The sequence below is a fragment of the Actinacidiphila acididurans genome, from assembly GCF_016918855.1.
Taxonomy (GTDB): Bacteria; Actinomycetota; Actinomycetes; order Streptomycetales; family Streptomycetaceae; genus Actinacidiphila; species Actinacidiphila acididurans.
In genome coordinates, this window is record NZ_JADKYB010000008.1 from 57,672 (window position 1) to 173,014 (window position 115,343).

Consider the following 115,343-nt stretch of genomic DNA (forward strand, 5'->3'; position numbering starts at 1 on the left):
GGCATGGACCCGGTGGTCGTCGACCGGCTGGCCAAGTCCTTCCCGCACATCCGCGCCAAGGACGCCCGCACCGCCCTGGCCGAGCTGCCCGAACTGCGCGCGGTGGCCGGCGAGGACCACGGCCGGCTGTGGGAGCTGGTGGAGGCGCTGGACGGCCTGCCGCGCGGGATCGCCATGCACCCGTGCGGCGTACTCCTGTCGGACGCGACCCTGCTGGACCGCACCCCGGTCATGCCCACCAGCGGCGAGGGCTTCCCCATGGCCCAGTTCGACAAGGACGACGTGGAGGACCTCGGGCTGCTCAAGCTGGACGTGCTGGGGGTACGGATGCAGTCCGCGATGGCGCACGCGATCGGCGAGATCGAGCGGGCCACTGGCGAGCACATCGACCTGGACGAGCGGGCCCGCGCCACCGACCACGACCCGGCCACGTACGAACTCATCCGCTCCGCCGAGACCCTGGGCTGCTTCCAGATCGAGTCGCCGGGCCAGCGCGACCTGGTGGGGCGGCTCCAGCCGGACTCCTTCCACGACCTGGTGGTCGACATCTCGCTGTTCCGGCCCGGCCCGGTCGCCGCCGACATGGTGCGCCCCTTCATCGAGGCCCGGCACCATCGCGCCCCGGTCCGCTACCCGCACCCGGACCTGGCCGACGTGCTGCGCGAGACCTACGGCGTGGTGGTCTTCCACGAACAGGTGATCAAGATCTTCCACGTGATGACGGACTGCGGCCTGGCGGTGGCCGACGAGCAGCGCCGCGCGCTGTCCGACCCGGACCGGCAGGGACAGGTGATGGCCTGGTTCGGCGCCCGGGCCCGGGCCCGCGGCTACGCGCCCGAGGAGATCCGCCGCACCTGGGAGATCCTGGCCGCGTTCGGCAGCTACGGCTTCTGCAAGGCGCACGCCGTCGCCTTCGCGGTGCCCACCTACCAGTCGGCCTGGCTCAAGGCGCACCGGCCGGCGGCCTTCTACGCCGGGTTGCTCACCCACGACCCCGGCATGTATCCCAAGCGGCTGCTGCTCGCCGACGCCAGGCGGCGGGGAGTGCCGGTGCTGCCGCTGGACGTCAACGCGTCCGACTCCGATTATCGAATCGAACTGGTGTCCGGAACTTGGGGGTTGCGGCTGGGGCTGGCGGACGTCCAGGGGATCACCGAGCCCGAAACCCGGCGCCTGGTGACGGGCCGGCCGTACTCCTCGCTCCAGGACTTCTGGCAGCGGGCCCGCCCCGGCCGCCCGCTGGCCGAACGACTCGCCCAGGTCGGCGCGTTGGACGCGTTCGGTGGCAATCGCCGCGACCTGCTGCTGCAGATCGCCGAACTCCACCGTCAGCGGCGGGCCAAGGGCGCCCACGAGGGCCAGCTCCCGCTGGGCGGGGACGACGGCCGCGCCGCCCCGGCCGGCCTGCCCGACCTGGACGCGAGCGAGCGCCTGGGCGCCGAGTTGGGCGTCCTCGGCCTGGACGCCTCCCGGCACCTGATGGGCGATCACCACTCCTTCCTCGCCGAACTCGGCGCGGTGCCGGCCAGCCGGTTGCGGGGTGTCCGGCACGGGCAGACCGTGCTGGTCGCCGGGGCCAAGGCGGCCACCCAGACCCCGCCGATCCGCTCCGGCCGCCGGGTCATCTTCACCACCCTCGACGACGGCACCGGCCTGGTGGACTGCGCCTTCTTCGACGACAGCCACGAGGCCTGCGCCCACACCGTCTTCCACTCCTTCCTGCTGCTGGTCCGCGGCGTGGTGCAAAAGCGCGGCCCGCGCAGCCTCAGCGTGGTCGGCGCGGCCGCCTGGAACCTGGCCGAGTTGCTGGAACTGCGGCGCACCGGAGGGTTGGAGGCGGTGGCGGAACGGCTCGCCCGCGACGCCGAGGGGGCGCCCTCGGCGGCCGACGCGACCGATGAGCCCGCGGCGCGTACGGGCGCCGACGAGGACCGGGACGCTTCGGAGCGCCCGGGCGGCGACCGCCGTATTCACCTGCCCACCGGCTACGAACTCCATCCATGGGCCGACCTGCGGCCCGCCGGGGACAGCGCGCCGACCGGCCGCAAGCTGTGGCATTCCAGTCCGGGAAGCGCGGGGTGACGGGCCGCCGGTGACGGGCCGCCGTACTCGAGGCGAAGTGCCGGCGTGGCCGGGGCGGGTGCCGGCGGGTGCGAAGCCGGCGCAAGGACGCGGATTTTTTACCCGCAAGTAACTGGTCAGGTCTTGCTACTCGTGCGTAACTTGGCATGAGCCCAGCAATGGTGATCCGGATCACAGGGCGTGGTGCGTCCGCTCACGGTCCGGCCGGTCCGACCTGGCCGGCCCTCCCGACCTGATTCCTGCTGCTTCACCCTGCTTCCACCCCACTTCCACCTCTTCCATGCGTGAGGAGTTCATATGAGGCTGCCCTGGAAGCGGCTGCTGGCCGTCTTCTCCCTCGCGGTCGCGACCGCCGTGGTGCCCGCCACGGCCGCGTCCGCAACCCAAACCGCGTCAATGGCGTCGCACGCGACCATGGCGTCGGCCACGTCCGTCACGTCCGCCACCACTGCGCCGTCCAGCGGCTGGAACGACTTCTCCTGCCGGCCCTCCGCCCAGCACCCGCGCCCCGTCGTCCTGGTGCACGGCACCTTCGCCAACGGCAGCGACAACTGGCTGGTCCTCGCGCCCTATCTGGTCGACCGCGGCTACTGCGTCTTCTCCTTCGACTACGGCATGCTGCCCGGCGAGAGCCTCATCGGCGGCCTGGGACCGATCGCCGATTCCGCCGGGCAACTGGCCGCCTTCACCGACCAGGTGCTGGCCGCCACCCACGCCGCCAAGGTCGACATCGTCGGCCACTCCCAGGGCGGCATGATGCCCCGCTACTACCTGAAGTTCCTCGGCGGCGCCGCCAAGGTGAACGCCCTGGTCGCCCTCGCCCCCGACAACCACGGCACCACGCTGGACGGACTGACCGCCCTGCTGCCGTACTTCCCCGGCGCCGCGGACTTCCTGAGCGCCAATACCCCCGGGCTGACCGACCAGGTGGCCGGCTCGGCCTTCCTGCGCACCCTCAACGCGGGCGGCGACACCGTGCCCGGCGTGCACTACACGGTGATCTCGACGATCTACGACGAGGTCGTCACGCCCTACACCTCGCAGGCGCTCTCCGGCCCCGACGTGCACAACGTGGTGCTCCAGGACCTGTGCGCGGTCGACGTCTCCGAGCACGTGACGATCGGCCTGACCGACCGGATCGCGTTCCACGAGGTGGCCAACGCGCTCGACCCTGCGCACGCCACGCCGACCACCTGCCTGTCCGCCCTCAGTTGATCCGAGCGGGGTCCGCCGGCCCCGTGCCGGCGGGCCGTGCCGCGGCCGTGCGATGGTGACGGCATGACAGAGCCCGGCCACCGCACCACCGCCCGCGACGTCGTCGAGGCCGTCCTCGACCCGGGCAGCTGGCACGGCTGGGACCTGCCCGTCACGGTCCTGCCGGCCGACCCCGGCTACCGGGACGCCCTGCTCGCCGCCCGGCACCGCACCGGCCTGGACGAGTCGGTGATCACCGGGGAGGGACGGATCGGCGGCCGGCGGGTGGCGCTGATGGCGGGCGAGTTCGGCTTCCTGGGCGGGTCCATCGGGGTCGCCGCCGGCACCCGGCTGGTCACCGCGGTCGAACGCGCCACCCGCGAACGGCTGCCGTTGCTGGCCACGCCCGCCTCCGGCGGCACCCGGATGCAGGAAGGGACCATCGCCTTCCTGCAGATGGTCAAGGTCACCGCCGCCATCGCCGACCACAAGGCGGCCGGCCTGCCGTACCTGGTGCACCTGCGGCACCCCACCACCGGCGGGGTGCTGGCCTCCTGGGGCTCGCTCGGCCACGTCACCTCGGCCGAACCCGGCGCCCTCATCGGCTTCCTGGGGCCGCGGGTCCACCAGGCGCTCTACGGCGACGAGTTCCCCTCCGGGGTGCAGACCGCGGAGAACCTCTACGCCCACGGCCTGCTCGACGCCGTACTGCCCACCGCTTCCCTGCCCGCCGTCGCCGCAGCCGTGCTGGACGTGCTGTGCGGCGAGCAGGGACCGGGCGATCCCGCAGCGCCGACAACAGGCGCGTCCGATCCCGCGGCAACGGCGGAGGGTTCGACGGGTGGCTCCGGCGCGGCAGAGGGAGCCGAGGCGGGCGACACCGCCGACTCGCTGCGGCGCAGCCGGCGTCCCGGCCGGCCGGGGCTGCGCGACCTGCTGCGGCACGCGACCGCGGTCACCCCGCTCAGCGGCACCGGGGTGGGAGAACGGGATCCCGGGCTGCTGCTGGCGCTGGCCCGGTTCGGCCCGTCGCCCTGCGTCGTGCTCGGCCACGACCGCAAGCCGCACCACGCGGAGCCCGCACCGCTCGGCCCGGCCGGGCTGCGCGAGGCCCGGCGGGGGATGCGGATCGCCGCGGACCTCGGCCTGCCGCTGCTGACCGTCATCGACACCGCGGGCGCCGCCCTGTCCCGCGCGGCCGAGGAGGGCGGCCTGGCCGCCGAGATCGCCCGCAGCCTCGCCGACCTGGTGACCCTGCCCGCACCCACCCTGTGCCTGATCCTCGGGCAGGGCGCGGGCGGCGGGGCGCTGGCCCTGCTCCCCGCGGACCGGGTGCTCGCCGCCCGGCACGCGTGGCTGTCCCCGCTGCCGCCCGAAGGGGCCTCCGCCATCCTTTACCGCACCACTGAGCGAGCCGCGGAAATCGCCCACCAGCAGGGCATCTCCGCCCCCGCGCTGCTGGCCGCCGGCATCGTGGACGGCGTGGTCCCCGAACGCCCGGACGCCGCCGACGACCCCGAGCCGTTCCTCGCCCGGCTCGCCGCCGCGACCGGGGCCGAACTCGCCCTGCTGCGCGCCCTCGATCCGGACCGCAGGAGCGCCGCGCGCCGGGCGCGCTACCGCGGACTGGGCGAGGCCTGACGGGCACGTATGGGTGACCGCGGGGCCGGTCCAGGGTCGGACAGGGACCGGGCCGGAGTCCGGCGGGGGCGATTGTCAGTGGGGCATGGCACGCTACCGCCATGACCACGCACAGTGACGACCGGCAGTTCTGGGACGCGGCGGCGGCCCGGTTCGACGACGAGCCCGACCACGGCCTGCGCGACCCGCGGGTGCGCGCCGCCTGGGCCGCGCGGCTGCGCTCCTGGCTGCCCGCGGCGCCGTCGGACGTGCTGGACCTCGGCTGCGGCACGGGCAGCCTGGCCCTGCTCGCGGCGGAACAGGGCCACCGGGTCACGGCGGTGGACCGCTCCGAGCCGATGGTCGCGCTCGCCCGGGAGAAGCTGGCCGGTACCGACGCCCGGGTGCTGGTCGGCGACGCCGCCGAGCCGCCGGTCACCGGCCGGTTCGACGTGGTGCTGGTCCGGCACGTGCTGTGGGCGCTGCCCGATCCGGGCGGCGTGCTGGGCACCTGGGCGCGGCTGCTGCGGCCCGGTGGCCGACTGGTCCTGGTCGAGGGCCGATGGGGCACCGCCGACCCGGTCGGCATCACCGCCGACGCCCTCGCGGACCTCGCCGCGCCCCTCGGCGGCGCCGTCCGCATCGAACAGCTCGGCCACGACCGGGAACTGTGGGGACGCCCGGTCGACGACGAGCGGTACGCGGCGGTGGTACGCCCGGCGATACGCCCGCAGCGGCACTCCGAGATCGTCGACGTGCACCTCATCCTGCGGCGCGGCGACGAGGTGCTGCTCGCCCGCCGTGCCAACACCGGTTACGCCGACGGGCTGCTGCACGCGCCCTCCGGACACCTGGAGGACGGCGAGGACGTCAGGAGCGGCATGATCCGCGAGGCCCGCGAGGAGATCGGCGTCGAGCTGGCGCCGCAGGACCTGACCGCCGCCGTGGTCCTGCAGCACCGCGCGCCGGACGGCGGAGCCCGGATCGGCTGGTTCTTCGTCGCCCGGCACGGCGTGGGCGGCGAACCCGTCAACCGGGAGCCGGACAAGTGCTCCGAGCTCGGCTGGTATCCGCTGGACGCCCTGCCGCACGACATGGTCGCCTACTGCCGGGCGGCCCTGGACGCCTATCGCGCCGGGCAGCCCTTCCTGCTCCATCTGCACGAGAAAGGGGACGCCATCGCCTACGACCCGGCCGGCCCGCACCGCGCGGTGCCGCTGACGGCGCCCGCTGTGCCAGGATCACGCCCATGAGCCTGGAGATCACCGTCGATCCGCACGCGGCCACCGCCCCGTACGAGCAACTGCGCGCCCAGATCGCGGAACAGGCGCGCTCCGGCCGGCTCCCGGTCGGCCACAAGCTGCCGACGGTGCGCGGCCTCGCCGAGGAGCTGGGGCTCGCCGCCAACACCGTCGCCAAGGCCTACCGCGCCCTGGAGACCGACGGCGTGATCGAGACCCGCGGCCGCCATGGCACCTTCGTGGCGGCCGGCGACGCCCGGGCCCGCGAGGTGGCCGCCGCCGCTGCCGCCTACGTGGACCGCGCCCGCCGCCTCGGCCTGGACCCCGCCGCCGCCCGCACCGCGGTGGACGAGGCGCTGCGGGCGGCCTACGGGAACTAGCAGTCGGTCAACGGCGAAGGCCCCGACGGCATCAGAGATAGAGGCCGTCGGCCGCGTGCGGGACGACCGGCATGGCGGCGGTGGCACCGCGGCGCAGGGCGTACAGCTCGGCGAGGGTCGCGCCGTCGCGGCCGATGCCCTCGGAGGTGCCGAGCCAGGAGACGGCCTCGTCACGGGTGAGCGGGCCGACCTCGACGCGGGCCAGGCAGCGGCCGGGGCGTACCACCGCGGGGTGCAGCCGCTCCAGATCCTCGTTGGTGGTGATGCCGACCAGGACGTTGCGGCCCTGGCCGAGCAGGCCGTCGGTGAGGTTGAGCAGCCGGGACAGCGCCTGACCGGTCTGGTGCTTGGCCTGGCCGCGGATCAGCTCGTCGCAGTCCTCCAGGAGCAGCAGCCGCCAGCGTCCGCCGGAGGCGCCCTCGTCCTCGCCGATGGCGATGGACATCAGGTAGCCGACGTCGTTGAACAGCCGCTCGGGGTCCAGGACGCAGTCCACCTGGCACCAGTCGCGCCAGGAGCGGGCCAGGGTGCGCAGCGCGGAGGTCTTGCCGGTGCCGGGCGGGCCGTGCAGGAGCAGCAGCCGGCCGGTGATGTCGGCCGCGGTCAGCTTCATCAGGTCGTCCAGCGCGTCGGCGACCGGCGCGGTGTAGTTCACCCGCAGCTCGTCCCAGGTGGCCGCCGAGATCTGCCGGGTGGTCCGGTGCGGCCCGCGGTGCGGGGTGACGTACCAGAAGCCCATGCTGACGTTGTCGGGCTGCGGCTCCGGCTCGTCCTCGGCGTCGTCCACCGACGACTTGAGGACGCGCTCGGCGATTTCGTCGCTGACGGCGGCCACGGTGACGTCGGCGCCGCGGTTCCAGCGGGAGATGAGGATGGTCCAGCCGTCGCCCTCGGCGAGGGTGGCGCTGCGGTCCTTGTCCCGGGCCTGGCGCAGCACGGCCGCCTCCGGCGGCAGCAGGGTCAGGCCCGCCTTGACGCTGTCCAGCGAGGCGCCGCGCGCGTACGGCTGCTCGCCCGAGGTGAAGCGGCTCAGGAAGAGCGCGTCCACCACGTCGGACAGCGAGTCGCTGTCGTCCAGCCGGACATGGACGGGCAGCACCCGGGACGGGTCCACGGGCACGGTGTCCGTCCCGGTGACCGTCGCGCCCTTCTTGCGGGGGCCCTTGGCCGCGTCCTTGGGGGCGTCCTTGGCGGCGTTCTTACGTGCGGGCTTTCCCGTCGCCTTGCCGGCGGCCTTCTGCTTCTTCGTCGGCTCGCCCGCCGCGCGGGACGAACCCGACGGCGGAACGGACTCGTCGGCTCCGGTGGACGCCACACGCCTCCTCGGTTCCTGGGGTGTCGCGGACATGCAGCCATGGTCCGGCACCCGGGGCCGATTCGCCCACTGTTTTTCTGCCCGGAGCACATACGGAGAACCGCGCTGCGGGGACGGAGGCGCTGCGGGTCAGTCGTATCGTCGCACCGCATAATTCCCTCGAAGGGGTTGATTCGTGACGAGGTGCCACGGACAGATACCTCCCAAACCGCCAGGGGAGGCCTCCGTCACATGTCCCGCCTCGCACGACTCCTCACCGCGGGCGCCCTCGCCTGCGCGCTCACCGTCGCCGGTATCGGCCCGGCCCGCTCCGCCGGCCCCGCCTACGCCGCGCTCGGCGACTCGTACTCCTCCGGTCTCGGGTCGGGCGGATACGACCCGGCCGCCGGCGACTGCCGCCGCAGCGACAAGGCCTACCCCGCGCTGTGGGCGAGCGCGCACAAGCCCTCGTCCTTCGCCTTCACCGCCTGCGCCGGCGCCACCACGGCCGACGTCGTCAACAGGCAGCTCGGCCCGCTCACCTCGGCCACCGGTCTGGTCAGCATCAGTGTCGGCGGCAATGACGCCGGATTCGCCGACGTCATGACGACGTGTGTCCTTCAGTCGCAGAAGGCCTGCCTCGACCGGGTCGCCAAGGCGCGCGGCTTTGTCGACAAAACCCTGCCGGGGCGGCTCGACAGTGCCTACAAGGCGATTCGTACCCAGGCCCGGCACGCGCACGTGGTGGTGGTCGGATATCCACGTCTCTACAAAGTGCCCGGGAACTGCCTGCTCGGGATCGGTGACACCGCGCGCAAGGCGCTGGACGCCGCCGCCGACGACCTGGACGGCGTGATCGCCAAGCGCGCCGCGGACCACGGCTTCACCTTCGCCGACGTCCGCACGGTCTTCACGGGTCACGAACTGTGCTCGGGTTCGCCGTGGCTGCACAGCGTCACCTTGCCGACCGCCGCGTCGTACCATCCCACCGCCGCCGGGCAGCGCGGCGGCTACCTCGCGGCCTTCGGGGCGGTCGCCTGATCGTGCCTCACGGCCTGACCGCGCGTCACCACCCTGCGTCCGACCTGGCCGAACGTCCCATCCCAGGAGCTGGTGGCGGGTTGGTGCAATTCGTCAACACCCTTGAACAGAAGGTGAATCCGGTGGCGAGGTCGCCCCGGAGATGCACACGTGACGCGACGGGGCGATAGGGTTACCCTGCCCGAGCCGGGTGCCCTCGTCAGGGTGGGGAGAGTCATGGAACAGATAGCGATGCCGAGCAGGCCGAGAGTGCCTGCCGTCACATGCGGTACGAGCGCTACGAGCAAGCGCCTGGATCGCCACTTGGCTGTGCTTTCGGGGCCAGCGGTGCCCCAGCGCGAGGCCGAGGAGGCGACCGTCCTCATGCGGGAGATAACTTCGCGCAGCACCGTGCACTCCCAGGCCAACAAGGGTGCCCGCGTCTCGCTGTTCGCCCCTCTGCGGCGGCTGCGGCGGTCGCTGTTCGGCAGCCACGACTGATCCCACCGGTCGCTCCCTGCCGGTGCAGCGCAGGGCACACCGTCCCGGCTCGGCGTCGCCATCGTGCGGCGTTCCGGTGTGTCCCGCGATGACCCGTGCTCGTGTCCGTGCCGCCCCGCCCCGTGCGAGGCGGCACGGCGACCCCGTCACAGCAGCGGGAACTGCCCGTCCGGGCCCTCCTCGTGGTGCTCCAGTACGGAGGCGGGGCGCCGCCTGGCCTCCGCTACGGGCAGGATCCCCGCCGCCCGCAGCTCCCCGGCTCCGATCACCGTGTCCCCCTCCCGCCCGGCCAGGCTGCCGGCGAACGCGTCCAGCTCGGCGCGTGCCTCGGCCAGCAGCGTCAGCACACTGACCAGCTCCAGCAGTTCCGAGGTCGTGGTCCGGCTCCACCCGGCCGGCCGCAGCGCCTCCAGCGAACCCGGCTCGCCCGGGTCGGTCCGCCGCTCGTACCACGCATCCAGCACCCGCACCCCGCCCGCGGTCCTCTCCCAGGCGCCCGCCGACACCGGCGCCACGACGCCCTCGCCGATCCGCAGCGCCTGCTCCTGCGGGTCGTAGGCCAGGTCTCCCGGCTTGGGCGTGGCCGGCAGCGGCGCACGCACGTACGGCCTGCTCCCGCCGGGCAGCCGCAGCCGGTCCCGGCCCGCGGCCGGATCGGCGTACCGCGCGCCCCGGGTGTGCAGCCACAGCGACCGCCGGCCCAGCGCGAGCCCCTCCTGCCACACCACCGGATCACCCGTAAGGGGGACCGCGCAGCCCTCGGGTGTCGCCCGTGCCGCAGCCGCCACCCACGCCAGTATGTCCTCGGCCGCCACCGCCACGCCCAGCCGCCGCGTCAGCCACTCCGCCAGGCCCGGCGCCAGGTTCGGGTCGAGGCCGCCCGGCTGCCGGTACAGCGGCCGTATCCGCGCGGGCTTGCCGGCCGGCGACCGGCCGTCGGGCAGCGGCGCGCAGAACACCACCGGCGGCTCCGCCACCTCCGGCAGATACGCCTGCTCCAGTGCGAACACCTGCCGGTCGTCGGCGACCCGCCACAGCTCGGGCCGCGCCGCGTCGATCAGCCGGTGGTCCGGGATCAGCCACTGCTGGTCGAACGGGCCGTGCTGCACCCGTACCGGCTCCGGGCAGGGGCCGTCCTCCCGGGCCAGCGCGGTGGTGGGCGTGCGGTGACCGGGAAGCTGCGCCACCGGGGTGTGCAGCGTCCTGGCCCGGGTCGGGTGCAGCAGCGCCGCCTTGGCCGCCTCGTCGGGTGCCGCGGTGAGCAGCGCCCAGCGGGCCTTGAGCGCCCCCGGATCGGGGGCCAGCGGCCAGTTCCGGCCGATGCGCAGCGGGCGCACGGACCACGGCATCAGATCGTGCAGCAAGGGCGCCTCATCGCTCACTGGAGGCATGCTACTGAGACCGGTCAGGGTGCCTCCATGGTCACGGTGAAGGAGAAGCGGTCCCCCCGGTAGTGGATGCGCACCACGTCCACCGCTCGTCCCGTGTCGTCGTAGGTCACCCCCGTGTAGTGAAGTATCGGACTGAGCAGGGGGACTTGGAGGAGTTCGGCCGTTTCCGGGGCGGCCAGCCGGGCCTCCACGGTGTCGGTGATCCGGCTGATCCGCACCCCCAGCACGTCCCGCAGCACCTTCGTCATCGGCCACCGCGCCAGGTCGGCCAGGTCGATCCGGGCGGCGAGCTCCGGCCGCACGAAGTTCTCCGCCCAGTCGGTCGGCTCCCCCGACTCCTCGCAGCGCAGCCGCCGGAAGGCGATCGCCTCGCTCAGGTCCGGGAAATACTCGGCGGCCTCCGGCGGCAGCGCCGCCGGGCCGTGCTGGAACACCGCGGTGCGCCTGCCGGACTGCTGGGCGACGATCGCGTCCACGGAGCCCAGCAGCTTCACCGGCGCCCCCCGGCGCGCGGTGGGCTCGATGAAGGTGCCGCGCCTGCGGTGCCGGGAGATCAGCCCCTCGTCCTCCAGTTCCTTCAGCGCCTGCCGCATGGTCAGGACGCTCACCCCGTAGTGCCCGGCGAGCGCGTCCTCGGTGGGCAGCCGCAGCGGCGCGTCCGGATGCCGGCCCAGTATCGAGGCACGCAGCGACTGCGAGACCTGATACCACAGCGGCAGCTTGCTGTTCAGGACCAGGGAGTCCGGGGCGAAGGAAGTCACGGCCGGAAGTTTCTCGCAAGCCCCTCCCACACCGCGTCGTAGTCCGTCTGGCGGTGGCCGGCCTCCAGCGCGAACCGGGTGGGTACCACCGGCCAGCGGGTCTCGAACATGAACGCCAGCCCGTCGTCCACCTTCTGCGGTATGAGCTCGGCCGTGCCGGCCCGCTCGAACGTGGCCCGGTCCGGGCCGTGCGCCGACATCATGTTGTGCAGCGAGGCCCCGCCGGGCACGAAGCCCTCCGCCTTGGCGTCGTACGCGCCCTCGATCAGTCCCATGAACTCCGACATCACATTGCGGTGGAAGTACGGCGGGCGGAAGGTGTCCTCGCCCACCAGCCAGCGCGGGGCGAACACCACGAAGTCGGCCCCGGCCAGCCCGGGTGTGTCGGACGGCGAGGTCAGCACGGTGAAGATCGACGGGTCCGGGTGGTCGTAGCTGATCGAGCCCAGCACGTTGAACCGGCGCAGGTCGTAGACGTACGGCACATGGCTGCCGTGCCAGGCCACCACGTCGAGCGGGGAGTGGTCGTAGACCGCCGCCCACAGGTTGCCGCCGAACTTGGTGACGACCTCGGTCTCCTCCTCGCGGTCCTCGTAGGCCGCGACCGGGGCGAGGAAGTCGCGGGCGTTGGCCAGGCCGTTGGCGCCGATCGGGCCGAGTTCGGGGAGCTGGAAGGGCCGGCCGTAGTTCTCGCACACATAGCCGCTCGCACCGGCCTCCAGCAGATCAACGCGGAAGCGGACGCCGCGCGGGATCAGTGCGACGTGCCCCGGCTCCGCCCGCAGCAGGCCCAGTTCGGTGCGCAGCAGCAGCGCTCCCTGCTGCGGCACGATCAGGAACTCGCCGTCGGAGGAGGAGAAGATCCGGCGGTCCATCGAGGCGTTGGCCGCGTACCAGTGGATGCCGATGCCCTCACGGCGCAGCACGTCCCCGTTGCCGCCGACGGTGACCAGGCCCTGCACGAAGTCGGTGGGGGCCTGCGGGGCCGGCAGCGGGCCCCAGCGCAGCCGGTTGGGGTCCGGCTCCACCTCGTGGAAGGGAGCGCTGCGCAGCTCGCCGTTGGGGATCCGGCGCAGCGGCGGGTGGGCCGCGGACGGCCGGATGCGGTACAGCCAGGTCCGCCGGTTGTGGGCCCGCGGCTCGGTGAACGCGGTGCCGCTCAACTGCTCCGCGTACAGCCCGAGCGGCGCGCGCTGCGGGGAATTGCGGCCCACCGGGAGGGCTCCCGGCGCCGCCTCACTGCTGTGTTCGTTGCCGAATCCTGGCGAATACGCGAGGTCCTTGCCCTCGGTCGCGCCGATCCCGGCGTCCGCGCCGTCGCCGACGCCGTCCCTGACCGTCATGGTGTGCTCCCGTTGCTGTCGTCCTGATTCCTATGCTGAACCAGAGGAATCGGCGCGGCAACCCTGTCTTCGCGGGCCTGTGGACAACCTCGCGGAAACGCGGTTCGCGGTGCGCTGCCGGGCCGCTGTCGGCGCCGGGACGGGAGCCGGCGGGGAACCCGGCCCCGGCGGTGGAAGGCTGTCGTGGAATGGCCTTGGCTTGGCCGGCCGGGGTGGAAAAGGCTGTCCCTACGACAGGAGGACCGGCCGTGGCAGCATCGACGCCCTCGCCGCCCGGCGGTGATCACTCGGTGCCACGGTCACCGGGCCCCGCGGGGGCCCTGCGCCGTGCCCCCGTGCAGCGGCGCAGCGCCGAACGCCTGGCCCGCATTCTGGACGCCTGCGCCCGCGAACTGGACGAAGTCGGCTACGAGCGGCTGACCACCCGGGCGGTGGCCGCCCGCGCGGGCGTGCCGATCGGCTCGGTCTACCACTTCTTCTCCGACAAGCGGGCGATGGCCGACGCGCTCGCCCACCGCAACCTCGACGACTTCCTCGGGCGCACCGCGGCCCGGCTGGCCGAGCCCGGCATCGGCACCGACTGGCGGACCGCGGTGGACGTGCTGGTGGACGAGTACACCGCGATGAAGCGGACCGCGCCCGGCTTCGCCCTGATCGACTTCGGGGTGCCGGGAGAGACCAACCAGGACCTGGCCGACCGCCTGCCCGCCCTGCTCGGCGACCGCCTGCCCGCCGACCCGGCCGATCCGACGGTACGACTGGCCCTCGTGATCGCCGTCGAAGCCGCGGACGCGGCACTCCAACTGGCCTTCCGCACCGACCCGGACGGCGATCCGCGGGTCCTCGCCGAGACGAAACGGCTGGTACGGGCGTACCTCGGCACCGTACTCGGCTGACGTCGGCGGCGCCGGAGCCGGCGGTCCGCAGAAGTTGTCCACAGGCCCTGGACCTCATTTCCCTACGCGCGGGTAATGTCGGAGGCCTCATACGCGCGTCAGCGAAGCCGCACGTCCAGGGGAGCCGTGATGACTCGTACCGCACTGCGCATCTGTCCGTTGTGTGAGGCCACCTGCGGCCTCACCCTGACCATCGACGAGGGCCGGGTCACCCATGCCCGGGGCGACCAGGAGGATGTGTTCAGCGCGGGATTCGTCTGCCCGAAGGGCGCCTCGTTCGGCGCGCTGGACTCCGATCCCGACCGGCTGCGCGGGCCGTTGGTGCGACGCGACGGCCGGCTGACCGAGGCCACCTGGGAAGAGGCGTTCGCCGCGGTCGCCGAGGGCCTGGGAGCGGTCATCGGCGCTCACGGCGGCCAGGCCGTCGGGGTGATGCTGGGCAATCCGAACGTGCACACCATGGCCGGCATGCTGTATCCGGCCCAGCTGATCGGGGCGCTGGGCACCCGCAGCCTGTTCACCGCCAGCACCTTGGACCAGATGCCCAAGCACGTCAGTTGCGGCCTCGTCTTCGGCGACCCCGACGCCATTCCCGTGCCCGACCTGGACCGCACCGACCACCTGCTGCTCATCGGCGCCAACCCCCTGGTGTCCAACGGCAGCCTGGCCACCGCCGCGGACTTCCCCGGCAAGCTGAAGGCCCTGCGCCGCCGCGGCGGACGCCTGGTGGTGATCGACCCGCACCGCACCAGGACCGCCCGCGCCGCCGACCGGCATGTGGCACCCCGCCCCGGCACCGACGCCGCCCTGCTCCTGGCCATGGTGCACGTGCTGTTCGCGGAGGACCTGACCGACCCCGGACCGCCGGCCGACCGCCTCGGCGGGATCGACGACGTCCGCGCCCTGGCGGCCGACTTCGCGCCCGAGGCCGTCGCCGCCTACTGCGACGTGCTGGCCGACGACATCCGCACCCTCGCCCGCGAACTGGCCGCGGCCCCGCGGGCGGCGGTCTACGGACGGCTGGGCAGCACGGCGGTGGAGTTCGGCACGCTGGCCAGTTGGGCGGTGGACGTGCTCAACGCCCTGACCGGCAACCTCGACCGGCCCGGCGGAGCCCTCTTCCCGCTGTCCGCCACCGCCCGCGCTCCCCGGCCGCCGCGCCCCGGCAAGGGCTTCGCCACCGGCCGCTGGCACAGCCGGGTCTCCGGCTACCCCGAGGTCAAGAGCGAACTGCCCGCGGCGGCCCTGGCCGAGGAGATCGACACCCCGGGCGAGGGACGGCTGCGCGCATTGATCGTGGTGGCCGGCAACCCGGTGCTGTCCGCCCCCGACGGGCTGCGCACCGACCGCGCCCTGGCCGGCCTGGACTTCATGGTCAGCGTCGACCCCTACCTCAACGAGACCTCCCGCCACGCGCACGTCGTGCTGCCCCCGCCGCCGCCCGCGCAGAGCGCGCACTACGACTTCGCGTTCAGCACGCTCGCGGTGCGCAACACGGTCCGGTACAGCCCGCCCGCCGTTCCCCTGGGGCCCGGCCGGCTGGACGAGCCGGAGATCATGGCCCGGCTGGTGCTGGCCGTCCTCGGCCAGGGCGGCCCGGACGCCGACCCCGTCCTCGTGGACGAGCAGGCCATCCGGCGCAGGCTGGACAAGGAGAGCGCCGATCCGCACTCGCCGGTCCACGGCAGGCGGCCGGAGGAGCTTGCCGCGGCGCTGGGCGGCCGCACCGGTTACGAGCGCAGGCTGGACCTGATGCTGCGCCTGGGCCCGTACGGCGACGGCTTCGGCGCCGATCCCGACGGCCTCACCCTCGCCAAGGTGCTGGAACACCCCCACGGCATCGACCTGGGACCGCTGCGGCCCCGGATCCCGGAGGTGCTGCGCACCCCGTCCGGCACCGTGGAACTGGCACCCGCGCCGATCGCCGCCGACGTACCGCGGCTGCGGGCCGCCGTGGCGGCCGGCGCCGGCGAGCACGCGCTGGTGCTGATCGGCCGCCGACACCTGCGCTCCAACAACAGCTGGATGCACAACGTGCCGGTGCTCACCGGCGGCAGCAACCGCTGCACCGTGCAGGTCCACCCCGAGGACGCCGCCCGGCTCGGCCTCGCCGACGGCGCGCTCGCCCGGATCAAGGGCGACGGCGGCGAGATCACCGCACCCGTGGAGATCACCGACGACCTGCGCCGCGGCGTGGTGTGCCTGCCGCACGGCTGGGGCCACGACCGGACGGGCACCCGGCTGACCGCGGCCAGCCGTGAACCCGGCGCGAACGTCAACCAGTTGCTCGACGGCACCCGGCTGGACCCACTGTCCGGCACCGCGGTGCTCAATGGCTTCCCGATACAGGTGGAGGCGGTGCGCTGAGCACCCGCCAGGCGGAGGACGGCACCGACCAGCAGCCGTTCTCCATGGCCCGGCGCATACGGACGGCCCGCTGGTCACCCCGAAACCAAACGGCGCCGGCTCGGGCGCCGGACGCACAGCGGCGATCCCGGAGGGCAGCACAGTGGACGGCAGGAACGAGACGGCGGGCGGCGGCCCCGTCCCTGAGGTGGCGCACATGCACCAGGCTCGCGACGCCATGTACATCGGCGGGCAGTGGCGGCCCGCCCGGGGCGAGCGGCGGATCGACGTGCTCGACCCGGCGAGCGAGCGGGTCATCGGCCAGGTCCCGGCCGGCACCGCGCTCGACGTGGACGACGCGGTCCGGGCCGCCCGCGCCGCCCTGCCCGGCTGGGCGGCCACCCCGCCCGCCGACCGGGCCGCCGTCCTCGCCGCCGCCCGCGACCTGATGGTCGCTCGCCGCGAGGCCATCGCCACCACGGTCACCGCCGAACTCGGCGCCCCGCCCGCCTTCGCCGCCGCCGTCCACACCGATCTGCCCATCACGGTCATGGGCTCCTACGCCACGCTCGCCGCAGAGCACCCCTTCGAGGAGCGGGTCGGCAACTCCCGGGTGTTCCACGAGCCGGTCGGCGTCGTCGGGGCGATCACCCCCTGGAACTACCCGCTGCACCAGGTCGTCGCGAAGGTCGCCCCCGCACTCGCGGCAGGCTGCACGGTCGTCCTCAAGCCCGCCGAGGACACCCCGCTGGTCGCCCAGCAGTTCGCGGAGATCCTGCACGAAGCCGGACTGCCGGCAGGGGTGTTCAACCTGGTCACCGGCCTCGGCCCGGTGGCCGGGCAGGCGCTCGCCGAGCACCCCGGGGTCGACCTGGTCTCCTTCACCGGTTCCACCGCCGTGGGCCGGCTGATCGGGGCGGTGGCCGGTGGTGCGGTCAAGCGGGTGGCGCTCGAACTCGGCGGCAAGTCCGCGAACGTCGTCCTGCCGGGCGCCGACCTGGCCCGCGCGGTCAACGTCGGGGTGGCGAACGTGTTCGCCAACGCCGGCCAGACGTGCAGCGCGTGGACCAGGATCCTGGTGGACGAGGCACGGTACGAGGAGGCGGTGGCCATCGCCGCCAAGGCCGCCGCCAAGTACGTGCCGGGCGACCGGCTGGGCCCGCTGGTCAGCGCCGCGCAGCGGGAAAGGGTGCGCGGATACATACGCAGCGGCGTCGAGCAGGGCGCCCGCATCGTGACCGGCGGAGCGGAGGCCCCCGAGGGACTGCCCACCGGGTACTACGTACGGCCCACCGTGTTCGCCGACGTCACTGCCGAGATGACCGTCGCCCAGGAGGAGATCTTCGGCCCGGTCGTCGTCCTCATCCGCTACCGCGACGAGGAGGACGCCCTGCGCATCGCCAACGGCACGGTCTACGGGCTGGCCGGCGCGGTGTGGGCCGCAGACGAGGAGACGGCGGTCGCCTTCGCCCGGCGCATGGACACCGGCCAGGTCGACATCAACGGCGGCCGCTTCAACCCGCTGGCCCCCTTCGGCGGCTACAAGCAGTCCGGGGTGGGCCGGGAACTGGGCAGCCACGGGCTGGCGGAATACCTGCAGACCAAGTCGCTCCAGTTCTGACCGCTTCTGAGGAGTTCCGGCCAGTTCCGATCAGAGGGATCGGGGCCCGGGACGCGGGTGGGCTCGCCTGTCCCTGGCCCGTACCGAGCTCCCGAGCCGCTGACGACGAAACGACGAATCGACAACCCGCCGACGTTCACCAGGAGATGCCGTGGTCCGCGCTGCCGTACTGCCAGAGGTGAAGGCACCGCTCGTGGTCGCCGAGATCGAGTTGCCGGAGCCGGGGCCCGGGGAGGTGCGGGTGCGGCTGGCGGCGGCGGGGGTGTGCCATTCGGACCTGTCGTTGTCGAACGGGACACTGCGGCAGCCGGTTCCCGCGGTGCTCGGGCACGAGGGCGCGGGCACGGTGGTGGCGGTGGGGGAGGGCGTCGAGCGGGTGGCACCCGGCGACCGGGTGGTGCTCAACTGGGCCCCCGCCTGCGGCGCCTGCCACTTCTGCGGGCTGGACGAGCCCTGGCTGTGCGCGAACGCGGGAGCCGCGGCCGGCAAGCCGTACGCCAGGTTGGCCGCCGACGGCGCCGCGCTGTACCCGGGCCTGGGCACCGCGGTCTTCGCCGAGGAGACCGTGGTGGCGGCGAACGCGGTGCTGCCGTTGCCGGACGGTGTGCCGTTGGCGGACGCGGCCCTGCTCGGCTGCGCGGTCCTCACCGGATACGGCGCGGTGCACCACAGCGCGCGGCTGCGCGAAGGGGAGTCGGTGGCCGTCTTCGGGGTCGGCGGGGTGGGCCTGGCGGTGATCCAGTCCGCGCGGATCGCCGGCGCCGGGCGGATCATCGCGGTGGACGTCGCCCCGGCCAAGGAGGAGCTGGCAAGAGCGGCGGGCGCCACGGACTTCGTGGTCTCGGGCGAGGGCACGGCCAAGCGGATCCGTGAGCTCACCGCGGGACACGGCACCGACGCCGCCGTGGAGTGCGTGGGCCGGGCCGACACCATACGGGCCGCCTGGTCGGCCACCCGGCGCGGCGGGCGGACCACGGTGGTGGGCATCGGCGGGCAGGACGAGCAGGTCACCTTCTCCGCGCTGGAGCTGTTCTATTTCGGCCGGACCCTGTCGGGCTGCGTGTACGGCAACTGCGACCCGGCCCGCGACCTGCCGGTGCTGGCCGGGCACGTCCGGGCCGGCCGGCTCGACCTGTCCGCGATGGTCACCGAGCGGATCGGGCTCGACGGCATACCCGCCGCCTTCGAGGCGATGACGGCGGGGCGCGGCGGGCGCGCGCTGGTCGTCTTCTGAGGACTTCGAGGACTGCGAGGATTGCGAGGACTTCGAGGACTTCGAGGACTCCGGAGGGGACTCCGAGGACTCCGGGGAGGCCGTCAGAAGGGCCGGAGCCCGTCCGTCCGGGCCAGCCAGGCGTGGTGGGTGCCGTCGAAGGGGGCAGTGCCCGCGGCGACGGCGCGCAGCAGCCAGGTGGCGGAGTCGGTGGCCGCGGTGACGACGTCGGGCGGGTAGCCGTAGCGCTCCTGGTGCTCGGCGAACTCGTCCTCGTCGACCAGGAGGGGGTCGGCCACGCCGCGTTTGCGCAGCACGTCGAGGTCGAGGTCGACCATCGTGACCTCGCCGGGCGAGGGCCAGCGCGGCGGCGTGGTGATGTCGCAGTAGATCTCGGTGCTGCGCGGCGCCGCGTTGAAGGCGGCCGTCCACCACGCGTCCCGCGGAAAGAGGATGACGTGCGCCTCGGGCAGCGGGACCTCTCGCCCCAGGCCCTTGCGCATCACGCCGTTCGCCGGCAGCCCGAGCCACACCCCGTGCTCGTCCTCGCCGAGGCGCCGCATCCGCAGGTTCCAGTGCAGCGAGCCGTCGTACTTGCGGTAGTTGACCTGCACGGACGCCTGGTCCGCCGTCTGCTCCGGTGCTGCCCCCGATATCGCCATGGGCGTCATCCTGGCAGCCGCCCCCGCCGTACGCCCCGGTTTTTCCGGCCGAGGGGGGACGCGCACCAGGGCGCGGCCTACTCCGCAGCGGCGCCCTTCGCCCCGCCCTGTGCGTCGTCCTTCCCCGCGCCCAGCTCCGCGTACTGCAGGGCGAGCCCGTCCACCAGCGCGCGCAGGCCCGTTTCGAAGGCCCCCTCGTCCACCTGCTCGCGGTGCCGGGCCAGCAGGTGGGCCTGGCCGAGGTGCGGGTAGTCGGCGGGATCGTACGCGGCGGCGTCCCCGACGAAGCCGGCCGCGAAGGAGCCCAGCGCGGACCCGGTGACGAAGTACCGCATGAGCGCCCCGATCCGGGTCGCCTGGGCCGGCGGCCAGCCCGCCTCGACCATGCCGCCGAACACGGCGTCGGCCATCCGCAGCCCGGCCGGCCGCAGCCCGGGGCCGACCGCGAGGTAGGGCACCAGCCGCGGGTGCTCGGTGAGCGCGGCCCGGTAGGAGCGGCCCCACGCGAGCAGCGCGCCGCGCCAGTCCCGGCCGTCCCGGAACATCGACAGGTCGACACGTCCGACCACCGTGTCGGCCGCCGCGTCGAGGATCGCCTCCTTGGTGGCGAAGTGGTTGTACAACGAGGGCCCGCTGACCCCGAGTTCCGCCGCCAGTCGTCGGGTGGACAGTGCGGCGAGCCCCTCCTCGTCGATGAGCGCGAGCGCGGTCGTCACGATGCGGTCGCGGCTGAGGAGGGGCTTGCGGGGGCGTGCCATGCGGCACATAGTAGAGGCTGCCCGCAGAAAACTAGCGGTGATAGTTTCGGGGAAGGCTGGACCCGACCGTGAACCTTGAGTTGTCCGAGGAACAGGCCGCCGCCAAGGCGCTGGCCAGGGACTTCGCCGACCGGGAGATCGTTCCGCACGCCGCGGCCTGGGACCGCGCGGAGAGCGTGGACCGGGCGATCGTGAAGAAACTCGGCGCGGTCGGCTTCCTCGGCCTGACCATCGGCGAGGAGTACGGCGGCTCCGGCGGCGACCACCTCGCGTACTGCCTGGTGACCGAGGAACTGGGCCGCGGCGACTCCTCGGTCCGCGGCATCGTCTCGGTCTCCCTCGGCCTTGTCGCCAAGTCGATCGCCCACTGGGGCACCGAGGAGCACAAGCGCGCCTGGCTGCCCCGGCTCACCTCGGGCGAGGCCCTGGGCTGCTTCGGGCTGACCGAGCCCGGCACCGGCTCGGACGCCGCAAACCTCACCACCCGCGCCCGCCGGGACGGCGACACGTACGTGATCGACGGCAGCAAGATGTTCATCACCAACGGCACCTGGGCCGATGTCGTCCTGCTCTTCGCCCGAACCGGCGGCGAGGGCCACCAGGGCATCAGCGCCTTCCTGGTGCCGGCCGACACGCCCGGCCTCACCCGCCGCGAGGTCCACGGCAAGCTCGGCCTGCGCGGGCAGGCCACCGCCGAAATCGTGCTGGACTCCGTACGCGTGCCGGCCGACGCCATGCTCGGGCCCGAGGGCAAGGGCTTCTCGGTGGCCATGTCCGCGCTGGCCAAGGGCCGGATGTCGGTCGCGGCCGGCTGTGTCGGCATCGCCCAGGCGTGCCTGGAGGCGGCGGTGGCGTACGCGGGGGAGCGCGAGCAGTTCGGCGCGCCCATCGCCCACCACCAACTGGTGCAGGAACTGCTCGCCGACATCGCGGTGGACGTGTCCGCGGCCCGGCTGCTCACCTGGCAGGTGGCCGACCTCATCGACCGCGGACTGCCCTTCGCCACCGAGTCCTCGGCCGCCAAGCTCTACGCCAGCGAGGCCGCCGTACGCTGCGCCAACAACGCCCTCCAGGTGTTCGGCGGCTACGGCTACATCGACGACTACCCGGTGGGCAAGCTGCTGCGCGACGCCCGGGTGATGACGCTGTACGAAGGCACCAGCCAGATCCACAAGCTGCTCATCGGACGATCGCTCACCGGTGTGTCGGCTTTCTGACTCCCGGCCGGCCCTCCGAAGCCCCGTCCCACCATGTCCGCCCGGTCGTACGGTACGTTCGTCCGCCTGAGCAACCGCTCAGTATCTAAGCGCTTGCTCACCCGACGGGTAAGGTGTGGCCCTGTCAACAAAACTGGGTCCGAACACCCGGGTCGAGGGATCCGGCGCCCGGCGGGAGGAGCGAGCGATGAGTGCGCAGGCGCACGCGAGCGGCGAGGACTCGCCCACGAACGGCACCGGATCCGCCCTGTCCGGCGAGAGCTGGAACGACATCACCCCCGACGCCGCCCGGCGGCTGGTGGTCGCCGCCGTCGAGGCGTTCGCGGAACGCGGCTACCACGCCACCACCACCCGCGACATCGCCGGCCGGGCCGGCATGAGCCCGGCAGCGCTCTACATCCACTACAAGACCAAGGAAGAGCTGCTCTACCAGATCAGCAAGGTCGGCCACCTGCGCTCGCTGGCGCTGCTCTCCGAGGCCCGGGACGCCGCCGCCCCCGCCGCGGACCGGCTGGCCACCGCGGTACGGCGGTTCGTGCGCTGGCACGCGGAATACCACACCACCGGGCGGGTCGTGCAGTACGAACTCGGCGCGCTCGCCGCCGACCACTACGCCGAGATCGTGGCGCTGCGCCGGCGGTCCGAGGACGCGATCCGCTCGATCATCGAGGAGGGCGTGGCGGCGGGCGACTTCGACGTGCCCGACGTGTCCGGCACCACCCTCGCCGTCCTGTCGCTGTGCATCGACGTGGCCCGCTGGTTCAACCCGCGCGGCCGCCGCACCCCCGACGAGGTGGGCGAGCTGTACGCCGACCTGGTCCTGCGGATGGTGGGCGCCCCGCGGCAGCCGGCCCGTCCGTAACCCGTACGGACCACTCGCCGTACGCGGGTGACGACATCACCCGTACGGAGGACGAGCCACCCGTACGGGTCACGGATCACGGGTCACGGGTCACGGGTCACGGGTCACGGATCAGACGTAGAACGACGGATCACACGTAGAACCGCGCCACCGTCTCCGCCACGCACACGGGCTTCTCGCCGCCCTCGCGCTCGACGGTCACCTTCATCACGAGCTGGATGCCGCCGCCCGCCTCGGTCACCTCGAGGAGTTCGGCGGTCGCGCGCAGCCGTGAGCCCACCGGCACCGGAGCGGGGAAACGTACCTTGTTGACGCCGTAGTTGACGCCCATCCGCACCCCCTCGATGTGCAGGAGCTGCGGGGTCAGCGACGGGATCAGGGACAGGGTGAGGAAGCCGTGCGCGATGGTGCTGCCGAAGGGGCCCTGCGCCGCCCGTTCCGGATCGACGTGAATCCACTGGTGATCCCCGGTGGCCTCGGCGAACCCGTCGATCCGCTTCTGGTCGATCTCCAGCCAGTCGGTCCGGCCGAGCTGCTCGCCGACGGCGGCGCGCAGCTCGTCCGGCGAGCTGAAGACGCGGGGCTGCTGCGACGTGGACGACATGGAAGGGCCTCCTGACACGCGGACATCGCGGGTGAACCGCACCGGGACCACCAGGTGGCCAAGCGCTTGCTCAGCATGGTTCCGGCGGCCCGGGCTGTCAACGCGACGACCGTCCTGCCTCGCCGTCGGTAAGCGTTGGCCCGTACGACCGTCCCCGGCGGCCGGCTCACCGGCCCGAAGGCTCACTCCGCCCAGACCTCCGGGTGCCGCCCCGCCCACGGCCGGGCCCGTTCGAGCTGCCCCGACAGCGCGATCAGCGTCGACTCCTCGCCGTACCGCCCGCCCAGCATCACCCCGATCGGCAGCCCCTCCTCCGTCCAGTGCAGCGGGAGGCTCACCGCCGGCTGCCCGGTCGCGTTGTACAGCGGCGTGTACGGCGTGAAGTGCGCGATCGCCTCGAACTCCGCCGCCGGGTCGTCGTCGTGCCGCAGCCCCCCGATGGCGGAGGGCGGCTGCGCCAGGGTCGGGGTGAGGATCACGTCGTACGCGGACAGCACCAGATCGGCGACGAGCTGGCCGAGCGCCCGGAAACCGAAGAGCGCGGCGGCGAATTGCGGGGCGGTGACCGTCGCGCCCCGCGCCCGCAGGTACCGGGTGAGCGGCATCAGCAGTTGCTCGTCCTGCGGCGCCACCGGGTACATCGTGGCCAGCACCGCCCACACCGTGCCGAAGGCGTCGCGTATGGAGTCGTCCACCGGCACCGACAGCTCCGCCACCTCGTGACCGAGGCCGCTCAGCAGGGCCGCCGCCGAGTCGAGGGCCGCCCGGCAGTCCGGGTGCAGCGCCACTCCCGGCACCGGCGGCTCCGGCAGCACCGCCACCTTCAGCCGGCCCGGGTCGCGCCCGGCGTACGCGGCGAAGGTCTCGCCCGGCGGCAGTGAAGGCGCCGCGAACGGGCTGCCCGGCATCGTGCCGGAGAGCACGTCCAGCAGGAGCGCCGCGTCCGCGACGGTCCGTGCGATCGGGCCGGCGACGGCCAGCCCGGTCACGTCGTGCTGCACCGGGCCCAGGCTGACCCGGCCCCGGCTGGGCTTGATGCCGAACAGCCCGCACGCCGAGGCGGGGATACGGATCGAGCCGCCGCCGTCGCTGCCCTGCGCGAGCGGCGCGAGGCCGGCGGCCACCGCGGCGGCGGCCCCGCCGCTGGACCCGCCCGCCGAACGGGTGAGGTCCCAGGGGGTACGGGCCGGGGGTGCGAGCCGATTCTCGGTGTAGCTGGGCAGCCCGAACTCCGGGGTGTTGGTCTTGCCCAGCAGGATCGTTCCGGCGGCGCGCAGCCGCGTCACCAGGTGGTCGTCGGTGTCCGGTACGTGCTCGGCGTAGGCCGCCGACCCCAGGGTGGATCGCACGCCCGCCACGAAGTTGAGGTCCTTGACCGGCACCGGCACCCCGTGCAGCAGTGGCAGACCGCGGTGCTCGCGGCGGGCCGCGACCGCCTGCTCCTCGGCCCGGGCGGCCTGCTTGCGGGCGATCTCGCCGGTCGTGGTGATGAACGCGCCGAGCGACGCGTCCAGCCGGTCGATCCGGGCCAGATAGTGCTCGGTCAGCTCGACCGGCGAGAGCGTGCCCGCCCGGATCGCCGCCGCCTGCTCCACCGCCGTCAGGTCGTGCAACTCGGCCATGCCCACCCCTTCGCCGCTGCCTGCGTCACCGCCACGGACCCCCGCCCGCCCCGGCGACGGCGGGCGGGGGCCCGGCCGGTCCCGCCCGCGCGGGCGATCCTCGCACTACCCGCGAGTAGCGGCCACCCCCTGCCGGATCACGTCATCGAGTTCCGGCCGCAGCGCGAGCAGCGGCTCCAACTGGGCAAGCTGCGCGGTGATGTCGGGCGCGGCGATGCGCAGCAGCAGATGCCGTGCGCCCCGGGCCACGTAGCGGGCCAGCTTCTCGGCCACGGCTTCAGCGGTACCCGCCGCGTTGGCCTGAATCCGTTCCATGTCCTCCACGGGGCGCCCGTACGTGCTCCTGGCGTACGCGTCCAGGGCCGCGCGTCCGCCGTCGGCCGCGTCGGTGAGCAGGACGTTGACGAACAGCGCGGGCGTGAACGGGGCGTCGGCCCGCCCGGCCTGCGCGGCGGCCCGGCGGGCGGCGGCGAGCCCGGCGCCGTAGTCGGCCGGGTCGGGCGGATACGGCACCCAGCCGTCGTAGATCCGGCCGGCCCGGTCCAGCGCCGCCGCGGTGGCGCCGCCCAGCCACAGCGGCGGCCCCTGCGGGCGGAAGGCGCGGGTCGCCGGGGCGATGCCGTCGAACCGCAGCACCTCGCCGTGGAAGCTCACCGGGCCCTCGCCGGTCCACAGCCGCCGCCACAGCGCCACCGTCTCGTCCAGCCGGGTGAAGCGGCGCGGCCACGGCGTGCCGGCCATGTCGTACACCGGCCGGCCGGTCTCCCCGGGGAAACCCGCGCCCAGCCCCAGCACCAGCCGCCCGCCGGAGAGCCGGTCCACCGAGGCGATGGTCTGCGCGGCCGTGACCGGTGTGCGCAGCGCGGGCAGCAGGGTGGCCGTGCCGAGCGTCACCCGTTCGGTGACCGGTGCGAGCGCGGCCAGCACGGTCAGCGCCTCCAGCCGCGGGGTGAGCAGGGAGTCGGTGGTCCACAGCGAGTCGAAGCCGAGCCGCTCGGCCCGGACCCCGAAGGCGATCACCTCGCGCGGGTCGGTGGTGTCGGTCCACTGGACGGTGGTGGTGGGCAGGAAGACGCCGATACGGAGGGGGGCATCGTCGAAGGGGTCGGCCGGTGGACTGCCTGTTGGGCCGCTGGAGGGGGTGCCGGAGACGGTGCTGGAGGGCGCGGCGGAGGCGTCGCGGGTACTGCCGGGGGCCCGGTCGGGGGCCCGGTCGACAACCTGCTCGCCGGCCGGCTCCTCGGCCCGGCCACCGTCCCCGGCGCACGGAAAAACACTGCTGCTCGTCATGCCGCCGAGATTGGTCGGGCACCGGGCGTGCCCTCAATTCCCGGCGGGGAATCGCCGCGCGGCCGCGCCCCCGGCTAGAACAGGACCGTGGACTTCCCTCGGACGCTGCGCGCCAGCCGGACCCGGCGGCACCTGAGCCAGCTCGAACTCGCCGTGCGCGCGGGTACCACCCAGCGGTACATCAGCTACATCGAGAACGGCCGCTCGGTCCCGGCCCGCCCCTGGTGGCACGGCTCGCCGACTCCCTCGCGCTTCCGCTGCGTGAGCGCAACAACCTGCTGCTGTCCGCGGGTTACGCGCCGGTGCACCCCGAACGGGACCTGGCCGACCCGGCGCTGGCCCCCGCCCTGGAGGCCCTGGACCACATCCTGACCGGCCATCTGCCGTACCCCGCGATCGTGGTGGACCGGATCGGCACGGTGATCGCGGCCAACTCGGCCTTCGCAGTGCTGACCGAGGGCGTGGACCCCGCTCTGCTCGGCCCGCGGACGAACACGATGCGGCTCGCCCTGCACCCCGGCGGCCTCGCCCCGCGCATCCGCAACTTCTCCCAGTGGGCCCGGCACGTCATCGAGGCCCTGCGCGAGGAACTGCGCCGCAGCCCCGACGACCGCCTCGCCGCCCTCCACGCCGAACTGTCCGGCTACGTCCCCGACCCCGGCCCCCACGCCGACACCGTCCTCGGCTTCGCGGTCCCGATGGAACTCACCACCCTCACCCGCGGCACCCTGCGCCTGATGACGACCCTCGCCGTCTTCGCCACCGCCTCGGACGTCACGATCGCCGAACTCAAACTCGAAGCCTTCCTCCCGGCCGACCGCGCAACCGCGGACGCGCTCACCGCCGGCCAGTGAGTCCCGGCTTGGTGCTGCTGGCGGAATGCCGAGCCCAGGGCACCGGTTCCCGCTTCCGGCATGATGACGGTCAGCCTGTTGGGCCTCGGGAGGGCGCGTGGTCGGTGACGACGGAGTGGACTTGATCCACATGGCCGCTGCGGACAGCAGCGTCCGGCTGCGGGTGCTGGGTCGGCACAGGCCCGGGGAGACGCCGTACAACGACTACCTCGACGCCGAACTCGTCGTCGCAAGTGGCTTTGCCGCAGGGCGCCTGGGACTGTGCCTGTCCCCTGAAGACCTGGACGACTGGTCCGTGGCCCTCGATGGACTTGCTGCGGGCAGGGGCATCCGCTGGCTGCGCGACCCCGAGCTCCGGATCACCCTCGACCGGCAGTTCTCGGTGCCCGTTCCCGTCGTCACTGTGGCGGACGACGAGTCGGTCTCTTCGCTCCGCGTCTGGCTGGACGTGGGGCACGGCTGGATCGATGACCTCCGTGATCGGTTCGGCCTGGTCCGGCGCACCTGGCCGAATGAGGTGGTGACGTCCCCGCGGCCACGGAGCTACTGGCGCTGAACGGGCCGCCCCGCGCCCCGCGAGAAATCCAAGCTTCCGAAAAACCTGACGTATGTTCATCTTCCGGGGTCGCCGTACCGGCAGTAACCTCCGCGCACCGGTATCCCGGAAGGAGCAGATATGCCGCTGCGGACCCCACGACGGATCGGCACGCTCAAAGCCGCGGTTGCGGCCGCCCTGCTGGCGCTCGGAGTCACATTGGTGGCCCCCGTGTCGGTGGGGCATGCCGCGGAGACGAACGACTACTGCGGCGGGCAGTGCTCGGACATCCTGCCGCCCGGCGAGAACGGCAACGCCACTTTCGCCGACATCCTCGGGAACAAGGTGTTCGGCACCCGTCCCGACCACACCATGGACCAGCTCGGCCCGTACGCGTCGCTCGCCGACAACTACCCGAATCTCACCGACGCGACGATCAGCAACTTCTTCAACAGCTCGTCGTTCGGGGTGCCGTCCGACCAGGTCGCCTCGGTGACCAGCCCGCGGTCCGACGTCACCATCACGCGGGACAAGAAGACCGGCGTGCCGCACATCAAGGGCACCACTCGCTCGGGCACGGAGTTCGGCGCCGGGTACGCCGCAGCGCAGGACCGGCTGTGGCTGATGGACCTGTTCCGGCACGTCGGGCGCGGCGAACTCTCCTCCTTCGCCGGGGGCGCCGCCGCCAACCGCGGCCTGGAGCAGGAGTTCTGGCGCCAGGCCCCGTACACCGAGCAGGACCTCCAGGCGCAGGTCGACTGGCTCGCCGCCAACAGCGGCCCCCGCGGCCAGCAGGCGCTCGCGGACGCGCAGTCGTACGTCGACGGCGTCAACGCCTACATCACCGCCGCCGTCAACGGCCGCTACTTCCCCGGTGAGTACGACCTGACCGGGCACATGGACCCGGTCACGAACGCCGGCACCATCGAGCCGTTCAAGCTCACCGACCTGATCGCGCTCGCCTCGGTGGTCGGCGCGCTGTTCGGCACCGGCGGCGGGGGAGAGGTGCAGTCCGCGCTGTCGCTGCTGGCCGCGCAGCAGAAGTACGGCGTCGACCAGGGCACCAAGGTGTGGGAGTCGTTCCGGGAACGCGACGATCCCGAGGCGGTCTCCACGATTCACGACGGCAGCAGCTTCCCGTACCTGCCCAAGCCCGCCGGCCCCCAGGGCCAGGCGCTGCCCGACCCCGGCTCGGTGGTGCCCGAGCCGCTGGTCTACGACGCGACCGGCGGCGCCACCCAGGCGACCACCAAGAGCCCCGGCGTGCTGCCCGCCAACCTGTTCTCCACCCACAAGGGCATGTCCAACGCCTTGCTGGTCAGCGCCGCGCACACCGCGAGCGGCCACCCCATCGCCGTCTTCGGGCCGCAGACCGGCTACTTCGCCCCGCAGTTGCTGATGCTCCAGGAACTCCAGGGCCCCGGCATCAGCGCCCGCGGCGCCTCCTTCGCGGGCATGGGGATGTACGTCGAACTCGGCCGCGGCCAGGACTACGCCTGGAGCGCCACCTCCGCCTCGCAGGACGTCACCGACACCTACGCCGTCGAGCTGTGCCAGGACGCCACCCACTACCTCTTCCACGGCTCCTGCGTGCCGATGGAGAAGCTGGAGCGCACCAACTCCTGGCAGCCCACCCTCGCCGACTCCACCCCCGCCGGCTCCTACCGGATGCAGGTGTGGCGCACCGCGTACGGCCCGGTGGAGTACCGCGCGACCGTCGGCGGCAAGGCCGTCGCGTACACCCAACTGCGCAGCTCCTACCGGCACGAGGCCGACTCCATCATCGGCTTCCAGGAGCTCAACGACCCCGGCTTCGTGCACGACGCCGCCTCCTTCCAGCAAGCCGCGCAGAACATCAACTACACCTTCAACTGGTTCTACGCGGACTCCCGGCAGACCGCGTACTACAACAGCGGCACCAACCCGGTACGGGCGCCGGGCGTGGACGCCTCCCTGCCGGTGTGGGGGCAGGCGGCCTACGACTGGCGTGGCTGGGACCCGACCGTCAACACCGCCGACTACACCCCGGCGGCCCAGCACCCGCAGTCGGTGGACCAGGACTACTACATCTCCTGGAACAACAAGCAGGCCCCCGGCTTCACCGCGGCGGGCTTCGGCGACGGCTCGGTGCACCGCGGCAACCTGCTCGACGACCGGGTCAAGGCCCTGGTCAAGGCGGGCGGGGTGACCCGATCGGCGCTGGTCAAGGCGATGGACGACGCGGCGCTGACCGACCTGAGGGGCGAGGACCTGCTCCCCGACCTGCTCCAGGTGATCAACAGCGCACCGGTCACCGACCCGGCCGAGGTCACCGCGGTCCAGCAGCTCACCGCCTGGTCGGCGGCCGGCAGCAAGCGCCACGAGACCTCGCCCGGCTCGCACGCCTACGGCAACGCGGCCGCGATCCGCGTCATGGACGCCTGGTGGCCGCTGCTGATCCAGGGCGAGTTCCAGCCCGGGCTGGGCAGCGACCTGTACACGGCGCTGACCGCGAACCTCACCGTCGACGAGTCGCCCTCCGCCGGGCACGGGCCGACCGGTGCGCACGCGGGCAGCTCCTTCCAGTACGGCTGGTGGAGCTACGCCGACAAGGACCTGCGCCAAGTGCTCGGCAAGCCGGTCCAGGGGCCGCTGGCCCAGACGTACTGCGGCGGCGGCCAGCTCGCGGCCTGCCGTGACATCCTGCTGACCACCCTCAAGCAGGCCGCGGCCGTCCCGGCGTCGACCGTCTACCCCGGTGACGACAGCGGCTGCTCGGCCGGCGACCAGTGGTGCGCCGACTCGATCGTCCAGCGCCCGCTCGGCGGCGTCACCGACGACCGCATCGCCTGGCAGAACCGCCCCACCTTCCAGCAGGTCGTCGAGTTCCCGTCGCACCGCTGAGGCCCGAGCCCTCCGGGGCTCGACGGCCCGGCGGTACGGCGGGTCCGGCGGGCCGGGTCCGAGTCGGCGCGGACCCGGCCCGCTCCTGTACGACGAGACGTTCCCGGGCCGGTACGGCGTCAGGTCGCCGTCCGGGATCGGCTCGCACGAGGGTCACCGCCGACCCGCCGGCTGGGCGTCAGGTTCCCCGAACGGAGCGGCTCACCGATGCCGGTGACCGGGCGTCACCCCGCCCGGTGACCGCCCGCCCGCAGCACCACCCGGGCCAGCTCCTCGTGGCAGATGTCGCTGTGCGCGCCGGCCGGCGGTCCGCCGCGGCACACCACCGGCGAGACGTCCACACTGACGCAGCCGCGCACCGGGAAGGGCCGGGCCAGGGCATCGGCCAGGGACAGCGCGGTGGTGCCGGCCGGCGAGCGGAAGCCGTCGTGGCCCATCGCGCCCCACCGGTCGTCCAGGCCGAGCATGGAGCGGTCCTCGCCGGCCAGCCGGGAGGCGATGGGATAGAGCACGCCGAGCGCCTGGTCGTGGCTGGAGTGGCAGGCGACGAGCGGGCCGCTCACCCGGGCCGCCATGCCGTGCAGCGCCCCGCCCGCCGCGTCGAAGGGCAGCGGGCCGCTGAACGTGTAGTGGGAGAAGGCACCCTGGAGCAGCGTCACCGAGGCGACCGTGACGTCCGGCGGCAGCCCGGCCAGCGCGTAGGACACCAGCCGGGCCCCGAAGCTGTGGCCGACCAGGTGCAGCCGCAGATGCGGTGCCTTGCGGGCCACCGCGCCCAGCAGCGGCCCGAGCCCGGCCTGTCCGACGGTGCCGGCCCGCCGCTTCATCGCGTAGTACGTCGCCTGGCGCAGCAGCTCCTTCGCGCCGTCCCACACCCGCCGGCCGATCCCGCCGAACAGCTCCGGGTCCGCCTCCTCCGGCGCCACGTCGGCGCCGGCCCGCTGGAGGGCGTCCGCCAGTTCCCGGCACACCGCCACCGGGCGGCCGGTCAATATTTCCGGTTCGCCGCCGGCCGCCGACCCCAGGTCGTCCCCGGAGGCGTCACCGGGCGGCGCACCGGTGAGCTTGCGGACCAGGGCGGCGAACTCCGCCAGCTCCGCCGGATCCGCGGGCCGCCGCTCCAGCAGCCCGGCGAGCGCGTCGATGGTGTCCAGGCGGCCGGGGAAGACCCGGGCCAGGCCGGCCCGGGTGGCCGCGTCCAGGCCGCCGGCCGGGCCCGGGACCGATGAGGTGTGCGGGAAGTCGGGGATCGGCTCATCGCTGAACCGCATCGACGGCCAGTGCACGCCCGCGTACCCGAACCGCGGGTCCCCGGCGCCGGCCAGCAGGGCGGGGAAGAACGCGAAGAAGCGGTCGTAGAGCTCGCAGGCCGTGGACACGTCGTTGTTCCAGCCGTGCGTGAACAGCACCAGGTCGGTGCGGTCGGACACGGCGCCGAGCAGGGTGTCCCGCAGCCGGGGATCGGGATCGCCGCCCGCGTCGAAGGTCAGGTCCCAGTGGGGACGCACACTGGTGACGGTCACGGCCATGGCTCCCCCCTCGTGTCCCGTGGCGCCGCGATTGTCCGCTCTGTGAGTATCGTCCTGCTGTGCGCGGACCCCGTCCATCCCCCGCGCAGGTGAATGCGGGCCGGGTACGGTGCCCCAGTGGGAGCGGCCCGTGCGCTCGCTCCGGTCCGCCGTCCGGACCGGAGCCGCGGGTTCCCGGTGCGACCCTTCCGGTTGCGGTGACCGACCGCTTAGTATGCGAAAAGCCCGTGCCGCCCGCACCGGCGGGGCGGGCGACCAGCGGTCGAGCGGAAGCCGCGCCGGATTCGGTGCCGAGCCGGACCGAGCCGAGCGGAAGCCGGGCGGAAGCGCCGAGCCGGAGTCGAGTCGAAGGAGACACGTCGTGGCCGTGGAAGCACTGCGCGGGGCCCGGGTGGTCGTCACCGGGGCGGGCGGCGGGATCGGCTCGGCGCTCGCCCGCGCCTTCGCCGCCGAGGGCGCCAGAGTCGCGGTCAACGACCTCGACGCCGAGGCCGCCCGCAAGGTCGCCGACGAGATCGGCGCGGCCGTCGTCCCGGGCGACGCCTCCTCCGTGGTGCCGGCCGCCCGGACCGCGCTCGGCGGCGGCATCGACGTCTTCTGCGCGAACGCCGGGGTCGGCACCGGCGGCGGTCCCGAGGCCGACGACGCCGACTGGGAACTGGCCTGGGACGTCAACGTGATGGCGCACGTCCGCGCCGCCCGCGCCCTGCTGCCCGAATGGCTGGAGCGCGGCGAGGGCCGGTTCGTGTCCACCGTATCGGCCGCCGGGCTGCTGACCATGATCGGCGCGGCGCCGTACTCCGTGACCAAGCACGGCGCGCTCGCCTTCGCCGAATGGCTTTCCCTCACCTACCGGCACCGCGGCATACACGTGCACGCCGTCTGCCCGCAGGGCGTGCGCACCGCAATGCTGGACTCCACCGGGCCGGCCGGCGACCTGGTGCTCGCCCCGACCGCCATCGAACCGGAGGACGTGGCCCGCGCGGTGCTCGACGGCATCGCGGCCGAGCGCTTCCTGATCCTGCCGCACCCCGAGGTCGCCGAGTACGCCGCCGCCCGCGCCGCCGAACCCGAACGCTGGCTCGGCGGCATGAACAAGCTCCAGCGCGCCTACGAGGACCGGCTCGCCGAGCGGACCGTACGGCAGGAGGAGGAGCGGGCATGACGACGTACGCCGACCGACCCTGGCTGAAGCACTTCACCGCGGAGCAGCAGCGGGACAGCCACCCCGCCTCCGTGCTGCACGCCTTCCGCGACATGGCCGACCACCGGCCCGGCCACCCCGCGCTGCGCTATTTCGACGGCACCCTCTCCTACGGCGAACTCGACGAGCTCTCCAAGGGCTTCGCCCGCCACCTGGCCGGCCACGGCTTCGCCCCGGGCGACCGGCTCGCGGTGATGCTGCAGAATGTGCCGCAGTTCGTGATCGCCCTGCTCGGCGCCTGGAAGGCCGGCGGCGCGGTGCTCCCGGTCAACCCCATGTACAAGGCCCGGGAGCTGACCCACGTCCTCACCGACGCCGGGGCCGCCGGCCTGGTCTGTTCCCCGGCCGCCTGGGAGCGGTACGCGCGTGCCGCCGCGGCCGGCACTGCGGTCCGCCTCGCCTTCACCGCGAGCGAATTCGACCTCCAGACCCGGGACGACCCCCGGGCGCTCACCGGCGAGCGGCCCGCCGGGCCGGCCGAGGACGCCCCGGACCTGCTCGCCGTCGCCCGTGCCGCCGCCGGCCCCCGGCTGGGCCTGCCGCTGCCCGCGGCCGGCGACACCGCGCTGGTCAGCTACACCTCCGGCACCAGCGGCCGGCCCAAGGGCGCGCTGAACACCCACGGCAACATCTCCTTCAACGCCCACCGCCAGGTCCGCATCCAGGAACTGCCCGAGGACGCGGTGCTCTTCACGCTGGCGCCGCTGTTCCACATCACCGGCATGGTCTGCGAACTGGCCGCCGCCCTGGTCGGCGGCCACACGCTCGCGCTGGCCCACCGGTTCGAGCCCGGGGTGGTCCTCGACGCCTTCCGCGAGCACCGCCCGGCGTACACCGTCGGCCCGGCCACCGCCTTCATGGCGCTGCTCGCCCGGCCCGACGCCATTGCGGCGGATTTCGCGTCCTTCAAGCTGATCTCCTCCGGCGGCGCCCCGCTGCCGCCGGCCGTCGTCGAGGGCTTCCGGGCCCGCACCGGGCGGTATCTGGCCAACGGCTACGGCCTCACCGAGTGCACCGCGCCCTGCGCCAGCGTGCCGCCCGGCACCGAGGCGCCGGTCGACCCGGTCTCCGGCACCCTTGCGGTCGGCGTGCCCGGACCCGGCACCATGGTGCGCGTTCTGGACGACACCGGCGCCGAGGTGCCCATCGGCGAGCCCGGCGAGATAGCGGTCAGCGGACCGATGGTCGTACCCGGCTACTGGCAGCGGCCCGCGGAGTCGCGGGAGGCGATCCCGGACGGGGAACTGCGCACCGGTGACATCGGCTTCATGGACGAGGACGGCTGGCTGTACGTCGTCGACCGCAAGAAGGACATGATCAACGCCTCCGGCTTCAAGGTGTGGCCGCGCGAGGTCGAGGACGTCCTCTACACCCACCCGGCGGTCCGCGAGGCGGCCGTGGTCGGCGTGCCGGACTCCTACCGCGGCGAGAGCGTCAAGGCGTACGTCAGCCTGCGCCCCGGGACCGCCGCCGACCCGGCGGAACTGGTCACCTGGTGCCGGGAAAGACTCGCGGCGTACAAGTACCCGCGCGCGGTGGAGGTGCTGGGCGAGCTGCCCAAGACCGCGTCCGGCAAGATCCTGCGCCGCGAGCTGAAGGTCCTGGCCGGACAGGGAGCGGACCAGGACCGGGCAGCCGCCGGATAGGGTCCGTACCGGTCGGCTTGGCGCCCCGGACCCCGCCGGTTCGCACCGCCGGTGGCCCGGGCGCCGTACCGGAGGCAGGCGGACAGGCACAGGAGAGGGCACGGGCCATGGCACGCAACCGGACGAGCGGCGACGGGGACGACGCCGCCGGCACCAGCGGCACGACGGCCGCGGAGGGTACGACGGCGGCGGCCGGCGGATCCCGTACGTCCGGCGCCGCCACCGGTGTCCCCGAGCGGCTGCTGGCCGAGGCGACCCGGCTGTTCGCCGAGCGCGGCTACGACCGCACCTCTGTGCAGGAGATCGTGGCGGCGGCCGGCGTCACCAAGGGCGCCCTCTACCACTACTTCGGCTCCAAGGACGACCTGCTGCACGAGATCTACGGCCGGGTGCTGCGGCTCCAGATGGAGCGGCTCGACGCCATTGCCGCCGGCCCCGGCGACGTGAGCGAACGCCTCGCCGAAGCCGCCGCCGACGTGGTCGTCACCAGCATCGAGAACCTGGACGACACCAAGATCTTCTTCCGCTCGATGCACCAGCTCGGCCCGGACAAGCAGAAGGCGGTACGCGCCGAACGCCGCCGCTACCACGAGCGGTTCCGCTCGCTGGTCGAGGAGGGCCGGCGCGACGGCCACTTCCGCGCCGACCTGAACCCCGACCTGGTCGTCGACTTCTTCTTCGGCTCGGTGCACCACCTCGGCATCTGGTACCGCGCGGACGGCCCGCTGTCCGCCCAGCAGGTCGCCGCCGAGTTCTCCGACCTGCTGCTGCACTCGGTGCGGCGGCCCTGACCCCCACGGGAGCCCCACGTGAAGGCATGGCGTGTGCACGAGAACGGTGAACCGCGCGAGGTGCTGCGGCTGGACACCGTCCCCACCCCCTCGCCCGGCCCCGGCGAAGTGCTGCTGCGGGTGCGCGCGGCGAACGTCAACTTCCCCGACGCCATGCTGTGCCGCGGCGAGTACCAGATCCGCCCGCCGCTGCCCTTCACCCCGGGCGTGGAGCTGTGCGGCGAGGTGCTGGAACTCGGCGCGGACGTCACCGGCCTCACCCCCGGCGACCGGGTGATCGGCACCGCGCACCTGCCCGGCGGGGCCTTCGCCGAATACGCCGTGGTGCCCGCGGACTTCGTGCTGCCCGCCCCGCCCGCGCTCGACGACGCCGAGGCCGCTGCCCTGCACATCGGCTACCAGACCGGCTGGTTCGGGCTGCACCGGCGGGCCGCGCTGCGGCCGGGCGAGACCCTGCTCGTGCATGCCGCCGCCGGCGGGGTCGGCAGCGCCGCCGTCCAACTCGGCAAGGCGGCCGGCGCCACCGTGATCGGCGTGGTCGGCGGCGCGCAGAAGGTGAAGGTCGCCCGTGACCTCGGCGCCGACCTGGTGGTGGACCGCCGCACCGAGGACGTGGTGGCCGCCGTCAAGGACGCCACGTCCGGCCGCGGCGCGAACGTCGTCTACGACCCGGTGGGCGGCGACGCCTACACCAAGTCCACCAAGTGCATCGCCTTCGAGGGCCGCATCGTGGTGGTCGGCTTCACCAGCGGCACCGTCCCCACCCCGGCGCTGAACCACGCCCTGGTCAAGAACTACTCGATCCTCGGCCTGCACTGGGGCCTGTACGCCACCCACGACCCGGTCGCCGTGCACCACGCCCACGGCGAACTCACCCGGATGGCCGCCGAGGGCCTGATCAAGCCGCTGGTCAGCGAGCGCGTGCCGCTGACCGGCGCCGCGGACGCGGTGCAGCGGGTCAGCGACGGCACGACGGTGGGCCGCTTGGTGGTGCTGCCGTGAAGCCGCGTCCATAGCGCCGGCTTTCCGAAACCCGCGTCCATGGCTTCGCCTTTGCCCAGCGGCTGTGGTGACGCGGAAGCGGGCCCGGGGACGCCTCCCCGGGCCCGTGCAAAGGCCCCTGCCGGTCGGACGCGGATCAGGTGCCGGTCAGGCGTAGCGCTTGAGTTCCCGCCGGGCCAGCGAGCGCTTGTGCACCTCGTCGGGCCCGTCGGCCAGCCGCAAGGTGCGCGTCGCGGCGTAGAGGGCGGCCAGCGGGGTGTCCTGGCTGACGCCGGCCGCGCCGTGCGCCTGGATCGCCCGGTCGACGATCCGCTGCACGGCCGCGGGTGTGGCGATCTTGATGGCCTGGATCTCGGTGTGCGCGCCCTGGTTGCCGACCGTGTCCATCAGCCAGGCGGTCTTGAGCACCAGCAGCCGCAACTGCTCGATCTCCACCCGGGCCTCGGCGATCCACTCCTGGATCACCCCCTGGGCGGCCAGCGGCTTGCCGAACGCGACCCGGCCGGCCACCCGGCGGCACATCAGCTCGAGGGCCCGCTCGGCCATGCCGATCAGCCGCATGCAGTGGTGGATGCGGCCGGGGCCGAGCCTGGCCTGCGCGATGGCGAAGCCGCCGCCCTCCTCGCCGATCAGGTTCTCCGCCGGGACCCGTACGTCGTGGAAGACCACCTCGCCGTGACCGCCGTGGTCCCCGTCGTCGTACCCGAACACCCGCATGCCGCGCCGCACTTCCAGCCCCGGGGTGTCCCGGGGGACCAGGATCTGGCTCTGCTGGCGGTGCCGTTCGGCGGCCGGATCGGTCTTGCCCATCACGATGAACACCGCGCACTTCGGGTTCATCGCCCCGGAGATGTACCACTTGCGGCCGTTGATGACGTAGGAGTCGCCGTCGCGCTCGATCCGGGTCTCGATGTTGGTGGCGTCGGAGGAGGCGACCTCGGGCTCGGTCATCGCGAAGGCCGACCGGATCTCCCCGGCCAGCAGCGGCTCCAGCCACCTCTCGCGCTGCTCCGGGGTGCCGAACTCGGCCAGCACCTCCATGTTGCCGGTGTCGGGCGCGGCGCAGTTGAGCGCGGGCGGGGCCAGGTGCGGGCTGCGGCCGGTGAGTTCGGCCAGCGGCGCGTACTGGAGGTTGGTCAGCCCGGCGCCGTGCTCGCCTGGCAGGAACAGGTTCCACAGGCCCTGCCGCCGGGCCTCGGCCTTCAGTTCCTCGACCACCGGCGGCGCGGTCCAGCGGGCCTCGCCGGTGGCCTTCTCCATCTGCTCCTCGAAGACCGGTTCGGCCGGGTACACGTGTGCGTCGAGGAAGGCGGTCAGCCGTTCCTGGAGTTCCCGGGTCCTGGCGTCGTAGCCGAAGTCCATGGCGATCGGTCCTTCCTCACAGCCGGTCGAGCGTGCGCAGGCCGCGGTCGACGAAGACCGGTACGACCTCGCCGATCCGGTCGAAGCCGGGGCCGAGTGTCTGTCCCAGGGTCCAGCGGTAGTGGATGCCTTCGAGGATCACCGCCAGCTTGAAATACGCGAACGCGGTGTACCAGTCGACGGCGCTCACGTCGCGGCCGGACCGCTCGGCGTACCGCCGGACGATCTCCGCGGACGAGGGGTGGCCGGGGGCGCCGCCGGTGGTGGGGGTGGGCAGGCCGTCGCCGGCCCGCTGGTCGCTGTACATCACCAGCAGCCCCAGGTCGGCGAGCGGGTCGCCGAGGGTGGACATCTCCCAGTCCAGGACGGCGGTCAGCGTGGTGCCGTCCATCAGGACGTTGTCCAGCCGGTAGTCGCCGTGCACGACCGTGGCGGCGGGCGAGGTCGGCAGCGCCCGGCCCAGCGCCGCGTGCAGCTCGTCGATGCCGGGCAGCTCGCGGCTGCGGGAGGCGTCGAGCTGCTTGCCCCAGCGGCGCAACTGCCGGTCCAGGAAGCCCTCCGGCCGGCCGAAGTCGCCGAGTCCCACCGCGGCCGGGTCGACCGCGTGCAGGTCCACCAGGGTGTCGACCAGGTTGAGCACCGCCTGCCGGGTCGCCTCCGGGCCGATCTCCCGCAACTGCGCCTCGCTGCGGTACGGCGTCCCGGCCATGAACTCCATCACGTAGAAGGGGGCGCCCAGCACCTCCGGGTCCTCGCACAGCAGGAGTGTGCCCGGGACCGGCACCGGGGTCGGCGCCAGCGCGGTGATCACCCGGTGCTCGCGGGCCATGTCGTGGGCGGTGGCCAGGACGTGGCCCAGCGGCGGGCGGCGGACCACCCACTGGGAGGTGCCGTCCGTGACGCGGTAGGTCAGGTTGGACCGGCCGCCCTCCACGAGGGCGGCCCGGAGCTCGCCGGCCACCAGGCCGGGGCGCTCCCGGTCCAGGTGGTCGCGCAGCCGGGTGAGGTCGAGGCCGGGTGGGTTGTCGTCGCTGCTCATGCGGTCGCTGACTCCTCGTCTCGTCCGTGACGCGGTCCGTGGACGCCCGCACGGGCCCCTGTGCCGGGACCGTAGGGCGGCCGGAAAATCGTACCGACTGGTCGGTATGCCGTCCAGTGGGCGTCACCCGATGTCGCCGCTGCGTTCACCCCGGCGGCGCGCGGGGAGGGGCCGCGTTGACGGCCGTACGGCACCCGCCTACGCTCGGGACTCATGGGTGAACGTAATTCACATATGCAGACGGCGGGGTCGGGCAGCTCGATTCCGGACCCCGGCCCGGACCTCACCGTCACCGAGGTGCGGCTGACTCCCATCCTGATCGCCGACCCGCCGTTGCTCAACACCCAGGGGGTCCACCAGCCCTACACCCCGCGACTAGTCATCGAGGTGGTCACCGCCGGCGGGATCACCGGGATCGGCGAGACCTACGGCGACACCCGCTATCTCGACCTCGCCCGGCCGCTGGCCGACGCCCTGCCCGGCCGCTCGGTCAGCGACCTGAACGGCCTGTTCATCCTGGCGGACGAGGTCTGCGGCGACCCGGCCGACGTCTCCGACTCGGTCGACGTCGGCGGGCTGCGCGGGGTGCAGACCGCCGACAAGCTCCGGCTCTCGGTGGTCTCCGGCTTCGAGGTGGCCTGCCTGGACGCGCTCGGCAAGGCCCTCGGCCTGCCGGTGCACGCGCTGCTCGGCGGCAAGGTGCGCGACAGCGTCGAATACAGCGCCTACCTCTTCTACAAGTTCGCCGAGCACCCCGGCGGCGCGGGCGAATCCGAGGACTGGGGCGCCGCCCTGGACCCGGCCGGTGTGGTCGCCCAGGCCCGCCGCTTCGCCGACACGTACGGCTTCTCCTCCTTCAAGCTCAAGGGCGGCGTCTTCCCGCCCGACCAGGAGATCGCCGCGATCCGCGCGCTGGCCGCCGAGTTCCCCGGGCAACCGCTGCGGCTGGACCCCAACGGTGCCTGGTCGGTGGAGACCTCCCTTTACGTCGCCCGCGAGCTGGCCGGCGTCCTGGAGTACCTGGAGGACCCGGCCAGCACCACCGACCGGATGGCGCAGGTCGCGGCCGGCACCGACCTGCCGCTGGCCACCAACATGTGCGTGACGACCTTCCCCGAGATCAAGGAGGCCTTCGCCCGCGACGCCGTCCAGGTCGTGCTCTCCGACCACCACTACTGGGGCGGCCTGCGCAACACCCGCGAACTCGCCGCGATCTGCCGCACCTTCGGGGTCGGCCTGTCCATGCACTCCAACACCCACCTCGGCATCAGCCTGGCCGCCATGACCCACGTCGCGGCCACCGTGCCCAACCTCGACTACGCCTGCGACTCGCACTACCCCTGGCAGAGCGAGGACGTCATCACCCAGCGCCACGTCTTCCACGGCGGCCGCCTCACCGTCAGCGACCGCCCGGGCCTCGGCATCGACCTCGACCGCGACACCCTGGCCGCCCTGCACCGCCGCTGGCTCGACGACGACGGCACCATGCGCGACCGCGACGACGCCGCCGCCATGCGCAAGGCCGACCCCGCCTGGACAACCCCGGCAGTCCCGCGCTGGTGAACCGCCCCGGAAGGGCCGCGGGGGGCTGGCCGGCGGCTCGCCGGGAGTACCAAGGGGCGCGGGGAACTGCGCGACAAGCCAAACACCGGCCGGGGGTACCTCCCAGGCCGAAGGCTCTGGGGGAGATCCGGCCACGACACCAACCACCCCACCGAGACGGCCGATGTCCAAGCCGGTAAGTCGGCCCCCCACGCCCCCCCGGGTACCCCTACACGATCACCGACAAAAGCATCACGAACCCCAGCGCCACCACCGAAATCACCGTCTCCATCGTCGACCAGGTCTTGAGCGTCTGCGGGACGTCCATCCCGAAGTACTCCTTGACCAGCCAGAAACCGGCGTCGTTGACATGGCTGAAGAACAGCGACCCGGCGCCGACGGCAAGCACCAGCAGCGCGGTGTGCGTGCCGGACATGCCCGCGGCCAGCGGCGCCACCAGGCCCGACGCCGAGATGATGGCGACGGTCGCCGAACCGGTGGCGATCCGGATCAGTACGGCGATCAGCCAGCCCAGCAGCAGCGCCGAGATGTGCCAGCCGTTGGACCAGTCAAGGATCATGGTGCCGACCCCGCAGTCGATGAGGGTCTGCTTGAAGCCGCCGCCCGCGCCGACGATCAGCAGGATGCCCGCGATCGGCATCAGCGAGGCGTCGACGGTCGACGAGATCCGCTCCTTGGTGAAGCCGGCGGCCCGCCCCAGGGTGAACATCGCCACGACCACCGCGGCCAGCAGCGCGATCAGCGGGGTGCCGATCACGTCGAAGATCCGGTACGTCAGGCTGCCCTTGTCGTCGACGATGACGTCGACCAGCGCCTTGGAGAGCATCAGCACCACGGGCAGCAGCATCGTGCACACCGTGGCGAGGAAGGACGGCCGCCGCTCCAGGTCGTCCGAGGCGCGGCCCGGGGTCATCCGGTCCGGCGGGGTCGCGTCCACCCAGCCCGACGCCACCCGGCCGAACAGCGGACCGGCGATGGCCAGGGTGGGTATCGCCACCAGCACGCCGAGCGCGAGCGTCGTGCCCAGGTCGGCGTGGATCGCGTCGATGGCCGCCAGCGGCCCCGGGTGCGGCGGCACCAGACCGTGCATCACCGACAGACCGGCCAGCGCCGGGATGCCGATCCGGATCAGCGAGTGGTTGCCGCGCCGGGCCACCAGCAGCACGACCGGGATCAGCAGCACGATGCCGACCTCGAAGAACAGCGGCAGCCCGATCAGGCCCGCGATCAGGGCCATCGCCCACGGCAGCCGCTTCTCGCTGGTACGGGACAGGATGGTGTCCACGATCTGGTCCGCGCCGCCGGAGTCGGCGAGCAGCTTGCCCAGGATCGAGCCGAGCGCGATCAGCGTGCCGACGCTCGCCACGGTGCTGCCGAGTCCCGTGGTGAAGCTGGTGACGGTGTCCGCCAGCGCGGCCCCCGCGACCACCCCCAGCACCCCGGAGCCGATGGTCAGGGCCAGGAAGGCGTGCATCTTCCAGCGGGTGATCAGCAGGACGATGACGGCGATGCCGGCCAGGGCCGCCAGGGCCAGCCGGGTGTGGCCGGCGTCGGTGATCGGTGGCGGGGTCGAGGCGGCCAGCAGCTCGACGCTGAGTGCGGACACGGAGAACTCCAAACGGGGGGAGGGTGGGACGGGATGAACAGGGCGCCGCGCGGTCCGGGCGGGACGGGTGGCGCGGCTAGACGGGGGTGGCCGGCAGCGCGGCCAGGGCTCGGTCGGCGATCTGCTGCGGGCCGCCCTCGATCGGGACCACCGCGCCGGCCTCGTCGGGCTCCAGCGGCTCCAGCGTCTCGATCTGCGACTGGAGCAGCCCGGTCGGCATGAAGTGCTGCATCCGCGCGGCCAGTCGGGCCGCGATCAGCTCCTCCGGACCGTCCAGGTGCACGAAGAACAGCGGCGGGCCGGCCTGCCGGAGCCGGTCGCGGTAACGGCGGCGCAGCGCCGAACAGCTCACCACCCCGCCGCGGTCGCCGCGTTCGGCGATCCAGTCGGCGATCGCGGCGAGCCAGGGCGCCCGGTCGGTGTCGTCCAGCGGGTGACCGGCCGACATCTTGGCGATGTTGGCGGCCGGGTGGAAGTCGTCCGCCTCGGCGTACGGCACCCCCAGCCGCTCCGCCAGCAGCCCGCCGACCGTCGACTTGCCCGAGCCGGACACGCCCATCACGACGATCACCGGGCGGCCCGCGGCCACCGGTCGCGGGGGAGAAGCGGCGGTCATACGGGGTACCTCGTTTTCCGGGTGCTCGTGGTTCTCGGTGGCGGCGACCACTGAACACCTTTAGGTACTACTTATTCAAGAGGCTGTGACGTAAAAGTCATACGACAGTGCCGGGCGGCCGGGATCTAGGCTTGCCGTATGCGGCAGCAGGAGGCCCCGCGTGAGCGGCGGGCAGGGGAGAGACGGGTACCGGTCGGCGAGGACGGCGCCGGCGGCCTGCACTCACGGGTGCTGGCCGAACTCGGCCCGGCCATCGCCTCGGGCGAGCACCCGCCGGGCACGGTGCTGCGCATCGACGAACTGGAGAGCCGCTACGGCGTCTCGCGCACGGTCGTCCGCGAGGCGGTACGGGTGCTGGAGGCCATGCACCTGGTCGAATCGCGTCGGCGGGTCGGCGTCACCGTGCGCCGTACCGAGGAGTGGAACGTCTTCGACCCGGCCGTCATCCGCTGGCGACTGGCCGGCGCCGACCGCTCCCGTCAGCTCCGCTCGCTCACCACCCTGCGCACCGCCGTCGAGCCGGTCGCCGCGGGGCTCGCGGCCGTCGCCGCCGGCCCCGAGCAGTGCCGTGAACTGACCGTGCTGGCCGCCGAGATGGCCGCCGCCGGCCGGGCCGCGGACCTGTCCGCGTACCTGGTCCACGACATCGCCTTCCACCGGGTGGTCCTGGACGCCTCCGGCAACGAGATGTTCGCCCGTCTCGGTGATGTGGTCGCCGAGGTGCTGACGGGCCGCACCGAGCACCATCTGATGTTCACCGCCCCCGACCCGGAGGCGGTCACCCTGCACGTCCGCGTCGCCGAGGCCGTACGCGCCCGCGACGCCCGCGCCGCCGAGGACCTGATGCGCGAGATCTGCGTCGGCGCTCTGCGCGAACTCGACATCCTGGCGCCCGACGCACCCTGAGCCGTTTGCGGACCGGCCCCTGATTCGTTGCGGACCCGCTCGGAAACGGCGACGGGCCGGCGCCGTACCGCGCCGGCCCGTCCGTGGCTCAACCCCGGGCAGCGTCCGCCCGGCCGGAGGAGCCGGTCAGGTGCCGCTCCACCACCGGGGGGCGCCGTGGCAGGGCGTGGTGTTCGGCACCGGCGCGTAGACCACGAGATTGCCGTCGGTCTGGAAGCACAGGTAGTAGTACGCGCCGGTGTTGCCGCCGGTCTGCGAGTTCCACAACCACTGACTGCCCTGGTAGACGACGAAGTTGCCGTCGTTCTGCATCGTCGCGTAGGCGCCCGAGTGGCCCTCGGTCTGCGAGTTCCACAGCGGGTGGCCGGCCACGTCGTAGATCACCAGGTTGCCGTCGTGCTGCATGGTGAGCTGGTACTGCCCCACGCACCAGCGCTCACCCGAGCCGATGTTGCTGCCGGGCGCCCAGACCTTGTTGCTGGTCAGGCCGACCGGACAGGGAATCCAGGCGTCGTTCGCGGAAGCGGGAGCGGCAGTGGCCGCGGAAGGGACGAGCACGGCGGCCGCGGCGGCGGCCGTCATCGTGGCGGCGAGCCGGGTGGCCGCCAGGGCGGAGCGCAATCGCATGGGCATGGGCCTTCCTGGTGGGGGGTCAGCAGTCCGGAAGTGCTCGTTGCCGTTCGCGCCCCGCCGGGGGCGCGCTCGCACTCTATGTCCGGGCCGTGCCGACGGGCCCCGATATGTGCTCAACCTGCCGGTACGCAGGACCAGGCGGAACCAGGCGGAACCGTACCGGCAGGTCGGGTGCGCAGGAGGAAGGGAGAGGGGGCGGGCCTACGCGTCCAGCGCCGGCCGCATGCGTTCGACCAGCCGGTGCAGCACGGCCTGCTCGTCCGTGTCGAGGGCGTCCAGCGCGCGGTGCATCACGCCCATGTCGGCGCGGACCCGGCGGATGGTCTCCTCACCCTCCGGCGTGGCGATCACCCGCTTGATCCGGCGGTCGCGGGGGTCCGGCTCGCGGCGGGCCAGGCCCTGCGCCTCCAGCCGGTCCACGATGCCGGTGATGTTGGACGCGTCACAGGCCAGCAGGGTGGCCAGCTCCCGCATCGGCAGCGGCCGGATCAGCTGGCCGAGCAGCCGGGCCTGCATCGAGGTGAGCCCCTGACGGGCCGCGGCGGCGGCGAAGTCCCGCCACTGGGCGGTCGCGAGGACCGCGAGGGACTCCAGCAGCTCGGTCTTGGCGGGCGTGTGCGACGACGTGGCGGCCATGGTCAGGAGGGTACCCCCAGAAGCTTCATGCCTCAATCATTCGCTTGACGTCCTTAACTATTGAGGTCTACCGTCGTTCCGGTCGAATTACTTGGGAACCTCAAGTATCCAGGACCTGAAGGACCCGAGGGACCTCAAGGACTGAGGGGCGGTCGCGTCGTGAAGGGACATGCCGGGATGAGCAGCGCAAGCAGCGGGAGCGGCAGCGGAAAGGGCCGCCGAGCGGGAGTACCGGGACGGTCGGGCCCGGCGGGCTCGGGGGATCGGGCCGAGCGGACGGGCCCCAGGAGCCGGGCGGGCACGCTGGTCGCGCTCAGCCTGGCCGCGATGGTCGTGTCGATGATGCAGACCCTGGTGGTGCCGATCCTCGGCCTGATCCAGACCAGCCTGCACACCACCACGGCCGGGGCCAGCTGGGTGACCACCGCGACCCTGCTGTCGGCCGCCGTCTTCACGCCGGTGCTCGGCCGCTACGGCGACCAGCACGGCAAGAAGTCCACCCTGGTCGGGGTGCTGGTGGTGCTCATCGCCGGCACCTTGCTGGCCGCCACCACGCACACCCTGCTCTGGCTGATCGTGGGCCGCGTGCTCCAGGGCGCCGCCACCGCGATCTTCCCGCTGGCGCTGTCCATCCTGCGCGAGGAGATCGAGCCCGCCCGGCTGCCCGGTGCCATGGCCGTGGCCAGCGGAGCCTTCGCCTTCGGCAGCGGCATCGCCCTGGTCGCCACCGGCCTGCTCACCTCCGGCCACGACCCCGACTACCGCAGCGCGTTCTGGCTGGCCACCGCCATGGCCGTGGTCGTGCTGATCGCCGTGGTCGCCCTGGTGCCCGCCAGCCGCCACAAGAGCGGCGGCCGCACCGACGTACTCGGCACCCTCACCCTGGCCGCGGCCCTGGTGCTGCTCCTGCTGCCCATCACCCAGGGCCACGAATGGGGCTGGTCCTCCACCCGTACGATCGGCTGCTTCGCCGGCTTCGCGGTCATCGCCGCCGCCTGGGCGCTGGTCGAACGCCGGGTCGCCGAGCCGCTGGTCGACATGCGGACCTTCCTGCACCGCCCGGTGCTGTTCGTCAACCTCGCCGGTCTGCTGGTCGGCTTCGGCGCCTTCGTGATGCTGATCGGCGTCTCCTACCTGGCCCAGATGCCGCCGGAGCTGATCGGCTACGGCTTCGGCGCGAGCGTGCTGCGCGCCTCGGTGGAATACCTCTTCCCGGGCACCCTGGTCTCGCTGCTCGCCGCGCCCATCGGCGGCCGGCTGGTCCGCAGCCAGGGCCCGCGTCCGGTCCTGGTCTACGCGGCGCTGACCGGCGCCATCGGCTTCGGCTGGATGGTCGCCGACCACCACCACGCCGGGTCCGTGATCGGCGGAGCCGCCCTGGTGGGCGCCGCGATCGCCCTGGGATACGCGGCCATGCCCGCGGTCGTCGTCGGCAGTGTCCCGCCGAGCGAGACCGGCATCGCCAACGGCATCAACTCCATCTCCCGGTCCACCGGCAGCGCCATCGGCAGCGCCGTGGTCACCACGGTGCTCGCCTCCCGCACGGTCCCGCACCTGCCGCCGGGCGTCCCGGCGCTGCCCGCCCAGTCGCAGTACACCCTCGCCTTCGTCATCGCCGGCGTGGCCTTCGCCCTGATCGCCGCCGTCTCCTGGTTCGGCCTCCGGCACATCCGGCTGGCCGCGCACCACACGCAGCAGACGGAGGTGGCCCGCAAGGTGGCCGAGGACCGGCTGGAGGCACGGGAGACCGCGCGGGCGGCCAGGGACTGAGGCCGGGCCGAGGGCCGGGGGAGGGGCCGACCCCGGCCGTCGGTCGGTCCCGCTCGCCGGGCCGCACCCCGCACGCACCTCGGGCAGGTCGGTCATGGGGCCGGCGCTCAGGGCCAGCCGCGGACCGCGCTGACGGGCGGGATTCGCTCACGCGCTGCCCCCGCTGACCCTGCTGGCCCCGCTGGCGCGGCTGGCCCTGTTGGCCCCGCTGACCCCGGTCACCGGGCCGCCCCCTGCGCGGGTCCGCCACGCCCGAGCGCCGGGCGGGCCCGGTTACGAACCAGTGCCCGGGGTCACCTGGGAATCCGCTCACCGGCGGACTTCGCCTGCCGGACGAGTCCCCACGCGGGCCCCGCCCGCACGGACGCCGCCCGTCAGCGGTCAGCAGCCCAGCCACCGGGCCTCAGCCCTCACCCCTCAGCGCAGGACAGCCGCCCCGAAAACGGCGAGTGCGATGGTGCAGCCCGCCGCCGCCAGGGCCACCCCGGCCGGCATCGCGGCGGGCCGGGCCGCGCCCAGGCGCACCATGCGCAGGTGCGCCAGTCGCAGGAAGGCCAGGAACACCAGCGCGGCGAGTGCCACCGCGATCGCCGAGGACGCGCCGCCGCCCGCGTGCAGCACCTGGCGGATGGCCAGCACCGCGGCGACCGCGCACGACAGGGTGGTACGGCGCCAGGCGAGCCGGGTGCGCTCAGGTTGCAGGCCGGGATCGCGCTCGGTCTCGGTGGCGGTCACGCCCGGCGCGGAAGCGGAGCCCGAGTCGGGACCCGTACCGCCCGCCTGTCCCGACCGCGGATCCGGGCCGGGGCCGCCGCCGTGCCAGGACCCACCGCCGGGCCCGGGGCCACGGATCCGCCCATGTGATCCGCCCGCCCGGGAGCCGTCGCCCGTACCCCCCGACTCGTCCGTACCGTCCGGCCCCCGGCCCCCCGCGCTCATCCCGCCCAGCCGAACAGTACGACCGCCACCATCGCCACCGCGATCAGCGCTATCACCACCGCCATCACCGCGGGGAAGCGGGAGACGGGCAGGTTCTCGCCCTGGCGCATGGCCCGCTCGCAGCGCACCCAGTGGTTGACCGCCCGCAGCGTGCAGGCGACGCCGCCGGCCAGCAGGCACACCGCGAGCACCACCCGTACCCAGTGCGTCAGGTGGTTGGTCAGGAACTGGTCGACCGCGAACCCGCCGCCGATCAGCGCCAGCGCCGTACGGATCCAGGCCAGGAAGGTCCGCTCATTGGCGAGCGAGAACCGGTAGTCGGGGGTGGTGCCCTCCTGCTGGATCCGCGCCGGGGCGAACCACAGCCGCACCGACTCCCCGACCTCGCGTATCCGGTCGCTCTCGCTCACGCGACCACCCTAACCAGGCCCGCCCGGCACCACTCGGCGGTTTCCCCCTGCGCCGCCGCGCAGGCCGGCGGGCGCGCGACGTCACCCGTACGGCGTCACGTACCGGCAGCCGTACGCGGGCGGGCAACCGTACCGGCCCGCCGCTTCACCTGCGCCGGGACACCGCCGCCAGCAGCAGCACCAGCACGGCCACGGCCAGCACGAGCAGCACCACGACGACCGTCACGGGATCGTAGCCGCCGCCCGGCTGAGGGTGGGCGGCGTCGGCGAGGACCATCCGGGTCACGTTTCTCCTCCCCGTCACCCCGGCCCAGGGCCGGGGCGGGCATCAGCAGCGGTACGGAAACGGGCTCGCTGGCCGGTACCGCGGCCGCGTGGTCCTCCCCTGGGACGCAGCCCGGCCCCAGGCGGTTCCGTCGTCCGCCACCGTGCGACGGCGGCAGGTCATCGCCTGGCCTCGGCCCGCTGGTCAGTGGTCCTCGCGCCACCGCAGCAGCCGGCGGTACGCCGCCAGCCCGTCCGGCACCCATTCCCACTCGGCCAGACGCGCGGCCAGTTCGTCCTCGGTCAGGAAGTCGTACCAGGCGACCTCTTCCCGCTGGGGCCGTACCGGAAGCTCGCAGCGCACCTGGTACACCGCCGACCACCAGGACCGCGGACCGTCCTCGTACAGGAACCGGAACAGCGGCTCGGGGCGCGGGAGTCCGGTGACGCCCAGCTCCTCCTCGGCCTCCCGCAGCGCGGCCTCGTCGTAGCTCTCGCCCGCGCCCAGCACCCCGCCGACGAACATGTCGTACAGGGACGGGAAGATCAACTTGCGGGCGGTGCGGCGGTGCACGAAGATCCGGTCCTCCGCGTCCCTGGCCAGGATGAACGAGCAACGGTGCCGCAGCCCGCGCTCGTACGCCAGGCCGCGCGGGGAGGTGCCGACGACGTTGTCGTGCTCGTCGACGATGTCGATGATCTCGTCCGCCGACAGCGGGGCGGCGTCCTCGCCGTCGCCTCCGCTGCCCGAATCGCCGTTGCCGTACGCGCCGCTGGTGCCGTTCATGCCGTTCATGCCGCTCATCCGGCGATTCAACCATCCGCCCGCCCGTCGGCCCGACCGTCCGCCGCCGTGAACGGTCCGAGGGGTCTTGCGCGGGGCCGGTACCGGCACGATGATCGTCCCGCCCGGTGACCCTGGAGAGCAATGTGACGGGAGAGTACGGTGACCGCACGCCAGACCCCGCTGCGTATCGCCAACTGCTCCGGCTACTACGGGGACCGGCTGTCGGCCGCCCGGGAGATGGTCGAGGGCGGCCCCATCGACGTCCTCACCGGCGACTACCTGGCCGAACTCACCATGCTGCTGCTGTGGAAGGCCCGGCAGCGCGACCCCGACGGCGGCTACGCGGTCTCCTTCCTCGCCCAGATGACCGACGTCCTGGCCACCTGCCTGGAACGCGGCATCAAGATCGTGACCAACGCCGGCGGCCTCAACCCGGCCGGCCTGGCCGCGAAGCTCGGCGACCTGGCCGCGCGCGCCGGCCTGCGCCCGTCCATCGCGTACGTCACCGGTGACGACCTGCTGCCGCGGCTGCCCGAACTCCAGGCCCGCGGCCACGACTTCGCCCACCTCGACACCGGAGTACCGCTGGCCGGCTCGGGTGTGACCCCGGTGACCGCCAACGCCTACATCGGCGGCTGGGGCATCACGACCGCGCTGCGGGCCGGCGCCGACATCGTGGTCTGCGGGCGGGTGACCGACGCCTCGCTGGTGGTCGGCCCGGCCGCCTGGGCGTTCGGCTGGGCGCCGGACGACTGGGACGCGCTGGCCGGCGCGGTCACCGCGGGCCACATCATCGAGTGCGGCACCCAGGCCACCGGCGGCAACTACTCCTTCTTCACCGAGATCCCCGACCCCGTCCACCCCGGCTTCCCCATCGCCGAGATCCACCGGGACGGCTCCAGCGTCATCACCAAGCACCCGGGCAGCGGCGGCGCGGTCACGGTCGGCACCGTCACCGCCCAACTGCTGTACGAGACCGGGCATCCGGCCTACCTCAGCCCGGACGCGGTGCCCCGGCTGGACACCGTACGGCTGGCCCAGCAGGGCCCCGACCGGGTCGCGGTCGGGCCGGTCACCGGCGAGCCCGCGCCCGCCACGCTCAAGGTCTGCCTCAACCACCGCGGCGGCTGGCGCAATTCGGCGACCTTCGTGCTCACCGGCCTCGACCTGGACGCCAAGGCCGACTACGCGGAGGCCGCGCTGCGCGACGCCACCGGCGGGCCGGGCCGGTTCACCGCGTACGACCTGCGGCGCGAGCACGGCGGCGAGGCCGACCGGCTCACCGTCACCGTGAAGTCGCCCGCCCCGGACACCGCCGGGCGCGGCTTCTTCACGGCGGTCGCCGGCACCGCGCTGGCCGGCTATCCCGGGCTGTACCTGGAGAACGCCTCGCCCAAGGCCACCGAATACGGCGTGCACTGGCCCGCGCTGATCCCGGCCGAGGAGGTGTCGGCCGAAGTCCTGCTGGCCGACGGCACCCGGCTGCCGGTGCCGCCGGTCCCGGCCGTCCCCGGTACGGTCTCCCGTTCGCCGCGCGCCGACGCCGTACTCCCGCCCGCCGTACCGCCGTCGGCTGCCGGACCGGTTCCCGCCGCGCGCCCGGCGGCGTACGACCCGGCGGAGCGCACCGTACGGCTGCCGCTGGGCCTGCTGGTCGGCGCCAGGTCCGGGGACAAGGGCGGGGACGCCAATGTGGGCGTGTGGGTGAAGGACGAGGAGGTCTACGCGTGGCTGCGCGGCTACCTGGACGTGGCGCGGCTGCGGGCGCTGCTGCCGGAGACCGCGCGGCTTCCGGTGAGCCGCTACGAGCTGCCGAATCTGCGGGCCGTCAACTTCGTGGTGCACGGGCTGCTGGGGGAGGGGGTGGCGGCGTCCACCCGGGCCGACCCGCAGGCGAAGGCGCTGGGGGAGCGGCTGCGGGGGTGCCTGGCGGACATACCGGAGAAGCTGGTGGATCCGGTGCCGGAGTGATTTTGTTGTCGCCCGGGCGGGTGAGGGGCGGTGGTGCCCTGACGGCCCTGGTGGGGGCATGATCGGGGCATGAGCAATCTCGATGTGAAGCCGGCGGCCACCGAGTGCGGTGGGCGCGAGGACGTCTCCGCCACCCCGGTCCGCGAACTGCTCAGCCCGCGGCAGGTGCCGCTGGGGGAGAGCACGGTGGTCCGGCGGCTGCTGCCGAACCTCGGCCGGCGCATGGTCGGAGCGTGGTGCTTTGTCGACCATTACGGCCCGGACGACATCGCGGACGAGCCGGGCATGCAGGTGCCGCCGCACCCGCACATCGGCCTCCAGACGGTGAGCTGGCTGCACGAGGGCGAGGTGCTGCACCGCGACAGCCTGGGCAGCAAGCAGACCGTACGTCCCCGCGAGCTGGGCCTGATGACGGCGGGCCGGGCGATCGCGCACTCGGAGGAGTCGCCGCGGGACCACGCTCGTTTCCTGCACGGGGCGCAGTTGTGGGTGGCCCTGCCCGACGCCCACCGCCGCACGGCACCCTCTTTCGAGCACCACGCCGACCTGCCCGAGGTCACGGGCGGGGGCGGCCTGCACGCCACCGTCATCCTGGGCGAACTCGACGGCGCGGTCTCGCCCGGCACCACCTTCAGCCCCCTGATGGGCGCCGACCTGACCCTGGCCGCCGGCACCTCGGCCCACCTCCCGGTCGACCCCGACTTCGAGTACGCCATCCTCGCCATGTCCGGCGAAGCCGAAGCGGACGGCGTCCGCCTTTCCCCCGGCTCCATGCTCTACCTCGGCTCCGGCCGCCGCACCCTCCCCCTCACCGCCGACACCCCCTCCACCGTCCTCCTCCTCGGCGGCGAACCCTTCGCCGAGAAGCTTGTCATGTGGTGGAACTTCGTCGCACGGTCAGGTGACGAGATCGTAGCAGCCCGTGACGAGTGGACGCAGGGCACGTCCTTCGGCGAGGTCCACGGCTACGACGGCCCCCGGCTGGCCGCTCCCACCCTTCCGGCAACTCCCTTGAAGCCGCGGGGGCGTACGCGCTGAGCCGGGAGTTTGCGGGATGCCCGATGCCCGGACTGCGCGTGGATGGCCACGGCGGCGAGGGGTTACGCCGCCACCTGGATGACGTGCTTGCCTGCCGTGCCGCCCCGTTCGAAGGCCTGGTGTGCGGCGGCGGTGTCCGTGAGCGGATACACGCCGTCGACCACAGGGCGTAGGGCGCCGGAGGTGACGTGGTCGGCCAGGTCGCGGAGTACGGGGGTGTCGGGGTTGGCGCTGAAGGTGCGGATGCGGCGGGAGCCGTGGACGCTGGAGGCGGCGATTGCGGCCAGGGCGGGGGCGGACAGTGCGACGGTGGCCATGCGGCCGGACTTGGTCAGGCGGCTCCGGTAGCAGTTCAGTTCCGAGCCGACGGTGTCCAGGATGACGTCGAAGGGGCCGATCGCGTCCGAGGTGGTGGAGCCGTAGTCGAGGACCTCGTCGGCGCCGAGGCCGGTGAGGAGGGGGGCGTGGCGGTCGCGGGCCAGGGCGGTGACGTGGGCGCCCATCGCGTGGGCCAGTTGGACCGCGGCCGTGCCGACACCGCCGGCCGCGCCCCGGACCAGGATCCGTTCCGCGGCGGCGAGGTGCGTGCTGTCGCGCAGCGCGGTCAGCGCGGTGGTGCCCGCGACGACCAGGGAGGCCGCTTCGACCGGGGAGATGCCCGCCGGTGCGGGCGCGATGCGGTCCGCGGGCACCACGACGTATTCGGCGGCGCCGCCGGTGGTGTGCCGCTGCCGGGGGTGCACCGTGCCCCACACCCGGTCCCCGGCCCGGTAACCCTCGACATCGGCGCCGGTCGCGGCGACGACGCCGGCGAAGTCCAGCCCCACGCCGATCGGGAAGCGGCGTCCCGAGACCATCTTCAGCCCTCCCGCGCGGACGATCACATCGTGTCCGTTGACGCTGGACGCCTCGACCGACACCAGCACCTCGCCCGGGCCGGGAGCGGGACGGGCGACCTCGTTGACCCGCAGGACGTCCGCGGCGCCGTAGCTCATGACCTGAACGGCCTTCATGTTCCTCGTCCTTCCGTGGCCGGCTGTGGTGGCTCCGATGCTGGACCCTGCGCGCTCCGTCTCGGTCGTTGCGCTTTTCCTGGGTCCGGCAGACCCACCCTCGCCGGCCGCCGCCGGGGCATACTGACGCCGTGACCGACGATCTGCTCGCCTTGAGCGACGATCCGCGACGTGAACTGGCCGAGTTCCTGCGCACCCGCCGAACCCGGTTGCTGCCGCAGGACGTCGGCCTGGAACCCGGCCCGAGGCGGCGTGTGGCCGGATTGCGGCGGGAGGAACTGGCCCTGCTGGCCGGGGTGAGCGCGGACTACTACCAGCGCATGGAGCAGGGCCGCGACGTCCGGCCCTCCGAACAGGTCCTGGACGCCCTGGCTCGCGCCCTCAACTTCTCCGCCGAGGAGTCCCGGCACCTGCACAGCCTCGCCGCCGCCGCGCGTACGCCCGCCCGTGGCCCGCGCCACCGCCCGCCCGAGGAGGTTCCGCCCACCACGCTGCGGCTGCTGCACACCATGACCACGCCCACGCTGGTCGTCGGCCGTTTCCTGGACGTCCTGGCATGGAACCCGCTGGCAGGCGTCCTGTTGCGCGAGTTCACCCGGCTCCCCCCGGCCGAACGGAACCTGCTCATGCTGCTTCTGCACCCCGAAGCCGACCAGGCCTGCCCGGACCGGGCGGCCACCGTCGCCGAGCTGACCGGGATGCTGCGGACCCAGACCGCCGCCGACCCCGGCCACCCGCGCGGCGTCGAACTCGTCGGCCAACTCGCCGTCCGCAGCGACGAGTTCCCCACACTGTGGGCGCGCCACGACGTCGAAGAACCCACCCGCGGCCGGATGCGTATCAACCACCCGATGGTCGGCGAGCTGAACCTCGACTGGGACGCCTACCCGATCCCCGGCCCCCCCGGCCCCGTACTCATCACCTACACCGCCGAACCGGGAAGCCCCGACGACGAACGACTCCGGCTGCTGGCCACCCTGCTCGACGCCCCGGGCCCGGCATCGGCGGTCACCCTACGTCCATGACATCACGACCTGCTCGCGTCGGTAGGCGGCGATCACTCCACTGACCAAGCGCTGCGGGCAAGGGCGGACCGCATTTTTATGGCTACCTGAACGGGGACCCCCGCCGGGATCTCCGTGTCTCCGAGGGTGAGGGGCTCCACCGAGTACCTGAAGGTGGCGGTGCTCACCGGTGCGTCGTGGCGGAGCAGTTCGCGAGTCTCCCAGCGTCGCCGCCAAGCCTGGCCGATCGGGTACGCCACAGCCGGGAGCATCAGCCCGACGCCGATGAAAAGAACCGCGAGTGCGGGCGAGGCCACGCTGAACACGCAGGGCAGGGCCACCAGGGAGGTCCTTCCGCGACGCCTTCCTCGGCCGCCTCGATCGTGACAGACCCACCTTTCGGAATCGCCGAAAAAGCGAAGTTCAACATCAGGTAGGCAGGTCCGTGTCCAGCCCGACGCACTCTCCGACGAGTTCCTGGAGTTCGTAAGCTGCCTCCATCACTCTGTCCGCGGCCTCTCCCGTATAAAGACCGACATTTCCTTCTGTGGCGGGGAAGATGTCAACGAGAATGTTGGCTCCGAGGCGGGGAATTGCGTCCAGGGAAACCCAGGATTCCGCGCACGCTTGGAGTGCGGTTTTCAGAGTGAGATAGGCGTTCTCGTCGAACCCTTTACGCATGCGCAGTGGAGTGTCGAACTCCTGCCATGCGTTGGCCAGTGCCGATGATGCTTCGTCCGTCATCAGGGACCTCCCTCGACCCAAGTGATCGCCTCGGGCGGTATGTGTCCTGTTATGAGTACTTCCATGGAGGACTTGGTGCGGTTGATCGCTGTGAATCCACGAATGCCGTGCTGCGCCCGCCCTGCGTCGGTCGACAAGTCGAATATGTTGTGGTCGTGGATTTTACTGAGGTCGATCGCGACTACTCTACCTGAGGTCCACTGCGGCCCCAGCGCCACTTCCCGGCTCCGCGTCGTGGAGATGTACTGGGACCTCCAGTTGGGTCTGCTGCCGTGGAGCACATGCCCGGCAGGGGTATACGTCGCGTCGGGATTCTTCGCGACAAGTCCCACACGGGGGTCTTCGTCGGGCCGCAGATTGCGGTAGACGATGTGGCACGACTCGGTCAGACCGAGTGGGTCGGTCGAGGTGTGGGGGTCGTCGACGTAGGTCGTCGGGTTGGGGGCAGGGACGAGGCCGAGGGGGTCGGTAGTGGCGTATCGGGCTGTTTCGGGGTCGTAGTAGCGGTGGACGTTGTAGTGGAGGCCCGATTCCTGGTCGAAGTACTGGCCGGGGAATCGCAGAGGCGTGAACGCCGTGCTGGCGGCCGGCCAGGTGGTGCTGCCCCACAGGGTGGTGCGGGAGTGCCAGGCGATGCCGCCGGACTCGTCGACCAGGTGAGTGGGAGCGCCGACCAGGTCGGTGACGATGGCGAAGAAGCGCTGGTCGATCTCCTGCTGGGTGGTGCTGTCGGTCATGCGTTCGGTCTGGGTGACCGGGTGCAGGCCGTCGTGGTCCCAGGTGAGGGTGACCGAGTTGGGGGTTTGCGGTGAGGTGGTGGTCTGTTCGGCCAGGAGCGCGTCGTCCCAGCAGAAGGCCGTCTCCTCGGCGATGGTGCCGTCGTCGGCGAGGCGCTGCTTGGCTATGCGTCGGCCGAGGGGGTCGTACAGGTAGCGCCATACGGTCCCGTCGGGGGTGGTGACTGAGGTGAGGCGGTCCTCGGTGTCCCAGGTGTAGCGCCAGGTGTCGGGCTTGCGGGACAGGCGGGTCTTCTGCCGCAGGATGATGCGGCCTTGGCCGTCGTGTTCGTAGCGGAGGGAACCGGCGCGGTGGATACGGGTGCCGGTGTAGGCACGAGGCCCTGTGGCGTCCTGGCCGGGGTGGTCCTCGGGCCAGTGCGCCGCGGTCTGGTTGCCTGCCTCGTCGTACGCGTACGCCTCGCTCCAGTCCGAGGCGCGTACCGCGGTGACACGGCCCATCGCATCGCGTTCGAACGCCCGGTGTCCGCTCAGGCTGTCATCGAGGCCGGTCGGTCGGCCATCGGCACGGTAGGTGTATGCGCGGGTCAGGACGGTGCCGGATCGGCCGCCGTTCAGCGACTGAGTTGTCAGGCGGCCGAGTTCGTCCCACGCCTGGGCCAGGGTGAGGGCGGCGCCGAGGCCACGAGCGGTTTGCCGGCCCACCAGGTCGTGTTCGAAGCTCAGGGTTCGCCCGGCAGTCGTCAGCGAGACAGGGTGGTCCGTTGCGTCGTATTCCCAGACGCTGACCACCCCGGACGGGGTGGTGCGGCGGGTGCGGCGGCCCAGTACGTCGTAGGCGTAGGTGAGAGTTCGGCCGTTACAGGTCTCGGATGTGACCCTGCCGGCCGGGTCGCGCTGCCAGGCGAGGGTGGCCTCGGGGTCGGCGGCCTGGAGGAGGCGGCCCAGGGGATCGCGCTCGTACCTGGTGGTACGGCCGTCGGCGGTCTTGGCGGCGATGTTGCCGAGGAGATCGTGCTCGTAGCTGACGGTCTGGCCAAGAGCGTTGGTGCGAGCGGCGAGCCGGCCTGCCGCGTCGTGGGAGTAGGCCAGGGTCCGGCCGTCGAAGTCGGTCTCGTGGACCAGGCGTCCCGCGGGATCGTAGCGATAGGTCCAGGTCGCCCCCAGCGGGTTGGTGACCTGGGTCAAGCGCAAAGCGGCGTCGTGAGTGAACTCGTAGCGGGTCCCGTCAGGGTCGGTCTTTGCGGTCGGCAGGTTGAAGTGGGTGTATTCGTATCGAGTGGTGCCGCCGATGGGGTCGACGTGGGCAGTGCAGTTGCCTTCCGCGTCGTAGCTCCAGGACTCCTGCGAACCGTCGGGGTGTACGGCTCGGGTGACTTTGCCCTCGGTGGTCAAGTCCAGGCGGGTGGTGGCGCCGAGCGGGTTGGTGATCGCGATGATGCGGCCAAAGGCGTCACGACGGTAGCGGGTTGTGGCCCCCAGCGGATCGGTGCTCTCGACGGGCAGGCCGGAGGGGTCACAGCGGACGGTGGTGGTGCGCCCCAGCGCATCGGTGACAGCTGTCAGGTGGCCGAGGACGTCGTAGGCGTAATGGCTGGTGGCGCCGTTGGGCTCGACGAGTACGGTGCGGTTGCCCGCGGAGTCGAACTCCTGCTGCCACACCGAACCGTCGGCATCGATGATTGTGCTGGGCAGACCGAGGCCGTTGTAGGCGGCGGTCACTTCTCTTCCATCGGGACGGATGACTGCCACAGGCCGGGCCGCCGCGTCGTATTGCACACGAGTCGTGCGGCCAAGCTCATCGGTGCGGGACAGCAGCCGGCCGAACCGATCGTATTCGGTGCCTATGGTCCCGCCGAGCGGATCCACGGTCTGGACCAGATGACGGTGCTGGTCGTAGTGGAACTCGGTCGGCTCACCCAGTCCGCTGGTCATAGTGGTGACACGGCCTGCGAGGTCGTACTCGAAGTGGGTTTCGAGGGCACCTCGTGGGCCGTGGCCTCGGGTGACGCGGCCGTCGGGGCCGTATTCGTAGGCGTACCAGTGGTTGTTGCGGTCGGTCCAGGAGATGATCCGGTCCTGGTCGTCCCAGTGGTAGATCAAAGGCAGGCCGGTGGAGTCGGTGATGCCGGAGAGACGACCGCGGCCGTCGTAGGTGTACTGGACGACCGGAGTTTCCACCGCGCTGCCGGCGTCATCGTGCAGCAGCCGGAGGCCGGTGATACGGGGGCCGGCTGGAGTCAGCACAGTGTCGACGGCTATTCGGTAGCCGCCGGAATGACAGATCTCGGCGGGCAGGCCGTCGGGGCCCTGGGTGTAGTCGATGCGGTGGCCGTTGCGGTCGGTCAGCGTGGTGATCGTTCGGGTACGGGCACCGGGGCGCGGCGGTGGGGCGAAGTGCCGGGTCCAGCCGGTGGCACTGTCCTCGATCCGGATGGTGTCGCTGTCCCGGTCCCAGGTCAGCGGGCGCTGTACCCCACGCTTGGGCAGCACCTGCGAGCGCTCGGAAGTAGGCAGGGGGTAGTGCTGGATTTCGGCGTCTTCGCCGGCGTAGTGGATGCCGTCGGGATCGATCTGGATGCGTTGGTCGAGGGTTGAGGCCCAGCCGGGGCCGAACCAGCGTCCGCCGGTGTAGCCGGAGGCGTAGGCGCGGCGCAGCATTACGGGCAGCAGGCCGGGCAGGTCGATGTCGGTGGCGGAGGTGATCATCTGGCCGGAGACGACGTCGACGGGGTCACCGCCGGTGGTGCAGCCGCCATTGCCCTCCGACGGCTGGCCGGGGGCGTGTTCGCCGCCCAGCGGCGGTTCGTCGCCGTTCCCGTGTGGGAGGTGTCCGGTGTCGCTGACGTCGTGGGGTGCGTGGACGGGGGGCTGTTTGCTGTCGTGCATGAGGCCGCGCAGGGCTGTTTCGTGCTTGAGGTCGGCTGCGGTGGTGTCCTCGGCTATGCCGGTCAGGTTGTGGCCGGTGGAGTGGTAGAGGTCCCCGACCGCCTTGCCGGCGTCCTCGCCCAGGGTCTTGCCGAGCCTGGTGGCGGCGTGTTCCAGGGCTGCGACGATGCGGTTGGTCACTGGAAGTTCACCCCGGCCAGCTTGGTCTGCAGGGTTGTGGCGTGGCCGGTGACGGTCTCGGCGTGGCGTGCATCGTGGTGGCGTGGAAGGTCAGCATGGACGGGTGGATCTCGAAACCGGGCCCGCCGTCCCACCCGTCGGTGTCCACGCCGAGGGCGTCCTCGGTGGCCTTGAACATCAGCCCGCCGGCGGCCTTGCCGACGGCTTCGACCAGGGGGTCCAGGGCCGCTTCGATGACCTCGGCGATGATGTACTGGGTGAGCTGGTCCTCCAGGACCTGCACGGCCTTCTCGGCCAGCTTCACCGTCGCCGCTGCCGCCGCCTCCGACAACCCCAGCGTCTCCACCGCCGCGGCCTGCTCCGCCACGAACGCGGTTGCCAGGCCGATGAGTTCGGCGATGCACTGGCCCTTCATCGTCACGATCACGCCCGCGGCCACGTCCAGGGCGGTGGCCACCCCGTGGCACAGCGACACCAGCTCGGTCATGTGCGTGGTGGACTTCTCACCCCACGCGGCCAGCAGCGCCTCGTAGGAGGCCCCCTTGTAGTGCGCCCCCAAGTCCTTGACGGTGGCCGTGGCCTGCTGGTGGGTGGTGTCCACTGCCGAGGCGAACTCCCGGATGTGCGAGGCGAACTCCCGCACCTTGTCCTCGTTGACGTTCGGCCAGCTGATCCCGATGACGCTCAGGAACGACACCACCGGCCCCGGCAACTCGATCGCCACAAGCCCCCCACAGGCATCATCAGGATCGTATGATCATCAGACTAAGTCAGATGGCGGTCGAGTGCCCCTGTTCTTTCGACGGTCGGTCCCACAACGAGCAGTATCGAGACACTCCGTGACGGCGCGCCGGTGACCGTCCCAGCGCCCACGCCCTGCGGCGGCGCCGACGTGGACCGGTCGGGTCATCCCTGACGCCGCCGTTGCTGGCCCAGCGGACGAACTTCTGCAGGGCGTACGGGGCGGGGCAGCGGGGCGGACAGGGTGACTCGACGGGGTGAAGGTGCTGCGAGGGGAACACCTGCGACCGGCCCTGGACGGTGAGGTGACACCCGGGGCTTAGCCTGTCGGGCATGGCTCGCACCACTCCGCCGCGCCCGGTAGCCGTCGCCGCGCACTTTCCCGAGCTCGCGCCATTGGCACGCACCGCTGTACGGCTGCACCCCCGCGTCGGCGAACCTACGACGGCTGACAGTTCGATCGGCGGGCCGCTGCTGTGGCCGGCGCGTGAACCGTGGCCCGTCTGTCCGGAGCACGGTGGTCCCTGGTACCTGGGCTTTGCGCCGGAAGACGTACGGCTGCGGCGACGGATTCTCACCGAGGCGTGGGGGCGGTCCAGGGGTGACGGCGCCGACCTGCTGAGCCCGGAGGAGCACGCGGTACTGGACCGCCTCGGCGAGAGCTCGCGGATACCGCTGGACGGCCCGGCCCCGATGGTGCCGGTTGCCCAGCTCTATGCGGCGGACGTGCCCGGCCTGCCGCGGCCGGACGGCGCTGATCTGCTACAGGTTCTCTGGTGCGCGTTCGACCACGACGAGGATTACCTGCCCCGCACGGAACTGCGCTGGCGGACCGTCGCCGACATCACCGATCCGCTCGGCGCCGCCCCGCAGCCGTCGGTGATCGGCAACGACGACTACGTGCCCGAACCGTGCGTGCTGCACCCCGAGCAGGTCACCGAGTACCCGGCCCCGCACGAGCTGCCCGAGGAACTGGCGCGGCGGATCGCAGCGTGGGAAGGCCGGCACGACGTCCATTACCAGTACGACCTCGGCGTGGCCCCGGGATGCAAGGTCGGCGGCCACGCTCCATGGAGCTTCTCCGACCCGTTCCCCGTACTCTGCGCCGAGTGCGGCTCGGACACCCGCCCGCTGCTCACCATCGACGGCAGCGAATGGGACGGCGGCAGCGGGAGCTGGCGGCCGATCGAGGATGCCGACTCCACCGGTCAGCACTTCCTCGACCCGGCCGGTGCCACGCAGCTCAACATCGGCCGTGGCTACAGCCTTCAGCTGTACGTCTGCACAGCGTCCTACGACCACCCGCATACGCAGAACATGCAGTGACCGGCGACAAGGTCGAGAACCGCGGGCGGTGGTGTCTCCCGTCACTCTTGCCACAGTCGGCGTACGGCCTCACCGAGCGTCGCCTCGAAGCTGTCCTCGCGGATCTCGACCGTCAGCTTCTGGGCCAGGAACTGCGCTGAGGCGTCGTGGCAGGTGACCAGGAAGTGGCGGCCCCATTCCAGCGGGCGCCCGGGGAAGTTGCGGCGGTTGTACGTGGCCAGTCGGTCAGGCCAGGTGGAATCGAGGACCTCGTAGAAGCCGTAGCCGGGGTGATCGGCGTCACCGCGTGGATCGCCGCTCCATGCCTCGTCGTCGGGGTAGCCGAAGACTGACTGACGGCAGGAAACCGCGGTCACGATCGCCGACTTGAGCGGCCCTCCATCCGGTGGCATGACACGCAGGACCAGCAGGGCGTCTCGACCCTCCTCTGTGTGGAGCAGCGTCGCCGCCGCCCACGACGGGGACGGGATGACGGTGACGTCCTCGATCGGCTGAAGGCGCTCCGCCCGAATCGTCATGGGCGCCATCATCTCCCGTGCAGTCATTCCCGATTCGGGAACCCCCGACGTCTCGCATCCCCCGACGCGGGCGTCGTCTTCAGACGGTTGTGACGACGGTGCCCGCGTTCTCCAGGGCGGCCAGTTCGTCGGCGGGGGCGGCGGTGTCGGTGATCACGGTGTGGAGGAGGGCGGCGGGGCCGACGTATGCGTAGGCGGTGCGGCCCAGCTTGCTGCCGTCGGTGGCGAGGATGACGCGGCGGGCGGAGGTGATGGCTGCCTTTTTCACCGCGGCGTCGTCGAGGTCGTAGGCGGTCAGGCCCTCGGCCGCGCTCAGGCCGCAGCAGCCGATGACCGCGGTGTCGAATCGTACGGCGGCCAGTGAGGCGAGGGTGAGGGGGCCGGTCAGTGCGCCTTCGGCGGCGCGGGGGCGGCCGCCGGGGACCATCAGGGTGGCGGATCCGGGAGTCGCGCTGAGGGCGTGAATGGCCTGCAGGGACAGGGCCATGACGGTCACCGGCCGGTGGTGCAGCAGGCGGGCGACCTCCAGGCAGGTGGTTCCGCTGTCCAGCAGGACGGCCTCCCCGTCGGCGATGAGCGAGGCCACCTCCGCGGCGATTCGGGCCTTGGCTTCGACGGCGTCCTGGGCGCGCAGCGCGAAGGGGGGCTCCTCGCCTCTGAGCAACAGGGTGCGGGCTCCGCCGCGGACACGTTCGAGGACACCCTGCGCGGCCAGCGCGTCCAGGTCACGCCGGATGGTCATCTCCGAGGTGCCGGTCAGTTCGGCGAGGTCCTGGACCGTGGCGGTGCCCGACTCCCTGACGGTCTGCGCGATCAGCGCGTGACGGTCTGCGTTGCTCATACCGCGATTGAAGCACCCCTCAAAACGAACATGCAATCTGTGCGATCTGGCACCTTTCAAACATCGAACCTGTTCGTTATGGTGCTCGCATGGAACGATCGCTTCGGGCCGCTCGGGCGGCGACCTTCGTCTACTTCGTCCTGTCCGGGACGTTGATGGGTACGTGGGTGGTGCACATCCCCGCCGTCGAGGACCGGGTGGGCGTCAGCCACGCGACGCTCGGGGGACTGCTGGTGCTGCTGGGCGCCGGGGCGTTCGCCGGCATGCAGACGGCCGGCCCCATGGCCGACCGGCTCGGCGCACGGGTTGTCGTACCCACCGCCGGGGTCCTGTGCAGCGCGGCCCTGGTGCTGCCCGGGCTGGCCCGCGGTCCCTGGGCACTGGCCGGCGCCCTGCTCGTCTTCGGCTTCGCCAACGGCTGCCTGGACGTGAGCATGAACGCCCACGCCGTACACGTGGAGAAGGCGTACCGACGGCCCGTCATGTCCTCCTTCCACGCCACCTTCTCCGTCGGGGGCGTCATCGCGGCGGTCCTCGGCGCGGGCGCCGCAGGCGCCGGCATGAGCCTGGCCGTCACGCTCGACGTATCGGCTGCCGTCGGCCTCCTGGTCGCGCTCGTGGCGGCGCGCAGCTTGATGCCCACCGTGCAGACCACCGCCACCTCGCCCGACGAGGCGGAACAAGAAGCTCGACCGCGGGACGCAAAGCGGCGCAGCACGCGCGGCGGCATCTGGATCCTGGCGGTACTCGCCTTCATGACGATGCTGTGCGAAGGGGCGGCCAACGACTGGAGTGCCCTGCATCTGAAGGACGTTCTCGGCGCCCCCGCGAGCGTCGCGGCCGTCGGCTACGGCACCTTCGCAGCCGCGATGACGATCGGCCGACTGCTCGCCGACCGCCTCTCCGCCCGCTTCGGGGCCATGGCCATCCTGCGCTACGGCGCGGTCCTCGCCGCCGCCGGCATCACGATCGCGGCCTTCGCCCCGTGGATCTGGACCGCGTTCGCGGGCTGGGCGCTGTTCGGCCTCGGGCTCTCGGGCTGCGTCCCGCAACTCTTCAGCGCCGCCGGGCACGCCGACCCCGCGGCCGCCGGCGCCAACGTCTCCCGGGTGGCCGGCCTCGGCTACCTCGGCATGCTCGCCGGACCAGCCGTCATCGGATGGCTGACCCACCTCGTGGCCCTCAACCACACCTTCTTGCTGCTGACCCTGCTCTGCCTGGTCACCGCCGCGGCCGCGGGAATCCTGCGCACGGCCGACCGCACTGCTGACGGCACCGCCCACCACACCCCCGAGCCGGCCCCGGACGTCGACCGCGTACCTGTGCAGCCCAACCCCTGACCGGCAGAGCATCGGACGGATCGCCCGGGGCCGGTGGTGCCCGCCCGTCCGGCGGGTGCGGGCAACCCCCTTGCCCTGGGCGGGCCGTCACAGTAAGTTCCCTGAAGCGTTGACAACGATGTCATAGCCGATGTGGCGCGCGGGAGGGGCACGATGCGGCGGCGAATTCTGAACGTTCATCCCATTCGGGTCATGGTCACGGCGGCGCTCGTGATCGCCGGTCTGACGGCCGTTCCCGAGGCTGCCGACGCGGCGACCCTTGCCCCGGCCGATCCGGCCGGCCTGGTGGCGCCGCTGGCCGGCACCGCGGCGGGTGGCGGGACGTACCCCGGTGCCGCATTGCCGTTCGGCATGGTGCAGTTCAGCCCGAACACCGAATCGGCCGAGGGTGGCGGCTACGAGTACACGAATCCCAAGACGTGGGGGTTCGGGCTCAACCACTTGTCCGGGCCGGGCTGTGCCGCCATGGGCGACGTGACGTCGCTCCCGTTGACCGGCAGCGTGAAGTCGCTTGATCCGCACGCCAATGAGGTCACGTTCGACCACGCCACGGAGGACGCGCACCCGGGCTCGTACGCCGTCGACCTCGCCGGTGTGCACTCGGAACTCACCGCGACAACACGCACCGGCTGGGCACGGTACACGTTCCCGAGCGGCTCCACGCCCGGCGTGCTCGTGAGCCCGGGCGGCGGATTCCGCGGCGTGTCCACCGCGAGCATCGACGTTGTCGGGGACCACACGGTCGAGGGGTCCGTCGGTACGTACGGATACTTCAACACCTGCCCGTCCAAGAGCTACAACCACTACACCGTCTACTTCTCGATGCAGTTCGACCAGCCGTTCAGCTCGTTCGCGACCGGCAGCGGCACCACCGTCAAGCCGGGCCAGGCGTCCGCCACCGGCGCGGGCAGTGGCGCGTACCTGTCGTTCAGCAGCCACGACGTCGTCGCGAAGGTCGGCATCTCGTACGTCTCGCTCGACGGCGCGCGCGGCAATCTCGCTGCCGAAGGCACGACCGGGTTCGACTTCGACGGCGTCCGCACGGCCGCCGAGTCGCAATGGAACGCACTGCTGTCGCGTGTCGAGATCCAGGGCGGCACCGCCGGGCAGCAGTCGACGTTCTACACGGCGCTGTACCACTCGCTGCTCGACCCGAACGTGTACTCCGACGCGAACGGCGACTACACCGGCTTCGACGGAGCGGTGCACCACGAGTCGGTCGGACACGCGCACTACACGGCGTTCTCCATGTGGGACACCTACCGCGCACAGCAACAGGTCCTCGACCTCGTCGCGCCGGAACGCGTCGCCGACATGGCGCACAGCCTGCTCGAGGACGCGCAGCAGGGCGGCTGGATGCCGAAGTGGCCGTACGCGCAGTTCTACACGAACGAGATGGTCGGCGACCCGGCGGCGAACCTCCTCACCGACGCGTACCTGAAGGGCCTGCTGCGCCCCGAGGACGTTCGCCCGATCTACGGCGCGCTGGTCAAGAACGCGACTCGGCTCCCCGACCCCTCGCAGACACCCTTCGAGGGCCGCACCGGACTCGCCGAGTACCTCAACGAGGGATTCGTACCGCTGGGGAGCACCGGCGACTACACGACGGCGGTGTCCGATCAGCTCGAATACGGCGTCAACGACTGCGCGCTCTCGCTCTACGCCGGCAAGCTGGGCGAGAACGCCGATGCCGGCCGGTTCCTCGACCGATCGCAGCGGTACACGAACGTGATCGACCCGCAGACCGGCTTCGTACAGCCACGACGGCCGGACGGCTCGTGGCTCACGCCTTTCGATCCGGCGAGCGAGACCGGGTTCAAGGAAGGCTCCGCCTGGCACTACACGTGGCTGGTTCCCCAGGACGTGACGGGGCTGGCGAACGCGCTCGGCGGGGTCGGCCCGACGGTCGCGAAGCTCGACCAGTTCTTCTCGTACGACCAGCTCACCGCGAACCCCGCGAGCGTCGCCGGCACCAAGTGGGGCGCCGAAGACCAGTACAACCCGACCAACGAGACGGACCTGCAGGCCCCGTACCTCTACAACTACCTCGGCCGGCCGTGGAAGACCGAGGACGTCGTGCGCGCGGCCGAAACCCTCTACAACACCAGCCCCACCGGGGTCACCGGCAACGACGACCTCGGCACGATGTCGAGTTGGTACGTGCTGTCGTCGCTCGGGCTGTACCCGTTCTTCGCCGGCGCCGACCAGTACACGCTGACGAGCCCGTTGTTCACGCACGCCGTCGTGCACCTGCGGCAACCGTGGTACCACTCCTCGCAGTTGGTGATCGACGCGCCCGGTGCGTCGGCGTCCAACCGCTACATCGACGGCCTGACGCTCAACAACACGCCCGTGCACACCAGCGTCATCAGCCACAGCGCGATCGAGAACGGCGCCACTGTGCACTTCGACCTCGGGGACCGGCCGAGCGACTGGGCCACGGGTTCCGGCACTCCGGTCTCTCCGTGCTCGGCGACGGCCCACACCGCCGACGTGCGGATCACCGGCGTCACGTCCACGCCCGGCTCCGCCGGCGACACGGGCACGATGACGGTGCGGCTCACCAACGCCGGCAACACCGCCGCCAACCACGTGACGATCAGCGCCAAGGGGCCGTGGCCGGTACCCGCGGCCACGCTTCCCGCGCTCGCTCCCGGCCACTCGGCGACGGCCACGCTCACGATCACTGCGCCGTCGGGCACGAAGCCCGGCAGCTATCCGGTGACGGTCACCACCGACTGGTCCGGCAACGCCGGGAGCGGCAGCGCCCTGACCACGTTCACCAATGCGCAGTACCAGGTGGCCGCGAGCTCCCTGTCGCAGCTCTTCGACACGGTCGGCACCAGCCCGGACGCCAACCGGAGCGTCGGTAACCTCGACGGCGGCCACAACAGCCTGTCCCGGGACGCCCTCGCCGCGGCAGGACTGACGCCGGGCGCACCCGTCGCGGTCGGCGGTGCCGCGCTCACCTGGCCGACCAGCGCGATCGGAGAGCCCGACGATGTCGTGGCCGCGGGTCAGGCGATCCAGCTCTCGGCGCCGGGGAACGCCGGCACTCTCGCCATCCTCGCGACCGCCGGGTCCGGCGGCCCGATCACCGCTACGGGGCAACTCGTGTACACCGACGGGACCGTGCAGCCGTACACGCTGCACGTGAGCGACTGGACGATGCACCACGACCAGGACCAACTGCTCGCCGGCGAGACGGTCGCGGCCAAGATGTCGTACCGCAACCTGGCCTCCGGCCCGCAGCAGACGAGCACCTATGTGTTCGGCGTCACGGTGCCGGTCGACGCGTCCAAGACCATCGCCTCGGTCGTGCTGCCGTCCGGCTACTCGGGACGACTGAACGTGTTCGCCATGGCGTTCGGCCATTCGGAGTGAGTATTCGAGCCACGCGCCTTGGTATCACCGGATCAATACGACGCTCCCGTACGGCGCTGCCGAAGTGTGGGTCTGGACAGACTGTGCCCGCCCGAATACAGTGAGTTTTGGGGCCTGCTGAGGCAGGAATATACAAGGGGGCGGAAAGCATGCATGGCGGCTGGGGCACCGCTTTGTCCTGCCATTCGGCAGGATCCTTTTCGCGGGAAGTGGGTCACGGAGCCGGCGACATCACATGGCTCCGTCCGCAAGAGTCCCGCCGTCCTGCGCCGTAAGTGCTGAACGGAATACATCCCGCTCTCCCGGTATCCGGCGCCGCAAAGACCATCGGCTGCGGCGCCGGCCCCGACCGCGTCCACGACACGCACAGTCGGAAGAAGGAGAAAGGCCATCATGCCGTTATCGGCAACTGACCTCGCAACGCTCGGAAATACGCCGGTCACCATCCGATCGACGTTCTTCCAGAACATTTACCTGCGCATGGACGGCACCGGGGTGACCGTCGCCACCGACAACGGAGGTGGGACGGTCAACTGTGAGTACGGCACCGGTCCATGGACGACGTACAAGGTCCACCCGCAGACCGATGGTTCGTATACCTTCGAGTCGGCGGCCTTCCCGAACGTGTTCCTGCGCATGGACGGCAACGGGGTCCCCACCACCATGGCCGGAGGTGGCACGGTCAACTGTCAATACGGCGTCGGCCCCTGGGAGAAGTTCCATGCCCGCGCCCAGGCCGACGGTTCGTTCTCCTTCGAGTCGGTGGCCTTCCCGGGTATCTTCCTGCGCATGGTGACCGGTAGTGGGGTGACCTCCGCCACCGGCCCCGGGGGAACGGTGAACTGCCAGATCAACGCCAATGGCGGCGAGAACGAGAAATTCTTTCTGGACGTAGCCTAGCGGCCGGGTCGCCCGGGGGAATTCCTCCCCCGGGCTCTCGACGTGCTATTGGGATCGGGCCGATCAGCGGTTGTACGGCCGCGAGGTGACTCCGTTGATCGTCGTACCTCCCTGCTGCCAGCTCAGGGCAGTCGCGTCGAGGAAGGCGAACGGGAAGGGGAGTTCCGGCTTCGTCAGCTCGTCGAGCGCGGCCAGGTCGTCGTCGGGAATCTCCACGGTGAGCGATCCGAGATTCGATTCGAGCTGCTCGATCGTGCGCGCGCCGATGATGGTGGTGGTGACCGGCTGCTGCTGCCGCACCCAGGCGAGTGCGAGGGCCGCAATCGATGCGCCCAGCCGTTCGGCGATGGCGGCGAGCTCGTCCAGCAGGCCGAATGTGCGCTCGGACAGGTGGTTCGAGGGGCCGAGCGTCGCGCGCCCGGAGTCCGCGGGCGTCTGGTTCTCCCGCGTGTACTTCCCCGACAGGACGCCGCCGGCGAGCGGGCTCCACGGCGTCACGCCGAGGCCGAGAGCGTGTGCCGCGCCGAAGAGCTCGCCTTCCACGGTGCGCTGGAGGAGCGAGTACTCGACCTGGATGCCGGCGATGGCGCTCCAGCCCCGAAGTTCCGCGATGGTCGCCATGCGCGAGACGGCCCAGGCCGGTGTGTCGGACAGGCCGATGTAGCGGATCTTTCCGGCCCGCACGAGGTCCTCGAGCGTCCCGAGCGTCTCCTCCACCGGAGTGTGACGGTCCCAGTTGTGCAGCCAGTACAGGTCGACGTATTCGGTGCCGAGCCGCCCGAGGGAGGCGTTGAGCTGCTGCACGATCGCCTTGCGGCCGGCGCCGCCGCCGTTCGGGTCGCCGGGGAACATGTTGCCGGCGAACTTCGTGGCCAGGACGATGCGGTCGCGCAGCCCCGGCCGCCGGGCGAGGTAGCCGCCGATCGTCTCCTCGGAGCGGCCCCCGGTGTATCCGTTGGCGGTGTCCAGCGCATTGCCGCCGGCTTCCAGGTAGCAGTCGATGATCGCCTCGGCGGTCTCGGAGCTGGTTCCCCAGCTCGTGTCGCCGAAGTTCATCGTGCCGAGGGTGATCGGGCTGACGCGCAGTCCGGTCCGGCCGAAGGTACGGAAGTCGGTGAGGTTCATGACGGTGTCTCCTTCCGGCGGATGCGTACGGTCACGCACGGCGTCGGGTCGGTTGCTTCGCGTTGTGAATCAGACTGACTAGTCGGAAGGAAATCTAGCCCCGCATCTCCGCGAGAGTCAAACCGACTAGTCAGTCTGGTAGGGTGACAATATGGCGTACGATTCGGCTGCGATGCGACGACGCTTCCTCGATGCCGCTTTCGAGGAGTTCGTCCAATACGGTCTGGCGGGCGCACGTGTCGACCGCATCGCCGCGAAGGCCGGGGCGAGCAAGCAGGCGATCTACTCCTACTTCGGCTCCAAGGAAGGCTTGTTCGACGCCGTCCTGACGCAGCGGCACCTGGAGATGATCGAGGCCGTACCCCTCACGCCCGAGGACCTGCCGTCCTACGCGGGCGCCATCTACGACTACCTGACCGCCCATCCCGGCTATGCGCGGCTGACCATGTGGCGGCGCCTGGAGCGACAGGACGCCTCCGCGGCCGACATCGAGGCGTATCGGACCAAGCTCGGCCAGTTGCAGGAGGTGATCGCCGTCGACACGTCGAAGTGGGGCGTGATCGACGTCATTCTCCTGGTCCTGGCCTCGGCGAACGCCTGGGAGAGCGTGGCGCCGGCCATCCGCGGCCTCGATCCCGACGCGAAGGACGACGCGGACCGCCGGGTCCGCGAGCGCCGGGCGCTCGTCGCCAGCGTCGCCGCCTCCGTCGCCGCGCTCAGCGAGTGACCGGCGCGGATGCCCGCCCTGCCACCGGTCCGTACGGACACGGGCCCGGCCGGCTCCCCGCAGAAGGGCGAGAGTGCAGGTCACAGGCGCTGTAGGGGGACGCGCAACCCGGTGTTCGTGCAGGACACGTACCTGAACGTGCTGGTCGCAGCACGTCCAGACAGCGGTTCTGCAGGACGGCCGGGAGACGCCTCTTGCTGCTCATCCCCGTTCAGCACGGGCAGCGGGAAGAGGGCATGACGCGAGGGCCCAACGTAAGACACTCGACTCATGATAGGGTCGTACGTTACGGCGAAGGGCGGCGGGAAGGGGAGAGACGGGATGACACCGGAACCGTCCGCCGCGACGAATGCCTCGTACCACCAGCGCGTCAAGGAGGAAAAGCGCGCGGCGATCCTCACCGCCGGGACGCGGCTGTTCCTGGAGTGCGGGTACGACCGTACGTCGCTGGCCCAGGTGGCCAAGCAGGCCGGTGTCTCCACGGCGACGCTGTTCAAGCGGTTCCCCACCAAGTCGGCCCTCTTCGAGGCGATCGTCTCGCAGTACTGGCAACTGGAGAGCCAGTGGGACTACCTGCCGGAGCCCGGCGATCCCAAGGCCGGCCTCACGAAGATCGGCCGTGACTACGCCTGCCTGCTGACCCGCCCCGGCATGGCGGCCCTGTTCCGTATCGTGATCGCCGAGAGCAGTCGGTTCCCCGAACTGGGCCGCATGCAGGGCGACCTCGGCCGGCAAGTCTTCCTGTCGGGCCTGCACGGCTACTTCGCGGCCGAACACGATGCCGGGACACTGCACATCCCAGATCCGGACCTGGCCGCGGGCCAGTTCCTCGGCATGATCGCGGATCAGATCTTCTGGCCCCGCCTGCTGCTCGTCGACTTCGACATGGACGAGCCGGCCATGTATCACGTGGTGGACGAAGCCGTCCTGACCATGCTGGCCCGCTACCGGCCGGAACCCTCCCTGCGTTCCTGAGCACGTACCACCGGACCCGGCCCGGGCAGCACCCCCGAACCTCCTGAACCTTCCGAACCTTCCGGCCCGGACCGGATGCCCGCTCAGGGGAGGAGTTCCACCGCCTCGTCCCAAAGGCGCAGGGCGTTCGACGCGCCCAGCGTTGGTGCCGGTGGTCGCGGTGATGCCCTCGGCAACGGCGGCTGCCGCCTCCGGCCGCCGTGCGGCCAGGACGACCTCGACGCCCGCCGCCGGAGCCCGGGCGGTCTCGACTCCGATGCCGGAGTTGGCGCCGGTCACCACCGCCGTCTTCCCGGTCAGGTCCCCATCTGCGACCACCTCGTCCGCTGTCGACGAGAAACCGAACCGCGTCGTCAGGACCGAGCACGCAAGGGCTCAAGGTGAGTGACTTGACTCGTATGCGGGGCCGTCCTACCGTTCAAATGTAAGTCACTCAACTCACCCGGCTGGCGTCGGCAAGGAGCATCGATCATGAACCGACTGGACGGCAAGCGGGCCCTGATCACCGGTGGGACCACGGGCATCGGGCTGGAGACGGCCAAGCAGTTCCTCGCCGAGGGCGCGCGGCTGATCGTCACCGGCAGCAACCCGGAGAACCTGAAGAAGGCGCAGGCCGAGCTCGGCGACCAGGTCACCGTGGTGGCGGCCGAGGCGACCGACATGGACGCGCAGCGACGCCTGGCGCGGACGGTCGCCGACACCTTCGGACAGCTCGACGTGGTCTTCCTCAACGCCGGCATCTCGATCTGGCAGCCGTTCGAGGACTGGGACGAGCAGACCTTCGACCGGCAGCTCACCATCAACTTCAAGAGCCCGTTCTTCCTGCTCCAGGCGCTGCTGCCGCATCTGGCGAGCCCGGCGTCGGTCATTGTGACCGGGTCCAACAGCGCCCACGGCGGCTTCGATCGTGCCAATGCCTACGCCGCCACGAAGGCCGCGCTCGCGTCGCTGGCGCCGTCCTTGTCGCGTGAGCTGACCGGCCGGGGGGTGCGGGTGAACACCGTCAGCCCCGGTGTGATCGACACGCCGCTCTACAGCAAGCTCGGCATCCCCGCCGAGTACTACGACAGCGCCATGGAGGGCATCCGGGCCGGCATCCCGGCGGGCCGCTTCGGCACCGCGCGGGAGATCGCCGCCGCGGTGGTCTACCTGGCCTCGGACGACTCCGCTTTCGCGCTCGGTTCCGATTTCGTCGTCGACGGCGGCGCGACGCTCTGACCTGCCAGGAGCCGGGAGGCTCTCACTGCCGGCCGGCGAGAGCGGCGTAGACGATGATGTCGTCCGGGTGGTGGCCGTGGGTGAGGGTGCCGCCGCAGGTGATCAGGCGCAGTTGCGGGCTGTCGGTGTCGCCGTAGACCTGGCCGGTGGGGAAGTGGGCCTTGTCGACCTGCTGGAGGCGGGTCACGGAGAAGATCGCGCGGGTGCCGTCGGCGCGCAGGACGGTGATGCGGTCACCCGGCTTGATACGGGTGACGTTCCTCATGACGGCCGGGCCGTTCACGCTGTCGAGGTGGCCGACGAGGATCGCCGGGCCGATCTGGCCGGGGGTGACGGCTCCGGTGTACCAGCCGATACGGTCCGCCCGGTCGGTGGAGGGGACTTGGAGCGTGCCGTCGGTGTTCAGGCCCAGCCGGAGCAGCGGGCCGGTGTCGACTCCCGCGGCGGGGATGGTGACGCGGACGGGCACGGAGGGCGGCATCGCCTCGGCCGTCCCTGGCGTGGGTCGGGCTGTCGAGGAGGCGGCCGGCGGCAGGTTCGCGGGGGTGCTGGTGCCGGTACGACCGCCGCCGCAGCCGATGAGGAGGGCGCTCAGGGGCAGGGCGAGCAGCAGGAGGACGAGGCGCGGCCGGATGCGCGGCACCGCGGGGATGTGCATGGCGGGCTCCTGGAGCGCCGGGCGGCCCGTACGGTGTGCGGGGCCGCCCGGTGGTGGTGGTGGTGTGGTCAGTGGTCAGTGGTCAGCGGTCAGCGGTCAGCGGTTGGCGGAGGCCCGGCGGCGTACCGCGACGAAGGCGATGCCGGCGGCACCGAGGGCCGCGGCGGAGCCGCCCACGGCCAGCAGGGTCCCGTGCCCGCCGTCCGGCGCCTGGTAGCCGGCCGCGACGGCGCCCCGGGGGACGACCTCGGTCTGGTGCGGGCCGGCCGGGGCGGGACCGGCCGAGGTGCCGTCGCTGGTGGCGTAGAGGAAACCGCACCCCTGCGGCAGTCGCGGAAAGTCGCTGATCGACGCCTTGTGGCCACCGCCTTCCATGTTCGTCAGCAACTGCGGCCGGGAGCTGTCGGGACGCAGGATCTCGGCGGTGAAGCCCTTGTCCAGCAGCTTGGGGTGCTTGCGGTCCAGCGACAGACCGGGGATCACGCCCTTCTCGCCGGACCCTTGGAAGAGGACGGACGGCCCCGTCGGGCTGATGCTCATCAGCGCCGCGGTGCCCGCACCGATGTTCTGGTGCACCGTCACCACGCACCGCACCGAAATGACCGGGCCCTGCCCGCCGCCGCCCTTGTCCGCGGCCGAGGTCGGCCGCGTGGAGACCGACGGTGTCGGCGTGGGCGTGGCGTTCCCGTCGGCGTACGCCGCAGCGGCCGGCACGCTCAACGCGGCCGCGAGCGTGACGGAACCGGTCACGGCGCGAAGCGTCAGTCGGCGCCGCCGCGCGGCAGCTTCGGGCACAGAAACAGACATGGGATTCCCCCCTGGGAACAGGCCGCCCGAGGGCAGCCGGAAAGAGACGGTCGCACAGGCCGCACCTCCCACCCACCCCCACTGGCCGGGGAGGTCACAAGCGGCTGTGCCATCAATCCAAAAACCGCGACTCGGCGGAACCGTCCGCTCTCCGTCACTGTTCTGTCACCGACAGGACACCTGTGATTCACCTGTACGGCGGCTGTGGTTCCGGTCCGGAGCGGGGTCACCCGCGGGATCGAGTCGTACGGCGGCGTCGTACGGCGCTTCGTGGCCTCAGGCGGAGGGGCCCGTGCGCTGATCGAGCTGCTCGAGCACCAGCGGCCAAGCCTCTTGATGCCTGTTCCGGGAGGTCTCGTCCGCGAAGCCCGCATGGGTGAGCCGCAGCCGAGTGCCGCCGGGCTCCGGGGCGAATTCGACCGTGACCACGGTCTCCGCTCCCTCGGTGCCGCCCGCGCCGGTGACCCAGGTCAACTCCACGAGTTCATCCCGCTTCAGCCGGAGGAACCGGCCGTAGTGCGGATGACGTGCGCCTTCGAACTCGGTCTCGAAGAAGAACGGGGTGTCGACCTCGCCGGTCATCAGCACGGAACCGGGAGCCGCGAACCAGAGGTCGAACCGCTCGGTCCAGGCCAGGTACAGCGCGGCCGCCGACGCGCCCATGAGGCGTTCGGCCGATACCCGATGAGGGCGGGACGAGAGGTCGGGCACGCGGACCGGTGAATCGGGCATGGGCGAAACGTACCGCTCCCGGGACTGCGGCGGCAGCACCGGCAGAGCCGCGCATCGAGGGCCGACCGGAGGCCGGCCGGAGCGGATCGCGGGCCGAGCGGGCCGGGATCACCGCAGTACCGTGGAAGCGACAGGGTGGTGGGTGCTCACGTCGGGGCGGGTGCCGAGGCAGTCCGCAGAGGAGGATTTCCGGGCATGGAATCCGACCGCATCGACCGCATGGTGTCCGCTCTGCGAGGGCGCGGCGTCATGGCGCACCGGGCCGACGAGGGACTGTACGAATTCGGCATCCGCGTGATCATTCCCGACGGCAGCGAGGCGCTGTGGACGGTCGGCGGGGCCGCCGGGCTCGACGCCGAGGTGCTGCGCGACAACACCCTGATCGGTTACGTTCCGCACGTCCCCGGTTCCGAGTCCCTCACCGACGAGCAGACGGTCGATGTCATTGCCGCCACCCGGTACTCCGAGGAAGGCATGTACCCGGCGAGCCGCACCGTTGCGCCATCGCATCCCGCGGATCCCGGCCCGGCGACGCACGCCCGGCCGCGGCCGCCGAGCCCGGTCCGGCACCGCGACCCGTGGCACCCCCACCGGCTCCGGTGGCCGCACCGATGACCCGCCGGCCGGCGCGCCGCGAGAAGTGACCTGAGCGCCACCGCGGCCGGACCCGACTCCCCTTTGCGCCGGGGCTCTTGACGGTTGTCGACGCCCTCTCCTACGGTCGCGTACGTACCGCGTGAGTGAATCGTTTCATTCCCCCATGGTGTGCCCTCCGCCCCCAAGGAGTGTGGCGCTTTGAACGTTTCCCGCTCGTCCGTACCACGGTGGGTCCCGCGCCGGGGCCGCCGCACCTGGATCGTTTCGGTGGCGGCGGCCGTGTCCGCCGTCTTCTGCCTGACGTCCCCGGCCTTCTCCTCCGCAGCCCCCGCTTCGTCCGCTTCGTCCGCGTCCCCGGTGTCCTCCACCGCCGCGGGAGCCCCCGTGGGCAAAGCCGCCGGCGACGCGTACATCCTCGCGCCGGGCAGCCGCACGGTCGCGCCGGTCGCCGTGCAGAGCACCTCGGGCTCGGTGAGCGGCGCGGCGAACGTGCTCTCCGGCGGCTCGACCCGCATCTCCGGCGCGAACTCCTACCTGGTGCTGGACTTCGGCAAGGAGGTCGGCGGCCTGGTCACGCTGCGCTTCGCGGGCGCGAGCGGCGCCGGGCAGCGGATCGGGCTGGCGTTCACCGAGTCCTCGCAGTACGTCGGGCCGGTCAGCGACCTGAGCAGCGGCGCCGCGTTCTCCGGGACCGGCACGGACGGCGCGATCTACGCCACGGTCGGCGGCGCCGGCACGTACACCATGCCCGCGGACAAGCTCCGCGGCGGCTTCCGCTACCTGACGCTCTTCCTCGACTCCTCCGGCTGGGTCGACGTCAACGGCGTCTCGCTCGCCTTCACCGGCGCCGCCGGGGCGAGCGACATGCGCGCGTACGCCAACTACTTCTACTCCAGCGACCCGGAGCTGAACCGGATCTGGTACGCGGGCGCGTACACCGTGCAGATGGACACCATCGACCCGGCACAGGGCCGGGTGTGGCCCCCGCCGTCGTCCGGCTGGGAGAACAACGGCGTGGTCGGCGTGGGCTCCAGCGTGCTGGTCGACGGCGCCAAGCGGGACCGCTCGGTGTGGTCGGGCGACATGGGTGTCTCGCTGCCCACCGCGTACGTCTCCACCGGCGACCTGGTCTCCACCCGCAACTCGCTCACCACGCTCTACCAGCACCAGAGCTCGTCCGGTGAACTGGAGTACGGCGGCCCCGAGTTCAACTTCTACGGCTCGGACACCTATCACACCTGGGCGCTGATCGGGACCGCCACGTACTACACGTACTCCGCGGACAAGGCGTGGCTGGACTCGGTCTGGAGCCAGTACCAGCGCGGCATGGGCTTCATCACCGCGAAGATCGACGGCACCGGGCTGCTCAACGTCACCGGGACCAGCGACTGGGCGCGCGGCGGCCAGGGCGGCGAGAACATCGAGGCCAACGCGCTGCTGTACAAGGCGCTCACCGGCGGCGCCGCCCTCGCGACCGCCGAGGGCGACAGTACGGACGCCTCCGCGTGGCAGCAGCGCGCCGCCACCCTGAAGTCGGCCGCGAACCAGCGGCTGTGGAACCCGGCGGTCGGCCTCTACCGCGACAACCCCACCAGCGGGCTCTACCCGCAGGACGGCAACTCCCTGGCCTCCTGGTACGGGTTGACCGACGGCCCGGCCAAGGACACCGCCATCTCCCGCGCCCTGACCGCCCGCTGGAACGACCACGGCGCCAACACCCCGGAGAAGGACGGCGCGATCGGCACCTTCCCCGGCTCGATGGAGGTCCAGGCGCACTTCACCGCGGACGACGACCTCGGCGGGCTGACCCTGATCCGCCGCGAGTGGGGCGGCATGCTGGACAGCCCCATCGGCACCGGCAGCACCTTCTGGGAGGGCCTGCGCTACGACGGCTCCTTCGACTACGGCGGCACCTACATGAGCCTCGCGCACGGCTGGGGCACCGGCCCCACCTCGGCGCTGACCTTCTCCGTGCTCGGCCTCGCGCCGACCGGCAATGGCGGCTACTCCTTCGCGCCGCACCCCGGGGACCTCGCCCACGCCGAGGGCACGATCACCCTGCCGCAGGGCACGGTGACCGGCTCGTGGGACTACGACGCCTCCGCCGGAACGCTCGCCACGACCCTCACCGCGCCCGCCGGCGCCACCGGGACGGTCGGCGTGCCCACCTACGGCTCCGCGGCGGTCACCGTCGCGGTCGACGGCCAGACCGTGTGGAGCGGCGGCGCCTTCCACTCCGTGCCGGGCGTCACGGGCGGTTCCTCCGACGGCGGTTACGTCCGCCTGACCGGCGTCGGCTCGGGCAGCCACACGATCACCGCGACCGCCGTGGGCGCGCCCACCCCCTTCTCGACGTCGGTCAACGCCGCGGCCGCCGGCAACCCCCTGCCGCCCGGCTACACCCTGTGCGCGGCCGAGGGCGGCAGCTGCACGCCGTCCGGCTCCCAGGTGATGGCGTACGGCGCGGGCGCGTACCTCTTCAAGGCGGTGAGCGGGACGACCACCTGCGGCGCGGCGGGCTTCGGGGGCGCCGACCCGGCACACGGCGTCCTGAAGTCCTGCTACCTCGCCCCCGCCGGCGGCCCGGCCGGCTGGACGCGCTGCGCCGACGAGAAGGGCTCGTGCGCGGTCTCCGGCACCCGCGAGGTCGCCTACGGCGCGAACGGCGCCTTCCGCTTCCAGACCGTCACCGGCCATGTCGCCTGCACCAACGACGCCTTCGGCGACGACCCGCTGTTCAACACCGTCAAGGGCTGCTACACCGCGCCGGACGGCGCTCCGGCGGGCGGCGGCTGGAGCCTTTGCGCGAGCGAGCACAACGGCTGCGCGGCCACCGGCGTGCAGCCGATCGCCTTCGGCGCGAACGGCTCGTACTGGTACGGCACGTCGAACGGGACCACGACGTGCGACGACGACACGCTCGGCGTCGACCCGATCTACCTGGTCGGGAAGAACTGCTACACCCGCACCGGGCCGCCGCCGGGCTACCCGGTGACGTGCGCGGCGGAGAACGCCACCTGCGCGGTCACCGGCACCCGCACCATCGCCTACGGCGCCGACGGCGACTTCGCCTACCGGACCGTCACCGGCCAGGCCCCCTGCACCAACGCCGCCTTCGGCGGCGACCCGCTGCCGAACGTGGCGAAGGCGTGCTACCTCACGTCGTGACGTAACGGAGGACGACTGCACGTCCGCACCCAGAGGTCCGGGCCGGGGCCCTCCGTCGAAGTCCCCGGCCCGGACTTCCGCGCGCTCAGCGCAGCGTCGAGGTGTACTGCTTCCTGCTGGTCTCGTCGAGGTTCGCCCAGTCCTGGACGCCCTTCGAGGTGAGCAGGGTGTAGCCGTTCACCCGCGGTATGAAGTGCCACTGCCCGGCGAAGGCGGCGCGGCCGAAGGTGATCCGGACGTAGACGTGGGCGAGGGTTCCCGAAGCGACCTTCACCCTGGGGGTGTTGGGGAGCGAGAAAAGGAGGTCCCCTTCGGGTGCGTACTGGCCGGCGTTCTCCCAGCGGTGGGTGACCTGGTTCCACCAGGTCGCCGAGATGCCGCGCAGCTGCCCCTGGCCGGGTGCCTTCATGTTGAACAGGCCCAGGCCGAACGACTCGGGTACCAGGGTGTCGCGCGACTCCTGCCGGTAGTACATCGTCAGGTAGACCGTTTGACCGCGCTTCAGCGACGCCGGCACCCCCTTGCCCGCCTCCTGAATGGTCCCCACCACAGTCGGGGCCGTGATCGTCGGAGCCGCTGACGCGCTGCCGATTCCCACTGTCCCCACTGTCCCCAGCGCCGCCATGCCCGCGGCCAGCGCGAGCGCCGCCCGGCGCATCGGTCTCTTCACTGTGCTTCCCCTCCTGTTGGCATACCGCAGCGCATCCTACGGAGGAGCCCGTGCCCTACCCGCCGGCGAGGGCGGAGGGCGCGCGCTCGGCCGCGGACCGGAAGATCGGCTCGAACCCCGCGCTCAGGACCGCCGGTTGGGACCATTCCGGCGTAAGGGCCGCGCCGCCGAGCCGTCCCGCGCGCACAGGACCGCGCACAAAGCCCACCACAAGTCCCCACCTCTTGACACCCCACCTCACGCAAGGAAGCATCCCTTGCGTTTGACAACGTTGTCGGGCCAGGAAGGGCATATTTCGTGTCAGACAGACCTCCGTACCGCACCCGCCGAACCCGTCAGGGGCGCAAAGCCGTTGGCGTACTGGCGGCCGCGGCCACCGCACTGCTGGGCATGGGCCTGACCGCCGGCCCCGCCTCGGCGGACTCGGCCGCGGGCACCACCGCTCCGGCGTCCTCCGTCAACCCGCTGATCGGCAGCTCGAACGCGGGCAACACCTACCCCGGCGCCGTCGTGCCGTTCGGCATGCTGGCCTGGAGCCCGCAGAACTCGACGGGCAACCAGTTCTCCACCCCCGCCCCCGGCGGCTACCGCTACGACGCCACGAGGATCCGCGGCTTCAGCCTCACTCACCTGAACGGGGTCGGCTGCTCCGGGGCCAACGGAGACATCCCGATCATGCCCTACGTGGGCGACGTCACCTCCTCGCCCAGCTCGGACACCGGCGACACCACCTACGCGAGCACGTTCTCGCACGCCAACGAGACCGCGCAGGCGGGCTACTACAAGGTGGGGCTGGACAGCGGTGCGAGCGCCGAGCTGACCACCACCGCCCGTACCGGCACGGGTGAGTTCGGCTTCCCGGCGGACAAGCCGGCGAGCATGCTGCTGCGCACGTCCAACTCCGAGAGCGGCAGCGCCGCCGCCTCGGTGAGCGTGAACGCCGCCACCCAGACGGTGACGGGCTCGGTCAGCGCCGGCAACTTCTGCGGCCCGCAGAGCGCCAACAACCGGCACGACGTCTACACCCTGTACTTCACCGCCCACTTCGACACGCCGTTCGCCAAGGTGGGCACCTGGACGGACAGCACGCTCGCCCCCGGCTCCACCACGGCGACCGGCGGCACCGGCTACAGCTCCAGCGGCAACCCGAACCGGGGCAAGGGCTCCGGCGCGTACGTCACCTTCCCGGCCGACACGCACAACGTCCAGGTCAAGGTGGCGATCTCCTACGTCAGCGCGGACAACGCCGAAGCGAACCTGCAGGCCGAGAACCCGCCGCAGCGTACCTTCGACTCCGTCCGGTCGGCCGCGGTCGCGGACTGGAACAACGCGCTCGGCAAGATCGAGGTCGGCGGCGGCACCGCCGATCAGCGGACCTCGTTCTACACCGCGTTGTACCACTCGATGCTGGAGCCGACCCTCACCAGCGACGTCAACGGGCAGTACCTGGGCGGGGACCGCAAGACCCACACCCTCGCGGCCGGCCAGCACGCCCAGTACGGCACCTTCTCCGGCTGGGACCAGTACCGCGCGCAGGTGCAGCTGCTCACCCTGCTGAACCCCCGGGCGGGCAGCGACTATGCCCAGTCCCTGTTCAACTACGCGCAGCAGCGCGGGGGTGAGTGGGACCGCTGGCTGCTGGAGAACGGCAAGACCAGCATCATGTCCGGCGACCCCTCCGACGCCGCGCTCGCCGGCATCTACGCCTTCGGCGGGCAGGACTTCGACGCCAAGGGCGCCCTGGCCTCGCTGGTGAACGCCGCCACGGTGCCGACCGCCAACGACTCCGACAGCGCGGGCTGCAACGTGGAGTGCGTGGGCGAGCGGCCGGCCCTCGACAAGTACCTGACGCTCGGCTACGTGCCGGCCGACAACTGCCACTGCTGGGCCGGCGCCGCCGAGACCCTGGAGGACACGGCGGCCGACTTCGGCATCTCCGAACTGGCCGGGCAGCTCGGCCAGCGCGACCTGCAGAAGCAGTTCCAGCAGCGTTCGGGCAACTGGACCAACGTCTTCGACCCCAACGCCACCGCGCAGGGCGGCTACATGCGTGACCGCAACTCCAGCGGCGCGTGGGCCGGCGCGAACTTCACCCCGGACACCGGCAACGGGTTCGTGGAGGGCACCAGCGCCCGCTACACCTGGATGGTGTACTCCGACATCGCGGGCCTGGCCCAGGCGATGGGCGGCAACGCGGCGGCCGTTTCCCGCCTCGACTCCTTCTTCCGGAAGCCCGACGGCACCTTCGACTTCTCCGCCGCCGACGGCACCCGTTACGACCCGACCAACGAGCCCGACATCAACGCGCCGTACCTTTACGACTACTTCGGCGCCCCGTACAAGACGCAGCAGACCGTGCGGGCCGAGATGGACCAGCTCTGGACCAACACGCCCGGCGGCATCCCCGGCAACGACGACGCCGGGACCATGTCGTCCTGGTACGTCTTCTCCGCGCTGGGCATGTACCCGCAGGTGCCCAGCCGCGCCGACATGGTGCTCTCCGCGCCGCTCTTCCCGCACGCGGTGATCCACACCGGCTCCGGCCGCACCATCACGATCAACGCCCCGCAGGCCTCGGCGCAGAACATCTATGTCGAGGGGCTGCAGAAGAACGGCGAGACCTCCGACCGGCCGTGGGTGCCCGCCACCTTCGTCAAGACCGGCGGCACGCTGGACTACACCCTGGGCAGCACCCCGAACACCACCTGGGGCAGCGCCGCCAACGACGCGCCGCCGTCCTTCCGCGACGGTGAGGCGCCGTTCTTCGCCGCCACCGACCCGGCGCAGGTCAAGGTCGAGCCGGGCAACTCCGTCGACGGGAAGCTGAAGCTCTCCACGATCGGGGACGCCAAGGTCCCGGTGCACTGGAGCGCGGCCGCGCCGGCCGGCATCACGGTGACGCCGGCCAGCGGTGACATCACCGTCCCCCGCGACGGTTCGGCCTCCGGCACCTTCTCGGTGTCCGCGGCGGCCGACACCAAGGCGGGCGTCTACACCGTCCCGCTGACCCTGACCTCCGGCGGCTACACCGCGCCGAAGACCACCCTGTCGGTGACGGTGGGCGTACGGGGCACCGTGACCTGGTACGTCAACAACGCCGGTATCTCGGCCGACGACCAGAACCCGGCGGCGAACTTCGACGGCGGCGGCTGGAGCTACTCCGCCAAGGCCCTCGCCGCGGCCGGCGTCACGCCCGGTGGCAGCATCCAGTCGGAGGGCTTCGACTTCACCTGGCCGCAGGTGGCCCCCGGCGCCCCCGACAACATCCAGGTCGGCGGCGGTGACCAGGTGCTCGACGTGCAGGCGACCTCGGCCGGCCACACCCGGCTCAGCCTGCTCGGCAGCGCCAGCGACGGCTCCGCCACCGGCACGGTCACCCTCACGTACACCGACGGCACCACCGAGCAGGCCCAGATCGGCTTCAGCGACTGGACCCTCGGCGGCGGTTCGCAGCAGCCGTCCTTCGGCAACGTCGTGGCGGTGCACACCACCTACCGCGACGTGATGGGCGGCAGCGTCGACCCGGTCGGCACCGAGGTCTTCGCCTCGGCCCCGATCACCCTCCAGGCCGGCAAGCAGCTGGCCAGCGTCACCCTGCCCGCCACCACCCAGGGCGGCGACATGCACGTCTTCGCGGTGGCGACGTCCTGATCCGTTCCTGATCCGGCGTCACATGTTCCGCATGTGAGGCGTGCGCGAGGTGCAGGGGCCCGGGTTCTCCCGGGCCCCTGTGCTTTTCGCGCGGGGTCCTCGAGCCGTGAGCGAGGTCCCGGCCGGTTCCGCCGGGGCCCGGCCGGTTAGCATGCGCTGGCCGCCGGACGTGTCGTGCGGCCTTCGGACGAGAGGACGTGTCGCGCCATGCCGCTGCAGATCACCGCGACCGATGCCGAGCACCCGTCGTTCCTGCTGGACCTGGCATGGCACCTGCCGCTGGAGGAGTGGCCGGCCGCGTCGCTGGTGGCGCTGCCCCGCGGCATCTCCCGGCACGTGGTGCGCTTCGCCCGCGCGGGCAGCGAGGTCGTGGCGATCAAGGAAGTCAGCCAGTGGGCGGCGGAGCGCGAGTACGAGCTGCTGCGCGACCTGGACCGGCTGGCGATACCCGCCGTCGACGCGATGGCGGTGGTCACCGGCCGGGTCGCCGCGGACGGCACACCGCTGGAACCCGCGCTGATCACCCGGCACTTGAACGGGTCCCTGCCCTACCGGTCGATGTTCGAGACGACGATGCGCCCGGGCACGGTGAACCGGCTGCTGGACGCGCTGGCCGTGCTGCTGGTGCGGCTGCACCTGGTCGGCTTCGCCTGGGGCGACTGCTCGCTGTCCAACACCCTCTTCCGCCGCGACGCCGGCGCGTACGCGGCCTACCTGGTCGACGCGGAGACCGGGCAGATCCAGCCCGGGCTGAGCAACGGCCAGCGCGACTACGACATCGACGTGGCCCGGATGAACATCGCCGGTGAGCTGATGGATCTGGAGGCGGGCGGCTCGCTGCACCCCTCGGTCGACCCGCTGACCTTCAGCGAGGCGATCGTGGCGCGCTACGGCGACCTGTGGCACGAGCTGACCCGCGAGTCGGTGTATCCGGCGAGCAAGCGCCACTACATCGACCGGCGCATCCGCCGCCTCAACGACCTCGGCTTCGACGTCGCCGAGATGCAGATCCAGCGCTCGCCCGAGGGCGACACCGTCACCTTCCTGCCGAAGGTGGTGGACGCCGGCCACCACCAGCGCCAGCTGCTGCGGCTGACCGGCATGGACACCGAGGAGAACCAGGCCCGCAGCCTCCTCAACGACCTCGAGCACTGGATGGCCACCCAGGACGACTACACCCCGGAGGATCCCCTCGGGGCACGCCCGGAAGTCCTCGCCCACCGCTGGGTCCGGCAGGTGTTCCGCCCCGCCGTACGCGCCGTGCCGGTGGAACTGCGCCGCGGCATGGATCCCGCGCAGGTCTACCACGAGCTGCTGGAACACCGCTGGTACCTCTCGGAGCGGGCCCAGCACGACGTGGGCCTGGAGGCGACCGTGGCCAGCTACATCACCGACATCCTGCCGCACGTGCCCGACCCGACCGCGGAAACGGCCCAGGACGAGTGACGCCCGCCGGGGGCTGAGGCCCGCCGGAGTTCCCGCGCGTGATCCACGAGGCCGGTTTGCCGCGCCTTGCCGGCGGTAGCCGAGGGGAGAGGGACCACCCGGGGAAAGGACGCACATGGCCACGGCGGTTGACCCCCGGGAAGACGATCCGCAGCCGCTGCGGGACTACGCGCTGATCGCGGACGGGGAGCGGGGCGCCCTGGTGGGGCCGCGCGGCGACATCGCGTGGATGTGCGCGCCCCGCTGGGACTCCGACGCGGTCTTCGGCGGGCTCATCGGAGGGCGCGGCGTCTACCGGGTCGCTCCGGTCGGCCGGTTCATCGGCGGCGGCTACTACGAGGAGGGCTCGCTGATCTGGCGCGGTCGCTGGATCACCGAGGAGGGCATCGTCGAGTGCCGCCAGGCGCTGGCCTTTCCGGGCGATCCCCACCGCGCGGTGATCCTGCGCCGCCTCGCGGCCGTGGACGGGCCCGCCCGGGTGCGGCTGGTCCTCGAACCCGCCGCCGGATTCGGCGGCGCGCCGACCCGTGAGGTGAGCCGCGCGGCGGACGGGAGCTGGTCCGGCCGGGCCGGCGACCTGCACTGGCGCTGGTCGGGCGCGGCAGCGGCGCACGCCTCGTCCGGCGGGGCCCACCTGGAGACGGACTTCGTGCTGGCCGAGGGCGACCGGCACGACCTGGTGCTGGAGATCTCCGACCGTCCCCTGCCGGCCGCGCCGGACGCCGACCAGGCGTGGGATCGGACGCAGGCCGCTTGGCGGCGGGAAGTGCCGCCACTGGCGGGGACCGTGGCCGAGCGGGACGCGCGGCACGCCTACACCGTCATGCGGGGCCTGACCGGCACGTCCGGCGGCATGGTGGCGGCCGCGACCACCAGCCTGCCCGAAAGAGCGGAGGAAGGCCGCAACTACGACTACCGGTACGTGTGGATCCGCGATCAGTGCTACGCCGGACAGGCCGTGGCCGCCGCCGGGGCCGGGCCGCTGCTGGACGACGCCGTACGGTTCGTGACCGGCCGGCTCGACGAGGACGGGCCGCGGCTGGCACCCGCGTACACCGTGGACGGCCGTACGATCCCGGACCAGCGGCGGCTGCGGCTGCCGGGCTATCCCGGGGGTTTCGACCTCGTCGGCAACCAGGTCTCCGGGCAGTTCCAGCTCGACATATTCGGCGAGTGCCTTCTGCTGCTGGCCGCGGCGGCCCGCCACGGCCGGCTGGACGCGGACGGCCTGCGGGCCGCGCGGACCGCCGCCGAGGCCATCGCCCGGCGCCGGGACGAACCGGACGCCGGGGTGTGGGAACTGGGCCCGCGCCGCTGGACCCACAGCCGGCTGAGCTGCGCGGCCGGCCTGCGTGCCGCCGCGGCGGCGGGCGTACTCGGCAACCGGCCAGACGAGTGGACCGGCCTGGCCGACTCCCTGGTCGCCGAGGCCGGGCGGACCGGCGTACACCCCAGCGGGCGCTGGCAGCGGGCACCGGACGACCCGCGCCACGACGCGGCCCTGCTCCTGCCGGCCGTCCGGGGCGCCGTACCGGCCGACGACCCGCGGACCCGGGAGACCCTGCGGTCGTTCCTGGCCGACCTGACCGACGACCACTTCGCCTACCGCTTCCGGCACGACGACCGGCCCCTGGAACAGGCCGAGGGAGCCTTCGTGATGTGCGGCTTCGTCGTCGCCCTCGCCGAGCACCAGCAGGGCCACGAGAAGTCGGCGCTGCGCTGGTTCGAACGCAACCGCGCCGCCTGCGGAACGCCGGGCCTGTACGCCGAGGAGTACGACCTCGCCCAGCGCCAACTCCGCGGCAACCTCCCCCAGGCCTTCGTCCACGCCCTCATGCTCGAATGCGCGGCCCGCCTGGCGGCTCCATGGGAGGACGGCCCGCATGCGGGTCAGCGCGGTGGAGGATCGGGCCCCACGGGCTGACGGTCGCTGGCCGGTGTGCCCCGGGTGTGGCGTTCGCGTGGGCCGATGGGCTGCCCGCCTGCCGGCCCGGTGGCGGATGGCCGCATGCGGGGCAGTGCGGTGGATGGTCGGGCCTCACGGGCTGACGGTCGCTGGTAGGTGTGCCCTGGGCGTGGCGTTCGCGTGGGCCGGTGCGCGGCCCGCCTGGTCGCTCCGTGGCGGGACGGCCCGCGCGCCGGACCCCGCAGCGGAGCGCCGCGTCCCACCGGCTGACCGCCGCTGGCAAGTGTGCCCCCAGGCGTTCTCCAGAGGCCCTCCTCGGATCCTCCCGCGCGGATCGTGCGGCGTCACCCGAATGGCCCAACGGTGCGGGGGCCCACAGGCCGCCGAACAGCGGGGCACGGTTCGCCGGGCGGGGCGGCGAAGTGCGTGCGGCAGTCGCGGGGGCGGGCGGGGGGTGGGACAGTACGACAGGGATCGACACCGGCGCCGTCCCCCGCGGACGATACCGGCCGTTCCCCGTGGAGCCTCGTGGCATGCGCGGAGTGGGTCGGCGTCGGCCGGGTGCGGTCGCGGTGGGGCCACGAAGGCCACGACGAGACCGCCCGAGGAGGTGCCATGGCACGCGCCGTCGCAGCACAGGAGACGGTTGCCGTCCGGGAGGGCAACCGGCGGGCCACCGAGGTGGCGCTGGTGACCGGGGCGTCCTCGGGGATCGGCGCCGCGGTGGCCCGGCAGCTGGCCGCCGAGCAGCGGTGGCAGCTGCTGCTGGCCGGCCGGGACCGCCCGCGGCTGGACGGGGTGGCGCGCGAGACCGGTGGCGTCGCCGTGCCCTGCGACCTGTCCGCGCCCAGCGGCGCGCGGGCGCTGGCCGAACGCGCCGCGAGGGAGGCCGGCCGCATCGACCTGCTGATCGCCGCGGCCGGCGTCGGCTGGGCGGGCCCGTTCACGTCGATGCCGGCCGCGACCGTCGACGAGGTGCTCACCGTCGACCTCGTGTCGCCGGTGCACCTCGTCCAGGCGGCCCTGCCGTACATGCTGGCGCAGGGCCGCGGCCACATCGTGCTGGTCGGGTCGTTCGCCGGGTCGGTGGGCGTGCGCGACGAAGCGGTGTACTCGGCCGCGAAGGCCGGCGTGGGGGCCTTCGCCGACGCGCTGCGGTACGAACTGAAGGGCAGCGGCATCCACGTCACCCACATCGTGCCCGGAGCGGTCGACACCCCCTTCTTCGTCCGGCGCGGGTCGGCGTACCCCCGCGCGCGGCCCCGGCTCATCGCGCCGGAGAAGGTCGCGGACGCGGTGGCGGCGGCGGTGCGGACCGGGCACCAGGAGGTCTACATCCCCCGCTGGCTCCGGCTGCCGGTCGGAATACGCGCGATCGCTCCGTGGCCGTACCGGCGTCTGGCGGCACGCTTCGGATGAGCGGGCGGTGGCGGGCGACGGGCCCCGCGCGGCCGTGGCCCGCGGCCGGCGCCGCCCTGCTGCTGGCCGGGACGGCGCAGGTGCTGCCCGCCGGCACCTGGCTGCCCGGGCCGCGGTGCGCGCTGTTCCCCGCGCTGGCCGGCCTCGGGCGGCCGGACCATGTCGCGCTCACCTTCGACGACGGGCCGGACCCACGCACCACGCCGCGTTTTCTCGACGCGCTGGACGGCCTGGCGGTCCGGGCGACGTTCTTCGTGCTCGGTGAGCGCCTGGCCCACCACTGGGACCTGGGCCGCGAGATCGTCCGGCGCGGCCACGAACTGGCGGTGCACGGCTGGACGCACGACCGTCCCTGGCGGCCGTCGCCCTTGCGGGAGAGCCGCCGGCTCTCGCTCGCCGCGCACCTGGTGGCGCAGGCGTACGGCGACGCGCCGCTCTGGTACCGCCCGCCCTACGGCATCCTGACCGGCGACCGGCTGGCGGCGGCGCGCACGGCCGGGCTGCGGCCGGTCCTGTGGTCGGCCTGGGGCCGGGACTGGACCTCCCGGGCCACCGCCCGCTCGGTGCTGGACCTTCTGCTGCGCGACCTGCGCGGCGGCGGCACTGCGCTGCTGCACGACACCGACCGCGAAGGGGCGCCGGGATGCTGGCGGGCCGCGCTGGGCGCGCTGCCCGGCCTGGTCGCCGTCTGCCGGGAGGCGGGACTGGCCGTCGGCCCGCTGGGCGAGCACGAGGTGACGCGCGGCCACCGGCGGGGCGCGCGGCTCATCGGGGGAGGTCCGTCAGGGCCTGCTGATCCGCGAGCGCGATGACGAGTTCCCCGGCCGGGGTGGGGTGCAGCGGGGCCGCGCTCGCCGGCCCCTGGACGTACGACTCGGTGCTGCACAGCTCGTGGCCGGTGAAGCTCGGCCGCACCGGGTGGGCGCCCGCCAGGTCGGCCCCGTCGCGCAGGACGGTGTTGAGCTCCGTCAGCCGTGACCGCAGCATGTCGGCCTTGGCCGTGGTGATGCCCTCGCCCTTCAGGCAGTCGGCGTTGGGCCCGAAGGGGTCGTAGTACTCGTTGACCAGGACGGTCGGGTGCTGCGGCAGGGTCGAGACCTGCCGCAGCAGGGTGCGGTAGTCGACGGCGAACCGGGTGAGCCTGTTGCGGAAGAACGCGGTGGTGGCCCGGTCGTCGCAGGTCGTGGACACGGCGCACAACCGGGTCAGATCGGCCCAGCCGACGTCGTTCGCACCGACACTGATGATGAGCACGGGAGCCTTCGTGGCCCGTTGCGCCTCGGCGAGCTGCGGGGGTGCCACCTGGTGGCCGCTGACGATCTGGACGCCGAGGACGCCGTCGGGCACGGTGGCGCCGGTGCAGGCGAGGTTCAGCACGTTCCAGCCGTTGACCTCGGCCAGGTCACGGGCGTAGGCGTCCACGCTGCGCACGCACGCCGTGTCCAGCGGGGTGGGGTTCGGGAGGGGCGCGTTTCCCGGCGCGGCGGCCGTGGAGTCCCCGATGACGACCGCGTGCACCTCGGTCAGGTGCGGGCCCGAGGCGGGCGGCACCGGTGTCAGCGGGCCGCGCCCCACCAGGTCCTCCAGGGACCGTACGTGGTCCAGGACCTGCGGCGTGCTGTTGGCCAGCAGCCCGAACCCGATGAGGTTGACGGCGCACACCGAGACCAGGCCGGCGCCGAGCACGGCGGCCGTGCGGCGTCGTGGGAGGTGCCGCAGACCGGTCACCGCGGCCAGGACGACCAGCATCACCCCCGTGGCGATGACGGTCTCCCACACGGCGTAGCGCACCCAGCCGGAGGTGAGCTCGTGCCCCACGGCGAGGACCAGGCTTCCGTGGCCGCCGTTCTGCACCAGCTTGGACACCTGGGGGCCGGTGGCGATCCGGGCCAGTTCCAGGCGCGGCCGGATCGGCCCGTCGAACTGCGGTTTCGTGGGAATCGTCTGGCCGAACAGCACGAGTTCCCCGGGGCCGGACGGACTCAGCTGGAGGGACGTCGCGCCCACCCGGACGCTCTGGCCGGCCGCAGACACCGTCTGCTGGGGCGTGATCAGCAACGAGAGCCCGGTGGCGGCGAGGGCCAGCAGCAACAGCAGGACGGTGAGCAGGAGGGGGCGCAGCAGCCGCCTGAGCGGGGGACGCCGCACGTGCCCTCCTTCCACCGGTCGTGATCCTTCGTTGGTGTCTACCCGATCACGAGCGGGCCTATCTGTCCGTGATGTCCCGTCCGTTCGAGGGTCAGGCCGAGGGGCCGTCGGAGGGGCCGCCGTGCGTGGGCCCGTCCGCGGGTCCGGCGGTGGGGTCGCCGCCCTCCGCGGGGACGGGCTCGTGATGGCGATCCGCGGGGTCGGGACGCCGCTTTCCGCCGGGCATCACCGGGTGGCGGCCCAGGACGAAGACGCCGGTGATCGCCGCGGCCACGCCCACGGTCTGCCAGGCCAGCGCGCTCGGGGTGGTGTGCAGCTCGTCGTGCAGGAAGCCGATGCCGCAGCCGATGCCGCTCAGCGGTTCGGCGACGGTCAGCGCCGGCAGCGACAGGCGCAGCGGTCCGGCTTCGAAGGCGCTCTGCGTCAGCAGCAGGCCCGTCACCGCCAGGGCCAGGACGCCGTACGGCTGCCACGAGGCGAGCAGCCCGCCGATGCCGCGGGCACCGATGATGCTGCCGCAGACCCGGGTGAGCGCGTCCTGGAGGCCGAACAGGGTGCCCGCCGCCGCGGCCAGCAGCGGGGGGCGGTGCAGCAGGTCCAGCCGCAGGGCGATCAGGACCAGGATCCCGGCCAGCCCCAGCACGCAGGCGATCACCAGCCAGTGCCGGGCCTGGGTGATGTGGCCGTGGCCGGTGTGCGGGCGGCCCGCCAGGATGAAGGCCGCCACGCCGAGGCTGAGGGCGATCGCGCCCAGCCACCCCGACCAGCCCAGCGGCTGCTCGCCCATCCAGCGCGCCAGCAGCATCGCGAACAGCAGGTTCGTGGTGAGCAGCGGCTCCACCTTGGCCAGGTCGCCGTGCCCCAGCGCCAGGCTGCCGAGGATCTGGCCCGCGACCATGCAGCCGATGCCCGCCAGCCACAGCGGGACCTTGGCCAGGTCCAGCAGCAGCTTGTAGGAGAGCATGACGGACAGCGGCTCGTGCTCGGCGGCGTGCTGCTGCAGCACGAAGCCGAAGCCCAGCAGGCAGGCGGCGGAAAGACCGAAGATGTACACCACGGGGTGCCATCCTCACGCCGGGTGCCCGTACGGCGTCCGGAAGCGCGCACGCCCGGCCGGGAAGGTTCGGCAAAGACACACGCACGGCCTAGCGCGGCGGCCCGGCGGCGCCCGATCGGCGCCGTACCGCCGCGCCCGGGCGTCCGCGTCGTACCGCCGCGCCTGGCCGCACCGTCCGTACGGGCCGCGAGCCCGCGCGAGCCGTACGACCGGACAGCGTCGGCACGTCGGTCGTACCCGGCCTTGCGTCAGGGCCGGCTGCCGGCGCCGTGCCCCGGCGTCCGGCCGCATTCTTCGTACGGGCCGTGAGCCGTACGACGAGCCGTACGACCGGACGGGGTCGGCACATCGGTCGTACCTGGCCTTGCGTCAGGGCCGGCCGCCGGCGCCGTGCCCCGGCGTCCGGCCGCATTCTTCGTACGGGCCGCGAGCCCGCGCGAGCAGTGCCCCCCGGCACCGTCGGCGCACCGGTCAGGCCCGGCCGCCGGCGATCAGCCGGTCCAGCAGGCCCACGGCGTCGCCGTCCGGGAGCCGGTGGTCGGCGGAGGGGCCCCGAGCACCCGGCCCGCACGCCGTGATCCGGTCCAGGGCCTGGAGCAACTGCCACGAGTCGGCGGCGTACTCGGTCAGGCCGAGCGCGGCCATCGTCCGTACGCCGTCGGCGCCGTGGCCCGGGATCGGCCGGTGGCCGACCACCGGCAGTCCCACGGCCAGCGCTTCCATGGCGGTCTGGCCCGCGGCGTTGTCGATCAGGGCGGTGCTCGCGGCCATGAGGCCGGGCATGTCCTGCACCCAGCCCAGGGCGAGGGTGCCCGGCACCTTCGCCATCGTGCGCCGCAGGCGCTCGTTGCGTCCGCACAGGGCGACCGGCAGGTAGCCGCCGTCGTACAGCAGCCGGGCCGTGGCGTCGAGCCGGCTGCCGACTCCCCACGCGCCGGTGGCCAGCAGGACGGGCGGGCGCAGGCCGTCGTCCCCGAAGCGCCGCCGCCACCGGTCCGCGCCGGCCGGGTGCGGGTGGAAGCGGTCCGGCAGGAGCGGGCCGCAGGCGGCGGCGGGCAGTCGCATGCGCTTCCGTACGCCGCGGGCGATGTCGGCAGTGAGGCACAGATTGAGGTCGTTGCCCGGGTGCAGCCACTGCCGGTGGACGGCGAAGTCGGTGACGACCACCGCGGCGGGCACCGGCAGCCGCCCGGCGCCGCGCATCCGGCCGGTGAGCTGGGCGGCGAGGTGGAAGACCGCGACGACCGCGTCGGCGCCCTCGCGGGCCACCTCGGCTTGCAGACGGCTCTCCGCGAGGGCCGCCAGCGGCGAGCTGCCCGGCCGGGGGCCGGGGCCGGTGCGGAAGAAGGCGGCGTAGATGCCCGCGTACACCACAGGGGCGTGCCCGACGGCCGCCCGGTAGAAGCCGCGCACCCCGGCGCCGATGCGGCCGGGCAGCATCTCCAGCACGTCGCGCTGCGACGACTCGTGCCCGGCGGCCCGCAGCCGCCGGGCGAGTTCGGCGGCCACAGCGTCGTGGCCGGCGCCCATACCGGCGCTGAGCAGCAGGAAACGGCTCATGGCCGGCGCGCGTACGGGCAGGGGGCGGGAACTGCCACGGACACGTGGGCGTACGGGCGCGTGTGCGGCATGATCACCTCGCTGCGGACGACGATGCACCGGCAGATCCACAGGTAACCGTGGTGCCGGACGCCAAACGGAGCACGGCCGGCCGCCACCCGTTGTGCCCAGTCGGCCGGGAGAGGTTTATCCGTCGGCAGGGTGGTTACGCATCTGCTCGCCCGGCCGGTCAGGCACCGGCGCGGGGCAGCCCGCCGGGCTTCCGTGAACGACAGGCTTCCCCCATGAACGTGCTCACCGTCGTCATGGCACTGCTCTCCGCGGTGTTCAACGCGGCGGCGTCCGTGCTCCAGCGGCGGGCCGCCGTCGAGCCGGACGAGGTGTCCGCCCACGGGGCGAGGGGGGCGACGGCCCGCCTGGCCGGGCTGCTGCGCCGGCCGTACTGGTGGGGCGGGATCTCGGCCATGGGGCTCTCCGCGGTCTTCCAGGTCATCGCCCTGGACTCCGGCGGGCTGGCGGTGGTGCAGCCCCTGCTCGCCAGTGAACTGCTGTTCACCCTGCTGATCGGCGCCGCAGTGTTCCGGCACCGGCCCGGCGCGGGGACGTGGTGGGACTTCCTGATGCTTGCCGGCGGGCTGGCCCTCTTCCTGCTCGCCGCCTCCCCGTCGCAGGGCGGCGACCGGGCCGGCGACTGGAAGTGGCTCGGCGCCGGGGGAGCGCTGGCCTGCGGCGTCGCGCTCCTGCTCGCGCTCGCCCTGCGCATCCGCGGACCCCTGCAGGCCGCGGCGCTGGGCCTGGCGACGGCCGCCTGCTTCTCGGTCACGGCGGCGCTCATCAAGGAGGTGACGGCGCGTTTCCCGGACGGGTTCACCGCGGTCCTCACCACCTGGCACACCTACGCCGGCGCCGCCACCGGACTGCTGAGCGTGCTGCTGCTCCAGTGGACGCTGCGCGCGGGCACGCTGGCCGCCTCCCAGCCCGCCCTGACCCTGGGGGACGCCCTGATCAGCGTCGTCCTCGGCGGTCTGCTCTTCGGTGAGAACATCGCCGCGGGCTGGCACGTGCTGCCCGAGGTCGCCGGTGTCGGGCTGATGGCGCTGGGCATCGTGGGCCTGACCCGCTCCCCGGCGGTGGCCAGCGGGAACTGGGACGAGGTGCCGGAGCACCGCCCCGACGTCCGAAGCCGCTGAGCCGCGCTGGGCCGTCCGGGTGAACCGGAGGTGAACATTGATCCTCGATGTTCACTCCGAGGTCATCGCATGTTGTGTCGGGGACGTGTCCACGGGACGTCTGGGCGGTGGAGGGTCGACGGACGGCGGGGGTGTCCCCGCCTGCGGTCGGCAGTGGGGGGCGTCATGGCGTGGCTGGGACTCGGGGGGCGCGGGGAGGTGCTCGTCGGCAACACGGGTGCGGGGCGTGCGGCCGGTCGGGGCCCCAAAGGTCTCAAGGGCATCAGGGGCTTCCGCGGCTCTCGGGGCGTCCGGGGCTCCCGGGGTTTTCGGGGGGTGCTGCGGCGTGCGACGGACCTGATCGGGCGGCGCCCCGGCGGCGGTGCGGTCGGCCGCGAGAGCCCGTCGGCAGCGGCGCCCGGCGCTGCCGGACCGGCCGAGGGACGGCTGCCGGGGACGTACCGCCTGGCGGTGGATCTGAGCGGGCGGGCCCGTCAGGCGCTGGACGCGACCACCGAACGCACCGGCCGGTCCGAGGCCGACACGGTCAGCCGGGCGCTGATCGTCTACGAGTGGGTCACGGAGTTGGAGCGCGACCGGCAGTCCCTGCACGTGCGGACGGAGTCCGGGCAGTCCTACCAGGTGGAGATCGTCTAGGCCCCGGCGCCCCCGGCGGCCGGTGGCGGTGCCGGTTCACCGGTGGGGGACGACGGCGACCGCGGCCGGGGCGTCGCGCAGGACCGTACGGCCGACGGACCCCGCGACCGGGCCGACCTCGGCCATACGGTCGTCGCGCCCGATCACGAGCAGCGACGCCTTGGCCGCCACGTCGACCAGGTGCTTGCCGGTGTCGCCGACCACCGCCTCCGGGATCACGTCCGTGTGCGGGAACTTCGGCGCCCATCGCGCGAGCGTGCGGGTCAGGACCTTGCGGCTGTCGTCGGTGGCCTCGTCCATGCCCTCGAAGGGGCTGTCCGCTCCCTGCCGGTCCGCAGGGGCCGACGGCGCCGTGCCGCCGCCGTGCACGACCCGCAGCGGCGCCGCCCGGCGGCTCGCCGCGTCGAAGGCGAAGTCCAGGACCGGGTCGTACGGATGCCGGACGTCCACGCCCACCACGACCTCGCGGTACGGCGTGGTCGTCGCGGCGTTGCCGTCGGGGTCGGGCTGGTGCTCGTCCGTCTCGCGCTCGCCGGTGCGCACCAGGACCACCGGAGCCGGGGACCTGCGGGTCACCTCCCGGGCCACGGATCCGGGCAGGAGGCTTCCGACCGCGCCCGTGTCCCAGGAACCGAGCACGAGCAGGTCGCTCTCCGCCGCCGCGGTGAGCAGGGCGGGGACGGTCCTGCCGGTCACTTCGGAAGCGGTCACCGACAGCGCCGGGTACGCGGCCTGCAGGGCCTCGGCGACCGGGTACGGGGACCACCGCTTCCCGGCCGGGCGCGGGCGGGGGTCGGTCGGCGTGACGAAGGTGGTACGGCCCGGGCGTTGCGGCGCCACGTGCAGTACGGTCAGCCGCGCCCCGCGCCGCATCGCCTCGCGGGCGGCCCACCGCGCGACCGCGGCGCATTCCGGCGAGCCGTCCAGGCAGACGGTGACGGTTTCCACGGTGTCCGCCTCCTTCCGGGTACGGCATCCCGGGTACGGCATCGGCCTGCCGCCGTCCGTCCTGCTCGGGCCGGGGCAACGGGAGCCTCCCGAGGGGGATGCCCGGTCCGGGCGGCGCCGCCCGGACCGCGGGCCGGCGGTGGTCCTCGGCCGGGCCCTACGGCCCGGCGCCGGGGCCGATCGGCCCTGTCGCCGGCGCCCGGGCACGCGATCCAATGGCCGCGGCGGGGAGGACGGCGCGGAGCAGCGGGCACCCCCGACCGTGCACCGCGCGACTGCGACCCGCGCGCAGCGGGTCGTCCTCCCCGTCGCCGCGTTCCGGCCGGCCGTACCGCGATGTCACCAACCCACTGATTCGATCAGAGCTCGCCGGGAACGGCAAATCGGTAGAAAACCCCACCGACCGGCTGGATGCCCATGAGCAGCCAGACCGCGTTCTCGAAGTCGCGGGCCCGGGAGAGATCCCCGACGTGCACCGGGTCGTAGCCGGCGTCCCGGACGAGCCGTTCGGTGACCTCGCGGGCGCCCGCGTCCGCGACGTACCAGTTGCTCGGCCGCACCCGCTGCTCGCGCACCGCGCCGAACAGCGATCCGAAGTTCATGTTGAAGCTCTTGGCGACCGGGCCGTGGGTGAAGGACTTCACCTCGTGGGCGTACGACGGGAAGTCGCCGTGCCGGGCGGGCATGATGTTCGTCGCGTCGATCGCGATCTTTCCGTCGAGCCCCGTCACCTTGCTCAGGGCGGCCGAGATCTTGGCGCCGGGCACGGCGACCAGGACGGCGTCCGCGTCCGAGGCGTCTCCGCCGTCGCGGCCGAGCTCTTCGACGTCGTGGCCCGCGGTCCGCCAGAGGGTGGCCAGGCCGCCGCCGATCATTCCTCGTCCGATCGTGACAATCTTCATTCCGGTTTTCCTTCGGTCGATCGATTACGTGTGCCGGTTGAACGGTCGTGCCGCGTCACGCGCCGCCGGCGGCCACCGCATTCCGTACGGCGTCCAGACCGGCGGCATGCGGGACGGTCGGCTCGTATCCGAGGTCGGCCACGGCTTTGTCCGTCCGCAGAACGCAGGGCTGCCCGAGGAACCACCGGGCGGGTACGGGAATCTCGCGGACGGCGGTTTCGGCGTCCAGGTCGGGAATCGGCGAATCGACGCCATAAATCGCGAACAGCGTTTCCAGGAAGTCGCGCAGGACGACGCGGTGCCGGTCGGTGACGAAATAGGCCTGGCCCGGCCGGCCGTGCCGCCAGCCGAGTACGAGGCCCTCGACGGCGTTGTCGACGAAAGTGACGTCGGTGGTGTGCCGGCCGCCGTCGATCCAGGCGAACTGGCCGGCCTTCGCGGCGGCGACCAGGCCGTCGATCAGGATGCTGTCCGGGCCCCAGACGAACCTCGGGCGAATCGACACGGTGGCGAGGTCCGGGGCATTCGCGTCGAGCACGATCTTCTCGGCGACGGCCTTCACCGCGCAGTAGGCGGCTTCCGAGTCCGGCCGCAGCGGCGCGGTCTCGTCGGCGTCCAGGAGCGGGTCGCCGGCCAGCAGCGCGGCCTCGCTCCCGCAGTGCACGAAGCGGGGAACCCGCGCGTGGCGGGCCGCGTCGACGGCTGCCCGGGTGCCGTGCACCGACACGAGCTCGTGACGGGCCCGGTCGGCGGTGATGTCCGTCTCAGCGGCGAGGTGGAACAGCACGTCGCTGCCGGTCACCCCCTCCTGCCAGGTGGCCGGGTCGGTCAGCTCGCCCCGCACCGGCTCCGCGCCGAGCGCCGACACCTTGGCGGCCGACACCTCGCTGCGGACCAGGACGCGGACCGAGTGCCCCTCGCCGACGAGCCGGCGGACCAGCACCCGGCCGATGAACCCCGAACCGCCCGTGACGAACGCCTGTGCCATGAGATCTCTCCCTTGCCGTGTACGGACCCTCCCGTCCGCCTCGGGCGAGAAGGTGTCCTGCGGTGCAGCAATCGGGGATGCCGAGGTCTTCCCTCGACAACATTCATGCTTCGATCGCATGCGATAAAATCTATGGATGCCTTCTCTTCGTGCGCTGGAGTGCCTTGTCGCGGTCGCGGACTCCGGATCGATCACGCAGGCCGCGCTGCTGCTGCATTCGTCGCAACCGGCGGTCTCGCACCAGATCGCCTCGCTGGAGCGCGAGACCCGCACGGTCCTGCTGCGCCGCGAACCCCGGGGGGTCAAGCTCACTCCCGCCGGGCGGGCCGCCGTCGCGGACGCCCGGCGGGCGATCGAGGCGGCCGCCTCGGCGGTGCGCTCGGCGCGCGCGGCCGGTCAGGCGGCCGGCGGGGTGCTGCGGCTGGCCTGCGCGCAGAGCCTGAGCGTGGCGCTGCTCGCCCCGGTCATCCGGCAGTGGCACCGCCGCTACCCGGAGGTGGCGATCACCTTGCGCGAGTCGACGGCGATGGACGAGCTGCTCGGCCTCGTCGACTCCGACGAGGTGGACGTGGCGCTGCTGCCCGGCCCGCCGCCCGGCAGCCTCACGGTCACCGCGGTCGCCGAGGAGGAGATCGTGCTGACGGCGCCCACCGGCCACCCGCTGGCCGAACGGCCGGCCGTACGCCTCGAGGACCTCCAGGGCGCGCCCCTCGTGCACTTCGCGCCGGACAACGGCCTCGGCGCCTGGCTCGACCGGTCCCTGGCCCGCGCCGGGGTCCACCCGGAGACGGTGATGCGGACCTCGGTCACCGCCGCCGCACCGCAACTCGCGGCCGCCGGTCTGGGGGTCGCCGTCAGCCCGGTGAGCGCGGTCAGCGACGGCTTTCCGGGCGCGGTGCGCTCGTTCTCGCCGCGGTGGGTCAGGCAGCTCGTGGCCGTGACGGCCGGGGAACCCGATCCGCTCGTCGCGCGGTTCATCGGCAATCTGCGCAGCCACGGGGTGCGGGTGCCCCGCGGGGTGCGGACCCAGCTCACGGAGGGCGGCGCGGAGGGAGATCCGGACAGCGGCACGGACGGCGGCCCGGCGGCCGGGAAGGAAAAGCGGGACCGGCACCCATCGAATCGGTGAAGGCCGGCCCCAGACGAATCGACGGTCAGGGCGCCCGATTCCGGGAATCGCCGCCGAAGCGGCCATGTTGAGCCACGGTTGAAAAGATCGTGTCAATTCGGAAGGCTCACGCATGTCGTCGGCGACGAATGAAAGAACCCGCGTCACGGAGAAGGTGAAGCTTCCCATGGCCGGCCTGCTGGCATTGTTCACGGCGGGCTTCCTGGGAATCATCAACGAGACAATTCCCGCGGGTCTGCTGCCGGAAATGTCGAAAAGCCTCGGCCTCTCGGAATCCGTCGTCGGTCAGACCGTGACGGTGTACGCACTGGCGACGGCCCTCACCGCGATCCCACTGGGCGGTGTGCTGAAGAACCGGGGGCGCCGCACGGTCCTGGTGTCGGCCCTGGTCGCCTTTGCCCTGGCGAACGCCGTCGCGGCTCTGGTGAGCAGCTTCGCGGTCATCCTCGTCGCGCGCTTCGTCGCCGGCGTCGGAGCGGGCCTGATCTGGTCGAACATCGGCGGATACGCGGCGCGGATCGTCCCCGCGCAGTTCCAGGGCAAGGCGATCGCCATCGCGATGGCGGGCACGCCGGTCGCACTGTCGCTCGGCCTGCCGGCGGGCACCTTCCTGGGGGACGCCGCCGGCTGGCAGGCGACCTTCGGCGTCGTGGCGGTGGTCAGCGTCGGCCTGATCGGCTGGGCGTTCACCTCGCTGCCCAACCTTCCGGGCGGAGCGGCGGGCGGGCACGTCCCGGTCGCGACCGTCCTCCGTACCCCCGGCGTGCGATCGATTCTCTGGGTCGTCGCCGGATTCATGGTCGCCCACAACATCCTGTACACGTACATCGGTCCGCTGACCGCCCGTTCGGGGGTCGGCGGCCAGATCGAATGGGTGCTCCTGACCTTCGGTGTCGCGGCGCTGCTCAGCATCTGGGCCACGGGCACCTACGTCGATCCGCACCACCGCCGGCTGATCGTCATGAGCACGGTCGTCCTGGGAGCCGGCGCTCTCGTGCTCGGCCTCGCGCTGGTGAGCCCCGTGATCCTGTACGTGGGCGTGGCCGTCTGGGGCATCGGCTTCGGCGGTTCCGCCACGCTCTTCGTCACGGCCGGCATCCGGGCGGCCGGCACGGACGGCGTCCAGTCGATCCTCGTGACCGTCTTCAACCTCAGCATCGCCGCCGGAGGCGTCTTCGGCGGCCTCCTGCTCGCCGGGCTCGGCGTCACCTCGATTCCGTGGGTCGCTTTCGCGATCATGATTCCCACCGCGATCGCGACCGTCGCCGGCCGCCGGCACGCGTTCCCGCCCTGGCCGAAGCACGCCTGAACCCGGCCGAGGGGCCCCGCTCCCCGAGCGGGGCCCCTGCGAGCCGTGCCTCGCCCGCCGAGATGCGTGCCGTGGCCGCCGACCGGGCAACGCACCTCGGCCCCGACCACCCCGGCACCCGCGCGGCACGTGAGGCCTGCTGATCACCCGTCCGGCCGCGACCCCGGCGGCGCCGCTCTGCCCGGGGGACGTACCCACGCCGCATGTCGGTTCGCTGCGCTAAGGTGCCTGGCGGTTCCGGGGCGGTCGGCCCCGGACATGGGGGAGGACTCGTGCATACGTTCCGGGGTACGGCGCTGGCCGCCGTCGCCGCCGCGTCACTTGTCGGGCTGTCGGCCTGCGCGCCGGGCAGTGGTTCGGCGTCGGGCGGCGGCAAGGCCGCGCACCCGTCGGCGGTCCGGTCGTCCGCGTCGGCCGTCACCGGCGGTGGGGGGTCTCCGGAGCTCTCGGCCGTCGACGCCCTGGCCCTGGTGAAAAAGCGCACAAGCAGCGTGCATTCCGCGAAGTTCGAGCTGACGGTGAAGACGGGCGGCACCCCGTCGCTGACGGAAAGCGGTGCGCTCGACTGGTCGCACGGCGTCCGGATGACGATGACGGCCGAGGTCACCGACGCGAGCGCGCTGCGGTCGATGCGCAGCGCGGGCCTCGACGGCACCATCCGGTATCGCCTGCTGCCGGACGTCTACTACCTCGATCTCGGCCCCGGGGCCGCGGCACACCTGGGCGGCAAGCACTGGATCAGGTACGGCGTCGACGAGCTGGCCACATCCTCCGCGGGCGCGTACGTCACCGACGTACTCCAGAGCCAGGACCTGTCCCGGGCCGTCGATCTGGTCCTGGCGTCCCGGGACGTGCGCGAGGTGGGCACGGAGTCCGTACGCGGCGTCCCGGCCACCCATTACCGGGGCACCATCGCTCTCGCCGACCTCACCCGGCTGCGGGCGCCCCACCTGAGCGCCGCGCAGCGGGCCGATGTCGAGCGGAGCATGCGGAAGGCAGGGGTGACGGAGGAGAAACTCGACGTCTGGGTGTCCGCGGACCATCTGCCGCTGAAGAAGGTCGCCACCGAGGGGGAGAACGTCACCACCATGTACTGGTGGGGCTACGGGACCCCGGTGCGGGTCCAGGCGCCGCCCGCGTCGGACAGCGTGGACGCGGCCGGACTGTAGCCGGGGACTTCCCGGCTGGGCCTTCCCGGTCGACCGGGCCCGGTCAGGTGGGGGTGCCCGCTGCTGCGAGGAGGTGGGCGGTGGCCTCCCACAGGCGGGTTTCGCGGGACCGGTCGCGGGCCACGGGCCGTACCTCGGTCACCTTGTCGATCACCACGAAGGCGCCGTCGCGCAGGGTCGCCCACTTGTCGTCGAGTGCGATCGAGGCCAGCGCGGGGCCGGAGCGTTGCGGGGTGGAGACGCCGGGCAGGCGACCGAGGCCGCGGCCGATCGCCTGGAGGGGCGCGGGGGCGTCGCGGCCCAGCGCCGTGCCGGGCATCCAGCCGGGCTCGAAGACCGAGACGTTGACGCCGGGGCCGGTGCGGCGCTGGAGTTCGTGGGCGTAGTAGAGGATCGCCAGCTTGGCGTTGGCGTAGGCGACACCGGCGGCGTTCATGCCCGGTTTCTTCTCTCCGGTCGCCGGCCGGGCGATCTCGGCGGGGTCGTGCCACTTCGCCTCGGGTACGCCCATGAGCCTGCGGCCGAGGTTGGCGCTGTAGACGTTCGAGCCGAGCAGCACGATCCGGGCGGGCTCGGTGAGCGAGCCGAGCAGGTCGCCGATGAGCTGGGCGTGGGCCAGGTGGTTCACCGCGAAGGTCAGCTCGTAGCCGTCGGCGGAGGCGGCCCGGGTGTCGGCCGACATGCGGCCGGCGTTGGCGATCAGCGCGCGCAGCGGCCGTACCGCGCCGGCGGCCAGCAGGTCCCGCGCGGCCGCCGCCGCGGCCCGCACGTCGGCGAGCCGCGACAGGTCGCAGCCGATCTCGTGGACGTTCGCTCCCCGCGCGCGGGCCTCCTCGGCGACGTCGGTGAGCGCCTTTCCGGTACGGCCCACCAGCAGCAGGTCGGGGCGCTCGCCCTTCGGGCGGTCCGCCATGGCCAGGGTCGCGGCGCGGCCCAGGCCCCTGGTCGGGCCGGTGATCAGGACCGTTCCGGTCGTGGTGGTGGTCATGGTCCGAGCCTGCGGCAGCGCAGGGCGGTCAGCCAGCCGTCCCGTTGTCGTAGGAATGCCGGGGCCAGGACAACGGCGGCGCCCGCGCCCAGACTGGACGCATGGAGTCGTGGGAGTTCGGCCGTACGGTGCACCGCTGGCGCGATCGCATGGTGCCCGGGAGCGTCGGCGTGCCGGTCGGACGGCGCCGCCGGGCGACCGGGCTGCGCCGCGAGGAGCTGGCCGGGCTCGCCGGCATCTCGACCGACTACCTGACCCGGCTCGAACAGGGCCGGGCGACCGCGCCCTCCGTCCAGGTGGTGGAGGCGCTCGCGCGGGCGCTGCGCCTGGCCGACGCGGAGCGCGACCTGCTCTACCGGCTGGCCGGCCACACCGCTCCCGGGCCCGAGGTCGTCCCGACGCGCGTCACGGCGAGCGTGCAGCGGCTGCTCGACCGGCTGGCGAACACCCCGGTCGTCGTGTACGACGCCACCTGGACGCTCGTCCTGGCCAACGCGCCCTACGACGCGCTCATGGGCGAGACGACGAGCTGGCGCGGCCTGGAACGCAACGCCGTCTGGCGCAACCTGCTGGGACCGGGCACCCGTGTCGTGCACACCGCGCAGGAGCAGGCCGACCACGAGGCGCGGCTGGTCGCCGACCTGCGGCTGACCGCCTCCCGGTATCCGGCCGACCCGGCGCTCCGCCGGCTCATCGGCGAACTCCGGGACACCAGCCCGCGGTTCGCCGAACTCTGGGAGGCCGACGCCCCGCCGCCGCTCCCCGAGCCGTCGAAGCGGAAGGTCATCGACCATCCCGCGGTCGGCCGGATCACGCTCGACTGCGACACGCTCGTCGTCGCCATGGACGATCTGCGGATCACCGTCTACACTGCCGAGCCCGGCACCGAGGACGCCGAGCGGCTCGCGCTCGCCGTCGTCCTCGGCACCCAGACGCTCGTCGAGTAGCCCCACGCGCCCCGGAAACGGAACGGGAGCCCGCCCCGAGGGGCCGGCTCCCGTCGTACGTGCCAGGCGTCGGTGCGCCAGGCGCGGCCTACTTCGTGGTGACCTTCACCGTCGTGTCAGCCGTCCCGGGGAGCACCTTGGCGTCCCCGGAGTAGCTCACGGCCACGGTGTGCGTGCCCGCGTCGTGGAACGCGGCCAGCTTGATGTTCGCCTCGCCGCAGTCGAGCGCGGCGTGGTAGGTCCGGCCGTCGACGGTCACCGTGACCGTGCCGGTCGGGGTGGTGCCGGCGGCCGTGACCGTGACGTGCACCATGACCTGGGTCTTGCCCGCCACGACCTTGTTCGGGGTGGCCTTCACGGCGACCTCGGAGGCGGCCTTCACCGGCCCCGGGTCGATGCCGACGACGACCGGGTCGTGGTCGGAGGCCGCGAACGGGTCGCCGGCGTTGAACAGCTGCGTGGCGTTGTAGTTGTAGCGGCTGTACGCGAAGCCGACCGACTCCTGGGCGTTGATCTGCCAGACCGTCGCGCCGGTCACCATCGACAGCGCCGCCGGGCTGGCCACGACGTGGTCGAGGGAGCCCTCGAGGCCGTTGTAGGAGTACGACCAGTGGTTCGGGTCGTCCGTGGACCCGAGGTCGGTGTAGCCCTGGCTGTACAGGTACTCCATCGGGTCCTCGTGCGTGTAGGCGTTGAAGTCGCCCACGAGGAACAGCTTGTCCGTGCCCAGCGTCTGCGCCTGCGCCTGCGCGAAGGCGAGCATGTCCTGCGCCTGGTGCGTACGGGTCTCGTTGTAGCCGCCCTGGTCGTAGGCCGGGCGGGTGTCCTCCGCGTCGCCGGGGTAGAGCCCGGCGGCGTCGTTGCTCTTCGACTTCAGGTGGTTGGCCACCACCAGGAAGGCGTCGGAGTCGGCGGTGCCGACGGCCTTGAAGCCCTGGGCCAGCGGCTCGCGCGCGATGGAGAAGTCCTGGCCGGCGCCGGAGAGGTTGCTCAGCACGTGCGAGGCGCCCACCAGCGAGACCTCGGCCGGCTTGTAGATGAACGCGGTCCGGATGACGTCCTGGTCGGCGGTCGGCGGCAGGTCCGCGGCCGCCGGGGACGGCGCGAAGGCCCAGGTGCCGGCGCCCGCCTTGGCGTTGAGGGCGTCGACCAGGCCGGCGAGCGCGGAGTCGCGGTCCTCACCGAACTTGACCGAGTTCTCGACCTCTTCGAGCGAGACGATGCCGGCCCCGAGGCCGTTGATGCCGGTGACGATCTTTTCCTGCTGCCGCTGGAAGCTGGCGTCGTCGGCCGCGCCGCGGGGGCCGGTGGCACCGCAGTCGTTGACCGCGATGTGGTTGCCCTGCCGGTCGTTGTAGTAGGAGCACGAGCCCAGGCCGCCCGCGACGTAGCGGCTGCCCGTCATGGGGAAGTAGTTCTCGACGTTGAAGGTCGCCAGGCGGATCTTCCCGCCGACGGCCACCGGCTGCGCGTTCTGGGTGCGCATGTCGGAGAACGAGACGATGTCGCCGCCGGCGCCGTTGACCTGGCCGGTGGGCTGGAAGTTCCACAGCGAGTTGCGGTAGTCCAGCACGACCGGCTGGTGGAAGGTCGCCTTGGCGCCCACGCTGACCGGGTTGCCGGCGGTGAGCCAGGGCAGCGGGCTGTTGGCGGCGGAGCCCGTGGGGGAGTAGGTCACGCTCGCGCCGTCGTCCAGCGTGATGGCGTGGGAGGCGTCGTAGTCGGCGGCCTGCTGCGCGGCGGCGCTGCCGGCCGGGCCGGCGTCCGTCGGCTGACGCAGCGTCTGGTCGCCGGCGGCCAGCTCGACCTGGCCGTAGAAGTTGGTGTTGTAGTTGTCCGTCACCGTGAAGTCGCCCTGGGGCGCCATGAGCTCGCCCTCGTGCGCCTCCTTCTGGGCGTCGGACTGCAGGTCGCTCCACGCGATCCGGTCGGCGACGACCGGCGGCAGCGGGGTGGCCAGCTGCGTCACGGTCGGGAAGGTGAGCTCGGTCTCGCCGGCGTACTCCTGGACCGTGCCGCGGACCTGGACGCTCTCGCCGACGGTCACGGTGCCGACCGACTGCGAACCGTAGACGAACACGGCGTCCGAGGCCCCGGGGGTCTTGTCGTCGGCCGCGGCGCCGCCGGCGCCGCCCGTCTCCAGGTAGAAGCCGTTGAAGCCGCCGGTCGCGTACACCGCGGTGACCACGCCCTGGGTGGTGGCGGTCTTGCCGGCCAGCGGCGAGGTGTCGGTGTTCGTGCCCTGGATCTGGGCGATCGTCACGTTGCCGGCGTCACCGCTCGAGTCGCCGGTGCCGGTCTGACCCGCCGAGTTCACCGGGGCGGGCTGCCCGGTGGTGAAGTCGGTGTGGTTGTCGTCGGTGTCGGCGCCCTCGGGGGTGCGCAGCGCGGCCACGTCGGTGCCGAGGTTGGTCCCCTGGGCCTCGCCCTCGAAGGTGTTCGCGTCGCCGTAGCCGAGCGCGTCCACGACGTGCGCGGTGCCGCTGATGTCGCCGGCCGGCAGCGTCGGGGCCGCCGTCGTGTCGAGCAGCGCGACGAACGAACCCTGGTAGTTCAGGTTCACCGGGATCGTCGCGTCCGGCGTCGGCAGGGCCGCGCCGTCCCCGGCCGTGTCGGCACCCGCCTGGACCAGGAAGTGGCCGTGCGCCGGGATGCTGCCGGAGATCGGGTAGTCGGCCAGCGCCGCGCCGGCTCCACGGTTGTACGCTCCGTAGCCGATCGACCAGCCGGTCAGGTCGACCGCGCTGTCCGTCGGGTTGTACAGGTCGATGTAGTCGTGCGCGAACGGCGCGTTGGTGTAGCCGCCGTCGCCCCAGACCTGGCTGATGACCACGTGGTTCGCGCCGGTGCCGGCGGCCTGGGCGGTCAGCGTGAACGTCGCGCTGCCGGTGGCGCCCGTACCGTCGGTGACGGTGAGCTGCACCGAGGCGGAGCCGGTCGCGTCGGGGGTGCCGCTGATACGGCCGGTGGCCGCGTCGATCGAGGCCCAGGCGGGCAGGCCCGTCGCGCTCCAGGTGTACGGCGACGTGCCGCCGGTCGCGGTCGGCGTGAAGGAGAACGCCGTGCCGACGGTGGCGGCCCGGGGGCCGATCGCGCCGATGGCCGGCTTCTGCGTGGTGCCGCCGCCGCTGAACGCGGAGTTGCGCGGGTTCGGCGCCGCCGTCACGAAGTCGGCGTTGTTGTTGTCCGTGTCCGCCCCGGGGGTGGCGCGGGTGACGGCAGTGGTGTTGCTGGGCGCGGGGGCGTCCCCGCCCTCGACGATCGCGCCGGTGCCGAAGCCGACCGTGTCGACGACGGAGCCGGCCGCGTCGGACAGCGTCACCGAGCCGGCGGTCGCCGACAGGGCCAGCTGGCCGCTGGCGTCGGGGGTGGGCAGCGGCGTGGTGCCGCCGGCGCCCTGTCCCTCCTGGACCAGGTAGTAGCCGTGCGCCGGAATGCTGCCCGTCAGGGCCGTCGACCCACCGAGGTTGCCCTTGGCGCTGTAGTACGACACCGACCAGCCGCTCACGTCCACGGTGGCGTCGGTCGGGTTGAAGAGCTCGATGTAGTCGTTGGTGTACGTGGCGCCGGAGTTGCCGCCGCCGCCGTACACCTCGTTGATCACCAGCGCGGTACCGGCCGGGTTGGCGTGGGCGGGCGCGGCGACGACGCCGCCGAGACCGGTCACGGCCAGCACGATGCCGGTGGCCCCGATCAGCGCCCGGCGGGACCGGGGGTTCCTCGGTAGAGGATGTGTCATGGAGTTCGCTCCTGATAGGTGGACGACGGCGCACGGGGCGTAGCACCCGAGTACGACCGAGTAAGGCAAAGGGAGTCAAAAGAGCGGCTTCCGACCGCAATGCGAACGGCACATGAACTCCCTCCTCGAACTCTCCACAGCTGCCCCGGAAGACGGACGCGGGGTGCCCACCGCGGACGGTGGGCACCCCGGTCGATCGGTCAGGCCGTGCGGTGTTCGGGCCGCCTTACGACGCGGGCGCCCACGGCGTGGCCGCGGTCCAGCTCGAGTCGTCGGCCCAGGACGTCGTGGTGTCCCACGCGTTGGTGCCGCCGTTGCTCGCGAGGTAGACGGTGTTGTTGAAGGAGCGGATGTACTTCGTCGGGAAGTTCACCGACTGGAAGGACACGCCTTGCCCGCTGTTGCCGGGCGTCCGGCAGAAGGTCGCGTCCTGGGTGAACAGCGTGCTGCCGTCGTTGGGCTGGAGGTGGAACTGGAAGTTCTGGTGCCGCAGATAGCTGCCCGGCTTGTTCACCGACTCGAACGAGACGCAGCTGGGGTTGTTCAGGCCGGCCGTCTCCACCCACGTCGCGTCCTGCTTGTCGGTGGCCGAGCTGGCGGCGGTGACGGGTGCGGTGACCACGAGGTCGTCGGAGTCGTCGTGCTTGACGTAGTTCGAGGTGCTGCCGGGCGTGGTCATCTGCAGCGAGACGCGCGGTCCCGGGTCGAGGGTGAAGCCCTTGTTGGCCGCGCCGGGGGTGGGGCTGTTGGAGACGGTGAAGTCGGCGCAGTTGCTGTCGGTGTCGAGGCCGTCGGGGAAGCGGACGGCGCTTCTACCCGTGCCCGGGGCCGCGACCAGGCAGCCGTTCGCTCCGGATCCGGAGGCGCCCTGATATCCCTCGGCGTTCCAGGGGTCGACGAGGCTGCCGTAGTTCAGGCTGTCGGCCGTGTTGCCCTTGCTGTCGCCCAGCACCATGGTGCCGGCGCCGGTGGACAGTGCGGGTCCGCCGAACCACTGGTCGGGGGCGGTGGGGGACTGATAGCCCGCGGTCGTGGCCCGCGCGTCCTGCACGGGTGTGTTGATCGCGTGCCGCTGCGTCAGCGGCTTGTCGAGGGTGATGCCGGTGCCGAGGGCCTGCACCGGTTCGTTGCTGGAGTGGGCGAAGGCGGTGGCCGGCGCGAAGGTGACGCCCGTACCGCGGTTGCTGAACGGCAGGTTGGAGGAGTGGTCGTACGTCAGGGGCGCGGTCAGGTCGAGGCCGGTGCCGGTGGCTCCGGTGGTGCCGACCGCGGCGACCGTGACGTTCTCGATCCGGGAGCCGATGTCCAGCCGGATCGTGTCACCGGCCGAGATGTTGGTGGTGGAGGTGACCTTGATGTTGGTCGCCCCCGCGGCGGCGGGCGCCGAGAGCCGGGCCTGCGTTCCCGGCTTTCCGACGGAGGTGACCGTGGCCACTTCCAGCTTGTCGCCGTAGCCGATGGCCAGCTTCTGGCCGACGGTGAAGCCGGAGGTGCTCGCCACCGGGACGTTGGTCGATCCGGCCGGGATGGTGACGACCGGACCGTCCGGCAGGGGCTGCCAGAGCGTCGTGTTGGTGGTGGCCGCCGTGCCGACGCCGGCGACGGTACGCGTTTCCGCGCCGGAGCCGGTGCCTACGGTGACGGTGTCGCCGGCCGTCAGGCCGTTCGTGCTGCGTACGGCGACGGTGGCGTCCCCCGGTGCGGCCGGAGCGGCCAGCCCGGAAGTGGACAGGCCCAGCACGTAGTGGCCGCCGGCCGGCAGGGTGGTGCCGGAGGGGACGGTCACCGTCGAGGAGACGGCCTGCTGGGTGGGGTGCTCGGTCAGGATCCAGCCGGAGATGTCGACCGGGCTCGTGCCCGCGTTGTACAGCTCGACGAACTGGTCGGTGGAGTCGGTGCCGGTCGAGGTCCGGAACTCGTTGATCTTGATCGACGGGGTGTTCCGTACGTGCTCGGTGGTCGTCGCGGACTGATCGGCGCGGCCGGGGCCCTGGCCGGTCCAGGTCGCGCGGCCGCGCAGGTCACCGTCGAAGTCGGCCGGCCCCGCGGTGACCTTGAAGGTCGCGCTCACGCTCCGGCCGGGCTCGACGGACGCGAAGTTGGTGGTGCCCGTGGCCGTGGCCTGCCACCCGTCCGGGACGGACAGGTGCAGCCTCAGGTCCGATACGCGCGACCCGGTGGTGTTCGTGAAGGTCAGGGCGGAATTCTGCGAGGTGCCGGGAGCGAAGGTCTGCAGTCCCGGCGCGGTGGCCGTCGCCGGGGCCGGCGTCAGGCTCAGCTGCTGGACGTCGTACTTCGCGGCCACGACATTGGCCTGCACCGCGTTGTCGGTGGCGTCGGTGGGGTAGCCGGCCGTCATCACGCCTTCGTAGAAGGTGCCTTGCGAGCCGTTGCTGTTGTCACCGCCGTTGCCCAGCACGATCGCGCCCTGCTTGCGCATCGGGTCGTAGCTGGAATCGACCCGTTGCCCGTCGAACATGGTGGTCAGCGGGCCCTGTTGCGCGTCGCCGCCCAGGGAGGCCCAGTGATGGGCTTCGCCCTTGGCGACAGCGGTCGCGAAGCGCGAGGTGATGTTCGGCAGGCTGGCGCAGAGCTTGGACGTGCTGCCCGGGTTGACGCATCCGACCAGGTTGTTCTCCTGGTCGGTCATGATCCACGGGCCGGGCGCGTTGCCGTGGTACCAGGCGGTGGCGTCGCCGAAGTAGGACGTCTCCATGGTGCCGTTGCCGTCGTCGCGGCTGTCGGTCTCGGCGTTGCCGTAGTCGAAGCAGCAGCCGTTGTTGAAGTGCCGGCCGTTGAGGACCCAGTACATCCCCTCCGGCTGGTCGTCGACGGCGATGCCCCTGGTGTCGTTGTTCCGCAGCCCCATGCCGGGCTCGATGAAGACGCCGTAGGCCTTGTGACCGCTGACGGTGACCGGTGCCATGTCGGCGACCGGCAGGTTGTTGGCGCCGCCCATGGCCGGCCCGCTGAAGTTGCCGCGGGGCGCCTGGGTGAGGTCGTTGTGGTTGGGCGACTGGTCGTAGACCGTCGTGATCAGGCAGGTGGTGTCCGCGCAGAACCTGTCCTGGGCGGCCGCGTCGGCGTAACCGCCCGCGTCCGGGACCGGCTGCGCGGTGGGGGCGACGACGCCGATGTTCCGGACCTCGCCGTCCGACAGCCGGCGGACCTGGTAGAGCGGCCCGTCGTAGGAGGCGTAGAGGGCTCGGGTGGTGCTGTGCGCGGCCGCACACGGAGTGCCGGCTGCGGCGTAGATGTCGCACGGGCCTGCCGGCCTGGTGGGGGCCGTCTGCGTCGCGGTGGCAGGCGAGGCCACGGTGACGGTGAAGCCGATCAGCGCGAGGGCGATCGAGGCGAAGGCCGCGATCGTTCTGCGGCGTATCCGTTTGACGCCGGGTCTGAACATGTTCGAGATCAACTCCTACATGGTTCAGTCGGATTGGTGGAGGTTCGAACCACGGGCGGCCGCACGGGGCGCCGTGGACCGTGGCATTGTTAGCGCTCACATCCAGCGGTCATCGAAGCTATGCCGGTTGACGAAGTTGCGTCAAGGTTTCCGGCGCGATTCGCGTACGTTCCGGCGTCGGGTGGTTGCGTTCGGTGCTCCGCGACCGCAGGTCAATCGCCCTTCGATCGACGGAAGGTGATGGGCGGTCACGTGGCGACACCGAGCAGCCGGCGTACGGGTGGCCCGTTCTCTCACCGCGGCTGGCTTCATGTCGTCGCCGCGACCCGCAGTGAGCGCAAACACGAATGTGCGGGCACAGCGCACGGACGCCATCCGGATCGGGTACGTCTCCGGCGTCCGCGGCGGCGGATCACTCGCCGGCGGCTCCGTCGATGGCTTCGCGCAGCAGATCCGCGCGGCCGACGTGGCGGGCGTACTCCTCGATGACGTGCGCCAGGACGAACCGGACGTCGGTGTCGCCGAACTCAGGATTCGGCACCGTGCGGGAGAAATCCTCCGTCACCTTCGCGAACACCCGCCGTGACTCCTCGCACGCCTCCAGGTAGTCGCGGTAGACCTCGGCGGCCGGGGTCGGATCCCGGCACCGCGCGGCGAAGCAGGAACCCACCCGACACCACAGCCCTCAATGGCACGGTAGACGGGAATCGCCGCCCTTCACGGCAGCGAGGATGTCAACAGGCGGTCCTCCAGCACTACCTGTCCGGGACCTGGCGCACCGCCGCGACCACCGGCTGCCTGCGCGTCGGCTCGAACGGCTACGTCACGGATGCGGTGCCCTGGGCGTCGTTCCACGACAACGCGCTGCTGCGGGTGCGTCTGCACTACGCGCCGCCGCGCGCCGGTGCCATCGGCACGTCGGGCTGGAGCGCGCCGGTGTACTTCACGCTCAAGCCGCGCTGAGCGGGCCGGCACCCGCTGCTCGTTGACGACCCGTCCGATGACGACGGCCCCCGGCATCGCTGCCGGGGGCCGTCGGCCGTTGACCGGGCTGCGCCGGGACCGGATGGCCGGTGCACGCCCTATGACCGATCACAGGGGTGTGAAGCATCGGGTACGGGCGGGCTTCGGGGTTCGCGCCGCGGCCGGTTCGGCGGCGGGGAGCGGCGCCGCGCGCGGGCGGATCGCCGGAACGCCCGGTATATTCCCTGGTCAGGGGGCGCCCGGCGGGACAGAATGGTTCGGCGTCGGACCCGTCCGATGCGGCCCGGGGAGGGAAGGCACGGTCTTGGCAGAGCAACCGACGACCCCGGACGACCCGCCCGCGGTCCGCGGACCCCGGCTGGTCGGACGGTCGGCGGAACTCGACCGGGCCGTCCGCAGCCTGACCGGCGGCACGCCCGCGACCGTCCTCGTCGAGGGCGAGGCCGGCATCGGCAAGACCCGGCTGCTCCAGGAAGTGCTGGAGGCCCCCGGGTTCGACGGAGTGCTCGTGGCAGGCTGCCCGCCGTTCCGTGAGACCCTCACCCTCGCCCCCGTCGTGGACGCGGTACGCCAGGCCCGCACGCGAGTCGACGGTCTGGGCCTGTCCGCCCTGGCCGGCGCGCTGCGCCCGCTCTTCCCGGAGTGGGCGGACGCCCTGCCGCCCGTACCCGAACCGCTCGACGACGCCAGCGCCGCCCGGCACCGCCTCTTCCGCGCCCTCCAGGAACTCCTCACCAGGTGCGGCACCACCGTGCTCGTCGTCGAGGACGCCCACTGGGCCGACCCGGCCACCCTGGACTTCCTGCTCTTCCTCGCCGCCCGGCCCGCCGCCGACCGGATCAGCCTGGTGCTCACCTACCGCCCCGAGGACGTGCCGGCCGGCTCCCAACTGCTGCGCCTGGCCGCCAAACCCGTGCCCGGCACCGTCCACACCCGGATCGTGCTCGGCCCGCTCACCGTCGCCCAGACCGCGCAGTTCGTCTCCTCGATGCTCGACGACGAACACGTCTCCGACGCCTTCGCGTCCTTCCTGCACCAGCACACCTCGGGACTCCCGCTCGCCCTGGAGGAGTCCGTCCGGCTGCTGGGCGAGCGCGCCGACCTCGTACGGCGCGGTGGCGAGTGGCGGCGCAGGACCCTCACCCGGATCGAGGTCCCGCCGACCATCCGCGACGCGGTCCTGGAGCGGGCCGCCCGGCTCGGCCCCGACGACCGCCAGGTGCTGCGCGCCGCCGCCGTCCTCACCGAGGCCGCGGACCCCGCGGTCGTCGTCACCGTCTCGGGGCTGCCGGCCGCCCGCGCGCGGACCGCCCTGGCCGCGGCGGTGCGGGCCAGGGCGCTGGTCGAGGATGCGGGCGGACGTATCCACTTCCGCCATCTGCTGGCCGCCCGCGCCGTCTACGACGACATCCCCGGCGGCGAGCGCCGCGCCCTGCACCTGCGCGCTGCCCGGGCCCTGGAAGCCCTGGACCCGGTCCCGATCGCCCGGCTGCCGCACCACTTCGGGAAGGCCGGCGACACCGAGGGCTGGCGGCACTACACCGAACTCGCCGCAGACCTCGCCCTCGCCTCGGGCGATCAGCCCACCGCGGTCACCGCCCTGCACGCCCTGCTCTCCGCCGGCGACCTGCCGGCCGGAGCCGTCGTCCGGCTGTGCCGGAAGTTTCCCGTCTTCGCCTTCTCCGGCTACCTCGGCAGCAGCGACCTGCTCCGGGTGCTGCGCGACCTGCTCGACAGCCGCGCCCTCGCCCGAACCGAACGCGGCGAGGTGCGCGCCCAGTTGGGCCGGATGCTGATGCAGACCGGGCAGTACGCGGCCGGCGCCGCCGAACTCGAGCGCGCCATCGGCGACCTCGACGACCGCCCCTACGAGGCCGCCTGGGTGATGAGCGTGCTGAGCCGCCCGGCCGGCGTCGACTGGCCGGTCGCCGCCCACCGGCGCTGGCTCGACAAGACGGTCGAACTCGTCGAGTCCCGCGTCCCCGCGGACCTGCGGCTCCCGTTCGCCGTCGACCGGCTGACGTCCCTGCTGCAGATGGGCGACCCGAGCGGCTGGGACGTCGCCGCCGGGATCCCCGAGGCCGCGGGCGGTGCGGCCGATGTGCTGAGCGTCATCCGGGCCGATCTCAACATCGGCGACTCCGCCATCCGCTGGGGCTTCTACCCGGAGGCCCGGCGCCGCCTGGACCGGGCCGTGGAGCTCGCCGCGGAGAGCGGATACCTGCGGATGCGGGACATGGCCGAGGTGACCCGGGCCCACCTCGACTGGTACACCGGCCGGTGGGAGGGGCTGGCCGAACGCGTCGCCGCGCTCGCCGCCATCGAGGAAGAGCCGCTGATCGCCATCGACAGTGTGCTGGTCACCGCACTGCTCACCTCGGTCACCTCCACCGACCCGGGCGAACTCGCCGTGGCGGCCGAGCAGTTCGAGCAGGTGCTGACCGAGGCGGGACGCCGTGGCTTCGTCGACATGCCGATGGAGCCCGCGGCCGCCCTCGCGGCGATCCGGCTCGCCGAGGGCCGGGACGCCGACGGCCTCGCCCTCACCGACGAGGGCATGCGGGTCGTCACCCGCAAGGGCATCTGGCTGTGGGCCGCCGAGATCGCCCCGGTCCGCGTCCAGGCCCTGGTCACCACCGGGCGTACGGCCGAGGCCGACGAGCTCGTCACGCGCTACGCCCGGGGGCTGCGGGGCAGCACCGCCCTGACCGCCGCCGCCTCGCTGGCGGCCTGCCGGGCCTGGCTCGCCGAAGCCCGCGAACCCGCCGACCGGACCGCGGAGCAGTGGGAGGCCGCCGCCACCGCCTGGGACCGGCTGCCGCGGCCGTACGCGGCACTGCTCGCCCGGGAACGACGGGCCCTCGCGCTGGCCGCGGCGGGCCGGGACGGCGAGGCGGCCGAACTGCTCACCCGGGTCGAGGCCGGCCTGCGGGCCCTCGGCGCCGAGCGCGACGCCCACCGGGTGGCCGCCCACGACCGGCGGACCACCCGCGGCGGCGGGCGCGGCTACGGCGACCGGCTCTCCCCGCGCGAACTGGAGGTGGTACGGCTGATGCTGACCGGGCTGTCCACCCCGGACATCGCCAGGACGCTGTCCCGTTCACCCAGGACCGTGGCGGCACAGCTCAACTCCGCGATGCGCAAGCACCGAGTCAACTCGCGTACGGCTCTGGCGGTCGCCGCGCTCCAGGCCGGCATCGCGCCGGCCGGGACGTCCGCGGATTCCGGCTGACCGGAGAGCCGCGAATACCCCGGCGCGTATCGCGGGGCAGCCGGAACCCGGGGCAGCCGGAAAACGAGCCGGAAGCGGCCCCGGACAACAGGGCCGCTTCCGTGAGACGCGCTTCGGGCACCCGTTTCAGGCACCCCGCAAGCACCCGCCTCGTACACCCGCTTGAGGCACCCCTCAGAAGGCGCCGAGGCCGTTCGGCGTGCCCAGCCCCGTAGGACCGTCGTACCCGGGCATGCCGTTGCACAGGTTGTCGCCGCCGCAGTCGAATCCGTACGCCCCGTTGGAGCCGCTGGTCACGTCGTTCAGGTGGCCGGCGTGGCTGTAGAGGCGGGAGGCGTCGGGGAAGTCGCCGGGGCTTCCGGCCAGGGCGATGACGGCCGCCACGATCGGGGAGGCGAGGCTGGTGCCGCCGGCCTCGACCCAGCCGGGGTTCCCGAAGGTGCCGGGAGTGGTGTCGTAGACGGCGAGCCCCCCGGTGTTGGGGTCGGAGTCGGCGGACACGTCGGCGGTGACGCGGCCCGGGCAGTCGGGGACGTCCGTCTGCCAGGCGGGCTTGTCGAGCCAGGCCGAGCAGCCGCTGCTCGACTCGCCCCAGGCCGTCTCGGACCAGCCCCGCGCGGTTCCCGGGTCCCGGACCAGCGACGTGCCGCCGACGGCCGTCACCGTGGGCAGCACGGCGGGGAACTTCGGTACCGAGAAGCCGAGGTCGCCCGAGGCGGCGGTGATCGCCACCCCGGGGTGGCTGTAGGCGGAGGCGTACGCGAACATCCCGTATCCCTCGTCTTCCCCGTAGCTGTTGGAGATCTCGGTGGCGCCGAGGCGGGCGGCGGTGTTCACCGCGGCGGCCATGTCGGCGTCGCCGTTGCTGTCCGCCTCCACCAGCAGGATGCGGCAGCCCGGGCAGACCGCGGACACCGCGTCCAGGTCGAGTGCGGTCTCCAGACTCCAGCCGGTGTACTGGTCGCTGGCCGGGTAGCCGGCCTGCTGTCCCTTCTGGTTGACCTTGGTGAAGCAGCCGTTGGCGGTGGTGCAGGCAGGCAGCCCGTAGGTGGTGCGGTAGACCGCGAGGTCGGCCTCGGCAGTCGGGTTGTCATAGGCCTCGACGAGGGCGACGGTCTGCCCACTGCCCCCGGCGGAGGGCAGGTTGTAGGCGGAGCGGATGTCGGCCGGGCTGTACCCGGTCGGCAGCGCGGTCGTGTTGTCCGCGGCCCCGCCGGCGGCGTGCGCGGTGCGGCCCCTGACGCCGAGGCCGCCGTGCACGTCGGTGCGGACCAGGGCCATGCAGCGGACCCGTCCGGGCGCGGTCGCGGGACAGGCGTCCTGGACGTTCGAGGGGAGCCGGCCGTGCTGTGTCGTGGACGTGCTCTGTTGCTGCGGTGTGTGGGCCGCGGGGTTGGCAGCCGCTGCCCCGGGCGCTGCGAAGATGGCGATCGCGGCCAGTGCGGCGGGTATCGCCGCGGCCGGGAAGAGGCGTCTCATACGGGTTCTCATTTCTTCCGGCCGGATCAGCGCGCGTTCGCGGCGATGGCGTAGGCGTTGTCGACGACCTGGGTGATCGACCCGCCGTCGGCGTCGGTGGCGGTCACGCGCAGTGCGGGGCTCGTCCCCCGGGCGGAGGCCGGGTTGGGCCAGTGCGCGGTGTAGTGGCCGTCCTGCCCGCCGACCACCGCGTGCTGCCAGGTGGTGCCGCCGTCGAAGGACACGTCCACCGAGGCGGAGGTGATCGCGGCGTGCGACCCGATGCCGTCGTAGGTCAGGTGGCCGACATCCAGCTTCAGTTGCTGCACCGGGGCGTCGCTGGTGTTCAGCTCGTCCGTGTCCAGCTGGTAGTTGAGCGTCAGCACGGGCAGGATCTCGCAGGCGCCCTGGACGGGGAACTCCTCGCACTGGTAGCCGGAGGGCAGCGCCATGTCCGCCGGCGGCTGCGACTTGTAGGCGAATCTGAACGTCAGATCCGTGTGTGTGGAGGTCGCCTGGCTGTACTGGGGCGTCCGGGGCGACACCGCGGTGTCGTACACCAGGCGGTACGTCCTCGGCTCGGCCGGGGTGCTGCCCGCCGCGAACGTGTGGTCGTCGATGCAGGCCCCCCCGTATTCGGACTCTTGCCCGTCGATGTAGCAGACCGCGCTCTCGTCGAGGTACCGGATGCCGGACGCGGCCTGCTGGGTGTCCTGGGCGTCGCCGGGGTAGAGCGCGACCACCTTGTTCTCGTCCGCGTTCTCGGTGACGCACGCCTCGCAGTTCTCGTACAGGGCGTCCGGCCGTGGCAGGTGCTGGCCCCACTGCGGTGTCAGCGGTCCGCGGCCCCAGTCCGTCGAGTACACGTGGCCGCCGGCGTAGGTGCGCGGGTCGGCCATGGTCGAGTTGAGGCTGTAGCCCGGGCCGATGCTCGA

At 72.6% G+C, this 115,343-nt stretch carries 91 protein-coding genes (2 of these 91 cut by a window edge); 48 read left to right on the forward strand and 43 right to left on the reverse strand.

The features are described 5' to 3' along the window. From ITX44_RS16350 to ITX44_RS16370, 5 genes are all read left to right on the forward strand, one after another. Positions 1-2,082: the 3' portion of a DNA polymerase III subunit alpha gene (locus ITX44_RS16350; protein WP_205357968.1), read on the forward strand. It extends 1,467 nt beyond the left edge of the window; the window shows 2,082 of its 3,549 coding nt (coding positions 1,468-3,549); its start codon lies beyond the left edge, outside the window; its stop codon occupies positions 2,080-2,082. A 297-nt stretch (positions 2,083-2,379) separates the two neighbouring features. Next, complete coding sequence (locus ITX44_RS16355) at positions 2,380-3,297, forward strand: esterase/lipase family protein (RefSeq protein WP_205357969.1); 918 nt, start codon at positions 2,380-2,382, stop codon at positions 3,295-3,297. Between the two features lie 63 nt (positions 3,298-3,360). After that, complete coding sequence (locus ITX44_RS16360; protein WP_205357970.1) at positions 3,361-4,917, forward strand: carboxyl transferase domain-containing protein; 1,557 nt, start codon at positions 3,361-3,363, stop codon at positions 4,915-4,917. Between the two features lie 101 nt (positions 4,918-5,018). Then, on the forward strand, positions 5,019-6,149 hold the full coding sequence (locus ITX44_RS16365) for a methyltransferase domain-containing protein (protein WP_205357971.1): 1,131 nt from the start codon (positions 5,019-5,021) through the stop codon (positions 6,147-6,149). Further along, positions 6,146-6,517, forward strand: coding sequence for a GntR family transcriptional regulator (locus ITX44_RS16370; RefSeq protein WP_205357972.1), 372 nt, complete (start codon positions 6,146-6,148; stop codon positions 6,515-6,517). The genes ITX44_RS16365 and ITX44_RS16370 overlap by 4 nt, the downstream gene beginning before the upstream one ends. A gap of 31 nt (positions 6,518-6,548) precedes the next feature. On the opposite strand, the gene ITX44_RS16375 is transcribed toward ITX44_RS16370, so the two are convergent. Next, entirely contained in the window at positions 6,549-7,637 is a 1,089-nt protein-coding gene (locus ITX44_RS16375; RefSeq protein ID WP_205358223.1) for a DUF5925 domain-containing protein, read from the reverse strand. 426 nt (positions 7,638-8,063) lie between these two features. On the opposite strand from ITX44_RS16375, the gene ITX44_RS16380 reads away from it, so the two are divergent. Together ITX44_RS16380 and ITX44_RS16385 are read left to right on the forward strand one after the other, a co-directional pair. After that, complete coding sequence (locus tag ITX44_RS16380) at positions 8,064-8,852, forward strand: SGNH/GDSL hydrolase family protein (protein WP_205357973.1); 789 nt, start codon at positions 8,064-8,066, stop codon at positions 8,850-8,852. Positions 8,853-9,068: 216 nt separating this feature from the next. After that, positions 9,069-9,332, forward strand: a complete 264-nt coding sequence (locus tag ITX44_RS16385) for a hypothetical protein (protein WP_205357974.1) — start codon at positions 9,069-9,071, stop codon at positions 9,330-9,332. 146 nt (positions 9,333-9,478) lie between these two features. Here the strand turns inward: ITX44_RS16385 and ITX44_RS16390 are convergent, their stop codons facing one another. The 3 genes from ITX44_RS16390 to hmgA are packed head-to-tail and all read right to left on the reverse strand — an operon-like array spanning position 9,479 to position 12,827. Beyond that, a complete protein-coding gene (locus tag ITX44_RS16390; RefSeq protein WP_205357975.1) occupies positions 9,479-10,723 on the reverse strand; it encodes a type ISP restriction/modification enzyme in 1,245 nt (414 codons plus the stop codon). A 14-nt stretch (positions 10,724-10,737) separates the two neighbouring features. Beyond that, on the reverse strand, positions 10,738-11,484 hold the full coding sequence (locus ITX44_RS16395) for a GntR family transcriptional regulator (protein ID WP_205357976.1): 747 nt from the start codon (positions 11,482-11,484) through the stop codon (positions 10,738-10,740). Then, a complete protein-coding gene (gene hmgA, locus ITX44_RS16400) occupies positions 11,481-12,827 on the reverse strand; it encodes a homogentisate 1,2-dioxygenase (RefSeq protein ID WP_205357977.1) in 1,347 nt (448 codons plus the stop codon). The genes ITX44_RS16395 and hmgA overlap by 4 nt, the downstream gene beginning before the upstream one ends. Before the next feature lie 335 nt (positions 12,828-13,162). Between hmgA and ITX44_RS16405 the strand changes: the two genes are divergently transcribed. The 4 genes from ITX44_RS16405 to ITX44_RS16420 all read left to right on the forward strand — a co-directional run bounded on the left by ITX44_RS16405 (position 13,163) and on the right by ITX44_RS16420 (position 18,924). Then, positions 13,163-13,723, forward strand: coding sequence for a TetR/AcrR family transcriptional regulator (locus ITX44_RS16405; RefSeq protein WP_307795300.1), 561 nt, complete (start codon positions 13,163-13,165; stop codon positions 13,721-13,723). Between the two features lie 129 nt (positions 13,724-13,852). Further along, positions 13,853-16,090 (forward strand): molybdopterin-dependent oxidoreductase, encoded by a 2,238-nt coding sequence (locus ITX44_RS16410; RefSeq protein ID WP_205357979.1) that lies wholly within the window; start codon positions 13,853-13,855, stop codon positions 16,088-16,090. A 196-nt stretch (positions 16,091-16,286) separates the two neighbouring features. Beyond that, the gene (locus tag ITX44_RS16415; RefSeq protein ID WP_205357980.1) at positions 16,287-17,690 is read left to right on the forward strand and encodes an aldehyde dehydrogenase family protein; all 1,404 of its coding nucleotides are present in this window, start codon (positions 16,287-16,289) and stop codon (positions 17,688-17,690) included. Positions 17,691-17,841: 151 nt separating this feature from the next. Next, positions 17,842-18,924, forward strand: a complete 1,083-nt coding sequence (locus tag ITX44_RS16420; RefSeq protein ID WP_205357981.1) for a Zn-dependent alcohol dehydrogenase — start codon at positions 17,842-17,844, stop codon at positions 18,922-18,924. An 83-nt stretch (positions 18,925-19,007) separates the two neighbouring features. Here ITX44_RS16420 and ITX44_RS16425 read toward each other — a convergent pair whose 3' ends face one another. Further along, entirely contained in the window at positions 19,008-19,565 is a 558-nt protein-coding gene (locus tag ITX44_RS16425; protein WP_205357982.1) for a DUF402 domain-containing protein, read from the reverse strand. 77 nt (positions 19,566-19,642) lie between these two features. Further along, complete coding sequence (locus ITX44_RS16430) at positions 19,643-20,323, reverse strand: TetR/AcrR family transcriptional regulator (RefSeq protein ID WP_205357983.1); 681 nt, start codon at positions 20,321-20,323, stop codon at positions 19,643-19,645. 68 nt (positions 20,324-20,391) lie between these two features. Between ITX44_RS16430 and ITX44_RS16435 the strand changes: the two genes are divergently transcribed. Next, entirely contained in the window at positions 20,392-21,540 is a 1,149-nt protein-coding gene (locus ITX44_RS16435; RefSeq protein WP_205357984.1) for an acyl-CoA dehydrogenase family protein, read from the forward strand. 187 nt (positions 21,541-21,727) lie between these two features. After that, complete coding sequence (locus ITX44_RS16440; RefSeq protein ID WP_205357985.1) at positions 21,728-22,402, forward strand: TetR/AcrR family transcriptional regulator; 675 nt, start codon at positions 21,728-21,730, stop codon at positions 22,400-22,402. A 130-nt stretch (positions 22,403-22,532) separates the two neighbouring features. On the opposite strand, the gene ITX44_RS16445 is transcribed toward ITX44_RS16440, so the two are convergent. The 3 genes from ITX44_RS16445 to ITX44_RS16455 form a co-directional block, all read right to left on the reverse strand. Next, positions 22,533-23,006, reverse strand: a complete 474-nt coding sequence (locus ITX44_RS16445; protein WP_205357986.1) for a MaoC family dehydratase — start codon at positions 23,004-23,006, stop codon at positions 22,533-22,535. A gap of 182 nt (positions 23,007-23,188) precedes the next feature. Beyond that, positions 23,189-24,628, reverse strand: a complete 1,440-nt coding sequence (locus ITX44_RS16450) for an amidase (protein WP_205357987.1) — start codon at positions 24,626-24,628, stop codon at positions 23,189-23,191. 105 nt (positions 24,629-24,733) lie between these two features. Then, a complete protein-coding gene (locus ITX44_RS16455; protein ID WP_205357988.1) occupies positions 24,734-25,918 on the reverse strand; it encodes an LLM class flavin-dependent oxidoreductase in 1,185 nt (394 codons plus the stop codon). 224 nt (positions 25,919-26,142) lie between these two features. Here ITX44_RS16455 and ITX44_RS16460 point away from each other — a divergent pair, with 224 nt between their 5' ends. From ITX44_RS16460 to ITX44_RS16470, 3 genes are all read left to right on the forward strand, one after another. Next, on the forward strand, positions 26,143-26,772 hold the full coding sequence (locus ITX44_RS16460; RefSeq protein ID WP_307795301.1) for an MmyB family transcriptional regulator: 630 nt from the start codon (positions 26,143-26,145) through the stop codon (positions 26,770-26,772). A gap of 97 nt (positions 26,773-26,869) precedes the next feature. Continuing rightward, complete coding sequence (locus ITX44_RS16465; protein ID WP_307795302.1) at positions 26,870-27,328, forward strand: DUF5959 family protein; 459 nt, start codon at positions 26,870-26,872, stop codon at positions 27,326-27,328. A 120-nt stretch (positions 27,329-27,448) separates the two neighbouring features. Then, positions 27,449-30,190 (forward strand): penicillin acylase family protein, encoded by a 2,742-nt coding sequence (locus ITX44_RS16470; protein WP_205357989.1) that lies wholly within the window; start codon positions 27,449-27,451, stop codon positions 30,188-30,190. Positions 30,191-30,414: 224 nt separating this feature from the next. Here the strand turns inward: ITX44_RS16470 and ITX44_RS16475 are convergent, their stop codons facing one another. Beyond that, positions 30,415-31,719: an alpha/beta fold hydrolase gene (locus ITX44_RS16475; RefSeq protein WP_205357990.1), complete on the reverse strand. Its 1,305-nt coding sequence runs from the start codon at positions 31,717-31,719 to the stop codon at positions 30,415-30,417. 367 nt (positions 31,720-32,086) lie between these two features. On the opposite strand from ITX44_RS16475, the gene ITX44_RS16480 reads away from it, so the two are divergent. The 4 genes from ITX44_RS16480 to ITX44_RS16495 all read left to right on the forward strand — a co-directional run bounded on the left by ITX44_RS16480 (position 32,087) and on the right by ITX44_RS16495 (position 36,362). Then, positions 32,087-32,884, forward strand: a complete 798-nt coding sequence (locus tag ITX44_RS16480) for an SDR family oxidoreductase (protein WP_205358225.1) — start codon at positions 32,087-32,089, stop codon at positions 32,882-32,884. After that, complete coding sequence (locus tag ITX44_RS16485) at positions 32,881-34,569, forward strand: AMP-binding protein (RefSeq protein WP_205357991.1); 1,689 nt, start codon at positions 32,881-32,883, stop codon at positions 34,567-34,569. Before ITX44_RS16480 ends, ITX44_RS16485 begins: the two co-directional genes overlap by 4 nt. Positions 34,570-34,676: 107 nt before the next feature. Beyond that, positions 34,677-35,360, forward strand: coding sequence for a TetR/AcrR family transcriptional regulator (locus ITX44_RS16490; protein WP_205357992.1), 684 nt, complete (start codon positions 34,677-34,679; stop codon positions 35,358-35,360). 18 nt (positions 35,361-35,378) lie between these two features. Then, positions 35,379-36,362: an NADPH:quinone oxidoreductase family protein gene (locus tag ITX44_RS16495; protein WP_205357993.1), complete on the forward strand. Its 984-nt coding sequence runs from the start codon at positions 35,379-35,381 to the stop codon at positions 36,360-36,362. A gap of 147 nt (positions 36,363-36,509) precedes the next feature. Here ITX44_RS16495 and ITX44_RS16500 read toward each other — a convergent pair whose 3' ends face one another. Beyond that, on the reverse strand, positions 36,510-37,724 hold the full coding sequence (locus tag ITX44_RS16500; protein ID WP_205357994.1) for an acyl-CoA dehydrogenase family protein: 1,215 nt from the start codon (positions 37,722-37,724) through the stop codon (positions 36,510-36,512). Positions 37,725-37,740: 16 nt separating this feature from the next. Then, the gene (locus ITX44_RS16505) at positions 37,741-38,763 is read right to left on the reverse strand and encodes a phosphotransferase family protein (RefSeq protein ID WP_205357995.1); all 1,023 of its coding nucleotides are present in this window, start codon (positions 38,761-38,763) and stop codon (positions 37,741-37,743) included. Positions 38,764-38,997: 234 nt separating this feature from the next. Between ITX44_RS16505 and ITX44_RS16510 the strand changes: the two genes are divergently transcribed. Continuing rightward, the gene (locus ITX44_RS16510) at positions 38,998-40,326 is read left to right on the forward strand and encodes a glucarate dehydratase family protein (protein WP_205357996.1); all 1,329 of its coding nucleotides are present in this window, start codon (positions 38,998-39,000) and stop codon (positions 40,324-40,326) included. Between the two features lie 208 nt (positions 40,327-40,534). Here the strand turns inward: ITX44_RS16510 and ITX44_RS16515 are convergent, their stop codons facing one another. Together ITX44_RS16515 and ITX44_RS16520 are read right to left on the reverse strand one after the other, a co-directional pair. After that, positions 40,535-41,932, reverse strand: a complete 1,398-nt coding sequence (locus tag ITX44_RS16515) for a GntP family permease (RefSeq protein WP_205357997.1) — start codon at positions 41,930-41,932, stop codon at positions 40,535-40,537. Positions 41,933-42,008: 76 nt separating this feature from the next. Then, positions 42,009-42,548: a gluconokinase gene (locus ITX44_RS16520; RefSeq protein WP_205357998.1), complete on the reverse strand. Its 540-nt coding sequence runs from the start codon at positions 42,546-42,548 to the stop codon at positions 42,009-42,011. 138 nt (positions 42,549-42,686) lie between these two features. Between ITX44_RS16520 and ITX44_RS16525 the strand changes: the two genes are divergently transcribed. After that, positions 42,687-43,454: a FadR/GntR family transcriptional regulator gene (locus tag ITX44_RS16525; RefSeq protein ID WP_205357999.1), complete on the forward strand. Its 768-nt coding sequence runs from the start codon at positions 42,687-42,689 to the stop codon at positions 43,452-43,454. A 126-nt stretch (positions 43,455-43,580) separates the two neighbouring features. Here ITX44_RS16525 and ITX44_RS16530 read toward each other — a convergent pair whose 3' ends face one another. After that, the gene (locus tag ITX44_RS16530) at positions 43,581-44,087 is read right to left on the reverse strand and encodes a hypothetical protein (RefSeq protein WP_205358000.1); all 507 of its coding nucleotides are present in this window, start codon (positions 44,085-44,087) and stop codon (positions 43,581-43,583) included. A gap of 201 nt (positions 44,088-44,288) precedes the next feature. Beyond that, positions 44,289-44,723 (reverse strand): MarR family winged helix-turn-helix transcriptional regulator, encoded by a 435-nt coding sequence (locus ITX44_RS16535; RefSeq protein WP_205358001.1) that lies wholly within the window; start codon positions 44,721-44,723, stop codon positions 44,289-44,291. Between the two features lie 177 nt (positions 44,724-44,900). Between ITX44_RS16535 and ITX44_RS16540 the strand changes: the two genes are divergently transcribed. Then, a complete protein-coding gene (locus ITX44_RS16540) occupies positions 44,901-46,493 on the forward strand; it encodes an MFS transporter (protein WP_205358002.1) in 1,593 nt (530 codons plus the stop codon). 417 nt (positions 46,494-46,910) lie between these two features. Here ITX44_RS16540 and ITX44_RS41025 read toward each other — a convergent pair whose 3' ends face one another. The 4 genes from ITX44_RS41025 to ITX44_RS16560 form a co-directional block, all read right to left on the reverse strand. Continuing rightward, positions 46,911-47,228 (reverse strand): DUF202 domain-containing protein, encoded by a 318-nt coding sequence (locus tag ITX44_RS41025; protein ID WP_307795303.1) that lies wholly within the window; start codon positions 47,226-47,228, stop codon positions 46,911-46,913. 200 nt (positions 47,229-47,428) lie between these two features. After that, on the reverse strand, positions 47,429-47,824 hold the full coding sequence (locus tag ITX44_RS16550) for a YidH family protein (protein ID WP_205358226.1): 396 nt from the start codon (positions 47,822-47,824) through the stop codon (positions 47,429-47,431). Positions 47,825-47,987: 163 nt separating this feature from the next. Continuing rightward, positions 47,988-48,128: a hypothetical protein gene (locus tag ITX44_RS16555; RefSeq protein WP_205358004.1), complete on the reverse strand. Its 141-nt coding sequence runs from the start codon at positions 48,126-48,128 to the stop codon at positions 47,988-47,990. A gap of 183 nt (positions 48,129-48,311) precedes the next feature. Further along, positions 48,312-48,911: an NUDIX hydrolase gene (locus ITX44_RS16560; protein ID WP_236060773.1), complete on the reverse strand. Its 600-nt coding sequence runs from the start codon at positions 48,909-48,911 to the stop codon at positions 48,312-48,314. 141 nt (positions 48,912-49,052) lie between these two features. Here ITX44_RS16560 and ITX44_RS16565 point away from each other — a divergent pair, with 141 nt between their 5' ends. Together ITX44_RS16565 and ITX44_RS16570 are read left to right on the forward strand one after the other, a co-directional pair. Then, a complete protein-coding gene (locus ITX44_RS16565; RefSeq protein ID WP_205358005.1) occupies positions 49,053-50,864 on the forward strand; it encodes an acyclic terpene utilization AtuA family protein in 1,812 nt (603 codons plus the stop codon). A 69-nt stretch (positions 50,865-50,933) separates the two neighbouring features. Further along, positions 50,934-51,902, forward strand: a complete 969-nt coding sequence (locus tag ITX44_RS16570; RefSeq protein ID WP_205358006.1) for a pirin family protein — start codon at positions 50,934-50,936, stop codon at positions 51,900-51,902. 62 nt (positions 51,903-51,964) lie between these two features. Here ITX44_RS16570 and ITX44_RS16575 read toward each other — a convergent pair whose 3' ends face one another. Further along, the gene (locus ITX44_RS16575) at positions 51,965-52,915 is read right to left on the reverse strand and encodes an NAD(P)-dependent alcohol dehydrogenase (protein ID WP_205358007.1); all 951 of its coding nucleotides are present in this window, start codon (positions 52,913-52,915) and stop codon (positions 51,965-51,967) included. Positions 52,916-53,046: 131 nt separating this feature from the next. Here ITX44_RS16575 and ITX44_RS16580 point away from each other — a divergent pair, with 131 nt between their 5' ends. Next, positions 53,047-53,940 carry a helix-turn-helix transcriptional regulator gene (locus tag ITX44_RS16580; RefSeq protein WP_205358008.1) on the forward strand — a complete coding sequence of 298 codons (894 nt, stop codon included), beginning with the start codon at positions 53,047-53,049 and terminating at the stop codon, positions 53,938-53,940. A gap of 408 nt (positions 53,941-54,348) precedes the next feature. Here ITX44_RS16580 and ITX44_RS16585 read toward each other — a convergent pair whose 3' ends face one another. Genes ITX44_RS16585 through ITX44_RS16595 form a run of 3 tightly spaced genes read right to left on the reverse strand, consistent with a single transcriptional unit; the run spans position 54,349 to position 59,193 of the window. Continuing rightward, complete coding sequence (locus ITX44_RS16585; protein ID WP_236060775.1) at positions 54,349-54,663, reverse strand: hypothetical protein; 315 nt, start codon at positions 54,661-54,663, stop codon at positions 54,349-54,351. Continuing rightward, a complete protein-coding gene (locus ITX44_RS16590; protein ID WP_205358009.1) occupies positions 54,663-58,469 on the reverse strand; it encodes a DUF6531 domain-containing protein in 3,807 nt (1,268 codons plus the stop codon). Before ITX44_RS16590 ends, ITX44_RS16585 begins: the two co-directional genes overlap by 1 nt. A 7-nt stretch (positions 58,470-58,476) precedes the next feature. Further along, positions 58,477-59,193 carry a WXG100 family type VII secretion target gene (locus ITX44_RS16595; protein ID WP_307795304.1) on the reverse strand — a complete coding sequence of 239 codons (717 nt, stop codon included), beginning with the start codon at positions 59,191-59,193 and terminating at the stop codon, positions 58,477-58,479. Positions 59,194-59,543: 350 nt separating this feature from the next. Here ITX44_RS16595 and ITX44_RS16600 point away from each other — a divergent pair, with 350 nt between their 5' ends. Beyond that, complete coding sequence (locus tag ITX44_RS16600; RefSeq protein WP_205358010.1) at positions 59,544-60,536, forward strand: hypothetical protein; 993 nt, start codon at positions 59,544-59,546, stop codon at positions 60,534-60,536. A gap of 41 nt (positions 60,537-60,577) precedes the next feature. Here the strand turns inward: ITX44_RS16600 and ITX44_RS16605 are convergent, their stop codons facing one another. Together ITX44_RS16605 and ITX44_RS16610 are read right to left on the reverse strand one after the other, a co-directional pair. Continuing rightward, entirely contained in the window at positions 60,578-61,054 is a 477-nt protein-coding gene (locus ITX44_RS16605; protein WP_205358011.1) for a hypothetical protein, read from the reverse strand. Between the two features lie 79 nt (positions 61,055-61,133). After that, a complete protein-coding gene (locus ITX44_RS16610) occupies positions 61,134-61,895 on the reverse strand; it encodes a DeoR/GlpR family DNA-binding transcription regulator (protein WP_372440933.1) in 762 nt (253 codons plus the stop codon). An 89-nt stretch (positions 61,896-61,984) separates the two neighbouring features. Between ITX44_RS16610 and ITX44_RS16615 the strand changes: the two genes are divergently transcribed. The 3 genes from ITX44_RS16615 to ITX44_RS16625 all read left to right on the forward strand — a co-directional run bounded on the left by ITX44_RS16615 (position 61,985) and on the right by ITX44_RS16625 (position 67,519). Beyond that, positions 61,985-63,235, forward strand: a complete 1,251-nt coding sequence (locus tag ITX44_RS16615) for an MFS transporter (protein WP_205358012.1) — start codon at positions 61,985-61,987, stop codon at positions 63,233-63,235. Positions 63,236-63,427: 192 nt separating this feature from the next. Next, positions 63,428-66,619, forward strand: a complete 3,192-nt coding sequence (locus tag ITX44_RS16620) for a GH92 family glycosyl hydrolase (protein WP_205358013.1) — start codon at positions 63,428-63,430, stop codon at positions 66,617-66,619. Positions 66,620-67,012: 393 nt separating this feature from the next. Then, entirely contained in the window at positions 67,013-67,519 is a 507-nt protein-coding gene (locus ITX44_RS16625) for a fascin domain-containing protein (protein ID WP_205358014.1), read from the forward strand. 63 nt (positions 67,520-67,582) lie between these two features. On the opposite strand, the gene ITX44_RS16630 is transcribed toward ITX44_RS16625, so the two are convergent. After that, complete coding sequence (locus tag ITX44_RS16630; RefSeq protein ID WP_205358015.1) at positions 67,583-68,644, reverse strand: aldo/keto reductase; 1,062 nt, start codon at positions 68,642-68,644, stop codon at positions 67,583-67,585. 151 nt (positions 68,645-68,795) lie between these two features. Here ITX44_RS16630 and ITX44_RS16635 point away from each other — a divergent pair, with 151 nt between their 5' ends. From ITX44_RS16635 to ITX44_RS16645, 3 genes are all read left to right on the forward strand, one after another. Next, on the forward strand, positions 68,796-69,371 hold the full coding sequence (locus ITX44_RS16635; RefSeq protein WP_205358016.1) for a TetR/AcrR family transcriptional regulator: 576 nt from the start codon (positions 68,796-68,798) through the stop codon (positions 69,369-69,371). Between the two features lie 321 nt (positions 69,372-69,692). Further along, entirely contained in the window at positions 69,693-70,346 is a 654-nt protein-coding gene (locus tag ITX44_RS16640) for a TetR/AcrR family transcriptional regulator (RefSeq protein ID WP_205358017.1), read from the forward strand. A gap of 471 nt (positions 70,347-70,817) precedes the next feature. After that, positions 70,818-71,564: an SDR family oxidoreductase gene (locus tag ITX44_RS16645; RefSeq protein WP_205358018.1), complete on the forward strand. Its 747-nt coding sequence runs from the start codon at positions 70,818-70,820 to the stop codon at positions 71,562-71,564. A 22-nt stretch (positions 71,565-71,586) separates the two neighbouring features. On the opposite strand, the gene ITX44_RS16650 is transcribed toward ITX44_RS16645, so the two are convergent. The 3 genes from ITX44_RS16650 to ITX44_RS16660 form a co-directional block, all read right to left on the reverse strand. After that, a complete protein-coding gene (locus tag ITX44_RS16650; RefSeq protein WP_205358019.1) occupies positions 71,587-72,222 on the reverse strand; it encodes a class F sortase in 636 nt (211 codons plus the stop codon). A gap of 96 nt (positions 72,223-72,318) precedes the next feature. Continuing rightward, complete coding sequence (locus ITX44_RS16655) at positions 72,319-72,972, reverse strand: hypothetical protein (RefSeq protein WP_205358020.1); 654 nt, start codon at positions 72,970-72,972, stop codon at positions 72,319-72,321. Positions 72,973-73,305: 333 nt separating this feature from the next. Further along, the gene (locus ITX44_RS16660) at positions 73,306-73,761 is read right to left on the reverse strand and encodes an SRPBCC family protein (protein WP_205358021.1); all 456 of its coding nucleotides are present in this window, start codon (positions 73,759-73,761) and stop codon (positions 73,306-73,308) included. A 195-nt stretch (positions 73,762-73,956) separates the two neighbouring features. Here ITX44_RS16660 and ITX44_RS16665 point away from each other — a divergent pair, with 195 nt between their 5' ends. After that, the gene (locus ITX44_RS16665) at positions 73,957-74,376 is read left to right on the forward strand and encodes a hypothetical protein (protein WP_205358022.1); all 420 of its coding nucleotides are present in this window, start codon (positions 73,957-73,959) and stop codon (positions 74,374-74,376) included. Between the two features lie 366 nt (positions 74,377-74,742). Beyond that, complete coding sequence (locus ITX44_RS16670; RefSeq protein ID WP_307795305.1) at positions 74,743-77,526, forward strand: alpha-L-rhamnosidase-related protein; 2,784 nt, start codon at positions 74,743-74,745, stop codon at positions 77,524-77,526. Between the two features lie 85 nt (positions 77,527-77,611). On the opposite strand, the gene ITX44_RS16675 is transcribed toward ITX44_RS16670, so the two are convergent. Continuing rightward, positions 77,612-78,196, reverse strand: coding sequence for a hypothetical protein (locus tag ITX44_RS16675; protein WP_205358023.1), 585 nt, complete (start codon positions 78,194-78,196; stop codon positions 77,612-77,614). A 390-nt stretch (positions 78,197-78,586) separates the two neighbouring features. On the opposite strand from ITX44_RS16675, the gene ITX44_RS16680 reads away from it, so the two are divergent. The 5 genes from ITX44_RS16680 to ITX44_RS16700 all read left to right on the forward strand — a co-directional run bounded on the left by ITX44_RS16680 (position 78,587) and on the right by ITX44_RS16700 (position 87,430). After that, entirely contained in the window at positions 78,587-81,847 is a 3,261-nt protein-coding gene (locus ITX44_RS16680; protein WP_205358231.1) for a GH92 family glycosyl hydrolase, read from the forward strand. A 207-nt stretch (positions 81,848-82,054) separates the two neighbouring features. Continuing rightward, the gene (locus ITX44_RS16685; RefSeq protein ID WP_205358024.1) at positions 82,055-83,293 is read left to right on the forward strand and encodes a DUF4032 domain-containing protein; all 1,239 of its coding nucleotides are present in this window, start codon (positions 82,055-82,057) and stop codon (positions 83,291-83,293) included. A gap of 115 nt (positions 83,294-83,408) precedes the next feature. Then, complete coding sequence (locus ITX44_RS16690) at positions 83,409-85,217, forward strand: glycoside hydrolase family 15 protein (RefSeq protein WP_205358025.1); 1,809 nt, start codon at positions 83,409-83,411, stop codon at positions 85,215-85,217. A 597-nt stretch (positions 85,218-85,814) separates the two neighbouring features. Then, complete coding sequence (locus ITX44_RS16695) at positions 85,815-86,618, forward strand: SDR family NAD(P)-dependent oxidoreductase (RefSeq protein ID WP_205358026.1); 804 nt, start codon at positions 85,815-85,817, stop codon at positions 86,616-86,618. Beyond that, positions 86,615-87,430: a polysaccharide deacetylase family protein gene (locus tag ITX44_RS16700; RefSeq protein WP_205358027.1), complete on the forward strand. Its 816-nt coding sequence runs from the start codon at positions 86,615-86,617 to the stop codon at positions 87,428-87,430. The genes ITX44_RS16695 and ITX44_RS16700 overlap by 4 nt, the downstream gene beginning before the upstream one ends. Here ITX44_RS16700 and ITX44_RS16705 read toward each other — a convergent pair. The 3 genes from ITX44_RS16705 to ITX44_RS16715 all read right to left on the reverse strand — a co-directional run bounded on the left by ITX44_RS16705 (position 87,384) and on the right by ITX44_RS16715 (position 91,383). Beyond that, the gene (locus ITX44_RS16705; RefSeq protein ID WP_307795306.1) at positions 87,384-88,766 is read right to left on the reverse strand and encodes a GDSL-type esterase/lipase family protein; all 1,383 of its coding nucleotides are present in this window, start codon (positions 88,764-88,766) and stop codon (positions 87,384-87,386) included. The two genes, ITX44_RS16700 and ITX44_RS16705, sit on opposite strands and share 47 nt — an antisense overlap. 91 nt (positions 88,767-88,857) lie before the next feature. Further along, complete coding sequence (locus ITX44_RS16710; protein ID WP_205358028.1) at positions 88,858-89,823, reverse strand: DMT family transporter; 966 nt, start codon at positions 89,821-89,823, stop codon at positions 88,858-88,860. 471 nt (positions 89,824-90,294) lie between these two features. Next, the gene (locus ITX44_RS16715) at positions 90,295-91,383 is read right to left on the reverse strand and encodes an MGDG synthase family glycosyltransferase (protein WP_205358029.1); all 1,089 of its coding nucleotides are present in this window, start codon (positions 91,381-91,383) and stop codon (positions 90,295-90,297) included. A 284-nt stretch (positions 91,384-91,667) separates the two neighbouring features. Here ITX44_RS16715 and ITX44_RS16720 point away from each other — a divergent pair, with 284 nt between their 5' ends. Both ITX44_RS16720 and ITX44_RS16725 read left to right on the forward strand, forming a co-directional pair. Next, positions 91,668-92,573, forward strand: a complete 906-nt coding sequence (locus ITX44_RS16720) for a DMT family transporter (RefSeq protein WP_205358030.1) — start codon at positions 91,668-91,670, stop codon at positions 92,571-92,573. A gap of 315 nt (positions 92,574-92,888) precedes the next feature. After that, on the forward strand, positions 92,889-93,209 hold the full coding sequence (locus tag ITX44_RS16725) for a hypothetical protein (RefSeq protein WP_205358031.1): 321 nt from the start codon (positions 92,889-92,891) through the stop codon (positions 93,207-93,209). Positions 93,210-93,245: 36 nt separating this feature from the next. Here ITX44_RS16725 and ITX44_RS16730 read toward each other — a convergent pair whose 3' ends face one another. The 3 genes from ITX44_RS16730 to ITX44_RS16740 all read right to left on the reverse strand — a co-directional run bounded on the left by ITX44_RS16730 (position 93,246) and on the right by ITX44_RS16740 (position 96,047). Next, the gene (locus tag ITX44_RS16730; protein WP_205358032.1) at positions 93,246-94,157 is read right to left on the reverse strand and encodes a universal stress protein; all 912 of its coding nucleotides are present in this window, start codon (positions 94,155-94,157) and stop codon (positions 93,246-93,248) included. A 359-nt stretch (positions 94,158-94,516) separates the two neighbouring features. After that, a complete protein-coding gene (locus ITX44_RS16735; protein ID WP_205358033.1) occupies positions 94,517-95,059 on the reverse strand; it encodes an NADPH-dependent F420 reductase in 543 nt (180 codons plus the stop codon). A 55-nt stretch (positions 95,060-95,114) separates the two neighbouring features. Further along, entirely contained in the window at positions 95,115-96,047 is a 933-nt protein-coding gene (locus ITX44_RS16740) for an NAD-dependent epimerase/dehydratase family protein (protein WP_205358034.1), read from the reverse strand. Positions 96,048-96,183: 136 nt separating this feature from the next. On the opposite strand from ITX44_RS16740, the gene ITX44_RS16745 reads away from it, so the two are divergent. The 3 genes from ITX44_RS16745 to ITX44_RS16755 all read left to right on the forward strand — a co-directional run bounded on the left by ITX44_RS16745 (position 96,184) and on the right by ITX44_RS16755 (position 99,654). Next, positions 96,184-97,176 carry a LysR family transcriptional regulator gene (locus ITX44_RS16745; RefSeq protein ID WP_205358035.1) on the forward strand — a complete coding sequence of 331 codons (993 nt, stop codon included), beginning with the start codon at positions 96,184-96,186 and terminating at the stop codon, positions 97,174-97,176. A 154-nt stretch (positions 97,177-97,330) separates the two neighbouring features. Then, positions 97,331-98,485 (forward strand): MFS transporter, encoded by a 1,155-nt coding sequence (locus ITX44_RS16750; RefSeq protein WP_205358036.1) that lies wholly within the window; start codon positions 97,331-97,333, stop codon positions 98,483-98,485. A 272-nt stretch (positions 98,486-98,757) separates the two neighbouring features. Further along, entirely contained in the window at positions 98,758-99,654 is an 897-nt protein-coding gene (locus ITX44_RS16755) for an SCO4651 family lipoprotein (protein WP_205358037.1), read from the forward strand. Between the two features lie 43 nt (positions 99,655-99,697). Here the strand turns inward: ITX44_RS16755 and ITX44_RS16760 are convergent, their stop codons facing one another. Beyond that, complete coding sequence (locus tag ITX44_RS16760) at positions 99,698-100,642, reverse strand: SDR family NAD(P)-dependent oxidoreductase (RefSeq protein ID WP_205358038.1); 945 nt, start codon at positions 100,640-100,642, stop codon at positions 99,698-99,700. Between the two features lie 101 nt (positions 100,643-100,743). Here ITX44_RS16760 and ITX44_RS16765 point away from each other — a divergent pair, with 101 nt between their 5' ends. After that, positions 100,744-101,589, forward strand: a complete 846-nt coding sequence (locus ITX44_RS16765) for a helix-turn-helix transcriptional regulator (RefSeq protein ID WP_205358039.1) — start codon at positions 100,744-100,746, stop codon at positions 101,587-101,589. 88 nt (positions 101,590-101,677) lie between these two features. Here the strand turns inward: ITX44_RS16765 and ITX44_RS16770 are convergent, their stop codons facing one another. The 3 genes from ITX44_RS16770 to ITX44_RS16790 all read right to left on the reverse strand — a co-directional run bounded on the left by ITX44_RS16770 (position 101,678) and on the right by ITX44_RS16790 (position 109,404). Beyond that, the gene (locus tag ITX44_RS16770) at positions 101,678-105,328 is read right to left on the reverse strand and encodes an ExeM/NucH family extracellular endonuclease (protein ID WP_205358040.1); all 3,651 of its coding nucleotides are present in this window, start codon (positions 105,326-105,328) and stop codon (positions 101,678-101,680) included. 226 nt (positions 105,329-105,554) lie between these two features. Continuing rightward, positions 105,555-108,734, reverse strand: a complete 3,180-nt coding sequence (locus tag ITX44_RS41045; RefSeq protein ID WP_236060778.1) for an arabinofuranosidase catalytic domain-containing protein — start codon at positions 108,732-108,734, stop codon at positions 105,555-105,557. Positions 108,735-109,146: 412 nt separating this feature from the next. Next, the gene (locus ITX44_RS16790) at positions 109,147-109,404 is read right to left on the reverse strand and encodes a mycothiol transferase (RefSeq protein ID WP_307795307.1); all 258 of its coding nucleotides are present in this window, start codon (positions 109,402-109,404) and stop codon (positions 109,147-109,149) included. A gap of 164 nt (positions 109,405-109,568) precedes the next feature. On the opposite strand from ITX44_RS16790, the gene ITX44_RS42200 reads away from it, so the two are divergent. Together ITX44_RS42200 and ITX44_RS16795 are read left to right on the forward strand one after the other, a co-directional pair. Next, positions 109,569-109,697 (forward strand): hypothetical protein, encoded by a 129-nt coding sequence (locus ITX44_RS42200; RefSeq protein WP_265934227.1) that lies wholly within the window; start codon positions 109,569-109,571, stop codon positions 109,695-109,697. A gap of 325 nt (positions 109,698-110,022) precedes the next feature. After that, positions 110,023-112,950 (forward strand): ATP-binding protein, encoded by a 2,928-nt coding sequence (locus ITX44_RS16795; RefSeq protein ID WP_205358041.1) that lies wholly within the window; start codon positions 110,023-110,025, stop codon positions 112,948-112,950. Between the two features lie 174 nt (positions 112,951-113,124). On the opposite strand, the gene ITX44_RS16800 is transcribed toward ITX44_RS16795, so the two are convergent. After that, positions 113,125-114,429, reverse strand: a complete 1,305-nt coding sequence (locus ITX44_RS16800; RefSeq protein ID WP_205358042.1) for a S53 family peptidase — start codon at positions 114,427-114,429, stop codon at positions 113,125-113,127. A gap of 26 nt (positions 114,430-114,455) precedes the next feature. Next, positions 114,456-115,343, reverse strand: the final stretch of a protein-coding gene (locus ITX44_RS16805; protein WP_205358043.1) for a hypothetical protein. The gene runs 1,518 nt beyond the window's last position; the window shows 888 of its 2,406 coding nt (coding positions 1,519-2,406); its start codon lies off the right edge, out of view; the stop codon is at positions 114,456-114,458.

What these genes read in the sequence shown, in the direction of transcription:
- ITX44_RS16355 (WP_205357969.1), top strand. Translation starts at nt 2,380, where the DNA reads ATGAGGCTGCCCTGGAAGCGGCTGCTGGCCGTCTTCTCCCTCGCGGTC.
- ITX44_RS16360 (WP_205357970.1), top strand. Translation starts at nt 3,361, where the DNA reads ATGACAGAGCCCGGCCACCGCACCACCGCCCGCGACGTCGTCGAGGCC.
- ITX44_RS16365 (WP_205357971.1), top strand. Translation starts at nt 5,019, where the DNA reads ATGACCACGCACAGTGACGACCGGCAGTTCTGGGACGCGGCGGCGGCC.
- ITX44_RS16370 (WP_205357972.1), top strand. Translation starts at nt 6,146, where the DNA reads ATGAGCCTGGAGATCACCGTCGATCCGCACGCGGCCACCGCCCCGTAC.
- ITX44_RS16380 (WP_205357973.1), top strand. Translation starts at nt 8,064, where the DNA reads ATGTCCCGCCTCGCACGACTCCTCACCGCGGGCGCCCTCGCCTGCGCG.
- ITX44_RS16385 (WP_205357974.1), top strand. Translation starts at nt 9,069, where the DNA reads ATGGAACAGATAGCGATGCCGAGCAGGCCGAGAGTGCCTGCCGTCACA.
- ITX44_RS16390 (WP_205357975.1), bottom strand. Translation starts at nt 10,723, where the DNA reads ATGCCTCCAGTGAGCGATGAGGCGCCCTTGCTGCACGATCTGATGCCG.
- hmgA (WP_205357977.1), bottom strand. Translation starts at nt 12,827, where the DNA reads ATGACGGTCAGGGACGGCGTCGGCGACGGCGCGGACGCCGGGATCGGC.
- ITX44_RS16410 (WP_205357979.1), top strand. Translation starts at nt 13,853, where the DNA reads ATGACTCGTACCGCACTGCGCATCTGTCCGTTGTGTGAGGCCACCTGC.
- ITX44_RS16415 (WP_205357980.1), top strand. Translation starts at nt 16,287, where the DNA reads ATGCACCAGGCTCGCGACGCCATGTACATCGGCGGGCAGTGGCGGCCC.
- ITX44_RS16425 (WP_205357982.1), bottom strand. Translation starts at nt 19,565, where the DNA reads ATGGCGATATCGGGGGCAGCACCGGAGCAGACGGCGGACCAGGCGTCC.
- ITX44_RS16430 (WP_205357983.1), bottom strand. Translation starts at nt 20,323, where the DNA reads ATGGCACGCCCCCGCAAGCCCCTCCTCAGCCGCGACCGCATCGTGACG.
- ITX44_RS16440 (WP_205357985.1), top strand. Translation starts at nt 21,728, where the DNA reads ATGAGTGCGCAGGCGCACGCGAGCGGCGAGGACTCGCCCACGAACGGC.
- ITX44_RS16445 (WP_205357986.1), bottom strand. Translation starts at nt 23,006, where the DNA reads ATGTCGTCCACGTCGCAGCAGCCCCGCGTCTTCAGCTCGCCGGACGAG.
- ITX44_RS16450 (WP_205357987.1), bottom strand. Translation starts at nt 24,628, where the DNA reads ATGGCCGAGTTGCACGACCTGACGGCGGTGGAGCAGGCGGCGGCGATC.
- ITX44_RS16455 (WP_205357988.1), bottom strand. Translation starts at nt 25,918, where the DNA reads ATGACGAGCAGCAGTGTTTTTCCGTGCGCCGGGGACGGTGGCCGGGCC.
- ITX44_RS16470 (WP_205357989.1), top strand. Translation starts at nt 27,449, where the DNA reads ATGCCGCTGCGGACCCCACGACGGATCGGCACGCTCAAAGCCGCGGTT.
- ITX44_RS16475 (WP_205357990.1), bottom strand. Translation starts at nt 31,719, where the DNA reads ATGGCCGTGACCGTCACCAGTGTGCGTCCCCACTGGGACCTGACCTTC.
- ITX44_RS16485 (WP_205357991.1), top strand. Translation starts at nt 32,881, where the DNA reads ATGACGACGTACGCCGACCGACCCTGGCTGAAGCACTTCACCGCGGAG.
- ITX44_RS16490 (WP_205357992.1), top strand. Translation starts at nt 34,677, where the DNA reads ATGGCACGCAACCGGACGAGCGGCGACGGGGACGACGCCGCCGGCACC.
- ITX44_RS16500 (WP_205357994.1), bottom strand. Translation starts at nt 37,724, where the DNA reads ATGGACTTCGGCTACGACGCCAGGACCCGGGAACTCCAGGAACGGCTG.
- ITX44_RS16505 (WP_205357995.1), bottom strand. Translation starts at nt 38,763, where the DNA reads ATGAGCAGCGACGACAACCCACCCGGCCTCGACCTCACCCGGCTGCGC.
- ITX44_RS16510 (WP_205357996.1), top strand. Translation starts at nt 38,998, where the DNA reads ATGCAGACGGCGGGGTCGGGCAGCTCGATTCCGGACCCCGGCCCGGAC.
- ITX44_RS16520 (WP_205357998.1), bottom strand. Translation starts at nt 42,548, where the DNA reads ATGACCGCCGCTTCTCCCCCGCGACCGGTGGCCGCGGGCCGCCCGGTG.
- ITX44_RS16525 (WP_205357999.1), top strand. Translation starts at nt 42,687, where the DNA reads ATGCGGCAGCAGGAGGCCCCGCGTGAGCGGCGGGCAGGGGAGAGACGG.
- ITX44_RS16530 (WP_205358000.1), bottom strand. Translation starts at nt 44,087, where the DNA reads ATGCCCATGCGATTGCGCTCCGCCCTGGCGGCCACCCGGCTCGCCGCC.
- ITX44_RS16535 (WP_205358001.1), bottom strand. Translation starts at nt 44,723, where the DNA reads ATGGCCGCCACGTCGTCGCACACGCCCGCCAAGACCGAGCTGCTGGAG.
- ITX44_RS16540 (WP_205358002.1), top strand. Translation starts at nt 44,901, where the DNA reads ATGAGCAGCGCAAGCAGCGGGAGCGGCAGCGGAAAGGGCCGCCGAGCG.
- ITX44_RS16560 (WP_236060773.1), bottom strand. Translation starts at nt 48,911, where the DNA reads ATGAGCGGCATGAACGGCATGAACGGCACCAGCGGCGCGTACGGCAAC.
- ITX44_RS16570 (WP_205358006.1), top strand. Translation starts at nt 50,934, where the DNA reads ATGAGCAATCTCGATGTGAAGCCGGCGGCCACCGAGTGCGGTGGGCGC.
- ITX44_RS16575 (WP_205358007.1), bottom strand. Translation starts at nt 52,915, where the DNA reads ATGAAGGCCGTTCAGGTCATGAGCTACGGCGCCGCGGACGTCCTGCGG.
- ITX44_RS16585 (WP_236060775.1), bottom strand. Translation starts at nt 54,663, where the DNA reads ATGACGGACGAAGCATCATCGGCACTGGCCAACGCATGGCAGGAGTTC.
- ITX44_RS16600 (WP_205358010.1), top strand. Translation starts at nt 59,544, where the DNA reads ATGGCTCGCACCACTCCGCCGCGCCCGGTAGCCGTCGCCGCGCACTTT.
- ITX44_RS16605 (WP_205358011.1), bottom strand. Translation starts at nt 61,054, where the DNA reads ATGACGATTCGGGCGGAGCGCCTTCAGCCGATCGAGGACGTCACCGTC.
- ITX44_RS16610 (WP_372440933.1), bottom strand. Translation starts at nt 61,895, where the DNA reads ATGAGCAACGCAGACCGTCACGCGCTGATCGCGCAGACCGTCAGGGAG.
- ITX44_RS16615 (WP_205358012.1), top strand. Translation starts at nt 61,985, where the DNA reads ATGGAACGATCGCTTCGGGCCGCTCGGGCGGCGACCTTCGTCTACTTC.
- ITX44_RS16620 (WP_205358013.1), top strand. Translation starts at nt 63,428, where the DNA reads ATGGTCACGGCGGCGCTCGTGATCGCCGGTCTGACGGCCGTTCCCGAG.
- ITX44_RS16625 (WP_205358014.1), top strand. Translation starts at nt 67,013, where the DNA reads ATGCCGTTATCGGCAACTGACCTCGCAACGCTCGGAAATACGCCGGTC.
- ITX44_RS16630 (WP_205358015.1), bottom strand. Translation starts at nt 68,644, where the DNA reads ATGAACCTCACCGACTTCCGTACCTTCGGCCGGACCGGACTGCGCGTC.
- ITX44_RS16635 (WP_205358016.1), top strand. Translation starts at nt 68,796, where the DNA reads ATGGCGTACGATTCGGCTGCGATGCGACGACGCTTCCTCGATGCCGCT.
- ITX44_RS16640 (WP_205358017.1), top strand. Translation starts at nt 69,693, where the DNA reads ATGACACCGGAACCGTCCGCCGCGACGAATGCCTCGTACCACCAGCGC.
- ITX44_RS16645 (WP_205358018.1), top strand. Translation starts at nt 70,818, where the DNA reads ATGAACCGACTGGACGGCAAGCGGGCCCTGATCACCGGTGGGACCACG.
- ITX44_RS16650 (WP_205358019.1), bottom strand. Translation starts at nt 72,222, where the DNA reads ATGCACATCCCCGCGGTGCCGCGCATCCGGCCGCGCCTCGTCCTCCTG.
- ITX44_RS16660 (WP_205358021.1), bottom strand. Translation starts at nt 73,761, where the DNA reads ATGCCCGATTCACCGGTCCGCGTGCCCGACCTCTCGTCCCGCCCTCAT.
- ITX44_RS16665 (WP_205358022.1), top strand. Translation starts at nt 73,957, where the DNA reads ATGGAATCCGACCGCATCGACCGCATGGTGTCCGCTCTGCGAGGGCGC.
- ITX44_RS16680 (WP_205358231.1), top strand. Translation starts at nt 78,587, where the DNA reads ATGGGCCTGACCGCCGGCCCCGCCTCGGCGGACTCGGCCGCGGGCACC.
- ITX44_RS16685 (WP_205358024.1), top strand. Translation starts at nt 82,055, where the DNA reads ATGCCGCTGCAGATCACCGCGACCGATGCCGAGCACCCGTCGTTCCTG.
- ITX44_RS16690 (WP_205358025.1), top strand. Translation starts at nt 83,409, where the DNA reads ATGGCCACGGCGGTTGACCCCCGGGAAGACGATCCGCAGCCGCTGCGG.
- ITX44_RS16695 (WP_205358026.1), top strand. Translation starts at nt 85,815, where the DNA reads ATGGCACGCGCCGTCGCAGCACAGGAGACGGTTGCCGTCCGGGAGGGC.
- ITX44_RS16700 (WP_205358027.1), top strand. Translation starts at nt 86,615, where the DNA reads ATGAGCGGGCGGTGGCGGGCGACGGGCCCCGCGCGGCCGTGGCCCGCG.
- ITX44_RS16715 (WP_205358029.1), bottom strand. Translation starts at nt 91,383, where the DNA reads ATGAGCCGTTTCCTGCTGCTCAGCGCCGGTATGGGCGCCGGCCACGAC.
- ITX44_RS16720 (WP_205358030.1), top strand. Translation starts at nt 91,668, where the DNA reads ATGAACGTGCTCACCGTCGTCATGGCACTGCTCTCCGCGGTGTTCAAC.
- ITX44_RS16735 (WP_205358033.1), bottom strand. Translation starts at nt 95,059, where the DNA reads ATGAAGATTGTCACGATCGGACGAGGAATGATCGGCGGCGGCCTGGCC.
- ITX44_RS16740 (WP_205358034.1), bottom strand. Translation starts at nt 96,047, where the DNA reads ATGGCACAGGCGTTCGTCACGGGCGGTTCGGGGTTCATCGGCCGGGTG.
- ITX44_RS16745 (WP_205358035.1), top strand. Translation starts at nt 96,184, where the DNA reads ATGCCTTCTCTTCGTGCGCTGGAGTGCCTTGTCGCGGTCGCGGACTCC.
- ITX44_RS16760 (WP_205358038.1), bottom strand. Translation starts at nt 100,642, where the DNA reads ATGACCACCACCACGACCGGAACGGTCCTGATCACCGGCCCGACCAGG.
- ITX44_RS16765 (WP_205358039.1), top strand. Translation starts at nt 100,744, where the DNA reads ATGGAGTCGTGGGAGTTCGGCCGTACGGTGCACCGCTGGCGCGATCGC.
- ITX44_RS16770 (WP_205358040.1), bottom strand. Translation starts at nt 105,328, where the DNA reads ATGACACATCCTCTACCGAGGAACCCCCGGTCCCGCCGGGCGCTGATC.
- ITX44_RS41045 (WP_236060778.1), bottom strand. Translation starts at nt 108,734, where the DNA reads ATGTTCAGACCCGGCGTCAAACGGATACGCCGCAGAACGATCGCGGCC.
- ITX44_RS16800 (WP_205358042.1), bottom strand. Translation starts at nt 114,429, where the DNA reads ATGAGACGCCTCTTCCCGGCCGCGGCGATACCCGCCGCACTGGCCGCG.